The sequence below is a fragment of the Devosia pacifica genome (genome assembly GCF_014652635.1).
GTDB lineage: Bacteria > Pseudomonadota > Alphaproteobacteria > Rhizobiales > Devosiaceae > Devosia > Devosia pacifica.
Genome location: NZ_BMZE01000001.1, coordinates 630051 through 744734, shown reverse-complemented (window position 1 = coordinate 744734; position 114684 = coordinate 630051). Strand labels below are relative to the sequence as shown.

Sequence of the window (114684 nt, the reverse complement as noted above, 5' to 3'; positions counted from 1 at the left end):
AAGCTACGCGCAGGCTGTTCCCGTCCATCTGGTTCAATGCCGACACCACTGAGGGTGGGCGCGATGCTCTCGGATGGTATCACGAGAAAAAAGACGAAGAGCGCGGCATAGGGCTGGGGCCGGAGCATGACTGGGCAAGTCATAGCGCCGACGCCTTTGGCCTGATGTGCGTGGCCTACGAAGAGCCTAAGGCAAAGACGAATGACTTGGGCTTCAAGGCTCGAAAGGTGGTTTGATGGCGCGAGACGAAAAGATGGACGAGACGCGCCTCTGCAATGTCGTTGGCGACCTGGTGAAGGACGCCGAGGAATACCGCAACGAGCGGTCTACAGACCGCGAAAAGATGATGGCGTTCTATGACGGGGACGCCAAGGAACTGCAGGCGTACATCCCCGCCGATAAAGGGCGCTCGCAGGTTGTGTCTCGCGATGTCCGTGCGGCGGTTCGCAAGGTGCTGCCATCTATCCTGCGCACGATCCTCGGCAATGACGAGATCGTTGAATACAACCCTGTTGGCGAGGGCGACGAAGAGAGCGCCCAGCAGGCCAGCGACTATGTGAATTACATCGCCTTGCCAGAGTGCAAAGGGCGCACCGAGATCGAGGACGCGATCAACGACGCTGTGAAGCTTCGTAATGGCGTCATTAAGTGGTTTGTCGAGGAGAAGGTCGACACCAAGACCTCACGGCATTCAGGGCTCGATGAGATATCTTTCGCGCAGCTCGTCGCTGATGATGATGTCGATGTGCTTGAGCACAGCGAGCGTCAGGAAACGGTCGAAGTGCCGGGCATGGGGCCGACACCGGTTGTTCTGCACGACCTCAAGCTGCGCCGCACGATCAAGCGCAAGATGCCGCGCATCGGCGTCATTGCTCCCGAGAACTTCCTGATCCACTCGGATGCTACCAGCTTCGATGATGCTCCGATCCTCGGCGAGCATTGCAGGCTGCGCCGTTCAGACCTCGTGGCCATGGGGTATGAGCGAGACAAAATCTGGGCTCTGCCCACTGCAGGCGCTTCGGATACCGAGCAGGACACGGAAGAAGCTGCTCGCCGGCGCGACGTACTGGAATCGGAAAGCTCCGATGAAGCGACCAAGGCCATGCAGGAGATCGATTACTACGATCTGCTGGTGAAGGTCGACTATGACGGCGACGGCATCGCTGAGCTGCGCCGCATGGTGTTCGCCGGCGGCTTCAGCACTGAAAACCTGCTGGCGAATGACGAGTGGGACGAAGTCAACTACGCAAACATCGTCTCGGAGCGCCGGCCGCACCAGTGGGAAGGCAACTCCGCCTCTGATGAGGTGATGGAGATCCAGAAGGTCAAGACGGTGCTGCTGCGCCAGACCATGGATAACCTCTACTGGCAGAACAATCTGCAGCCGATCGGCCAGCTTGGCGCGATCACCAATCCTGATGCGATGCTCGAGCCTGAGTTCGGCAAACCGATCTGGGTTGAGGAAGGCGTCGACGTTCGCGCCGCTGTTGGCTTCAACCAGGTGCCAATGGTCGCAGACAAATCGTTCGCGATGCTCGAGTACATGGACGGCGAGATCACCGAACGCACCGGCATATCGGATGCGTCGAGCGGCATGGCTCCCGATGCCCTCCAGAACATGACGGCCAAGGCATCGGCCATGATGGAACAGGCGGGCATCGGCCAGACCGAGATGATGGTCCGCTGCATTGCGGAAAGCCTCAAACCTGTGTTCCGTGGCCTTCTGAAGCTTATCATCGAGAACCAGGATGCGCCGCGCACGGTTCGCCTGCGCGATGAGTGGGTGACGTTCGATCCGCGCTCATGGAATGCCGACATGGATGCGGTTGTAAACATCGGCCTGGGCGCCGGTACACGCGAGCGCGACATGATGATGATGCAGCAGGTCATAGGCCTGCAGCGCGAGATTTTGTCCTCGATGGGGCCAGCTGTCGGCATGCAGTATGTGAAGCCCGACAACCTCTACAACGGCATCTCCAAATTCGTGGAAGCCGCTGGCCTCAAGTCGATCGGCCTGTACTTCACGCAGCCTGATCCGCAAGCCATAGAGCAGGCCATCAAGGCGCAGGCCGAGCAGCCGAGCCCTGAAGAGATCAAGGCTCAGGCAGCCATGGCGCTCGAAGACAAGCGCACTCAGGGCAAGATGGCCATCGAGCAGTTCAAGGGCCAGCAGAAGATGGCCGAGTTCACTGCGAAGATCCAGGCGGACGCCTCGAAGGAGCGCGAGCAGCGTGATGCCGACCTTATCACCGAACTGCAGCAGATCCAGGCGGAAGCCGAGGCGCGCATGGAAGAGGCGTACATCAAGGCGCAGTCCAATGCCGAGGACAACGCTGTCGATCTGCAGCGCGAGCAGATGAAACAGCAGACCGAGCGCGAATGGATGGGCACGCAGACGGATATCGCGGCGGCAAAGATCATCGCGGACGTTCAGCAGTCGCGCGAGACGAACGCAGCGCGCTCTCTGGACAGGCAAAGGCAGCCTGACGGCAACCGTGAAGGCAGGAGCGGACAATGACCGATGACGAGAAGCGCCGCGCCGCCGAGGCCATCCTCAACGTGCCGTTCTTCAATGCGCTGTTCGATGAGATCGAAACCGCTGCGGTCAATCACTGCATCAACGCGCCGATGAACGACGATGAGACACGCCGGAACGCTGCTGCTGAAGCGCGCGCGATCCGCAAAGTTCGAGCCCGCCTGACTTCCCTCGCGAAACAACCAGGCGAACCTCGCAAAGTGCCGGCATAGGGCCGGCCACTCTCTCAGGAGAAATCATGACTGGCGAATCCGACAACCTGCCTGATGGCGGGACCGATAACGCGCACCCTCTCAGCCTCGACGACGCGATGACGCTCGACTGGACCGACCCCTCAGAGGATACCGGAACAGAAGACGCGGAAGAGCAGTCGGACGAAGAGACTGTTGAGGCCGATGAAGGCCAAGAGACAGACGAAGCTGCCGACGATGACAACGCCGAAGACGACGGACAAGCGGACGACGAGTCCGACCCCGACGAGGACGGTGAAGACGATGACGCGGGCGTACCGGCCGCTGAAATCGCCGACGATGCGCTCATCACGCTACCCAATGGCGAGGCCCTGCCATTCGCAGAGCTCAAGTCCGGGTATATGCGGCAGTCGGATTACACTCGGAAGCGGCAGGAAGACTCCAATCGCCGCAAAGAGTTGGAAACCCTCGCAACCAACGTAAACGCTTCGGTCGAAGCGCTGGCTGGGCTTCTTGAGAAGTCGCTCCCGCCGATGCCCGATCAGGCCCTCGCATTCAAAGACCCTCAGCGGCACTACGCCATGAAAACGGCCCGCGAGCAGGCGGAAGCCCGGCTCCAGGAAGTGCTCAATGCCGCACACGCTCCGAAAGAGGTGACCGGCAAGCTCACTCAGGACCAGCATGACGAGCTCATTGCTGAAGAGAGTAGAAAGCTTGCCGAGAGCTTCCCGGAGACGTTCCGGACAAAGGAAGGCCACAAGCAGTTTTTCGATGCCGCCTCAGAGACGGCACGGCAACTCGGCTATTCCGATGAGGAGATTGGCCTCGCCACCGATCACCGGCTGTTCAAGATGGCGCACTATGCGCGGCTTGGTATGCAGGCAGAGGCGGCAAAGCGGAAGGCAAAGGACAAGGTGCGTGATGCGCCACCCGTTGCCCCAGCACGACGCCAGAAAACGAACGGGGCCGGCAAGGCACGCAAGAATGCCGATGCGATGCGCAGGTTGCAGAAAACCGGGTCGATCCATGACGCCATGATGATCGACTTCGACTGATCAACCCCTTCATTCTAGGAGGCCATGATGGCCGCTCTCGCTAACACGAAGCTGACGACGACGTCGGTCGGCAATCGTGAAGAACTGTCGGACGTGGTGAACCGCATCACGCCCGAAGATACCCCCGTCTATACCGCTATCGGCACCGACTCGTGCGTTTCGGTTCATCCCGAATGGGAGATCGATGAACTCGCGCCGCCAGAGGACAATCACCACCCTGAAGGCGACGAATACGGCTTCGATGGTGTGGATTCGCCGCAGCGCGTCGGCAACTACACGCAGATCATGCGGAAGTCGTTCATCATCTCCAACACCCAGGAGACCGTGGACGAGGCCGGGCGCATCCAGAAAACCAAGCGCCAGAAGCTCAAGAAGGGCATCGAGATCAAGAAGGATGTCGAGTACGGCATTCTCGCCAATAAGCCCTCTGTGGCCGGCGCTGACCGCCAGTCGGCAGGCATGGCGGCGTGGATCGAGAGCAATGCCAATCGCGGCTCTGGCGGCGCCAATGGTGGGTTCGATGTGAACTCCGGTTTGGTGGTTGCCGCGACCAACGGCACGCAGCGTGCGTTCACTCAGGCCATCATGGATGACGTGATGTCCCAGGGCTACACCGCCGGCGCGAACTACAGCATGGTTTCGGTGTCGCCCTACGTGAAGTCCGTCTTCGTGAGCTTCATGTCCAATGCCGATGTCGCCCCGTTCCGCTACTCGGTGAGCGACGGTAACCGCAACTCGATTATCTCGAACGCCGACATCTACGAAGGCCCATACGGCAAGGTCATGATCAAGCCGAACCGCGTTCAGGTCGACTACACCAGTGCGGGCGGGCAGAACCTGTCGCGCAATGCGCTGTTCGTTGATCCCGACATGGCCGAATGGCTCTGGCTGCGCAAGATCCAGGAGGATCGCGACGTGGCAAAGACCGGTGACGCCAAGAAGACGGTGATCATCGGTGAAGGCACGCTCAAGGTCGCGAACGAAGCTGGCCTTGGTGTTGCTGCCGATATCTTCGGCATGAGCGCCACCACCTAATATCGCTCAGGCCACAGACGCATCAATCAGCCTCTGCCTTCGGGCAGGGGCTTTTTTTCATGGAGAGCCATAAATGGCTGACGATCTGACGAAGATCAGCGGAATCGGGCCGGCAACGGCAGAGAAGCTGAAAAGCCGGGGCATCGAGTCATTCGACACGATCGCCAATCTCACCGACGACCAAATCCTCCAGCTCAATGAAGAGCTCGAGCTGCGCGACAGCATCGTCAATGCCGACTGGCGGGCGCAGGCAAAGGGCTTGGTAGACGGCGGCGACGAAGGCAAAGACGCTGGTCCCGCAGCCGAGCCAAAGTCGCAGCCGAAGGCGCAGACCATTCCTGTCCAGATCAAGCGCGACATCTGGGACGAGAACGGCCAGCGGCATCGCAAGGGCACCGTGGTCGAGATGTCGGTTGAAGCTGCACTGGACGGCGTAGAGTCTGGCGCTGTCACGCGGGTGAAATAGCAATGCGGGCGGGCGGAATTTCGCGGGCCATTCGAGATGGTGACTGGGAACTGTTCTCCTGGGATCCGCAGTCGGGGCGCACGGTCTGGATCATGGAAGAGGGCGGCATGACGCACGTCCGAACCGATTATCCCGTCGCTTCGTTGATCGAAGAGAACGCAGCCCGCCGCAATGCCACCCCTGACGGGTGGAAAGGCGATTACCACCACATTGCCAGCGTGCCGCTTAACCTGCTGCACGATGAAAATACCGGCCTCCACGAGGCGTTCCTGCACGGCGACCAGAAGCACGTCTCTCGCTGGCTCAATGACAGCGATAACGCCGCCTGGCGCACCAAGGAAGGCAATGTCTGATGCCTATCGATTTGCCCATTGTCACATGCGCCGAGGAGGGTGGCCTGTACTCTCCGGATCGAGACCCATGCGCTCCAATCCGAATCTACATGGATGGTCGCGTGGAAGATGAAGTGTTCAAGAGCAAAACTGGGCAGTTAGTTCGTGAGCACTATGACGCCGCTCGGCTAATCGAGATCGTCAATGCGGCTGAGGATAATCGGTCGGCGGGCAGCGTATGACGCGCGAAGCCATCCTTGCCGAGATCAAGCGCCTCGAAACCGAGCGCGACCAGTCTCCCGGCATGGAGAAAGCCTACAATGATCGGATCACGGCGCTGTGCGACCGGCTCAAGGGCCGGAAGGCATGGAAGCCGAGAAAGGTGGTCTAGTGTCCGCATTTCAGAACATCATCGATCTGCGGTTCGCGGTCTCCGATCATGTTGGCAATCGCGCCATCTCGGACGTATTTCCGCGACTGGTCGAATTGGCCGAGGACGACTTCAACAGCCGATTGCGCACGCGGCAGCAATTGGTCGAGGCAACGCTGTTCTTTGAGGACGGCATGTCGCCGTTGCCCCCTGATTTCCTCGAGATCTATCGCGGCACTCACCGTCAGCGCTACGAAGTCGATGGCTTCAACATCACAATGCGCTGTACGGCCGGCGACCATACGATCCAGTATTACGGCAAACTGCCGAGCCTGACATGCAGCCCGACGGCTACGAACTGGCTGCTGCGCGACTATCCATCCGTCTATCTCTACGGCGTAGCGCTGCAAGCGGCGAAGTTCCTCAAGGACGCTGAGTTGGCGATTGCGACGAGTTCGCTCTACGGCGAGGCGATCAAGCTTCTGCGGATCGATGACAAGCGCGCCCGCTATTCTGATGCGGTTGTGCGGGTCGGAGGTCTGAACCCATGACCTATTTGACCATCATGCAGTCGGTCGCTCGCAACGCCGGCATTGAGCCGCCTACGGCAATCTCCGGCAATGATCCCGACCAGGTATTGCTCGGCCAGTTCATCAATGAGGCAGGGCAGGAGATTACCCGCCGTGTTGATTGGGGCGTGCTGCGCAAAACCCACACCCTAACCGGCACCGGTGCTGCGCTCGATCATCCGCTCCCGGCCGACTTTGACCGCTTTCCAATGGGGCTGAGCATTACTGCTGGCACTGACCGAGTGCGCGGCAGCCTGACCTCTGACGAGTGGGCATCGCTGACCCCGATCGCGGGTACGCCCAGGTATTTCTATCTCTACGGCACGAAGGTCGCATTTTATCCGTTCCTGAAGAGCGGCGACACGGCGAAGCTGATCTATCAGTCCAAGAACTGGGCTCTGGCAGGCAGCACGCCGGGCAGCCGTCTGGTTGCGCAGACTGATACCACCGTCCTGTCGGAAACCCTGATCGAGTCCGGCGCTGTGTGGCGTTGGCGTCGGCATGTCGGCAAGTCCTTCTCCGACCATCTGGCGGAGTTCGAGGGGCAACTGGCCGATTATGCCAAGTTCGACGGCGGGGTGCGTCTGCCATGATGGTTCGGCCCGCACGCGGCAAGGCTCGCCAGTCCGCGCAGAAAGAGCCGACATACGACGCCTATTCGTTCCCCGGCCCGTCGCTCGGCTGGGTGTCTGATGTCAATCTTGCGATGTCGCAGCCCGGCGCGGCCTATCAGCTCGATGATATTTTTCCGACGCCAACAGGTGGCCGGCTTCGTCGCGGCAAGCGATCTCATGTTGAGGTCGGGTCACCGGTAAAGTCGCTGTTCACATATCGGCGCGGACCTGTGTCCAAGATGTTCGGCATTGCCGACGATGGCATCTATGACGTTTCCGGCCTTGAAGATCCCGAGGTCGAGCATGCGCTCACCGAAGGATACTGCAGCGTTGCGCAGTACACTGCGACCGACGGCACGCTCTACATTCGCGGGGTCAACGGGCAGGACACGCCGTGGGTCTATGACGGGGCGACATTCGACACCGACCCGGCACTGACGTTCCCGGATGGCGACGATACCGGCGCCGATGAGCTGATTTACACGTGGGTGTTCAAGAACCGCTATTTCTTCATCAAGAAGGATAGCCTGGACGTTTACTATTTGCCTGTTGGGCAGATCGGCGGTGAGCTGACGCTGTTCTCGCTGGGCGGCGTGTTCGATCTCGGCGGCAATCTGGTGTTTGGGGCAACATGGTCCCAGGAAACCGGCGACGGTCTGTCCGCGATGTGCATCTTCGCGACCGACAACGGCGAGGTTGCCGTCTATCAGGGCGACAATCCCAACGAGGCCGCAAGCTGGCAGCGGGTTGGCGTCTACACCATCGGCAAGCCGCGCGGGCCGAACGCGTTCCTTCGCCGTGGTGGCGATCTGGTGATCTGCACCGATATCGGGCAACTGGAACTGTCTCAGGCTCTGCAGCGCGACGTTCAGTCGCTTGCGCCAAGTGCCCTGTCTCGGCCGATCGAGCCGGCGTGGTCACGCTATGTCTCGGAGCGGTTCGAGAAGCGTTGGACATCGGTCGCATGGACCGAAGAGCAGATGCTCGTGGTCGCGCTGCCGACCATTTCGGGGCAATCGCCGGTCTGGCTGGTGTCAAACGCCACTACGGGCAAGTGGTGCCGGTTCAACGGCTGGGATGCCATGAGCCTCGCAGTCTGGGATGGCGGGCTGTATTTCGGCTCACCTGACGGCTTCGTCTATCAGGCCAATGTCGGCGGGTCCGACGACGGCGCGCCTTATACCGGCATCTATATCCCGGTCTTCGACCAGTTGGGCGTGCCCGGCAAGAAGTCCATCCATATGGCTCGAGCTGTCATGCGATCGCGCTTTGTCGCCAAAGAGCGGCTGAGCGTCCATACGGACTTCCGGGTCAACCTGCCGCCGGCATACGACGCCACCCCGATCGGCCAGGTCGATGTCTGGGGAACGGCGAAATGGGGGCCGGGCGTATCCAAGTGGGGCGGGGCCAGCGGCTCGACATCTGTTCAGGATCGATGGCGCAATACGCTCGGGGCAGGCGAGGCGATCACCATCGCGCACCAGGTCACGAGCGCATCGGTCGCGCCGCTCGATACCGAATTCATACGAACGGACGTGCTGTTCACGGCGGGTGAGGTTCAGAGTTGAACATCCTGCCGCCAGAGGCCGCGCAGGAGGTCGAGAAAGACCTTGCCGCATGGTGCGCCCGCCAGATTGGCTATTCGCGTGTCTGGGGGCACTGCAGGGCGCTTGGCGTGTTCGATGATGAGAAGCTTGTCGCCGCCGCGATCTACCACAACTGGCAGCCCGAGGCGGGTGTCATCGAGATCAGCACGGCTGCGATCACGCCCAGATGGCTGACGCGCAAGGTGCTGCACGAGCTGTTCGCATATCCGTTCGACCGGCTCGGCTATCAGCTCGTCGTGCTGCGCATCTCCGCCAATCGCGGCGAGGATCGCGGCATCTGCCGCATGTGCCGGGCTTTCGGCTTTGAGGAATACCGCATCCCGCGCCTTCGCGGCCGCGACGAGGATGAACTGATTTTCACGCTGACCGACGACGCATGGCGGGCCAGCAGATTTGAGAAGGTGCGCTGATGGGCAAGATGCCGTCCCCTCCGGATCCGAAGGAAACGAGCCAGGCGCAGACCGGGACCAATGTCGGAACAGCCATCGCCAACGCGATGATGAACAACGTCAGCCAGAACACCCCTGACGGCTCGCTGCAGTACGATCAGACCGGCACGTACAACTTCACAGACCCGTATACCGGCCAGACCTACGATATTCCGACCTTCACGGCAACGCAGACGCTTTCGCCGGAACAAGAGCGCATCCGCCAGCAGAACACGGCGGCTCAAGGCAACCTCGCCAGCATCGCCAATGAGCGGTCTGGTTTTCTGCGCGACTATCTCGGCAAATCCATTGACACCAGCGGCCTGCCGGCGCTGGCGACCTCTGCAGGGCAGACTGACCGTATTGGAGGCTCGTACGAGACCGAGATCGGGCGCGGCTATGACACCAGCTATGACCGCGATATAGGCGGCAACTACACCGACACCTATGCCGGCGCCGATGACTTCTCAGCCGATCGGCAACGCGTCGAGGAAGCCCTGTGGTCGCGTGGCGCGGATCGCCGCGCTTCTGAAGACGAGTCGCTGCGGACGCGGTTGCTCAATTCGGGCCTCCGCGAAGGCACGGCGGCATGGAACTCGGAGATGGAGCGTCTCGGTCGGCAGGTGGCCGACGAACGCATCGGCACCATGCTCGCATCTGGGCAGGAGCAATCACGCCTCGTGGGCCTCGCGCGCGATGCGGCCGTATTCGGCAATCAGGCGTCTCTTGGCCGCGCCCAGTTCAGCAGTGACCAGCAGAGCCGCCAGAACGCATCGCTTATGGAGCGGTTTGGCGCAGAAAATGCGGCTTCACTTGCCAAGGCTGAGTTCGGCAATCGTGCGCGGTTGAACAACGCCAGTTTCCGCAACAGTGCGCGCCAGCAGGGTCTGCAGGAAGCCTATGCAGCGCGCTCCCAGCCGTTGAATGAAGTTATCGGACTGATGTCCGGGTCACAGATCCAGCAGCCCAACTTCGTCAACACGCAGCAGCCGACAATTCCGACCACGGATAACGCTGGCATCATCAATGAGAACTACCAGCAGCGCTTGCAGCAATGGCAGGCAAATCAGGGACTGATGGGTGGCTTCATGGGCGGCATCGGTTCTCTCATCGGCCTATCGGATGACGACGCGAAGACCGACAAGAAGAAGATCGGCCACCTCAAGGAGGTTGATCTTGGCGTTCACGAGTATCGCTACAAGGGCGAGCCAAAGTCTGCGCCCAAGCATATCGGCGTGATGGCATCCGAGGTCGAAAAGAAGAACCCCGATGCGGTGACCAGGCGCAAGGGCCTCCGCTACGTCGATTACTCCAAGGCAGTCGGAGGCTAAGGGCATGGCGACAGGAAACCTCTTCAGCTTCGACGCCAACCGAGAGACCCCGGAAGATGTGAAGCGCCGTCGTGCCCTGGCCGAGGCGATTATGGGGCGCAATATGGCGCCACAGAACGTTGGTGAGGGCTTTGCGGCCATTGCTCAGGGGATCGTGGCCAATGTGAACAACAGCCGCGCCAATGCTGCTGAGCGGGCAGGGCAGGCGCGGTCTAGCGCTCTTCGTGACCGGCTCATTGCAAGCATCACTGGCAGCGGTAACGACGGCAGCCAGTACGTTGGCCCAACAACACCTCCCGCTACCGCTGGCAAGGCCTCCACGCAAATCTCTGGCGCATCTCTGCCGCAGGGCGAGCGGGCCACCTATATCCGTGAAGGACTCGTCTCTCGAGGATTGCCAGAGCATGTCGCTGATGCGTTTGTTCTGAACTTCCGTGACGAGAGCGGGCTGGATCCGGGAATCAACGAGCGTAACCCAATTGTTCCCGGCTCGCGCGGTGGCTACGGGCTTTACCAGCTCACCGGCCCGCGTCGGCGCGCTTATGAAGCATTCGCGCAGCAGCGCGGCGTCGATCCGTCTGACGTAGATGCGCAGCTTGATTTCCTCATGACCGAGCTTGAGGGGCCAGAGGCAAGGGCGGCTCAATCGATTCTCGGAGCAAGTGACACCGGCACGGCAGCAGCGGCGATCGTCAGAGATTTCCTGCGCCCCGCGCCTGAGCACCGGGATCGCCGTGCTAGTGCGTACCTGTCGGGAGATTACCCCGGACAGCGCACCCGAGTTGCGAGCGCAAATCCGTCTGCACTTCCGCCTCTTGCGCCTCCGAGCACGGCAACGCCAGAGGAGACTCCGCAGCAGCCGAGCATTCAAATTGATCCAGTTCAGCCGCGCGGAGCGCAGCCTCAGGCTACAGCGCCGCAACAGCCGATGCCTCAGGCGCAGGCTCCTCGGCCACAGGCAGCCCCCCAGCAGCAGCAGCGTCCGATGCAGACGGCTCAGGCAGGTGGCTTGGCCAGTATCCCGATAGAGGATGCGTTTGCCCTGATGGGCGACGTGTGGAGCGAGGAAAACCAGGCGCTCGGGGAAGCTATTCTCAACGCGCACCTGCAGCAGCAGGATCCGGCCTATCGCCAGGAACTCCAGATGAACGACCTGCGCATGCAGCAACTGCAGCAGCAGGTGGGAGAGGGCAACTATCAAGCGCGCCCACTGTCACAAGCTGAAATGGAGGATTGGGGCCTTCCGCCCGGCTCAGGCTCTTGGGTAATGGGTCCAGACAATACTCCTGTGCAGCTGTACGCGTCGCCTGCACCTGCCGGCCCCGATTACGATTTCGAGCAGCTGGACGATGGCACGTACGTCCGCATCGATCGGACAAGCGGGGAGGTGACCCCAATGGGCAATTATGCTGCGCCAGAGGAGCCAGGCTTCAGCACCGTGACGCTCCAATTGCCAGATGGCTCTCAGCGCACGCTCAATACAGCGGACCCGGCGCAGGCACAGCAGGCCAACGATCTAATGGCCCAGGGCGCGATTGAAGCGAAAGGGTCGCTTGTCGACATCAACATGCCGGGTGAAACGGCGAACAACTTTTTCACCGGCCTTGGTGAGACCGAGCGGAAGAACTACGAGGCCATGCTCACCAACGGGCAAAATGCAGGCCGCACACTTGCGCAACTCGATCAGTTGGAAGGGCTTCTCGCGGACACCCCGCAGGGTTTCGAGGCGGCTGCCACCTCTTTCGCTGGCAACTTCGGCATTGATCTGGGTGGTGCCAGCGGCGTTCAGGCCGCCCAGGCCCTCATCAACCAGATGGTGCCCAGCCAGCGCCCGCCAGGCTCTGGCCCGATGTCCGATGCCGATCTCGAGTTGTTCAAGCAGTCTGTGCCACGTCTGATCAACCAGCCGGGCGGCAACGAGCTCATCATCCGGACGATGCGCGACATCAACCGCTATGATCAGGCTCTCGCCAATCTGGTGCAGGAATACACCTGGCGCGGGGAGAGTGCGCGAACAGCCGAGGAAGCGATTGCCATTCGCCGTGAGATGCGCGGCGCAATTGCCGAGCTTCAGAACCCGATGGAAAACTTCAATGATCGGATTGAAGGCTATCGGCGCGAAGCCCCGCAAGCGCCGCCGGCTCAACAGCCGATGCAGTCACCTGCAAACCCGGAAATCACTGACGGCACCATCATCGAAAATGACCAGGGCCAGCGGATGGTCTTGCGGGGTGGGCGTTGGGTGGAGTTGATGTAATGGTTGATCTTCCCCCGGGCTTTCGCATCACGCAGCAAGGCGCTCCTCGCCAGCCTAACCCAGCTATTCCTGAGGGCTTTCGTGTCGTTCAGCCGGGTCAGCAGTCGCGCCCCTCGACCGGACCTTCGATTCAAGTTGGCGGACGCACGATCAGCATGGACGAATATATGTCCATGTCCGATGAAGAGCGGCAAGCCATCCGCGCTGGGATTGCTCAGGCCAATCCGAGCGTAGATCCGGTTACTGAGCCTTCAGCGCAGCCCCAGGAGCAGCGAGACGAGTGGCGCCGTGGCACCCTTGCTCCTGTCGAGGTGAATAGAAGCACGGGGGCGTTTCGCCCCGCTGTTCCTCAGATTGCAATGGACGCTTGGAGCGCCATCACGCTCCCGGGAGATGTCGCAAGGGGCGATGTGTCCGACTTCGACCCCGGCGTCGGCTTTCAGAACATGTCGGAGCAGTCCCTTGACCGGGCAGCAAGCCTTGCAGGAGGAATGGCACCTGGCGCACCGGTAGGCCGTCCAGGCGTATTCTCGACGAGCACCGGTCAACGAGTGCCAACGCATGTGCAGAGAGCGCTTGAGCGAGGCGGTATCAGGGCAGAAGAGGTCGGCCCTCGAGTATCTCAGATGGGGCCCGGAGCGATTGCGGCTGATATTTCACCTTCTATGCAAAGCCTCGCCATGGGTGCCGCAGAGCGTCCGGGAATGGGGCAGGCGGAAATAGCTCAGTTGCTCATGGGGCGTGCTGCCGGCGCGCGCGGTCGTATTCAGTCCCAGGTGGATGACGTTCTGGGGCCATCCGTATCGCGCGGTGAATGGTCGGCAGATTTGGACGCTCTACGAGCGGCAACTAGCCCGCTGTACCGAGAGTCGTTCTCGCGCGCGGGCCCGGTCAACGTGATGGGCATCGCTGCGCGGATCGACGAGATGATCCCGAACTACACTGGGCGCGCTCAGCGTCGGTTGCAGCAGATCCAGCGAGACCTTTACGAAGGGGATTCGCTGACGACTAATCCGGCAAGGCTATTCTCGCTACGCAATGAGCTCGATGACATGTTGGACGACCCCAACATCGGCCGCGTTCGAGAAGTCATCGGCGACGTTCGCGGTATGGTCGATAGCGAGCTTGCTCAGCGGGTGCCTGATATCAAGCGAGCGGATGCCCAATGGCAAGAGATTGCCCGTCAGTCCGAGGCGTTCGATCAAGGTCGTAAGATGTTTGGCGGCGGCGCCGAGGCGATTGATCCGCGCGACTATGAGCGCATGCAAGTTACAGCGAGCCAACCATCCGGCGTGGCACCTGGTCCATCTGCAGCGCCAATGGCAATGCGTCAGGGGGCGAGAAACGAGATCGACCGGCTCATCGGCACTGGTTCTCGAAACCGCACTTCCTTGGCGGCAGCGATCCGCGGCGAGGGCGGCTGGAACCGCGATAAACTCGCGCAGACCTTCGGCGATGATCGCGCGGATGAGGTTATTCGGCTGTTCGACAATGAGGCCACGATGGCGCTGACAGAGGAGCGAGTGACGGGAGGGGCAGTGACTGGGCTTCGTCGCGCTGCGGGAGAGGACTTGCGGCCACGGCAGCAAGAGGCACCGATTTTCCAAGGCCCCACGGGTATCGACATCGGCAACCTACTACGTCGAGGCGCTAGCCGCGCCACTGGAGGTATAACTGAGCGAATTGCAGAGCGTCAGAACGACGAAATTCTACGGTCTTTGATGGAGACTGGAGGTTGGTATGAAAACCGCAGCACGCCAGAGACATTGGCAATTATTAGGGCTCTATTGACGACAGGCGCGGCGGAGGACGCTTCTATAGAAGAATCCCTGCAAGGGCTGATACGATGGCAATGAAAATTGCCACGCCAGCCAACAAAAAGGCGCCCGCGACAGCGAGACCCAAGGCGTCTCGAACGAACCTGCCAGGTTTGGAGCTAAACACAAACGGCGCTACGACAGCGAAGCAAGCCAGATACAAGAGAAGGCCGAAAGCAAAATCGGTCAAACTACCATCTCCCTGGTATGGCGGACAAAACGGCTTGGGCAATGAAATATAGCATAGATGAAACGATCGCGATGGGGACGCCGATCCAAGTCCCCCATATCCAGTCGAAAATCTGCTGAGCGCCGGCATACTCACCTGCTGAAGGTGCCGGCGCGTACATATCAAGGCTGTAGATCAAAAACTCTCCATCCTTCAGCCAATGCTCAGCCTCTAGAAACGAGAAACACACAAAAGCCAGCGGTCCAGCGATCAGGATCAGGCCGCAGATCAAGGCGGGCACGAAGAACACCGCGCCTCTGATTAATTCCCAAAATCCATCAACAACACCCGGCAGAAACACCGGTTCATTGTGGTCGCTGGGGTCTTGGTCAATCTGGTTCATAAGGAGGCTCGATAGCATGAAACGCACCGGCAGCGCTATTGCGCTTATGGTGTGACTAGGGCCGCGCGCTTCTTCTTCTCAGCTGCCTGACGCGCTGTCTTTATTCGGTGGCACGTCCTGCAGTAGCGGCCTTTCTTATAGGTTCCAGTGTTCTCTGGCGTCCAAGGGTGTCCATGATTGCAGTGAGTGCGGGCTAGTTGTTTTGCCACTCGCGCCTCGATCGCTGGGCGCCAGCTGTCGGTTCGCGTTTCACGCTTCGGATCCAATATCTGATGAAGCGGCAAACCTCTCTTGGCACGTTCGATTATCGTATCTGTTTTGTGCCCAGACTGCTCGGCTAATTCACACGCAACATAATCTTGCCCCTCAATGGTGAGGACTCTCGTGTCGCGCTTGTTTCTGGATTGTTCGCGACGCGTCGCCCACCTGCAGTTGTCGGGCGTGTAGTCGCCATCGTTGTCTATTCGCTCAAGAGTATAGCCATCAGGACGCTGGCCCATATCGCCCGCGAACCGATCAAAGCTGTCCCACTCAGCGCAAATCTTGATGCCTCGCCCTCCGTAATTCGCCCATGAGGGTGTGGAGGGGGTCAGGCATCTGCGCCGCATCGCCTGCCAAACTTGGTAGAGCGGGTGCGGGTTCTTAAACGGCATCGCCATTCTCCAAAAATGTTTGGTGAATCATGTGCCTATTTGCCATAAGATGCAAACGGAGATACGATCTTGCCCGATGATCCAAACGGGACCCATTTTCTCCCTCCCTCATACAAGGTGGTCGACGGCGATGATGTGCTGCCGATCCAGCACAATCCGCCTCTCGAAGACCTGTCTCAAGGTCTGACGAACCGTCTGCACAAAGACGGGCGGACGGCGTGGACGGGCGACCAGAACGCCAACGGTAACAAGCTGACAGGGCTTGCTGACGGCACGGCCGACACCGATGCCGCGACAGTTGGGCAGGCGGCAGTCAGCATTGGTGACGGCAAGTGGAGCGCGCGCGAACTCGATGCGACATGGCTGCGCCGGGATGGGGCACTCTATGAAAGCGACGACTATCCTGACCTTGCCGCCATCCTCCCATCTTTGCCTGACGGTATTGTTTGGAGCAACCGGACGATTTCTGGGCGCTTCAAAGGGATTGCCAATAGCGACGATGGCTTCGTCGCTCTCACAAACACTGATGCGCAGGCATCCTCTGACGGCATCAACTGGACCATTCGCAACAGCTTCACCGGCGGGCTGATCTCCAACGACATTGCGTTCGGTGGCGGGATCTATCTTGCGCTGATGTTCGATGGAAGTGAGGATACCAACGGATACGTCACAACCTCCCTTGATGGCGATAACTGGTCAACGCCGACAGTACGGTCGCCAAGCGGGCGGTTGAATGCCGCAGCCTACGGCGACGGCATGTTCGTCATGGTGGGCGAATACGGGCAGATCGTCACCACCGACGACGGGTCATCCTTCACAGTCCAGGACAGCGGCGTGTCGGATTGGCTGTATGGTGTGCACTACAACGGGAGTGATTGGATCGCTGTAGGCGCGGGGGGCACGATCCTGACTTCGCCAGACGCAGAAAACTGGACCGCGCGCACCAGTGGCACGACCGAGACACTCCACGGCGTTTACTCATATGGCGGCACCGCCGTCGTAGTTGGGCGCAATGGAACTATCATCACCTCATCCAATCTAGCGGGATGGACAGCGCGATCGAGCGGTACCTCGCAAGACTTCAATGCAGTAATCGCCAACGCGAATGGGTATCTTGCAATTGGGGATTCAGGCACTGCAAGGCTTTCCTCAAATTTAACGACATGGACGGCTGCGCCGACTGGGTCGTCGGCCAGCCTCGACGCTCTCGTTATCGACCCTTCTAATGACCGGCGATATCTGGTTGCGGGGGCTTCAAACCTAGTTCTGGACGGACTTCGCACCGACCCCACTCAGTTCAGGGTGCCCGAGGATGATCCGGACTATGGATGGATCAAAGCTCTCAACGAGGTGCCGGCATGACCTGCGAGCCCATCGTTATAGGCGCAACCTGCGACGACCAGATCAACTATGGCGAGACCGTCGATTTGCTGTTCACCTATACCGACGAGAACGGCGATCCTGTTGACCTTTCGTCGGCCACGCCCGCGATCTTCTCGTCATCGCCCGATGTGATCAAAGCCGACACCGAAATCACTGTTGCCGATGCGGCTGCAGGCAAGGTCCGCTTCCTGCTTGACCGCACAAGCGCGCTTTCCCTGCGCAAGGGCCGCAACAACCGCTTTCGGCTCCAGGTGATCTTCGGTGCCGACAGCGATGACGTGACGCCCGATATTTATCTGCAGGTGACCTGATGAGCATCAGCATTCAGACGGAGCGGGCGTACAACATCACCGTGACGCCGAACCCGGCTCATCAAATCGCCATTCGTCTGCCAGGGGTGCAGGGAACGCAAGGCGTTCAGGGAATCCAGGGAGAGAAAGGCGATAAGGGCGACAAAGGGGACGCAGGAGATACCGGGCCCCAGGGCCCGCAGGGGATTCAAGGAGAGCAGGGCCCGCAGGGCGTTAAGGGTGACACCGGTGACGCCGCCACAATCGCTGTCGGCAGCACGACCACCGGCGCGGCCGGGACAGAAGCCTCTGCCGCCAACGTAGGCACCTCGGCTGAGGCGATCTTCAATTTCCAGATACCCCGTGGCGACAAGGGTGAGACTGGCGATCAAGGTCCGCAGGGCATACAGGGTGTTCAAGGCGAGCAAGGGGAGACCGGCGCTCAAGGGCCTCAAGGCATCCAAGGGGAGCAGGGCGAAACTGGACCGCAGGGAGCTCAAGGTGACCCCGGTGTTGTACAGTCGATTGCCGGCGGCACAAACATTTCCATCGATAGCAGCGACCCCGCAAATCCAGTGGTCAACACAAGCGGGCTTGCTGCTGTAGCTACCTCAGGCGCGAAAGCAGACGTGGGCCTCGGCAATGTCGACAATACGTCCGATGCGACTAAGCAGGCCGCGTTTCTTACCGCCATCCGTGACGGCGTTGCTACCGCATACGACACTTTAGGGAAGCTTGTAGCGGCTCTGGGTGCGCTTGCGTTTAAATCCAGCGTAAACAATTCCGACTGGTCCGGCACTGATCTTTCCGTTGCGAACGGTGGCACCGGACAAAGCACTGCATCGGCTGCATTCGATGCGTTGAAGCAGCTATCGACCACTGCCTACGCAGGCGTTGTAAGGTTGGCGACCGTAGCCAACGGCTTGGCCCGAACGGCAGGCGCGGTGCTCACCGCAGACGTGCTGACGGGCATGAAGGCAGGCGTCCCGCTCGCCTATTCATCGACCCGATCGCTGGTCTGGACTGACGGCTGGTTTCGCACCTGTACGTTGACAGGAAACATGACGCTTTCCAATCCGTCGAGCGTTGAGCCGGGCGACGCCATTGTTCTCCGGCTTGTCGGCAACAACTCGATAGAGCGCACCATCTCGTGGGGCTCGAACTACAAAGATCCACTGCCCGAGGACACGGTGACGAGCACAACGGGCCTGCTGGTCACGCTGTTTGCTGCAACCTCGACCGAGATCCACGTTACATGGAAGGCGTTCGAGCTATGATCCTTCCAGGTTTTGCTATGCCGGTGATGGCGATGGCGGCGGGCGGCACCGCCACCATGATCGCTGAGAACAGCGGAGATAACACGGGATATTTCAGGGACGGAGGCTTGGGTGAGTTGTTGTCACAGCCCATAGACGGATACGTGCTTTCTATTCTCATGTCTCAAGAAGCAAACAACAGAGTTTTTATGGCCATTGATGGGGATCAAAGGGCAGACTCTTTTATCTTGTCCCTGTCTTTGTTTGTAGATGGCATTGAGATTGCGGCGTTGCCCGATGCCACAATTGCTTATCAAGCTCCTCAGGATCGGACGACTTTCATTTGGGGACCACCTCCTGTCGTATTTATCAACGGAGTTTCATACCAGGTGGGATTTGAGGCACTATGAGCATGACCCTCTACACCCACACCGACATGCCCGGCACCTTCGGCAACAAGGGCGTGAGGATGCCAAGCGGCGTCTATCATCCGCGCTCGTGGTTTCGCACCGCCTCACAGCAGCAGATCAGCGGGGCAGGCTTTGTCATTTATGAGCCGCCAGAGCCTGAACCTGTACCAGAGCCAACGCACAACCTTACGCCGCTCCAACCGTGGCAGTTCTGGGCTATGATGCGCCTGACCGGCCAAGAGCAGACGGTCCGCGACTACATTGCCAGCCTCAATGACGAGGAGAGCGAGAACTACGACCCTCAATCATGGGCCGTTGCATCCGCGATCATCGACCATTCGCTTGAGTATCGCCGCGACCATCCGCTTGTCGAAGACCTTCGCCAGCTTGTCGGGATGACGGAAAGCCAACTGGACGATCTGTGGAATGCTGGACACAATCTCTGACGGCTGTTCCGGCTTCCAATGGATAGAGCGCCTGTTCGATGGTGTTCGTGACTGCTGTGTCATTCATGACTACGGCGGCTCTGACGGGCAACTGCTCGACTGCTTGCAATCTGCGCTCCCGCCATGGGCGTGGGCAATCGCTGCGTTCTGCGTGGCGCTTATGGTGCTGTTCCGCCCGATCTATCGGCTTCTAAACCCCAAGGGCAACGCCCGCCACTGACATCTCAACATCACTGGAGACCATAATGAACCGCAATTTCGAGCGGTCGCTTTCGGCTGTCCTCAGCCATGAGGGCGGCTATGTCGACCATCCCCAAGATCCCGGTGGCGCGACCAATCTCGGCGTCACGATCGGCACCGCCCGCCGCCTTGGCATCGATATCGATGGCGACGGAGATACGGACAAAGTCGATATCCGCATGCTGACCCGCGCTGACGCGGCGAAGGTCTATCGTGCAGAGTACTGGGATAAGGTGCGCGCCGGCGACCTGCCTGACGGTGTCGATCACGCTGTATTCGACTTCGCCGTGAACAGCGGCCCATCTCGCGCAGCCCGGTATCTGCAGGCTGTTCTCGGCGTCACTCAGGATGGAGTCATCGGCCCTGTGACCGTAGCAGCTTCTCGCCGCAAGGATGCCGAAACGATCGTCACTCGTCTGTGCGACAAGCGCATGGACTTCCTGCGCGGGCTCTCGACGTTCTCGACCTTCGGCCGTGGCTGGACCCGTCGCGTCAGCGAAGTCGAGGCCCTAGCGCTCGATATGATCGCGGAAAGCCCGGTTGTGCCCGAGCCCGTCCAGAAGATCCCGGCACCATCCCTGCCATCCATCGACCTTCCATCCCTCATTCGCGAAACCGTGGAGACCGTCATGCCCACAACCGGAACCGATCTGCCTATCCGTATCCCGCGTCCGTCGCCGGTCGCTCAGGTCAGTAAGGCCGTTGGGGCTGGCAAATGGGCTGCGCTTGGCGGCGCGATCTGGAGCGGGCTGGTGATCAGCAATGTCGTGCCTGCGCCGTACAACAGCCCAGAGTTCAGTGTGGTGGTCGGCACGATCGTTCAATCGATCGCGGCTATTATCGGTGCCTACCGGGCGCCTCGCAACGCGGAGTAGGGCGGGTCATGAGGATTATCCTCAAGCCGCTCTATGACGGCATCGCCGGCCACTTCCCGTTCCGCCGCTCCGAGTGGATCATGCTCCTGCCGGCGTTCGGGATGTGGCTGGTGTTCCAAACCCAGCCCGACACGTTCGACACCTCGGCGTCTTTTTCACGCCTTGCCGGGTGGTCCGACGAGCAGGGCTGGGGGTTAATCCTGCTGGCTATCGGCGTCGTGCGCCTGGCGGCTCTCACGATCAACGGCACGTTCCACCAATTTCGATTCTCGCCGCACCTAAGGATGCTGGCTTCGCTCACCGGCCTCTTGTTCTGGTCGCAATGGACGCTCGGGTTTATCGACGCGTTCCTGCACGATGGCGGGGCGGCAACGGCCATCATCGCATACGGCACCTTTTGCGTGCTCGAGCTCGCAAACGTCTACACCTCGGCGTCAGATATTGGCGGGGAAGTGAAACGCCTGACGCGGAGACCGAAGCGTGAATCTGGACTATGAAGCTCTCGCCAATGGCCTGCTTGTCGTCATTACCGGACTGCTCGGCTATTTCGGTATCCGTCGCGGCATCAAGAAGCCTGAGGCGGAGCGTTCGCCCAACGACCTCGAGCTTAAGCTGGCTATGGTCGATAACCGGGCAATCAATGCCCTGGCGGCGAGCGTCGAGACGCTGAACGCCACTCTTCAGCGCACCAATACGCTCATGGCCGATGAGGCCCGCGAGCGCGAGATCGAGGACGAGGTAGAGCGGCGCCTCAAGGATCGCTCTCGCTAACCCGCCTCCGATACAGCTCCGCCGACACCGCCTCCATGATTCGCTGCGCACCCGGCGGCAGCCGATCAAACTTGATCGCCGCCTCCCACCTCTTCTGTATGCGCGACAGCACCAGGCGCAGATAGTCGCTATCTTCGCTCAGCAGGTCGGCCGGCACTCCTCCCGATGCACGGTCCAGCATCGCATCGATCTCTCCCATCACATCCCTCGGCACCTCTGTCGTCTCGACAAGCCGGTGCCATGCTTCGGTTGCCGCATCCGCTGCGGCCTGCCGATCAGGGGCCATGCCGAACTCTCCGAACCGTCCTTCCCAGAACACGCTCCATTGCCATTTGTCCTGCCCGACAGCCTGAGGCATGTGCCGAACCGTTGCGGCATGATCCGGGTGATCATCGGGATAAGCGACGAACCAGTCGCCAGAGGTGGAGCGTTGCCAGGGGAGACGGGGTAATGAGGGGGGCATTTTCGTTTTACAGTTGAGCCAATTCCCGAAGCGATATCAATGCCCGGGATAAACCCTCATTGTAAAATGGCTCCCGGCAATGTAATGATGACGTTGAGATATCCGCTTCGGCAAGGAGCCTCTTAATCAGCGGGTCCAAGGTTCGAATCCTTGTACACCCACCACCGAACTCTAATCTCTCGTTTTGTCATGTGGCAGCCGTCTGCAACGCTGGTTCCAAGCGATGAGACTTTTGTACGGTAGCAGACGGATGCTATCTGTCGCCGCTGCGATGTGAAATGCCTAGTTGATCGTTCGCACATCAACAGGGCGCGAACGGCTGAGAGACAAAGCGCGCTTGCTCTTGCGCCCAATATGGAGGCGCAAGAATGGCTCTTCAAAAGTCGCACATCCAGAACCGGCTACTGCGCTATCTCGAAGCGGAAGACTTCGAAGCCATCTCAGGATATCTCGAGCCCGTACGCCTCATCCACAAGCAAGACATCCTCGCTGCCGGCGAGGATGCTGATTTCTGCTATTTTCCGGATACCGGTATCGGATCGCTAATGGCCGTTTCGACGGAGGGTAATCGCGTTGAGGTCGGGCTGATCGGTCGTGATGGCGTCCTACCGGTCGCGCCTGTGCTTGGCGTTCGTCGTTCATCTACCAAAATCATCATGCAGGTGCCCGGGCAGGGGCATCGCATCCCCGTCCACACCATGATGATGATGCTGGACGAAAGGGCGGGATTGCGCAAAGCGTTCCTCAACTTTGCGCACACGCTCTGGCTTCAGACGGCTCATACCGCTCAGTCCAATGCGATTCATAAGGTGACGGAGCGGTTGGCGCGCTGGATCCTGATGTGTCATGACCGCGTTGACGACGGTGATATCGAACTCACGCACGAGTTTATCGCTCTGATGCTGGCTGTGCGACGACCGAGCGTGACGGAATCTCTGCACATTCTTGAGGGCGCGCACATGATCCGTTCCCGGCGCGGAGTGATCACAGTTCTAGATCGCGAAGCGCTGGAGCTGTTCGCTCAGGATGCATATGGCACCCCTGAAAGGGAATATCAGGAATTGTTGGGTCCCTTGCGCTGAAAAGTTGATTTTACCACGCGGGGGTCGGTTGGATTTACTGAGCGACATGGGCCTTTGGAGATCAACAGCTGTGCCGCGATACTTTTTGAATATCATAGATCACGACGAGACGATTGCCGATCCGGATGGAAGTGAGTTCGCTACATTTGCTCTGGCGCAGGCTGAAGCTTTACGTTCGGTGCGTGAGCTCGTCGCGAGCCGCATATTACAAGGCCGGTCGCTTGACCACATGCGCATCAATGTGTGCGATGGAGAGGGGCTGGTCCTCGGCACGATCACCGCACAGGAGGTCGTGAAGTTCGACTAGCACACGTCACGCGCTGGCGTACGGTTGCGCACCCTGTGTATCGCTCGCGACGTCGATGACACAAACTGCTCCTCATACTTAATGCCTTGGGGAGCCAGTCATGGGACGGGATGACATAGGACCCTGTGCTGCGCAGATTATATGCAATAGTTGCGGCATCAGGAATTCGATCACCGCGGTTCATCTGCACAGCTTCGAGCGTGTTGCCTGTTCCCATTGCGGGGCAACTCTCGGCACATGGGGCACACTCGTCGCAATCGATGCTGATAAAGGTAGCAGATCGAAGCGCTGCTGATCGAGGGGTATCAAGCGATGAACGGTTTTATAGAAACCGGGATTGCGATCCTGATTTCAATCACTTTGATGAGCCTTTCCCTGATCTTGCACTATCAGGCGATGATCCTCACTAGAGGCTGGCTGCAGGGCAGCGGCCTGCAGCGGCAGGCGGGAACACTAATCGGTATGGCTGTGCTCACTGTGGCGCAGTTGCTGTCAGTAGGACTGTATGCGCTAGCTTATCACATTGCAGAATCCGCAGGCTGGGGCTCGCTCGCCGGCGAGATCGAAGGCACGCCCCTTGATCAGTTCTATTTCTCCTTGATGAGCTACACGACGCTGGGTGTCGGCGATATCTACCCACTCGGGGCGCTCAGGATCATCTCAGGCATCGAAGCGCTGAACGGCTTCGCGCTCATCGGCTGGACGGCGTCTTTCGCCTATACGCTGATGCGGGACGGCTGGGAGCGATAGCGACACAGCAGAATCTTCCTGAAGAAAATTGTGATCACTGTTCCCCCCGCGCAGTGCCATACTGCGCTTGTGACGGAGCGATCATGCTCCGTCCTGTTCAGGACGAACACCCATGGCCAAAGGTCAGATGCGGGGAAACCGCGAAGCGAAAAAGCCCAAGCAGGAGAAGCTCAAGACGATCGCCGCCGCAGCGTCGACGAAGGGTGCCGTCACCCTTGGAGAGCACAAGAAATCCAAGTGAGTTGATCATAGCAGGGGCGCCAAGCGGCGCCCCATTACGGTTTTCCAAGCTTGCGTGCGAAAGGCCACTTTTTATCATTTTCGGAGACCAGCGGGTAACCATTGCGCCAGGTATTCGGTCGATTTGGCAGTGCTGGTAGGAATTTGCCCATGGTGGGGACCTAGGTTGATGGCAACAAAGTTTTCAATCTGGAGCGTCTCATGTCCGTGTCTACCGAGGCCGCGCCATCGCTGGCACCGTCCGCTGCTTATTCGCGAGCCGCAGGTGCGGTGCGACTGACCCATGAGCTGGTCACCGGCGAGGCCTGGGACGAGATCATCGCGGGGTTCGATGAGGCGTGCCAGGAGCAGATGCATGTCTTCGCGCAGTCGCGCTGGCCAGGGGTGGTGCAGGAACCCGTTGTGTTCCGGCGCAACGGCGAGGTCGTCGGTGGCACGATGGTGATGGTGCAGCGGCTGCCGCTCGGCGTAGGCGCCATTGCGATCACCAAATGGGGGCCGATGCTGCGGGACACTGCGGCGCCTGATGCGGATGAACTTCATGACGCAATGATCGAATGCCTGATAGGGGAATATGCCGAGCGCCGCCGGATGATGCTCTCGGTGCTGCCGCGGGCCGCGCTCTTTAGCCCCAATCGGCGCTATGATGCTCTGATCCGCCGAGGGTTCCGCCCCGGGTCCGAGTTGCTGTTTCCAGACCGCTATATCGTCAACCTGCGCCTTGACGACGATGGTCTTCGCAAGAGCTTCCATCAGAAGTGGCGGTATCATCTCAACAAGTCTCTCAAGCAGGGTCTGGACTTCGAGCACGCAACCGCGGAGCGGATGGAGGACTTCCACATGCTCTATAATGCCATGACCGATCGCAAGCAGTTCCCAGACCATTCCGCTTACGGCACCGTCGATGAGCTAATGACGATGGACCCCGAGGCGCTGCGGCCGGAGCTCTTTTTCGTACGCAAGGACGAGGCGCTTGTGGCGGGCGCCATAATCTTCAAGGCAGGTGACCGTGCGGTTTATCTGTATGGTGCGACCAGCGATCAAGCGCTGCCCCTGCGAGCCGGGTACTTCCTGCACTGGCACATTATCCGCTGGCTGCGCGATAACACCTGCGCCGATTGGTACGACCTTGGAGGCACAGACGGGTTCCAGGGCCTGCATCAGTTCAAGAAAGGCATGGTCGGCACGGCAGGTGTTATCCAGCCGGTGCCACCTGTCGCCAACTACGCGGCCAGCCGTTTCGCTTACTTGACCGGCCTTGGCGCGTTCGCTGCCCGCGATGCCTTCCATCAGGTGAGGCGACATGTGGATGGGTGGCGTAACCCCAAGGCACGGCCCGACCAGGAGCGTCGCGCCGGAGACACTGAATGAGCCTTTATCGGCGGCTGGCTTCGCAATCGACGTTGATCTTTGGCGCACGTCTCGGCGGTGCCGGTCTGATCTTTGTTGTCCAGGCGATGATCGCGCGTTTCTGGGGCGCCGAGATACTCGGCGAGTATCTGGTCATCATCGCGACGGTCAATCTCGTCGCCGTGGTGATGCCGCTCGGGTTTCAGACCATTGGCACTTACTTTGCCGCCGAATACCGGGCACGTCAGGATCGACGTCAACTCAGAGCTTTTCTGATGCGCGCCTACGGTCATGCAGTTGGCATGTTCGCGGCGCTGGTGATCCTCGGGCACCCTTTGCTGGACCTGCTGGGGCAAGGCGCGAGTACGCTGGCGCTCCACTTCGTGCCGGCTTGCCTCCTGGCTTTTGGCACCACCATGGTTTTTATCAATGGCGCGGTACTGGTCGGCCTGAAGCGCCCATTGGCGGGGTTTCTTGCGGATACTATCTTCCGGCCGATGGTGGTGATCGCGGCCTTTGCCGGCGCCTCTATCTTCTTGTCATCGCCCGATACGGCCTTCACCGTCATGCTCTGGGTGGTGGGGATTGGCTATGCCGTCATATCCATCGTGCATTTCGGCTTCGTGGTTTCGGCGGCGCGAAGCATCGGGCAGGCCTCGTCCCTCGATGATCCACAGCACGTGCGCCGCTGGTGGCGCTTCGCGTTGCCGTGGGTGCTGATTTCGCTCGCCACCGATTTTTTCTTCGATATCGACCTTCTGATCCTCAGTGCCCACATGCCGCGCGAGGAATTGGCGGTCTTCGGCATCTGTACGCGCATCTTCTCGCTGATCTCGTTCGGCGTTGCGGCAGTATATGCCGTCATCATGCCCGACATGTTCGAGAGTGAGGCGAGCGACGACCGAGCAGGCTTTCATCGCAAGGTCGGCGAGGCCAATCTCGTGGCAGGCGCGCTGTCGGCACTGCTCTTCATCGGCATGTCGCTTCTCGGCCCGTTTGCGCTGCGATTGTTTGGCCCCGAGTTCGCTGCCGGAGCCATGCCGCTGTCGGTCCTATGCCTGGCGCTGCTCGTACGCTCGCTGATGGGGCCCGCCTCGGTGGTCCTGTCGATCCATGATCGGCCCTGGTCGAGCATACCGGCGGTGTTTCTTGGGCTCGCGACGCTGTTTGTCGCAAACCTTCTTCTGGTGCCACCCTATGGCCTGATGGGCGCGGCAGTCGCAGCTTTGATTGCGATCAGCCTGTGGTCGATATCGCTATGGTATGTCGCGCTGCGGACAGCTCGGGTGGATGTGTCGATTTTTGCGTGGCTGCGTCGCCCGCACACGGTTCCCGCAGAATAGGCTACAGCCGGAGCAGGCGTCGCACCCTGCGGCCAAGTCGGGCGCGCATGCCCAACCGAAGCCCAAGGTCGTATCCTGGCTCGCGCTTTGTCAGCGCACGCTCGTACAGCAGGTAGTCCTCGCCAAAGATGTGCTGTTCGAGCCGCGCCACCAGCCTGTACTGAAACCGCTTCATGATCGCTTCGGCCACGTCGTTGCCTGGCTTGGTATAGGTGGCGATCTTGTGGAACCGGCCATTATCCCAATGCGCGATGAAGTCGCGCATGCCGGACAGGCCGAGCCGGCTGCGCCGGTGTTCGGGCAGGACATAGGACCAGTACAGCCATAGCGTACCCAGTTCCGGCCCGCTGATCATGAAGGCCGCAGGCTCGCCATTGCGCTCGAAAACCATGACGTGAAACGGGTCGGCTTCGATCAGCGCCCCGAGATAATCTTGCGAGATGCGTGCTTTCTCGTAGGCTTTGAAGTCGGCTGCATAGTGCGGTGAGGTGTCGATCGCCTCCATCAGCCGCCCGTGAACCCATTTCAGATCATCAGATGTCGCGGCGCGATACCCCGAGGGCTGTCGTGTGGCGTGTGAGACCTGATGATCTTCGTTTTCGACAATGGCGGCTGTGGACATTGCAGCTCTCCTTGAGACTGCACGCTAGCAGCCTGTGCGGGTCTGCCGAAGCAGCAACGCATTATGGGGTTAACACGTAGAGCGCGGCGACCTTGCCCCACCGCCTGGTGATGACTAGAAAGAGTCAGGGAGACACATGGAGGATGCACATGAGCGATCAGCTCATCTTCGAGCCCAGCGAAACCGCAATTGCCAACACGCTGACCACCAAGGAGCAGTATGAGGCGCTCTATGAGCGGTCGGTCTCCGATCCCGACGGTTTCTGGCGGGAGCAGGCGGCGCGGCTGGACTGGATCAAGCCATTCACCAAGGTCAAGAACACGAGCTTCGCTTACCCTGACGTGTCCATCAAATGGTTCGAGGACGGCGAGCTGAACGTTGCCGCGAACTGTATTGACCGCCACCTCGAGACGCGCGGCGACCAGATCGCCATTATCTGGGAACCGGATGATCCGAAAGCCGACTCCCGATCTATTACCTATCGCGAACTGCACGAAGAGGTTTCGCGCTTCGCCAACGTGCTGAAATCGCTCGGTGCCAAAAAAGGCGATCGCGTCACCATTTACTTGCCGATGATCCCCGAGGCGGCCTATGCCATGCTGGCCTGTGCGCGCATCGGTGCTGTGCACTCCGTGGTCTTCGCTGGTTTTTCTCCCGACGCCTTATCCGGCCGCATCAACGATTGTGACAGCAACATTGTCGTCACTGCCGACGAGGGTAGGCGCGGTGGCAAGGTGGTGCCGCTGAAAAAGAACGTCGATGCGGCGCTCAAGGACTGTGCCGGCGTCGAGAAGGTGCTGCTGGTTCGCAATACCGGCGGCGACGTCGATGTGAGCGAAGGCCGCGACGTCTGGTGGCACGAGGCCTCGCAGCAGGCGTCCACAGATTGCCCCCCAGAGGCGATGAATGCGGAAGACCCGCTGTTCATTCTTTATACCTCCGGATCGACCGGCAAGCCAAAAGGCGTGCTGCACACCACTGGCGGCTATCTGCTGTGGGCGAGCCTGACGCATGAGCGCGTGTTCGACTACAAGGACGGGGAAGTCTACTGGTGCACGGCGGATGTCGGCTGGGTCACGGGGCACAGCTATATCGTTTACGGGCCGCTGGCCAACGGCGCGACCACCGTGATGTTCGAGGGTGTGCCAAATTGGCCCGACGCCAGCCGGCACTGGCAGGTGATAGAGCGCCACAAGATCGCGGTCTATTATACTGCGCCCACTGCCATTCGCGCGCTGATGGGCGCGGGTGTCGATTGGACACAGAAGAACGATTTGTCGAGCTTGCGCCTTCTGGGAACGGTTGGGGAGCCGATCAACCCCGAGGCATGGATGTGGTTCTACCGGAACATCGGCAAGGAGAACTGCGAGATTGTCGATACGTGGTGGCAAACCGAAACCGGCGGGCACATGATCACGCCGCTGCCTGGTGCCATTGCGGCCAAGCCCGGTTCGGCTACCAAGCCCTTTTTCGGTGTGCAACCTGTGGTGCTTTCGCCCGAGGGCCAGGAACAGACAGATACCGAGGCACAGGGCGTCTTGTGCATCAAGGACAGCTGGCCGGGCCAGATGCGCACCGTCTATGGCGATCATGCGCGGTTCGTCTCGACCTATTTCGAGACTTACAAAGGCTACTATTTCAGCGGTGATGGCTGTCGCAGGGACGAGGACGGCTACTACTGGATCACCGGTCGCGTCGACGATGTCCTCAACATCTCCGGCCACCGCCTGGGCACCGCCGAGATCGAAAGCGCGCTCGTTGCGCATCCGAAGGTTTCGGAGGCGGCCGTCGTCGGCTATCCGCACGATGTCAAAGGGCAGGGTATCTACTGCTATGTGACGCTAATGTCCGGTGAAACAGAATCGGAAGAGTTGCGCGCCGAGTTGAGAAACTGGGTCCGCAAGGAGATCGGCCCGATTGCCAGCCCGGACATGATCCAGTGGGCACCCGGCCTGCCGAAGACGCGATCCGGCAAGATCATGCGCCGCATTCTGCGCAAGGTGGCTGAGAACGATTTCGGCAGCCTCGGTGATACTTCGACCCTTGCCGACCCTGGCGTTGTCGACGATCTCATCGAGCATCGACAGAACCGCTAGGCTGTCTTGGATTTGCTTTGCGCCAGCCCGGCGCGGGGCACACGCAACGTCGTGATCTGTTCTGCCATTGTTTCAGCAGAGTGTGCCGGTCATGCTCTCTGAAACAGGGACGTTGATTCTGCATCATGATTGCATTTGCCAAACTCGGTCTCATAGCAGCCGCCACGCTCGCAGTGGCGCTGCCCGCCTCCGCTCAAACGCTCGAACAAATGGCGGGCCAGATGGTGCTGGTGGGATTCGAGGGTGACGCGGCCTCCGATTCGTCCGTGCAGGCACTGAGCAGCGAGATCGCCGCCGGTCGATTGGGCGGGGTCATGTATTTGAAGCGAAACGTCGCGTCGCTGGATGCTGTGGCCGAGATGAACGCCGCTTTTCGTTCGTCCGCTTCCCCCGTTCCCTTCATCACGCTCGACCAGGAGGGGGGCGCGGTTGAAAGGCTCACCGAGGATGTCGGTTTTCGTGAAATCCCTAACGCCCGCAGCGTGGCGCAAAGCAGGACGCCGGCAGAAGCGCAGTCGCTCTATGCGGACATGGCCGAACAGATCGCAGCCGTAGGGTTCAACGTGAATTTCGGTCCCGTGGCGGATCTCGACCTCAATCCTGACAACCAGATCATCGCTCGATACGGACGTGCGTTCGCAGCCGATGCGGAAACCGTTACCGCCTATAACGCAGCATTCATCAATGCCCACCACGCCGCCGGGATCCTGACAGCGCTCAAGCATTTTCCGGGGCACGGCTCGTCGACTGCAGACAGTCACGAAGGATTTGTCGATATTACAGACAGTTGGCAGGAGGCCGAGCTCGAGCCGTACAGGCAGCTGATTTCGGCCGGATACAATGACTTTGTAATGATTGGGCACCTCTACCACGAAGAGTATTCGGGCGGCGTCAGCGGTCTGCCCTCAAGCCTTTCCCCGGTGTGGATCACCGACGTGCTGCGCGATCAGCTGGGGTTCGATGGTGTTGTCATCAGCGATGACCTCGAAATGGGCGCCATTCGCGAGCATTTTTCCCTGGAGAACACGGTTATCCAGGCGGTTCGGGCCGGGATGGATGTGCTCCTGTTCTCGAACACCGCAGCTTACGATCCCAACCTTGCGGCGAGGGTGCGCGGCATCCTCCTTGATGAGGCTGAGCGGGATCCGGCTTTCGCGAACCGAATTCGCGAGAGTTACCAGCGCATAACCGCGCTGAAATCCATGCTCGGCTGAATAAGCGCGCGCTTGCGAATGGCAGGGAAAGAGGCTAATTATAGGTCAGTTATGCTGACATAAAATGAGCCTTTGATGGACTCCCTTCCTGTGCTCGCGTTTCTTACCGCGGCCATTCCCACGTTCTTCTCGCCTGGTCCCAACAATCTGATGCTGATGGCGTCGGGTGCGAAGTTCGGGCTGAAGCGCACCATCCCGCATCTGCTCGGCATCGTTGTCGGCTTTCCGCTCATGGTCTTCGTCGTCGGACTCGGACTGGGAGAAGTCTTTGCGCAGTTTCCGCAAATCAAGCAGGTGATGCGCTGGCTGGCTGCTGCCTACTTCGCATGGATGGCTTTCACCTTGCTCGGCCTCAAAATCGGCAATGTGCGGGCACGGGAGCGTCCGATGCGGTTTATCGAGGCGGCGTTGTTCCAGTGGATCAATCCAAAGGCGTGGGCGATGGCCATTTCGTTCGTCACCCTCGTCGTCACATCTGCGCAGGCAAGCCGACTGCTGCTGTTATCGGCTCTGACCTTGGGCTGCCTTGCTCTCGGCCCTTTCTCGGGCAGCCTTTGGATGGTGTTCGGGCAACAGCTTGAGCGCTTTCTCCGCAGAACAGGGCTGGAGCAGTATCTGGGCTTGATCCTCGCTGGCCTGATGATGCTGGCTGTGGTCTTGTTCCTGTTGTAATCCGCGGGTAGGTCGGTCTTGATCGTACCTGCAGACCGGCGAATCGAGGAGCGATATGACCCAGGAGCGCGAAGTACGGCACGTCAGGTCGCTGTTTATCTCTGATGTGCACCTGGGCATGCGTATGGCTCGAGTCGGCCAACTCACAGAGTTCCTGAGAAATCACGACGCCGAAACCATCTATCTTGTCGGAGACATTGTTGATGGCTGGCGGCTCGGGCGCAATTGGTACTGGCCCAGCGACTATAACATCCTCGTGCAGGTGCTGCTCGAGAAAGCCAATGCCGGCACACGCATCGTCTACATCCCCGGCAATCACGATGAATTCCTGCGCGAGTATCTCGGTACTTATTTTGGCGAGGTCGAGTTCGTCGACCGCACCATTCATACCAGTGCCACAGGAAAGACGTATCTGGTCATCCACGGCGATCAGTTCGACGTGGTTGTGATGCACGCCAAATGGCTCGCCCATGTGGGGGACTGGGCCTACAACACCGTGCTGCGAATGAATGTGCTCGTGAACTGGGCACGGCGTCGGCTCAACCTGCAATACTGGTCGTTGTCTGCCTGGGCCAAGCAGAAGGTCAAGAACGCTGTCAGCGTCATCGGCCATTTCGAGGAGGCCCTGGTACACGAGGCACGCGAATCGGGCGTCGATGGTGTCATCTGCGGGCATATTCACTTTGCCGACATGCATGACAGGTTCGGTGTGCACTACATCAACACCGGAGACTGGGTGGAAAGCTGCACCGCTGCCATTGAGAACCCGGACGGCACATTTGAGCTGGTGAAATGGACCGAGATGGCAGTTACCGAACGGCGGCGGTTCCGATTGCGCCGCGCAGCGCAATAACGCGGCTTCTGATCGTAACAGATGCCTGGCACCCGCAGACCAACGGTGTGGTGCGCAGCCTTTCGGCCATGGGAAGAGAACTCCGCAGTCGGCATTTTGAGGTCAATTATCTCACGCCCTCCCGGTTCTGGACCGTCCCGTTGCCGACTTACCCCGAGGTTCGGCTGTCATTAACGCCGCCGGGAGCGGTGGCAGAGCAGATCGCAGCATCGGGCGCCGAGCACATCCACATCGCCACGGAAGGTCCGCTCGGCTTGCAGGCGCGCGGCGCCTGCCTCGAGAGGGGCTGGAGCTTCACGACCAGTTTCCACACTCGGTTTGCCGAATATGTATCGGCCCGCGTTCCCGTGCCGACGGAATGGAGCTGGGCCTATCTGCGCTGGTTCCATGCAGCCGCAAGCCGGACACTCGTGCCGACCCCCTCAATGATGGCGGACCTTGCAGGGCGGGGCTTCACCAATCTGACGCTATGGTCGCGCGGCGTCGATACCGAGGCGTTTTCCCCGGGCGAGAAGAGCTGGTTCACCGGTCTCGCTGGCCCGCACATGCTCTATGTCGGTCGGGTCTCGACTGAGAAAAATATCGCTGCCTTCCTGGACCTCGATATCGCAGGCACCAAGATCGTGGTCGGCGACGGGCCGCAGCGCGCCGAACTAGAGCAGCGTTTTCCCGACGTGTTGTTTCTGGGATATCGTCATGGCGACGAGCTGGCGGCGATCTATCGGAGTGCTGATGTCTTCGTCTTCCCCAGCCGCACCGACACGTTCGGCAACGTCATGATCGAGGCGCTGGCTTCGGGGGTACCTGTCGCCGCGCATCCGGTGATCGGCCCGATTGACGTCATCACCGATCCCGCAGCCGGTGTACTAGACGAAGATCTGAAGGCAGCAGTGGTCAGGGCGCTCGCTCTTTCCCGCACCGGTGCAAGGCGCCATGCCGAGGGCTTCACTTGGGCGGAAAGCGCCTCTCAATTCTCGAACGCTTTGGTGGACAAGGTCCCGATGCCCAAGGCGCAGGCAGTCTAGATCTGCGACTGCCTCAGGGTTGCACGCGGGCTGAGTCGGGCGCATTGTTGACAATCACCTGCCCGACGCCTTTCCGGAGCCTGTCTGTCGATGCGATTGCCCCTGGCGGCACGCCTGTCTTCGCCTGCCGCCCGAACCGGCCTGTATTACACCTCGCTATTCAGCACAGGCGCTGTAGCCAATCCGTTTCTTCCCATCTGGTTGAGCGACAAGGGCATAGACGAGACTTACATCGGCCTGGTCAACGCAGCGCCGATCTTTGCGATGATCGCGCTCAACCTGATTGTCGGTCGCATCGCCGATAAGGCGAACGATTGGCGCTCAGTCATCGTCTTCGGCTCCGTTTTTGCCACGGTTCCCCCGGTTCTGCTGTTGTTCAGCGATGGATTGTGGCCAATCCTGATTATCTGGACCTTGGTTATCGTGCCGTTTCAGGCGATCGCACCAATCGTCGACGCGGCGACGTACAGGATGTCACGACGCCAGTCGCTGAATTTTGGCGCCATTCGTGTCTGGGGCACCCTTGGGTTTATCGTCACGACGCTGATTGCGGGTTTCGTGCTCGACCTCGAAGGTGCGGTGGCATTCGTGCCATTGCTGATCGTGGTCTGCGCCATCCGAGCGGTGCTCTCGCTGCAACTGCCTTTGTTCCGGGGTGGCGAAGAAGCGGCGCATCGGCCGCATTACCCCATCGATGCTCCCATCAGTCCGCTGGTTGCGGTCAGGATCGGCGAGTTGTGGCGCCCGTGGTTCCTGCTCACTATGCTGGGTGCCGCGCTGCTCCATGCTAGCCACATGATGCAGATGGCTTTCGGTGCGCTCATTTGGGCGGAAGCTGGCCTTTCCGGACTTACCATTGGCCTTCTCTGGGCCTCAGCACCAGCAGGCGAAATCCTTGCGATGTTGTTCTTCGAGAGGTTGTCGAAGCGTTTTGCGGCACGGCACATCATTTTTGTTGCTTGCGTCTGTGGCGCGCTCCGTTGGTTCGGCATGGGTCTGGAGCCCAATGTATGGGTTTTGCTTGTGCTGCAGCTGCTGCACATGGCGACCATGGGACTCGGATTTTTGGGGATCACCAATTTCATCGCCAACTGGACCACCGAGGACATCGCCGCTGAAGCGCAAAGTTTTTTCGTGATGATACGGCAGGTGGTCACGGTTGTTGCTTTGCTCAGCTTTGGCGTTCTGGCGGAAACGTTCGGCGCTGGTGGTTTTTACGTGGCGGCTGCCGGCTCGGCCGTAGGAGCGGTGTTAGTGGTCGCCTCGCTACGCCTGATGAATCCGAAATATGAACAGGCCGAACTCAAGGGAATGATCCGCTAGGCGCTGCCGGCCTGTCACAAAAAAAGCCCCGGCAAATGACCGGGGCTTTTTGTTTGCTATCAGGTATCGCCGTTACTGGTCGAGACGGCCACTTGCATGCGCGAGGGCGGTATAGACCTTCCCGCGCTCGGAGAGCAGGTGCTGACGGGTCTCTCGGGCTGCCCCCGGACCACCAGCCACACGGCGCAGTAATGTCTCGAACTCGCTCATATAGGCCTGGGCATTGCGCGCGAATTCCGGTTCACGCTGCAGGCGACGACGCAGTTCATCGTAGGTGCTCTGGCCGGCGAGGCTGTAGATGCGGCGCGAGAATGCGCCGGGTTCACGCGCCTGATAGCGCGTCCACGCATCACCCATGGCCCGTTCATCGATGGCCCGGACGATGTCCTCGGTCAGGCCAGACAGGCCTTGCGTCGGCTGCGGGTTGGCCTGCTTGGCGGTTGCATTGCGCAACACATCACGCAGCCAGCCGCCTTCCTCGGTTGCCTCGCCGGCGTCTTCTGCTGTCGCGACCGGAGCAGGCTGCGGCGTTGGACGCTGCTGCGTGACTGTCGCTTGTTGAGCAGGCCGCTGCGGCTGTGCTGCAGGGCGCGCTGGCTGTTCCGGAGCCTGCTGACGCGCGGGCTCAGGGCGGGCTTCCTGACGCGGCTCTGGGCGCGATGGCGGCGCGATCGCGGCACTGCGGCGTTCGCCGCCGATATCCCGCGTTGCCGGCTGAGCGCGAACGATGGCATTGAGTTCGCTCAGTGCCTCGATCTGCTCGGCGACCACGCGGCGCATCGCTGCTGCGCTGGCGCGTGTTTCTTCCGGCAGTTCGTTGACCCCACGTGCCAGCTCCGAACGGGTCGCCTCGAGTTCGGAGCCGACTTCCTTCGCCGTCTGGCGCATTGCCCCTGCAGTATCATTGAACCGCTTGCTGGCGTCGTCGAGCGCCTTCTGCATCTCGTCAAGCATGGTCTGCTGCGCGGAACGCATTGCATCATGCGACCGCTTGCTCTCCACACTGGCAGATTCGTGGAACTTGCCGATGCTTGCACCCAGTTCACTGCTGGTGTTCTTGAACGCTTCGCGCAGAGTCTGCGTGTGGCTGTTGACGGTATCGCGCAGCGAGCCGGAGTTTTCCTCGATCGCCTGCCGGACCGACAGCGTCGTGGCGTTGATCGTCTCGGTGACGCTGTCTCCAGTGACCTGCAGCACGTTGCTGACCTTGTCCGACGTCTCGGTGAGCGCCGAATTGACGCGATCGGCTGTGCGGCCGAGGGCGTCGTTCACCAGATTGGTGTTCTGGCGAAGTGCTGCTGTCACCGATTCGGTCGATGTCGTAAGTGAAGCATCGATCTCTTCGCTCGTGCCCTGCAGCATAGCGGCGAGGCGCTCTCGCGAGGTTTCGAGCGAACGGTCGAACTGGTTGGTGGTGTTTTCGAGCGCATCGGCAACGGCATTGGTTGCACTGCCGATGGTATCGGTCACGTTCGCCGACGTTGCAGTAAGGGCCTCGTCCATTGCATGCCGTGCACTCACGAGACGGCGCTCGGTATCGTTCACCGTATCCGCGATCGATTGGGCAAACGCGCGCATGCGGGTGTCGATATCGTCGGCACGGGTGGTGAAGGTGGATGCCAGGGCATCCATTGCGCCACGGCGCTCCTCGAGCGATTCCAGGGCAAACTCGCTTGAGTTCGAGAGGTTGCCTGCCGCTTCGTTAATCTGCGCTGTCTCGCGGTCGAGCTTACCCAGCATGCTGCTGAATTCCTCGACCATGCCACGGATCGATGTCTGCATCGCCCCGACATGCTCGCGGACCATGCGACCGGCGCTTTCCGTGTGGTCGATGGCGTCGCGCACCGCACCGGAATAGGTCGCAGTCTGCTCCGAAACGCTCGATTCAAGCTTGGCAAGGTTATCGGTCGACGCATCCAGAACCTGCTGCAGCAGCAGGTTGGAGTCGTTGAGCTTGCCGAGGGCAGCGGTCACATCGCTGAGAATGCGCGAGGTGGACGCCGACATCAGCGCCTCGGCCTCCTGGCTCGATTCTGCCAGCGCACGCTGCAACACGTTGCCGTGGCCAGAGAGTGCGGTCTCCAACTGCTCGGAACGCTCGCTGATCAGCTCTGCAAACGAACGCGTGGTCTCGTCGACCGTGCGGTTGGTCTCCTCGAGCCGCGTGACGATGCGGTCGGTCGCGTAGACCGCCTTCTCGGAAACCAGCGCATCGATGCGTTGCGCCGCCGTCTGGAACTGGGCGAGGGCGGATCGCACCGCGCCATCCATCCGGTCGGCAGTTGCGGTAACGTCGCCGAGGATCGTCTCTGTGGCGGTGCCGAAGCGGTTGCCGATGGTTTCCTCGATGCGGTCGGCGCCCGTCTCCAGATCAGTCATCGATTGCGTGATCGAGGTGTTGATGGCTTCGTTTAGCGTCGCCAGGCGCTCGGCGGTAATGTCGGCCCGGGCCGTGATGGTCTCTGGCAGGGTTCCAAGCCGCTGATCGACCATGGCCGTGATGCTGTCGCGGGCATTCGTCACATTGGTGTCGATCCGCTCTGAGGCCAGGCGGGCATTCTCGCTGATCTGAGAACTTGCGGTCTCGAGGCTCGCCAACACACCGCGCTCTGCGTCTGTAATGCGGCTAACGGCATCGTCGACACCGGTGCCGAGGCTAGTGCGAACTTCCTCGACGCGCGTCGAGATCAGGCTCGACATGCTATCGACCCGTTCGGACATAGTGTCGACGAGAATGGTCGAAGATGCATCGAGCCGATCGCGGGCGGCGATGCTCTGGCTCTCGATCGTTGTTGCCAGTGCTTCCGTCCGCTCGCTGATCGCGGCAGACAATTCATCCGTGCGATTGGCGAGAATGCCCGAGAGCTGCTCGGTGCGATGGCCGAGTGCGTCGGACAGCGCCTGGGTGCGCGTTCCAACGGCGCTGGCCAACTGGTGGGTGCGGCTGTCGAGCGTCTCCGAGAAGGTGGTGCGCTCGGTTTCGAGGTTTTCCGCCAGAAGGCGCGTGCGTTCGCTGATCCGCTCCTCGAGCTCGCGGGTACGCTGAGACAGCGTGTCGTCAAAATGCGTTGTCCGCTGCGCGATCGTCTGGTCGAGCGCGTCCGTCCTCGAGCTGAGCGTCTCGCCAAGTTCGCTGGTGCGCGCGGTGATCGTCGCGTCGAACGCGTCGGTGCCACTGCTCAATGTGGAGCCGAGCTCGGCAATTCGCGTTTCCACGGCGCTGTCGAAAGCAGACGCGCTGGAAGTCAGGGCGGAGTTCAGCTCTGCTGTCCGGCTCAGCACCGAGTTCTCAAAGCGGTCCGTTCCGGCGCTCATGGTCGAGGCGAGGGCAGAGATTCGCTCCTGCACGGCGCGGTCGAACCCTTCGGCGCTCGAATTAAGCGTACTGCTCAGTTCGCTCACGCGCGACCCGATCGTGGAGTCGAAGCTGTCTGTGCCGGCCACAAGCGCGCTATTTAGCTCGACGGTCCGGTTTTGCATCAACTCGCCAAGTTCGCCGGTGCGTCTTTCGAGCACGCGCTCGAACGTGCCTGTGCGGTCGGTGATGCGATCGGCGAGAGCTTCGGTGCGGCTTTCCAGCGCGTGGCTGAGCTCTGCAGCCCGCGAGTCAAGAGTCTGTTCAAAGGCTTGCGTGCGTTCGGTGATGCGATTTGCGAGCTCTTCCGTGCGTGCTGAAATCGTTGTTTCGAAAACGCGCGAGCGCTCGTCCAGTCGATCGCCGATGCCGTCGACATGCGAATCGATCACGCTGCCGACCTTTTCGGCTTGCTCGATCAGCGTGCGATCGAGTGCGCTGGCGCGCTCGTCGAAGCTTGCCGCCATTTGAGCGGTACGTTCCTCGAGCGTGCTGCCGAGAATCTGCACGCGCGCGTCCATGGTTTCGGAGACAGCCCGTGTATGCGTATCAAAAGTGCCTTCGATCTCTTCGGCACGCGTTGCGAGCGCGCTGTCGAGGGCGAGGGCGCGTCCATCGATAGATTCCGTAAGAATGTTGGTGTGCTCACCCAGCGAATTGTCGATCTCAACGGCACGCTCTGTCAGCTGCCGGTCGAGTTCGCGGGTACGTGTATCGATGGTATCGGCGAGGACCTGGGTGTGGGAGCCAAGCGCGCTGTCGAGGGCGCGCGCCTGGCCTGCCAGGGATTCGTTCAGCACGCGGCTGCGATCATCAATCGATTGAGTGATGCCGCGTCCGTGGCCCTCAAGGTTGGCGTCTATTTCGCGCACCCGCTCCGCCAGTGAAGAATCGAGGGTCCGTGTCCGGCTATCGATGGACTCGGTCAGAATCTGGGTGTGTCCCTCAAGCGCACCATCGATCTCCATGATCCGGTTGGAGAGGTTGGAATCGAGCGTACGGGTACGGCTGTCGATTGACTCCGACAGTACGTTGATCCGGCCATCAAGAGAATCCGACAGGATCTGCGTACGGCTTTCGAGGCTGGTGTCAATTTCGTGCGCACGACTCTCAAGGCTCGAGTCCAGTGCAGCGGCGCGACTGTCCAGAGAGTCCGTCAAAGCTTGCGTGCGCGTGTCCAGTGCACCCGTGATCGTCTGGGTGTGGATCTCGAGATTGCCGTCAATCTCGCTGGCACGTGCGCCAAGGGCCTCGTCGAGTGATTGAGCGCGTGTATCGAGGGCTTCGGTCAGCGTGCGGCTGCGGCTTTCAAGGCTGCCGTCGATCTGCTGAGCGCGGTTGGCAAGGGCGCTGTCGAGCGCGTTGGCACGGCCATCAAAAGAATCATTGATGGTGCGGGTATGAATCTGGAGCGATTCATCGATCTCGCGCCCGCGCGCTGCCAGCATCGAATCCAGCTGACGGGTGCGCCCGTCGAGGGCTTCCGCGATAATCTGCGAATGACCTTCGAGAGAACCGGAGATTTCTTCGGTGCGGCTGGAGAGGGTATCGGTAATCTGCTTGGCGCGGCGGCCAACAACCTGATCCAGTTCGTCGGTGCCGGCGGTAATTTCGCTGGTGAACCGTTCGGTCATCTGGCCGAGCGAGGCGCTGAAGCTGTCTGCGTGGGCGGAGAACGTCTCGTTGTGGGCGTCGAGCCGGGCAATCAGGCTCTCGCCCTTGTCGCCCACCACGTTGTCCAGCGCGTGCAGACGGTCATCAATGTTGATGGTGATTTCGGTCAGTCGCGCGTCGAAGACAGCGAGAGAGTCCTGGCCAGCACCGGAGATCGTCTCGCGCGCCTTTTCTGCTGTCTCGTCGAGGGCGCCATTGATTTCGATCAGGCTCGAATTGAGGCGGCTGTCGATGTTGTTGAGGTGGGTCGAAACGCTCTCGTCCAGCTGGCGCGTCAGCGAGTCCAGCATGGTCTCGGCTTCCTGTGAACGCGTCGAGATATCGCTCGCAATGCGCGTGCCGATGCGATCGAGCGTGCCGCTCACCTCATGGCCACGGACGCGCAATTGCTCGAGAAGCGCCGTGCCGCCTTCAGTCAACAGGGTGGAGAGGGCTGTCGTGCGCTCGTCGATGGCGCTCGAAAGTGCCCCGGTATGATCTTCGATGGCGGAAGACAGCGTCGACGTTCTGCCATCGAGGGCTGCAGTCAGCTCATTCATCCGCGCCTCGATTGTCGAGGACAGTTCCGCGGCACGACCGTCAAAGGTCTGCGACATGCCGGCGGAGTGCTCCTTGAAGGTCTTCGCCAGGCGCGACGAGCTGTCATCTATGCTCGACAGGAAATCGTTGGTGCGGTTGTCGATCAGCGCGACGAAGTTCTCGGTACGCTCGTCAAAACTGGTGGTCAGCGTTGTGCCGGCAGTTTCCAGCGCCTTCGTCAGATTGCCGCCGCTGTCGATGATGGTGCCGGCGATACGCTGGGAGATCATGTCGAGATCGAACACGAGCCCGGTGTGGCTCTCGGTAATCGCTTCGCGAACACGGTCAGTGTTGGTCAATACGCTTTCGCGCTGGCTCGCGAGTTCCGAGATCAGACCCCGCATGCGCGATTCGTTGTCGGCATAGGTCTTTTCGAGCGCTGTGACCTCGTTGTGGATCATCACTTCGAGCTCGCCGGCGCGCGACATCGCCCGCTCCAGGCCATCGCCGAGCGCATTGACTTCGCGGCGCACGGCCTGTCCGACCGTCGCCACCTTCTCGGCGGCCGTTACCTCAGGTTCAGCAAGGCGAATTGCGGCTTGAGTGATGGACGAGGCCGCGTTGCGAAGTTCTTGGGCACGGCGGGACAGCGTTGCGACAGCAAAAAAGCCAGCCACAGGCAAAGCCATGGTGACTGCCCAGGTGACGAATTCCAGCGAGCCGAAAAAGCTCAGCGGGTCCTGCAACTCATCCTGGAAACGGACGATCCCAGCAAGACCAGTACCCGCCAGCCAGATCGCGGAGAGGCCTGCCGCGATCAGCATCGGCGTACGCGGCGAACGGGTCTGCAGGTTCTGAAGAATGTGTGACGCCGGGACACGATCGTCATTCGCAATGGTCTTGGCGTGGCTTGCGATTTTGTCCGCCGTGCGGGCGCGCTCACTTCGGTTGGGCTCGGCGGCGGGGCGGGAGCGGCGCGCCGGCTCCTCTGCCGGTGGCGCTTCGAAAGTCGACTCCTTCAACGCGTCCTCGACTGCCGAGAATGCCAGAACAGCAGGATCTGTAGCGGAGGAATTCGGGGATTTAGCCATACTCTTACAACTTTCGCGTCGACTCGTTGCGACTGATCGGCGTCCGTAAGATACTCATGGCACACCACCTCTTTGAGGTTAGGGAACCATTCCAGCGAGATTTGAATAAAATGCCTCTCAAATCCCGCAGTCGCCACCGACGCCGCCGCTCGGGGTTCTTAGCGCATTAATACATTCAATTTTAGCCAAACCGAGCGCTTTCTTAATGAAGGGTTAATTTTGTCCCCGGTGAGGCGATAGCGCAGATATGACAGTTATGTTTAAGTGCGCGTTCACCCCATCCCGATACGCTGCGCCCATGCCTGCGTACCGGCTGCGATGGAGTATGAGAGAATGGCGGCGACTGCCAAGAGTTATGGCGTTAGCGGACAGTATTTGCAGGAGCAGTCGGATCGTCTTATCGACCGAGGGCATCTCACCGGCCAATGTCTCGGTGATCCGGGGCTGGAAGTCGAGGTCCTGCGAAATTTCGATGCAATGATCGCCACCTATGCGAAACGCCTAAAGCAAGCGACACGGCGCGAAGATCTCATGGTGCTGCTGCATACCGTCCGTGGTGCCGCCGCAGGGGTCGGCGCCAATCCTCTTGCCAAACGCGTCCGCGAGGCGGAGCACGAACTTGCACAATCGGGAACGCTCGGTTCAGAGAGCATTCTCGAAATCACGCACGCTATTGAAGAGGTGCGCGTGCATATCTCAGAACTCGCTCCCGAGGAGTTCTGAGCACTGCGCATTTGACGGCTGGCGGGATGGGGCCATATACAGCACGGGTCGCGGCGAGGGTCCGTGTACTGTCGCGTCGCGCCCTCACGTCTCGATCTCTCCAGCAGGATCATCGCCATGAGTGCACTCGAAGCGGTTGCTAGCGCGCCGGAAAGTCGTATCAGCCAGTCGCTTGCGAGCGAGAACCCGTATCGTTCGCGCCGGACTTTCGCGATCATATCGCACCCTGACGCCGGCAAGACCACGCTGACCGAGCGCTTGCTGTCAGCGGCAGGCGCCATTCAGAAAGCCGGGCAGGTGCGCGGCAAGGCCAGCGCTCGCTCCACCCGATCCGACTGGATGGAAATGGAGCAGCAGCGCGGCATTTCCGTTGCATCTTCGGTGATGACCTTCGACTACCAGGGCCTGACCTTCAACCTTCTCGATACGCCGGGCCACTCGGACTTTTCCGAGGATACCTATCGCGTGCTAACCGCGGTCGATGCTGCGATCATGGTGATCGACGCCGCCAAGGGCATTGAGAGCCAGACACTCAAGTTGTTCGAAGTGTGCCGGCTGCGCGACATACCGATCATAACGTTCATCAACAAGATCGACCGCGAAGGCCGTGAGCCGCTCGACCTGTTCGACGAGATCGCCGACAAGCTGGCGCTCGATCTGACGCCCGCCTTGTGGCCGATTGGGCAGGGGGTCGACTACAAAGGTTATCTCGACCTCGTCGAGAAGCGCGTTGTCGGCCCCACGGGTGCCCCCGGCGCGGAGTGGGACGATATCGAGGATCTGCTCGAGCATGAAGAACTGATCGCCGATCCGGTGTTCGTCAATGCGCTCGACACGCTGGAACTGGCGCGCTCGGCGCTGCCGAAGTTCGACCTCGAGGATTTCCAGGCCGGCCACCTTACGCCGGTCCTGTTCGGGTCGGCGCTCAAGGGCTTCGGGGTGGCAGAGCTTTTGCAGGCGCTCGGTGAATGGGCGCCGGAGCCGCGTCCGCAGCCGGCAGAACCAGCACCTATTTCGCCGGATGAGCCGAAGGTCTCCGGGTTTGTCTTCAAGGTTCAGGCGAACATGGATGCCAACCATCGCGACCGCATCGCGTTCGTTCGTCTATCTTCGGGCAAGTTCACGCGCGGTATGAAGCTGCGCAACGTGCGCACCGGCAAGGATCTCGCTGTCACCAGCCCGATGTTCTTTTTCGGACATGATCGCGAGCTGGCCGAAGAGGCGGTGGCCGGTGATATCGTCGGTATTCCCAATCACGGCACGCTCAGCGTCGGTGATACACTGACCGAGGGCAGCGCAATTAAGGTCACCGGCATTCCGAACTTCGCGCCGGAAATCATCCGCCGTGTCCGCCTGACTGACGCGATCAAGGCAAAGCAGCTCGCCAAAGCGCTCAACGATCTCTCGGAAGAGGGCGTCGCCCAGGTGTTCCGTCGTATGATTGGTGCGGATTATCTCGTTGGCGTCGTTGGTGCCCTGCAGCTCGACGTGCTCGGCGCGCGTGTCGAGAAGGAGTATAATGTGCCGATCGGTTTCGAAAGCGTCGGCCTTGAGGTAGTGCGCTGGGTCGAGAGCGATGAACCCGATGAGATGAAGCGCTTCATCGCTGCGCAGAAATCGCACATGGCCGAGGATCGCAACGGTGATCCGGTGTTCATGGCGCAGAACGCCTGGTGGGCACAGCGGGCTCAGGACGATTATCCGAAGATCCGTTTCCTCGCCACAAAGGAACGTCGTTGATCGTGGTGACGACTGTCCCCGATCGCATCGAAGAGCTGCTCGACGCACTCACCAGCGCCTTCGCCGATGGCACGCTGGTTCGTTTCAAGTTGGGCGGCTATCACGGCACCGAGCAGGAGCTCAAATCGGTCGAGGTCAAGAAGATCACCGTCAAACGCGGCGATCGGTACTCCTTCACCTATCGCTACAAGACGCGCGACATCATCAAGAACTTCATCGAGTCCGAAGCTCTGGCGTTACTGCGCGCGGATTTGCGTACGGCGTTCCGCAGCGCCCAGCTGGCGACCACCGAGTTCGACCTATCCTTTGAGCGCAATGGCGACAAGGTGCGGCTCAAGCGGACCGAGGCAAAGGGCCGCGCGGCGCCATCTACCGCGCATGACCGCACAAAGAATCGTCCACTCGCCGGCAGCGACAAGCCGTGGCTCAAGGCGTTGGGTCTGGCCGGCAAGGACGGCGCTATCCGCAATGATGCGCAGGACAAGTTCCGCCAGATCAACAAGATGGTGGAGATTTTTGCGCCATTGATTCAGGCGATCAAGACCGAGCGGCCGCTGATTCTCGATATGGGCGCGGGCAAGGGCTATCTCGATTTTGCGCTGTACGATTATCTGACCGGCACTGCCGGGCTGGAGGTCGGCATTGTTGGCGTTGAAATGCGTCCTGCTCTGGTGAGTGAGGGTAATGCGACCGCGCGGGCATCGGGTTTTGAGGGACTGAGCTTTCAAAGCGGGACGATCATGGATTTCGACGCCAATGGCGCCGACGCGGTGATTGCGCTGCACGCCTGTGACACGGCAACCGACGACGCGATCTACAAGGGCATTGCCGCGTCCGCGGCGCTGATCGCGGTGGCGCCGTGCTGTCACAAGCAGGTGCGTCGCGAAATGGCAGCGGGGGAGGCCGCAACGTCCCTCGAGCCCATGTTGCGACACGGTATCTTCCTTGAGCGTCAGGCCGAGATGCTGACCGACACGCTGCGGGCGCTGCTTCTGGAACGGCACGGATATCGCACCAAGGTGTTTGAGTTCGTCTCCGACGCGCATACGCCCAAGAACAATCTGATCGTTGCCGAAAAGGACAGCCGCGCCGGCCGGGACCGCGACGCTGTTGAGCAGCAGATAGCAGCCATCAAGACTCTGTTCGGAATCGAGCAGCATTATCTTGAGGGGCTGCTGCGCTGAAGTGCCCGGATCGCTGCAGGGTTTCTAAACCCCGATCGATCTCTTATATCGGCATGATCTGCAAGACCACGCGAGACCCCATGACCAAGATCACCTTCATCGAATCCGACGGAACGCGGCACGAAACCGAAGGCCAGAACGGCGCAACGGTGATGGAAACCGCAATCATGAACGGTGTGCCCGGCGTCGTCGCCGAATGTGGTGGTGCCTGCACCTGCGCCACCTGCCATGTCTATGTCGAGCCGGATTGGTTCGAGGCCACCGGCGGCCCCTCGATGATGGAAGAGGACATGCTGGATTTCGCCTTCGATGTGCGCGATACCAGCCGCCTTAGCTGCCAGATCAAGGTCAGCGACGCGCTCGATGGCTTGGTGGTGCGGGTTCCTGACCGGCAGGGCTAAGCGCTTCGCATTTTGCCGCCGCGCTGTTTTGCGAACGGATTTGGCGTGATGCGGCGCAGGACGGTTTTTCCGTTTCTAAGCGCAGTGCTTCGCAGGAAATATAAAAACTATTGAGTATCAACGGCTTGTTGCGCTTGCCTGTCGTGCCCTAATTTAGGGCGGAATGGCGAGGGTCGCAGATGACCAAACTCAATACATTTCCGGTCAGCCTCAAGGTCGAAGGCAAGAAGGTCGTCGTCGTTGGAGGAGACGACGAGGCCTTGAACAAGGTTCGCCTGTTGGCGAAGACCTCGGCGCGCCTCGTGGTGATCGCTAGCGTTATCGAGGCGGACTTTTCCCCGTTCGACCTGACCGTGTGCGAGCGTCGGTTCGTTCCAGAGGACCTTGACGGCGCTGCGATGGTTTTCGTCGCCGACCATGGCCCTGACGGCCAAACCGCCAAATGCGCCGCGCGTACGCGTCGTGTGCCGCTCAACGTCGTCGACGTGCCGCACGAGTGCGATTTCTACACACCCTCAATCATCGACCGCGCGCCGATCTCGATTGCGATTTCCAGCGAGGGCGCGGCGCCTGTCCTGGCGCGGCTGGTGCGGGCGCAGATCGAAGCACTGCTGTCGCCGAACCTGGGGGCGGTGGCGCAGCTCGCCGGGCGCCTGCGCAAGAGAGTCGAGACATTGATTCCGCCGGGCCCGAGAAGGCGTTGGTTTTACGAGGATCTTGTCACTTCACGCGGCGTCGATGAGGCCGTTGGGCAGGGTGGCGGCGATGATCTCGCCGAGACCCTTTTGACTCGTCATGCCGAAAGCGCCGAGGGCAAGGGCGAGGTCTGGCTGATTGGCGCCGGTCCCGGCGCCGAGGATTTGCTGACCCTGCGCGCTCAGCGATTGCTGCAACAGGCCGATGTGATCGTTCATGACCAGCTTGTGCCGGAAGCCGTGGTGCAGATGGGCCGGCGCGATGCCGAGCAGATCCCGGTTGGCAAGGCCAAGGGCCACCACTCGTTTACCCAGGCGCAGATCAACACGCTAATCGTCCGGCTCGCGCATGAGGGCAAGAAGGTGGCGCGGCTCAAGTCGGGCGATCCGATGGTGTTCGGGCGCGCCGGCGAGGAAATCGCGGCGCTGCGCAAGGAAGGCATCGCCTACACCATCGTGCCGGGCGTCACTTCGGCTCTTGCTGCTGCGGCAGATACATCGACACCGGTGACGCTGCGCAAGGTCTCGAGCGGCTTCGTCATGGCCACGGCGCACGGTGCTGACGATACGGATTTGAAGCACTGGGCGTCTCTGGCGTCCTCCGGACTCAGCCTCGCACTTTACATGGGCAAGTCGACGGCAAGCGATGTCGCGGCCAAGCTGATCGGGCATGGGGCCGGCGGGCATTTGCCAATCGGCATCGTCGTCAATGCCGGTCGGACCGACAAGAGCCTTCACAGCGGTTCGCTCGAGGCCTTGGCGCGCGGCACGCTCGATCTGCCGGCTGGCCCGGCGATCATCTTTGTGGGCGAAGCGGTTGCCGCGGGCAATTGGACCGATGCCACATCCATCATTCCACAGTCGGTTGAGGCGGCCTGAAATGAGCATCACACGCGGTGAGGTTCTCACCGGCAACGAACTGACATCGGGGGCGACCGTCTATCTCGATGCGCGGGGCAACTGGGTCGATACCATTGCCGCGGCGCGCGTGTTCTCCGAGGAGGACGGCGAGGCCAAGACGGCGGCAATGGAGGCTACCAAGGCCACCGGGCGTATCGTCAGCCTCGAAGCAGAAACCGTTTCTGTAAACGACGGCGAGATCGTGCCGGACCGGCTGCGCGAGCGCATCCGAGCCGCCGGGCCAACCGCCCCCGTGTTTGACCGCCAGCACCTGGATGAGGATGGTCATGTATCGATATGACGAATTTGACGCTGCGTTTGTCCGCGAGCGTACCGCGCAGTTCTCTGATCAGGTGGTTCGCCGCCTCTCGGGTGAGCTGAGCGAAGACCAGTTCCGGCCGCTACGGCTTATGAACGGCCTCTACCTTCAATTGCATGCCTATATGCTGCGCGTTGCGGTACCCTACGGCACGCTGAGTGCCAACCAGATGCGCAAGCTGGCCCATATCGCGCGCACCTATGATCGCGGCTATGGCCACTTTACCACCCGCCAGAACATCCAGTTCAACTGGCCGCGCCTGAAAGACGTGCCGGTGATCCTGTCCGAACTGGCCTCGGTCGAGATGCACGCCATCCAGACCTCGGGCAATTGCATTCGCAACATCACCACCGACCAGTTCGCTGGTGCTGCCGCCGACGAAATCATCGATCCGCGTCCTGTTGCGGAAATCCTGCGGCAATGGTCGAGCCTCCATCCCGAGTTCACCTACCTGCCGCGCAAGTTCAAGATTGCGATGACCGGCTCTCCGAATGACCGGGCGGCAATCCGCTTCCATGATATCGGGCTGCAGGCAGTCGCCAATCCCGATGGGCAGGTCGGTTGGGAAGTCTGGGTCGGGGGTGGTCTCGGGCGAACGCCGATGATCGGCAAGATGATCAACGGCTACGTGCCGCACGAGCACCTGCTGAGCTACCTCGAGAGCATCATGCGGGTCTACAACCGCTATGGCCGGCGCGATAACAAGTACAAGGCACGCATCAAGATCCTCGTGCATGAAGAGGGGCTGGAATCGATCAAGGGTCAGGTCGAGGCCGAGTTCGCCGAATTGCGTGGCGGTCAGCTGACGCTGCCACAGGAAGAGCTGGATCGGATCTCGGCCTATTTTGCGCCGCCGCCGTTCGAGGATCTCCCGGTCACACCGATTGATGTGGCGCGTGAGCGCATTCTCGACGCTGCCTATGGCGATTGGCTCGAGAACAACGTCTCGTCGCACCGCCAGCCGGGCTATGCCAGCGTCACCATTTCTCTGAAGCCGGTCGGCAAGCCTCCAGGTGATGCGAGCGATGCGCAGATGGATGTCGTTGCCGACCTGGCCGAACGGTATTCGTTCGATGAGTTGCGCGTCACCCACGAACAAAACCTGGTGCTGCCGCATGTCCGCATCAGCGATCTGCGCGCCGTGTTCGACACGCTGGTCGAGGCGGAACTGGCCACCGGCAATGCCGGGCTGATCACCGACATGATCTGCTGCCCGGGGCTCGACTTTTGTGCGCTGGCCAATGCCCGTTCGATCCCGATCGCGCAGTCGATCTCGGAACGCTTTGCCAAGATCGAGCGCCAGCAGGAGATCGGCGAGCTCAAGATCAAGATTTCTGGCTGCATCAACGCCTGCGGCCATCACCATGTCGGGCATATCGGCATTCTCGGCGTCGAGAAGAAGGGCGGCGAACTCTACCAAATCACGCTCGGCGGCGATGCGACCGAACAGGCTGCGGTCGGCAAGATCCTTGGCCGTGGCTTCGAGGCAGAAGCCGTGCCAGATGCGATCGAGCGGATCGTCGAAACCTATCTCGCTAACCGCACGAGTGCGGACGAGCCATTCATCGTGGCGCTGCGCCGGCTTGGTGACGCACCGTTCAAGGAGGCGCTTTATGGCCCAAGTGAGCGCGCTGCCTAGGCAGCATCAGCACGATCCACTCAGAGAGCTCGGCATTGTCGCGCTCAACGGCATGTTCGACGAGATGGATGCGCTTGGCGTGCTGCAGCATGCCGCAACCCAGATCCTGCCCGGCGACATGGCGATCGTCTCTTCGTTCGGTGCGGACTCGGCGGTGCTGCTGCACTTGGTCTCCGAGGTCGACAAGAATATGCCGATCTATTTTCTAGAGACAGGCAAGCACTTCACGGAAACGCTCGCATACGTTGAAACGCTCAAGCAGCGTCTGGGGCTGACAAACGTCATTCCGATCTACCCGTCGAGCGAGGATCTGGCGCGGTTCGATCCTGATGGCACCCTGTGGGAAACGGATCCGGATTCGTGCTGCCATATCAGGAAGACCGAGCCGTTGGAGCCGATTACCGAGCAGTTTGGTGGTTGGGTCACCGGCCGCAAGCGTTATCAGACTGCGGAGCGCGGGGTGCTTCCGCACTTCGAGTTGACCAGCGATGACCGCATCAAGATCAATCCACTGGCCTATTTCTCGGATGCAGACGTGGCGGCATACAAGGCAGAGCATGATCTGCCCGAGCACCCACTTTACGCCCACGGCTACAAGTCTATCGGCTGTGCGCCTTGCACCTCCGCCGTTGGCGAGGGGGAAGATCCACGTGCCGGCCGTTGGCGCGGCTTCAACAAGCGCGAATGCGGCATCCATTTCGATTTCAACGGAGCCATCGCATCTCCCATGCAAGCCAATAAGCGGACGATCTTCAAGGATGGCACCTTCAAACCGGACCCCTTCAAGGAGTGGACCGATGAAACCGATCCGGCCGCAGCGCGCTATGTGCACATTCCTCTGACGGTCTTTGTTGAACACCGCGAGGCGTTCCTGAAGACACAGCATCCGCTAGGGCTGTTGGTGTCACCCGGCGAACGGATCGAAGATGTTGAGGCGGATCTCGACCGGTTCTCCTCGATTGCGGTCAATTTTCCTGCCTTCACTGATGGTCGCGGCTATTCGACAGCGCGCCTCTCTCGGGAGCGTTATAAATTTGCCGGCGAAATCAGGGCGGTGGGCGACGTTCTTGCCGATCAGATTCCGCTGATGCGGCGCTGTGGCATTGACAGCTTTGTTGTGACGCATGAGCCGACGCGCAAGGCGCTCAGTGAAGGTCGTCTGGCCGAGGTCGATATATTCTATCAACCCACAGGCGCAGCCGAAATTCCGGTCGGCACACGGCCGTATCTTCGTCGCGCTGGCTGAGCCAGGCGGTTGCACCGTGCCGGCTTGAAACCGGCCCCTCTTGACTTGCGATCCCCTTGCCGCGAAAGCGGGGCACCTTGCGCCGTTACCGGGGGCGACGCGATGGCGAACCAGTTGGGCATTGCAAAGGACTAGGAATGAGCGGAACTGAAATTGTAACCGATGCCGTGGTGATCGGGGCTGGTCCCTGCGGGCTGTTTTCGGCGTTCGAACTGGGACTGCTCGACATCAAATGCCACTTTATCGATATCCTCGACCGTCCCGGCGGACAGTGTGCGGAGCTTTACCCCGAAAAGCCGATCTACGACATTCCGGGCTTTCCGGTCATCACCGGTCAGGAACTGACCGAAAACCTTATGGCGCAGATCGCCCCGTTTCATCCGGAATTCCACTTCAACAGGATGGTCTCTTCGCTTGAGAAACAGGAGGACGGCACGTTCCGCCTGACAACCGACGCGGATGAGACATTTATCGCTAAGGTTGTCGTCGTCGCTGCAGGTGGTGGTTCCTTCCAGCCGAAGCGGCCTCCGGTGGACAATATCGAGGCTTATGAGAACAAGTCGGTCTTCTACTCCGTCCGCAAGATGCAGGACTTCCGCGATCAGCACGTGGTCATCGTCGGCGGCGGCGACTCTGCTCTCGACTGGACGTTGAACCTTCAGCCGATCGTCAAGTCGCTGACACTGGTGCATCGCCGCAATGCTTTCCGCGCGGCTCCCGACTCGGTCAACAAAATGCAGCGCATGGTTGCCGAGGGTCTGATTTCCCTCCAGATCGGGCAGATTGCGGGGCTTGAAGGCGACGATGGCATGCTCAGCCGCGTGCACTTCAAGACCGATGCTGGCGATGTCTCCATTCCTGCGACACGCCTGCTGCCGTTCTTCGGCTTGACGATGAAGCTCGGACCGGTGGCGGACTGGGGGCTGGAGCTCAACGACAACCTGATCTCGGTCGATACTGAGCGCTTCGAAACCTCGGTGCCGGGGATCTTTGCGGTTGGCGATATCAACCATTACCCCGGCAAGCTGAAGCTCATCCTTTCGGGTTTCCATGAAGCCGCGCTGATGGCCCAGGCGGCAAAGAAGATAATCTCGCCGGATGAGCGCGTGGTTTTCCAGTACACAACGTCATCCACGAAGCTCCAGAAGAAGCTGGGCGTCGCCTGATACGGCGGCGTCCCTCCGGAATTAGCAGAGGTGGCCCCGATGAAAATCCATGTCACAGACCAGGCCGGCGTCGAGCACGAGCTTGAGGGGCTCGACGGGTGGCGGACAATGGAAGTCATCCGCGATTGGGGGCTCAACATAAAGGCCGAGTGTGGTGGCGCCTGTTCTTGCGCCACCTGTCACGTCTTTGTTGCCGAAGAGTGGATGGACAAAGTCGGAGCGCCGAGCGAGGAAGAAGAAGATATGCTCGACACGGTCGCTGACGTTCGCTCGAACTCGCGCCTGTCCTGCCAGATTCTTCTCGACGAGAGCCTTGACGGGCTCAAAGTTACGCTTGCGCCCAGTGCGTCGAAAGACGACGTGGCAGCCTGATTGTACGATTTAGTACTCTATAGACTTGCGAAATCTTAAAGCTCGTTCGGCAGGATAAGCGTGTTTGCTCGAACCTATAAGGTCGCTTCATGTCTACCACAGGTTGCAACGGCTGCCGCAACGCGGAGCCGTTCCCCATTGATTTCACCATGGCCTTTCATCCGATCGTTGACCTAACGGCTGGCGAGGTGTGGGGCTACGAAGCACTGGTCCGGGGCACTGGCGGGCAAGGCGCATTCGAAGTCTTGCGGCAGGTCAACGAAGATAACCGGTACACCTTTGATCAGGCATGCCGGGTGAAGGCAATTGAACTGGCAGGGTCCAAACTCACGGCCAACTCGAAGGCCATGCTCTCGATCAATTTCCTGCCGAACGCTGTCTACGAGCCTTCGGCGTGTATCCGCTCGTCGCTCGCTGCTGCGGCACGTGCGAAGTTCGATCCGCGTCGGCTGATGTTCGAGTTCACCGAGAACGAAGAAATGACCGATACGGCTCATGTCGAGCACATCGTGGCAGAGTACAAGCGGATGGGCTTTACCACCGCGCTCGATGATTTTGGCGCGGGCTATGCCGGACTCAATCTTCTCGCCAAGTTCCAGCCGGATCTGATCAAGATCGATATGGAAATTATTCGCGGCGTCGACACCTCAGCCGTCCGTCGCGCCATCGTGCGGGGACTTTTGAGCATTGGGCGCGATCTTGATATCAACGTCATCGCCGAGGGCGTAGAGACACACGGCGAATTGCAGGCGTTGCGAGAAGCCGGCGTAAAACTCTTTCAAGGCTATTATTTCGCAAAGCCCGAGATTGAGCGTTTTCAGCTCGAAGAGGAGATCCCGCAGCTCCGAACTGCTGCCTAGCGCTTTTCTTCCTGCATGGTGCGCGAGACATTGGCGAGATCGCCGATAAAATCGCGCACCAGGGGCTGATCCTGCGTTACGAAGGGCAGGGGGCGCACGACCCGCATCGCTGCAATCCCGACCCTCACTGTCATCAGCCCGTTCACCACACCTTCACCGAGCCGCGCGGAGAGTTTCTGCGCGAGACCCTGGCCGACCAGCTGCTCCACCAGGCCATCCGTCAGCACCAGCCCGCCTGTTACTGCCAGATGGGCGAGTATGGCGCCGGCAAGGCGCCAGGAGCCGATAAAGCCGGGGCGTGCGCCATAGAGCCGGGCGATGGCACCGCCGAGTTTTACACTTTCATAGATTACAAACCCGACGTCGATCAGCGCCCGCGGCGATACAGCCGTTACCAGGGCGACGCGGCGCGCCGATTGTGCGGTCAACGCGCGGGCGCGGGCATCGAGCGGCGCCATCAATTGACGCTCCGCCAGATGGATCTGCTCGGCGCCGTCGAGCATGTTGCCGCTATCGTCCGCAAGGACTTTGCGCGCACGGGCCATATCGGGGCGCGCCGCATAGATCGTCTCCAAACGCCCAAGGATCTTCTTGGCGTCTGCAGGCCGGTCGGTTTCGACTGCGGCTTGTGCTTGATCCCGCAGGTCACCGAGTGCCTGCAAGCGGCGAACACCCAGATATTCGCGGATCGCCAACACAAGAATGGCAAGCACCAGGAGCGCTGCGATCGCCAGCGCCAGCCAACCCAGCCATTCCTGTCGGTCGAACAGGTCCCGGATCAGTCGGTCGATTGCGAGGCCAACGCCGAGCGAAACGAGTGCGCCTGCAGTGCTCCATGCCAGTCGCCCGAGCCAACCCATCTTGCGAGGTTGCGGGGACTCGAAGGCTTCAGTGTCCTCCGCCTGCGCTTCGAATGCAGCTTCGGTAGGGATTGCGGCCTCTGCCGCGAACGCGCGTGGCATCCGCCGCGGCGCTTCAGTGACTTCACTCGGGTCTATTGGACGAGCAACGGGCCGCTTCATTTGAGCCAGTCTCCGATGAGATAATCGACCGCGCGGTCGAAGCGGATATGCGGAAGGATCAGCTCGCCGTTCTCGGCCCGCTGCAATCGCCGGGGCGGTGTGAAGCGCAAGAAGTTCAGGTGAACCTCGTTGCCATCATCTTCAAAAACTGAGTCTGTTCTCTCCGGTAAGTCACCGGGGAAAAACGCGATATCAGTCTTTCCGTCATAGGTGGTGCCATCGAAATGTTGTCCGGCTACCGGCGTGCCTATAATCGTCGGCAGCTCCTCGCCGTTTTCGGTGATGGAGCCTTCACGGGTGGCGCGGATGGCTGCGAGCGCGATCGACTTGGTTTCCGCCCCGGCAAACCGGGCGCGACGCGACGCGCTCGACAGCAACCGGTTGAGGATCGTTTCCAGCCGGTCGTGACTCGTATGATGCAAATGATCGGCCTTGGTCGCCGCAAACAAGATGCGGTCTATGCGGCGGGACACCAAGCGCGACAGCGGGTTTTGCTCGCCTTGCCGGAAGCAAGACAGAACGGAGGTCAGGGCACTCTCGAGATCGGCGATGGCGTCAGGGCCGGCATTAAGTGCGCGCAGCGCATCAACGAGCACCACCTGCCGGTCGAGCCGCAGAAAATGATCCTTGAAGAAGGGCCGTACAACCTGGTCCTTGTAGGCCTCGAAGCGCTGCTCCAGCATATGGTAGAGGCTATGACGGTCAGTGCCCTTCTGTGGCGGCAAGGGTGCGAATGTCAGCGCTGGAGAGCCTTCGAGATCTCCTGGCATGAGAAAACGCCCGGGAGGCAAAGTCGACAATGCACGCCCATCCTCGCGGCTCAATCGCAGATACTGCGTAAACGCCGCTGCGAGGGCTTCGGCATCGGCATCGCTGGCGGGCTTTGCCGGATCAATGCCTTCAAGCACCGAGAGGAAAGGCCCTGCCTCATGTTGTGAGGCCGGCCGGCGCGCCCGCTCCAGCGCCTCAGTACTCCATTCCTGAAAGCTCTGGCTCAGCAGCGGCAGGTCCAGCAGCCACTCGCCCGGATAATCGACGATATCGAGGTTAAGTGTCGCCGGATTGCGCATGCCATTGCGCCACCGCTTCGAGTGGTACTTCAGCACCAGCCGCAGTTGCGAGATCCGCCTGGTGCCCTCCGGCCAGTGCGGCGGGTCGGCTGTAAGGCTCGCCAAGTGCTGTTCATAGGCGAAACGTGGGATTGTGGCATCGGGATACTCTGCAAGCCGGGCGCCGATGAAGCGCCCCTCCGCCATCGGTGCGAATCCCGCCAGCCGGCCTGACGTCAGCAAATTGTGAACAAGCGCCGTGATGAAGATGGTCTTGCCGGCACGCGACAGCCCGGTCACGCCGAGGCGCAATGTCGGCACAAAGGCACCGGTGGCGGTATCGGCAAGGTTGGCGAGAGCCAACCCGACTTCATCGACGATGGAGGTAGGCGATTGGGGCACGAACAGGCTCTTGGTTGCCGCGACAACGTAGGGTCTGGCCGAAACTTTGCAAGGGTGTGGACTGTCACGCAGATGACATCCAGCTGTCGCGGAGTTGCAAAACCTCCGGCCTAGACAAGGGCGATTGTCAATGTCTGCTGTTGAGGAGCAACCTGTGACAGACCGGAATCGCAATTTCCCCACCGAAGGTCTCGAGAACGCCGAGTTCGATCCGACGAACCCGACTGAAAACCCTACAATGGGTGAACTGATCTCTCGCCGTTTCTCGCGTCGAGGCTTTCTCAAAGGCTCTCTCGCGACCACGGCTATCGCGGCAACCGTCAGCCCGCTGGCGCTGCTGAAGGCCGATGAAGCGCTCGCACAGGAAGGCTCGGCTTTCTCGTTCGAGGAAGCGATTGCAGGCGTCGATGCCGATCATCACGTGGCGCCCGGCTACTATGCTGATATCCTCATGCGCTGGGGTGACCCGGTCACCAACGATGCGCCCGAATTCGATCCGACAGCGCAAACTGCTGCGGCGCAGGCTGGCCAGTTCGGCTACAACAATGACTATGTCGGCTACGTGCCGCTCGATGGCTCGTCGGAGCATGGGCTTCTGCTCGTCAACCACGAGTACACCAACGCCCACCTGATGTTCCCCGGCATCGTCGAAATCGCGGACGAGGAAGTCAATCAGAAGCCGCTGACCGAAGAGCAGGTCAACATCGAGATCATGGCGCATGGCGGCTCGGTCATCGAGATCGAGAAGGTAGATGGAAAGTGGCAGCGCGTCGCCGGCAGTCCCTACAACCGCCGCATCACCGGTGAAACCGAAATGGACATTACCGGCCCGGTTGCTGGCCATGATCGGCTCAAGACCAGCCAGGATGATACCGGCAGGCGTGTTCTCGGTACGCTGAACAACTGCGCTGGCGGCACCACGCCGTGGGGCACCTACCTGATGGCCGAAGAGAACTTCCACGGCTACTTCGCCGGCGATCTGCCCGAAGGCCACAAGGAAGCCGCCAACTACGAGCGCCTCGGTGCACCCGGCGGCTGGTACGAGTGGCACAATTTCCACGATCGGTTCGACGTCTCAAAAGAGCCGAACGAAATGAACAGGTTCGGCTGGGTTGTTGAAGTCGACCCGATGGATGCATCCTCGACGCCGAAGAAGCGCACCGCACTGGGCCGCTTCAAGCATGAGGGCGCGGAATCGATCGTTGCGCCGGATGGCCGGGTGGTCTTCTACTCAGGCGACGATGAGCGGTTCGATTACGTCTACAAGTTCGTGACCAGCGGCACCTATAATGCCGATGATCGGGCGGCCAATATGGATCTGCTGGATGACGGCACGCTCTACGTTGCTCGTTTCGATGAAGACGGCTCGATGGAGTGGCTGCCGGTGGTTTTCGGCGAGGGTCCACTGACCGAGGAGAACGGTTTCGAAAGCCAGGCCGATGTGCTTATCGAGACGCGCCGCGCGGCGGATCTTCTCGGTGCAACACCGATGGATCGTCCCGAGGACATCCAGCCGAACGAAACCAATGGCCGCGTCTACGTGATGTTGACCAACAACACCAATCGCGAAGAGCCGAACGCCGCCAACCCGCGCGTCGACAATGCCTTCGGGCATATCGTCGAAATCCACGAGGCCGATGGCGACTTCGCTGCCACGTCCGGCACCTGGGAAATTCTTCTGCAGTGCGGCGATCCCTCGATCGCCGAGGTTGGCGCTACCTTCTCAAGCGCTACTACGGAAAATGGCTGGTTCGGCATGCCGGACAACGCAGCGGTCGATAGCGACGGGCGTCTGTGGGTTTCGACCGACGGCAACTCGCCTGCGGGAACTGGCCGTACTGATGGCTTGTGGGCCGTGGATACTGAAGGCGCTGCACGCGGCACCTCGAAGCTCTTCTACCGTGTGCCGGTAGGCGCCGAGATGTGTGGCCCGCTGCCGACACCGGATCTGACGACGTTCTTCGTCGCGGTTCAGCACCCGGGCGATGGGGGCGACGACTGGGAAGGCCACGGCCGCCCGTCCTACTACGAAGACCTTTCTACCCGTTGGCCGGACTTCCGCGACGACATGCCGGTTCGCCCGGCAGTTGTCGCGATCACCAAGCAGGGCGGTGGCAAGATCGGCTCAGCCTGATATGGCCCGATAAACAGTAAAAACGGGGGCGCTGGCATGGCCGGCGCCCCTTTCTCAATTGTGGCGGGATGATCTACTAGCTGCCGATCTGGTCGAGATCGTAATGCGTCGTCTGGTAGATCTCGTTGATCCAGTTCTGGAACAGCAGGAAAGCGTGGCTGCGCCAGCGGTTTTCCGGCACCTGCGTTGGGTCGTTGTTGGGAAACAGGTCAACCGGCGGATCGATCGTCATCCCCGCGCCAATGTCGCGCTCATACTCTTCCGCCAGTGAGGTATGATCATACTCGAAGTGGTTGAGCATATGCACGGCGCGGTGCCGTGGGTCGTCTAGCATGCAGATCCCCACCTCGGCGCTGTCGATCAAGATCTCAAGGTCTTCGGGAAGGCTTGAGCGGTCAATGTCGTTGTAGCGCGACACCGGTACGGCCAGATCGTCCGAGAACCCGCGCAGGTAGGGCGCGCGGGTGTTGACAACCTTGTGCCTATAGACGCCGAAAGCCTTGTGAGGCATGCGATAGCGACGCACGCCGTGGAAATGATGCAGCGCTGCCTGCGCGCCCCAGCAGATGAACATGGTGTGGTGAACGTTGGTCTGCGTCCAGTCCATGATCTCGACCATCTCCTGCCAATACCGCACCTCCTCGAAGGGGATATTGGCAATGGGCGCTCCGGTGACGATGAAGCCATCGAACTTGCGCGAACGCACGTCTTCCCAGGTCTGATAGAAGGTATCGAGATATTCCTGCGGCGTGTTCTTTGACAGGTGGTCTGTAATGCGCACGAGCGTGACATCCACCTGAAGCGGCGTCGAGCCGATGAGGCGGGCGAACTGGGTTTCGGTGCGCTGCTTGTTCGGCATGAGGTTGAGCAGGCCGATCTGGAGGGGGCGAATGTCCTGGCGTGCTGCGCGCGTGGAGTCCATGACCGCGATGCCCTCGTTTTCAAGAACGCGGCGCGCGGGGAGATCGTCTGGAATGCGGATGGGCATTGTCTTGCCTTGATGGTGAAATTAAGCGAAGGACGTGATGCGTGGCCTTTCGGCTAGCGCATTCGGGCTTCGATCGCTTCGGCCATCAGTTGTGTGAAATCGGCGGCGTTGCGTACGCGCTCCAGATCGCGGCCTTCGATGACATAGCCGAAATTGTCGGCAAGGGCCTGATAGCGGGGAAGCCTGTCGAACAGGATCGCCTCATAGCCCCAGGCGCCAAACCCAGCAGGGTCGACTGCGTTATCGTCGCTGACGCCGTTCATCGTCTTGTACTCCTGCCATTTTTCCACGAGCAGTTCGGGGCGGTAGTACATCGGTTTCGGGTTCGTCTTGAACCGGCGTACCAGACGCTCCGCATCGGCTTCGGTGCCTCTGAGATAAACCAGGCAGGAATGTTCGGCCAGCGTCGCGATGATCGGGTCATTCTGATCGAAGGGGTCAACGACCTCGATCAGCGAGCCGCCCGTATCGGCGATGAAGTCATCGTAGTCGTAGAGCGCCTTGGCGCGTTCGATGAAATAGGGCATTTCACTGAGAGCATAGAGCTCCGCCACCCTGTGCTGCTCTTGCCGGCGCTGGTATTCGGCAAGCGGCAGGCCGCCTTTTTCAGGGTTCCCGGGCTTACCCAGATAGGTCGAAAGCGGATCGAGATTGTCGAACGTCATGTTCGAGGCGATGGAAATCGAGTCCGAGCGCAAAAGCTCCGCGAGGAACGGCACCTTCATTGCCTCGAGCTTGAAGTTGTCGACAATGTATTCGCCCATGTGCCGAGTGCCGATGCGGTAGTCGACGGAATAATGGAACCAGCCCTCATCGCGCAGCAGATCGCTGAGCCATGTCTTGCCAACGCCAGACATGCCGAAAACGGTCACGGCGTGGCGTGGACTTTGAACGTATTCATCGACCGAGGAAAACAGCATGGCAGGCAATCGAACCAGTTTCGGGCATCGTCTGTGCTCTAGTTCACCTGTCACCGGCGAACAAGCGTGAGACTGGGCAAGAAGTGCCTGGTGGCGGTGAATATTGCCGTGTCGGGGCAGCACCTGCTGCAGTTCTGGCGCCTAAATCGGCGGGTTTCTGCTGGAACGATGTTGGCACAGCGCTTGCCTATAGAGAGGTAACTGCGCGTCCGACCCGGCGCGCCTTGGGTAATGGAGTTATTATGGGTATCTACGGGGCTCTGACCAGCGCCGTGTCCGGGATGCGGGCACAGGCTTTCGCGCTCGAGGCGATTTCGGGCAATATCGCCAACTCTCAAACTACGGCGTACAAGCGTTCGGAGACGCAGTTTCTCGATCTGGTGGCAGATGCGCCGCTCAACAGGCAGCTGGCCGGAGCGGTGACGGCGCAGTCGCGCAGTACCAACAACATCAAGGGTGATATCCAGAATGTTTCCAACGCGACATACGTCGCGCTGAATACGTCGGGGTTTCTGATCGTCGAGCAAAAAGCCGGCGAGTCCGATGGCAACGCGATCTTTGCGGGAACCAATTTCTACACGCGCCGCGGTGATTTCGAACTCGACAAGGATGGCCGGCTCGTAAATGGCGCAGGCTATTACCTCAAAGGCCTGCCGGTCGATCGGACCTCCGGCAACATTTCCGGTTCAGTGCCCGGCGTCATCCAGATCTCGAACGCATTCCTCGCCGCACAGCAGTCGAGCCAGATCGACTATCGGGCAAATCTGCCGGAAATTCCCCTGACGGCGAATTACGATCCGAACACCGACAACAGCGAGCTTTTCGATATCGCAGCTGCACCCAACAGCACAGTCGATGCAATTGTTGCCGAAGACGAGACAGCATTCCTCGACAGGACGATCTCCGGCGGCGCTATCACACTTTACGGTGAGAACGGCGGACCTACCGATGTTCAGCTGCGCTGGGCCAAAACAGATAGTACCGAGAATAGCGCAGGCGCAAACCCCGACACCTGGAATCTCTATTACATGAGCGATTCCAATGCGGCGACCGGCGAGACCAAGTGGACGAGAGTTCAGCAGGATTTCCAGTTCGCTGATAATGGCGACATGACCTTGCCAACCGACCCTGTGACCACCATCACTGGCATGACCGTCAATGGCACGAACCTTGGCGATGTCAGCTTCAGTCATGGGGCCGAAGGTATAACGCAATATTCTGACGCGAACGGCACGGCAAACGTCACCACCTTGCGGCAGGACGGCTATGGTGCGGGTGAATTCGTTTCCGTCCAGATCAGCGACTCCGGGCGCGTTGTCGCGACTTACTCCAACGGCAAGCGCATTGACGTGGCTCAGGTTGCCACTGCCAACTTCTCAGCCGTCAATGAACTGAAGCGTCTTGATGGCGGCGCCTATGCGGCCACGTCAGAGTCGGGCGACGCGATCATCGATCTCACCGGCGAGGGTATTGTCGGCGGCGCGCTCGAGGCATCGAATACAGACATTTCAGATGAATTTACGAAGTTAATCGTAACGCAGCAGGCATATGCTGCTGGTACGCGTATCGTCACTACTGCAGACGAAATGCTGCAGGAAGCCCTGAATATGGTTCGTTAGGAATAGGCCCGTTGCCTGGCGCCACCCGGCGCCGGGCCACCTTGCATCCGGAGCCCCGTCATGGGACTGCTGACTTCGATCAATAACGCCGTATCCGGCATTCGCGTGAACCAGGATTCTCTCAACCTGGTCAGCAAGAATATCGCGAACTCGGGCACGCCCGGCTACCACCGGCAGTCGCTCAGCGTTATCGACTATGGCAACGAAGCTTCTTCGTACGCACGCACCTCAGGCGTCCAGCGTGCGTTCAACCAGTCGCTTCAGACATATTATACAAGCCAGGTCTCGACAGCCTCGCAAGCCAGTACGAAAGCAGCCTACCTTGATCGGCTGCAGACCTTCATGGGCAAGCCCGGCTCGGAAGGTTCGCTTGATACTGTCTATCAAAATCTCAAGAACGCCTTCGAGACCCTGAGCGTCAGCCCGGATGATCATGCAGCGCGCGCCGAGGTCGTTTCGAAGTCCCAGACCTTTACGGGCACGTTGAACCGTCTCTGGGGCAATGTGCGCGACATGCGTCTGGAAACCGAAACGAAGATGTCTTCGGCGGTAGACGACCTGAACGACATGCTGACGAGCCTCGGCGACGTCAACCAGCGCCTGCAGGATGTCGCAGCGTCGCCTGACTCGCGCACCATGCTTCTCGATCGCCGCGACTCGCTCGTTTCGGAAATTGCCGAGAAGATCGATGTGCGCGCCGACTATAAGCTTGATGGCACTGTGGCCTTGCGGACAAAGTCGGGCGTTGGGCTGATAGACGGGCGTGTCTCGAGGTTTTCCTATGAATCCTCGGGTGCGGTTGGCGAAGGTCGGCTGATGCTGACTTCGCCCGGCGGCAACAAGATCGATCTTGCGAAGCAGGGAGGTCTGCAAGGCGGTGAACTTGCCGCCCTGGTGGACCTGCGTGACAATACGTTGGCCGAAGCAGAGGCTCATCTCGACCAGATCGCGGCAAGCCTTGCGCAGGTATTCGGCACGAATACCACGGAAGGCGACGCCGCGACGGTTGGCGCCGCTGAGGGCTTTGACATCAATCTCAACGATCTCGAGCCCGGCAACGACCTGCTGATCAGCTATTCCGAGAACGGCATCGATAAGCAGGTGCGGGTGGTCAACACCACCAAGACTGTTGACTATCAGGAACCCGACGGTACGCGGGTTCTCGGGGTCGACATCGAGAACCTGTCGACCGCCGATGTCGCCCTGGCGCTTGGAGGTCAGGTGAGTGGGCTCGCCTTCTCGGACGAAGGGTCCGGCACTCTGCGCGTCCTCGATGATGGAGCGGCGGGAACAACCAACGTCAATAAGGTCATAGCGCGCGCGACAAGCGATGGCGCGCAGGGGGATGGTCTCGGCCTCAACCTGTTTACAGATGGCGCGCGACCGTTCACCCGCTCGCTTGAAGGCGATCCCCCGCAGGTAGCCGGTTTCGCAGGGCGTATTGCGGTCAACCCGGCGGTGGTCGCCGATAATCGTCTGTTGGTGCAATATGAGGCGGGTGGGTCGCTCGGGGAGAGCACGCGTCCGGATTACCTGCTGGCACAGCTCGGCAATCGCGATTTCGCATCCAGCCCCGATGCTGTAGGCGCCGACAAAGGCTTCAAGCTCAGCGGGACACTCGGCGAGATCGTAACGCAAACGATCAACTACCAGGGACGCAATGTCGCGACGGCACTGGGGCGCCAGCAGGATACGAGCCTGGCGCTCGATACGGTGACGACCCAGATGCAGTCCGAATATGGCGTCAATCTCGATGAAGAGATGGCGCGGCTTATCGAATTGCAGAATGCCTATGCAGCGAATGCGCGCGTGATCAGCGTCGTGCAGGAGCTGATGGATCGGCTCTTGGCCATCTGAGGGAGACGAAGACAATGATCGTCAACAAGTCGATGTTTCCGCTGCAGACCGGCTTTTCGGCTCTCACCAATATGCAAAGCCGCATGTCGGACCTGCAGGTGCAACTCGGCACCGGCCAGAAGGCGCAAAGCCTCGCTGGCATGGGTGCGGATTTGCCGGTGTCGTTAAGTGCGCGATCGCGACTGTCTCAAATTGCCGGGTTCACCTCAAACATCACCACGGTCGATCTGCGACTCGGATTTCTCGACAATGCCTTCACGCGGCTCGACGAGATGGAGGGACAGGCGCGCAACTCGGCCGTACCGGGGCAGTACGGCACTGGCGACATCAACATGGTGACGGTCCCCCAGCAGTCGCGCGGGCGGCTGGACGAACTGGTCACTTTGATGAACTCCGATGTTGACGGGCGATATCTGTTCGGCGGTTCGAAGACCGACAATGCGCCGGTTCCGGAGATGAACGTGTTGCTGGAAGGCCAGGGCGGCCGTGCCGGTTTCCGTACGGTGGTGAACGAGCGCAAGCTCGCTGACGCCGGCGCCGCCGGGCAGGGGCGGCTCGATACTTCGCTTGCCGGCGCAAGCGTCACGCTTGCCGAGGACGGTGCGCACCCGTTCGGCTTCAAGCTTTCGACGCTCGCGACATCCAGCAGCGCGATCACCCCAACGCCGACATCAGGAGACCCTGCAAGTCTTGGTGTCGAGTTCACAGCGCAGCCGACAGCCGGGCAAACGGTGACCATCGGACTGAGCCTGCCGGACGGCACGGAAACCCAGGTGACGCTGACAGCAGCGACCGAGTTGCCCACCGGTGAGAACGCGGACAAGGGCATCTACCTGATCGGTGCGGATGAGGCGACGACGGCTGCCAATTTCGAGGCGGCGCTCAAGAGCAAGTTGCAGCACGAGACGGACCGCACTCTTTCGGCGGCATCCACCTACGCAGCGTCACAGAACTTCTTCAATGGCAGCGGCGAGCCTGTGGTGCGCGTAGCGGGCGACCCGGCGACGGCGACATCGCTCAAGCTTGCGACGGTCAATGACACGGTGATGTGGTATTCCGGCGAGACCAGCGCCATCAGCGCCGACAATCTCGGGCGGATGACCGTCTCGCAGACCGGCGACACCGTCTCCCTGAGCGAGGACGTGCCGCAATCGCCAGATTACGGCTTTCGGATCGCTGCCGCGACAGGATCTGCAAACATCACGGCTTCCGCGCCCGGACCGGCGCCAGCGAGCGTCGATGTGCAGTTCACGGGTGTTCCAGCGGCTGGCGAAACCGTCAGCCTCACCCTTTCACAGCCGAATGGCACGACGCGCGACGTCGCGCTGAAAGCAGTCAGCGGCCGGGCAGGGCCAGGCGAGTTCAGCATCTCTACCAATGCCGATCCCGCAATCGCGCGAGAGGAAACAGCCGCAGCCTTTTCGAATGCGCTGTCAAAGAGCCTTGAGGGTGCTGCACAGGCCGCGCAGACGAACTCCCGCCAGACCGTGAGTGCGCGCGTCGGGGAATCCACAAAGGTCAATTACGGTGTCACCGCCAACGAGAGCGGGATGCTCGCAATGATGCGGACATTCGCTGCGATGACGGTCGAGACCTATCCATCGGACGATGCGACCTCTAGGGGGCGGTTCGACGCCATGGCTGCGCGCCAGCAGTACCAGATGTCCGAGCAGCACAACGCCAACCCGGGGTCGATCGAGGCGATCACCATGGACCTCGCATTGGCGCGTAACACCGCCAACGAGGCAAAGGCGCGGCACGACGAGTACAAGGCGCAGCTGGAAAACGTTCTCAGCGATGCGGAAACCGTCAGCAAGGAAGAAGTCGCCGTCGAGATCCTGGCGCTGCAAACGCGGCTGCAGGCGAGTTATCAGGTGACGGCTATGGTTTCCCAGCTCAACCTGACAAAGTTCCTCTAACGCCTCGCTAGGCCCTCTCTGAGCAAACTAGAAAGCGCCCGCGGGTAGACCGGGGCGCTTTATGGTTTTGGCGTCGATGCGTGGCGGGCTTTAGCCGGCGCTGCCTCGTAGACCTGCGGCAAGCTGGCGATTGATGTTGATCATCGGATCGAGCTTGTCGGCAGTCGGCTCGAGCATGATTTCGCGGGTCTGATTGAGCATGTAGATGCCGAGATTGGCAACGTTCTGCTTGATCGTCTGCGGCAGAGGATTGTCCTCCTTGACCACAGAGCTCATCAGAATGGTCCACAGCTTGCGGTTGAAGGTCAGCGCGCTGCGCATGTCCGCATGCGATAAGTCCTGCCAGTTATCCTTCAGGCGCTGCAGGCCAAGGGCCGCCTTCACCAGCAATGCGGCCTCACGGTCGCGAGGGGATTCAACGGTTTTCGCCGTCTCTTGGTATGCCTGAGCGCCCTGTTGATACATGTGCGAGCAGTTCCTGTTCGTATTCCCTCAGCCTTTGAGAGGCCTTGAGAGCTTTGTAGAGCTGCCCGGTTAATATCTCGTTATTGATTTGGTCCACAATCTGCATTGATGATGGCACTGCGGTGACAAACTCGTTCACCAACGCGAAGTATTCGTCCCGCATCTCATCTACATCATCATTGATATACATCAGTTGTACAGCGAGGTAGATGCGCTTTGCCGGCGTGTCGGCAGTGTCGGCGGTCAGGATATCCTTCTCGCGCAAAATCGGCGCCTGGCCGTCAATGAACAGACGTGTCCGCTGATCGGCATTGGTGATGATGCAATTGCCGACGAGGAGTTTCTCGCCGGGCCTGAGTTCGACCTTTAGAGCCAACGCGGTTCTCCCCTCGGACAGCTAGCCAGGAAGAATTATCTTGAAGCGCGTCGCAAGACAACAAAGGCGGACCATTTGCCCGCCTTTGTTGTTAATGAGGATAAGGGAAACCTTTTACCGCAGAAGCTGCAGTACCGACTGATCCGCCTGGCTGGCGAGGGACAGTGAGTTCGAGGAAAGCTGCTGCCGTGTCTGCAGCGCCAGCAGGTTGGCCGCTTCCTCGTTCATATCGGCCAGAGTGAGGTTGGCAGCCCCTGTTTCCAGCGTTTCGATCATCATGCTGGTGAACTTCTGGCGGTTCTCGACGATTGACAGGTTTGAACCGAATGTCGACGCCTGGCCCCGGATCTCATCCAGCGCCATTTTCATGTCGCCCATCAGCTTGTCGATATTGCTGTCGGCGTCGAGCTCGCTGGCCTCGAGATTGGTTGGGATCTTGAGGTTGGCGGCGTTGATGGTCTTGCCTTCATCCGTTTGAATGTCGATCGACGACGTGCCGGTCTCGTTGAAGGTGATGGTCAGCTTGTCGCCGCGCAAGAGGTTGATGCCGTTGAACGAGGCGTCATCCGAAATCTTGTCGAGCTGGTCGCGCAGCTCGCGGAACTGATCTGCAAGCTTGGCGCGGACCGAGTTGCCTTCGATCTCGTTCGTGTCCGTGTTGGTGCCGGTCGTGCCGTTGCCCAGCGAGGCTCCGGCTACAGTCAGAGGCTGCGTCGACTGGTTTTCGATGCGCAGCTTGCCATTGTCGTTCGACGCGCGGATTTTCTCGGCGAAGGCGCTGTCGGACTTGTTGATGTCCGCAACCAGCTCGTCCAGCGTCTTGGCGACATAGGCTTTCGTCGTTGTTTGTGTAGGGGTCGGATTATCGAAGCCGAAGTCCGCAAGAGCAACTGCTGCACCGCCGCCGGTATTGGCGGCAGAGCCACCGGCTAACGCGATGCTCGCGTCGCCATAAGGGTCCGCTGATGGGCCAGTAAAGGTCAGATTGCCACCAACATCGGCCGCAGTGACACCGAGTTCCGCCTCAGTGAAGCCGCCGTTCAGCGCTGCAATAATCTCTGCTTTTGTCACTGCGGCGCCATCCGCCACATTCATGGTGTAGGCGTCACCGCCGACATCTACCGTAATTGTATCCGCACCAGCGGAGCCACGAATGGTAACAGCCGTCGGGCCTTGGCCATTCACATCGATCGTGAAATCAAGCCCATCGCCGGCTTCATCCATATCAAACGTCGCCGCAAGTGTGCCCAGAGTGGTGGTCGCGCTAGCGCTCTTCAGCAAGCTGATTTGGGACGTAGCTTCAAAAGCGCCGCCAGAGAATGAGATAGCTTTCGCGTCTGCGTCCGTATCGTTGGTAATGCCGGCCGCGTAGTCAGTTTGCCCGTACTGGTAAGACGAAGTGTGGAAAGACTTGTCCTGACGCGCCTGACGCAGCGTCGACTGCATCGATTCAAGCGTCTTGGTAATGGCGCTCAAGCCGGCATCGGCAGCTTCCAGAGTCTGGACGCCGCTCGCCATAGAATCCATTAACGAATTCAAGTCTGTAGCGCGGTTGTTGAGACCTTGCGCCGTGAACCAGTTGATCGGGTTGTCGAGCGCCGAATTTACCTTGTTCCCCGTGGCCAGGCGCTTCTGTGTCGTGGCCATAAGGTCTGCGGTATTCTGCAACGACAACAGGTTCGTGCGTACGGCTTTGGAAAGGCTGATATCGGACATCTGTTCAATCCTTAGCTGGGTCGAGAGTCGGCCCTCGTGCAAAAAGGGTTAACAGCGCTTCCTTAATGGGGCGTTAACCATGCATGTTCACATGGCATAAACTTATTCGCCCCGCTTTCCAGCAGCCAAAACGAAAAGGGCGGGTCCGAAGACCCGCCCTTTCACAGATATTATTGTGTTTCCGATTACCGGATGAGCTGCAGGACCGCCTGGTCGGCCTGGCTGGCCAGCGACAGGGAGTTCTGACCGAGCGACTGACGGGTCTGCAGAGCAAGCAGGTTCGCAGCTTCGGTGTTCATGTCGGCAAGAGTCAGGTTGCCGGCGCCGGTTTCCAGCGTGTTGATCATCGACTTGGTGAAGCTCTGGCGGTTTTCGACCATCGACAGGTTCGAACCGAAGGTCGAGGACTGCGAGCGAACGTCACCCAATGCGCTCTTCAGCTTAGCCAACTCGGAGTCGATGTTGCTGTCGCTATCGAGATCCGATTCCTCAAGAGTCGTCGAGATCTTGAGGTTGGCGGAGTTGAGGGTAGCGCCTTCATCGGTCTGGATGTCGATCGAGGACGTGCCAGTTTCGTTGAAGGTGATGCTCAGATTGTCACCACGCAGCAGGTTGATACCGTTGAAGGAGGCGTCATCTGCCAGCTTGTCGAGCTGATCGCGAAGCTCGTTGTACTGCTTCGAGAGATCAGCACGAACTTCGTTGCCGCCGATGGTCGATGCGTCGCTGCTCGAACCGTCAATGGCACCAGCGCTTGTTGCACCGTCAACCGAAAGGTCCTGCGTAGACTGGTTTTCGATGCGCAGCTTACCATTGTCGTTAGAAGCACGGACCTTGCCATCGAGATCGGAGTTCTGGTTGATCTCGCTGACGAGCTCATCGACAGTCTTCGCGACGTAAACCGCGTCCGGCACAGCCTGGGCCGCCAAGCCGCCTACAGTGCCGGTTCCAGCAACAGTTATCTGCTGCTCATTGTCATCGGCCGTGAAGACGAGCTGTCCGTCGTCGTTCAGGCTCGCAGTGACGTCGACATCGGCGTCAGCATTGATGGCCGTGATGAGGTCACCAACCGTATCGGCGTCGAAATCAGCCGCAGTGAAGGTGACTGTGTCAGTGCCATCACCGATAATCAATGTTTCGCCATCTGCTGTGAAGCCGATAGTGTCGAGCGTGTCGGTGAGAGCAATGCCAGTCTGGGTCGACGCTGTGGTTGCCGCCTCGGCAGTGTTCGTCTGCGATGTAAGATTGATCGCAACCGGGGTATCGCCTACCGCGCCGCCATCGAACGACAGCTGCGAGGTATTGTCGAGACCGGAATCCGGAAGCGTGTACGAAGCCGTTTCGAACGACTTGTCCTGGCGTGCCTGACGGAGAGTCGACTGCATGGACTCGAGAGTCTTGGTCATGGCGGTGAGGCCATTGTCAGCAGCCTTCAGCGTCTGGATGCCGTTAGCCATGCCGTCGAGCAGCTGGTTGAGATCGCTGGCACGGTTGTTGAGGCCCTGCGCAGTGAACCAGTTGCTGGGATTGTCGAGAGCCGAGTTCACCTTGTTGCCGGTGGCCAGACGATTCTGTGTCTGGCTGAGCATTTCAGCAGTACCCTTCAGGGACTGAAGGTTGGAACGTACGGAATTGGAGAGAGAAATATCGGCCATTAGAGTCCCTTTCTAGGATCTGGCTTACAAACGCGACCTCTTCCTGAAGTCGCCCGAAGGTTTGCCTGTCAGACCATAAAGAAAAGTTAAGCCGCGTAATTCAAATCGAAGCGAAGGCGAAGAAGCCCCGGCACGGTTAAATCTTGTTTGAGAACTAAATCTTCCGGTCGCGCAGGCGCAGTTCGGAATCGGGTGCAAGCCAGCTGCGCTCCTGGGCGGCGCTGGATGGCCATCCGATTTCATGGGGCACAAGTTCATTGGCAAGCAGCGCAGCGGTGAAGGCTGCGCTTGCGTGCTCTATGGTGTCGAGAGCGAGGGGTACGGGCAGAGGTGGAGGGTTATCTAGAGGTCGGGCTTCATCTTCGGGCCTTGCGGGCTCTGATGGCTTTCTGGCGGGCGTGTTGTCGCGGCGCCTGTCGTTGTGCGAGGCTGCAGTGCCTGCAGAGATTGGGCTCATGGCGATGGTCTGCATCGATCTTGTCCTCAATCTGGCGCCACGAAAAGGCACCCGGAGAACAAGTCGGCACGCACACCGGTTGCAATGGCGTTCAAGCCGCCATCGCAATTTGTCTAAAATTCTTGCCCTAGGACGGCCTAGAGAGCCCGGTTAACCGCTATGCCGCGTGCGCTATCGGCCTTTGCTGCAGACATTTGTCCTTGCTGGCCATAGGTCTTGGCGCGGCTCTGGTCGCCCACAGTTTTCGCGACATCGGACAAAATATCGTCAGTCACCTTTCGCGCGGTGGCGAGCACGCGCAGATTCTCGGACATCTGCGTCGCGAGCCGGTCGCTACTGGCCTTGAGCCGCTCGAAATCCGCCGGCACCTCGGCCTTGAGGCGCTCGGCCTGGCGTTGGACGGCACGGGCGAGTCCGACATAGTCCTGCGCCAGCTGCCCCTTCTCTGCAGCCAAGGGCGCCGCATCGCGGAAACTGCCGGCGCGCAGCAACATGGTTTCGCGGTTCATGGTATCAGCCAGCGCTTCAAGCGATGCGATGGCGCGGCTGCAGAGTTCCGTGCCGCTCAGGGCATCGAGCGCCATCAGGCGTTGTTGGGCAGGGGACATCAGCGATACGCTCCAACGGCTTTGGTGAAATCGGATTTGGTATGGGTGGAAGACGGTGCCTGCTGGAGGTTCAGCAGATCGGCCATGATCTGGTCGGCAAGGCCGATACCGCCAGTCTCCGCAATCTGGTTGGCAAGCTGCTCTGACTGCATTGAGCGCCATGTCTCTTCGCCAAAGCCACCGCCAAAGGCGCCGTCCGTATCGATGCTGGAAAACATCTGCTTGACCAGCGTGTTCAGAAACACGCCTTCGAGTTCCTTGGCCTGGGAGCGGGCCCGCTCAATGCGAGCGGGGTCGATTGCGCTGGTATTGATGGCGTCGATCATCACAGCACCTCGATTTCGGCCTGAAGGGCACCCGTGGCCTTGATGGCCTGCAGGATGGAAATGAGGTCGCGTGGGCCGATGCCGAGCGCGTTGAGACCGTCCACCAGCTCTTGCAGCGTGACCGATTCCTCGACCACGGCGAGCGGGCTATCGGACTGCAGCACGTCGAGATCGGTATTCGGCTCGACGGCTGTCTGCCCCGCCGCGAATGGCGCGGGCTGCACCACATTCGGATCCTCGGCAATTGTCACCGTCAAGTGTGACTGAGCGACAGCAACTTTCGAGACGCGCACATCCTTGCCCATGACGATGATGCCGGAGTCTTCATCGATGACGATCTTGGCGGGCTGATCTGTATCGACCACCAGCTGTTCGATATCGGTGATGAGATCGACAATGTTGCCATTGAAATTCTGGGGCAGGGTGATGCGGACAGTCGCCGGATCCTCGGGGATCGCGGTCGGCACGCCTATGAAGTCGTTGATCGCCAATGCGACGCGGCGCGACGTGGTGAAGTCCGGATTGCGCAGGGCCAGTCGCAGCGAGTGCTGGGCGGCCAACTGGAAGGCAATCTCGCGCTCGATAAGTGCGCCTGATGAGATGCGGCCGGTGGTCGGCACGCCCGACTTCACGGTAGCGGCATCGCCCTCGGCGACGAACCCGTTGATGGAGACGGCGCCCTGAGCGATCGCATAGACGTCTCCGTCTGCACCCATAAGCGGTGTGACCAGAAGGGTGCCGCCTTGCAGGCTGTTGGCATCGCCGAGGGCTGAGACGGTCACATCCATGCGTGAGCCCTGCGTGGCGAACGGGGGCAGGTTGGCGGTAACCATCACGGCTGCAACATTGTCGGTCCGTACCGTCTCGCCAGCCGTGTTGACGCCCATACGCTCAAGCATCGATTGCAGTGATTGCCGGGTGAAGGGAGCATTGTTGAGGCTGTCGCCCGTGCCGTCGAGGCCGACCACGAGACCATACCCGACGAGCTGATTTTCGCGGACGCCCTCAAAGTCGACGATATCCTTGATGCGCGCAGACGCCGCTTCGGCGACAGCGATGGTCCCGAAGACGAGGCTGGTGCCTAGCAGCAAGCCTGCAATTGTCCGCCTCAGCATTTGTTTCATGTCCGGTCCCCTGGTCGAGCACGGTGTCCCCACACCGGCATAGATCGTTCAACCGCACAGTTAGCGAGAACCATGCCAACAGTGTTCTGGTGCCATGAGGTGCCCTTCAAGTAATTGAAATACAGCGATAAAAACTATTTCAAACTGAGGCGGTCGGGGTCTGCCGGTGGTCGGGTGAGCAGAAATTGCCGGGTGGATTAAACTGGCATTAACCATGATACGGCAGGTTTTGCCTGGTCAGCAGCCGTGAGGGGCAAACGTGAGGATTGACGCATATCGCGCCGCAACGCGTATCTCGAGCCGGCAGGAGCCGGGGCGGGGCAAGGACAGCGCGCGTTTCGAAGTCGGGACGTCCTCGTCGGCCAGGCACGCTGCGCAGACTGCGCCTGTTTCTGGCACTACCGGCATAGATGCTCTGCTTGCTTTGCAGGGAGCCGGAGATGCGCTGGAGCAACGCCGGCGCGCGGTACGGCGAGGGCACGAACTCCTCGATGACCTCGAGAAGATGCGAATGGCAGTGCTTGCCGGCGGACTGAGTGTTGACCAGCTTCAGCGGATCGCGGCGCGTCTGAGCGCAGCCGGCGAAGAAGCGCCGCAAGATCTTGCAGAGCTCATCGGCGAAATCGAACTGCGTGTGCGGGTCGAACTCGCAAAGCACGGGCACTACCCGGAATGAGCACGGCGTCACAAAAGTGCAGCCGATTCCACTATATGTGCTGCAGCGTCAAACAAGGGCAGGGTGTTGGCAGGGCGAGAACGCTGCTTGCCCGGGCGTCTGCGCTTGACTATATAGGCCGCCTTGAGGGGCGTATGGGAGTTGAGTCTACTAATGCCAGTTGACGATCTCGTTGAAGATTATCGGCCCACTGACGATGAGCCGTTCATGAATGCTCGCCAGCGCGAGTATTTCCGCCGCAAGCTGCACACCTGGAAGGACGACATTCTGCGCGAAAGCCGCGGAACGCTCGACAGCCTTCAGGAAGAGAGCCAGAATCATCCGGACATGGCGGACAGGGCGTCCTCCGAGAGTGACCGGGCGCTGGAGCTCCGGACCCGCGACAGGCAGCGCAAGCTGATCTCCAAGATCGATGCGGCTTTGAAGCGCATAGATGATGGTACTTACGGATATTGCGAAGAAACCGGCGATCCAATCGGTCTCGCGCGGCTTGATGCCCGCCCGATCGCAACCTTGTCGCTCGAGGCGCAGGAAATGCACGAACGCCGCGAACGCGTGTACCGCGACGAATAGAAAAAGGCCCGCGATCATCGCGGGCCTTTTTCATAGCTCGATCTGGCGTGTAATGCCGATATTGTCGAGAAACGCCTGATCATGGCTGACGACCAGCAACGCGCCATCGAAGGCGTTGAGGCCGGCTTCCACAGCCTGGATGGCGTCGAGATCGAGGTGATTTGTCGGTTCGTCAAGAATCAGCAGCTTCGGCGGATGGGCTGATCCTATGGTCACCGCGAGACCGGCACGCAGCATCTCTCCACCACTGAGTGTGCCAACCCGTTGCAGTGCCGCCTCGGCCCGGAACTTCAAACGCGCCAGAGCAGCGCGGCAGGCATTCTCATCCTCATCAGGCTGCAGCAGCCGGTAGTTCTCACGCACCGACAGGCTTGGGTCGAGGATGCTGACGCTCTGGTCGAGGAGGGCAAATTCAGCCCTGACCCGGACCGATCCGCTCATAGGCTTCAGCGCGCCAGTCAGCAGTTTGAGGAGCGTGGTCTTGCCGCTGCCATTGGCGCCGATGATGGCGATGCGCTCGGGTCCGCTCACGCGCAGGTTGAAGTTGCGTATGGCTGGATATGTGACGTCATGGCCGCCAGTCAGATCCGTAGCCTCAAGGACCTGCTTGCCGGCCGGTAGCCCAGTGGTGGGGAGGCTAAGGCTGACCGGCTGCAAGACTTCGATATCGTCCCGCGCGGCTTTCGCTTGCTCGTCGGCTTTGGCGCGCATCCGGCCAGCGATCCCCGCTTGCCGCGATGCCGTGGCGTCCGCCCGGTTCGCCTGCGCATCGAGAAACATTTTCGGCTGGTCCCCACGTGCGCGCTTTTTCTTGCCGGCAGAATCACTTCGCGCTTTTCGTTCAGCCTGTGCCTGAATGCGCTGGTCGATGGCCTTAAGGTGCTGTTCGGCGGTGGAAAGCCGGTGTTCTGCTGCGGCGAGTTCCTGCGTCTTGCGTTGGCGATAATGGTCCCAGTTTCCTCCATAGGTGGTGGCGCCTAGGCTTGTCAGTTCTACGATCTCATCCATCTGCTGCAGCAGCCGGCGATCATGGCTGACGACGATGGCGCCACCTTTCCACTCGGCCAGAAGGTCACCGACAGCGGCGCGGCCATCCACATCGAGGTTATTGGTGGGCTCGTCGAGCAGGATGAAATCGGGTTCCGTTAGCCATAGGCCTGCCAGCGCAACGCGGGTGCGCTGTCCGCCGCTCAGGGTTGCACAAAGACGATTCGGGTCGAGCGGGGGCAGGCCCACACGATGCATCGCCTCTTCATACCGTTCGATCAGTGTCCAGTCGGCAACGCCGGCATCCTCGACGCTCCCTTCCCCTTTTTCGAGGCGCGCCAGAACGTCGAACTGGCTGGCGAAACCGAGATAGTTCGCGATGCGAGCAGTCTCTGCCACCTGAACGTGCTGGCGCAGCACGCCGACCGAGCCGTCGACGCCGACAGTGCCAGACAAAGGCTGAAGCTCACCGAGAATCAGACGCAGCAGGCTGGATTTCCCCGTGCCGTTGCGGCCGACAAGACCCGCGCGAAGCGGTCCGAACGAAAGATCGAGGTCGCTAAAGAGCGGTTGATTATCCGGCGTAACGTAGGAGAGGCGCGCAAGTGTGATGGCAGGCATGAGCAGAATCCGTTTGAGCGATCGAAATGCGGAGATCGTTCAGACGAATTTCCATGTCTCACCGTCCTGTGGGTGTTGCGGCTGTCACAAAGCCTACCGAAGGAGATGCGCAAGTCAAGTTAGCGATCTCCCAACTGTGATCACGGCTCGCAAAGCTTTGAAAACAATCGAAATGTTTGCAGCGTGCGGTGTGGTTGACGAGCGGTGTGCGTGTTGGGTTAGGAAAGTGTTTGCCGTTTAGCGCTAAGTTGCCGTCCGCATCATCCGATGGGTTTTTTCAAGTGACTTCATCCCTTTCCCGCCGTGGTTTTCTGGCGCTCATGCCGTTCGCGCTCGCCGCCTGTGCCTCCAGCCGCACCATGCCGGTGCAGACGATGGCCTATGTCGATCCGATGTACAGCGAGATTTACGGCCCCATTCCTTCCGAGCCGTATCCGGTTCCGGCCTTCAATCCTGGCTCGGTGGACCCGCAGCTCCTGCGTCAGGTGGTGCCGTACCAGACTGCGGAACTACCGGGCACAATCATCGTCGATCCAGGCGCGCGCTTCCTTTACCTCACCCGCGGTGACGGTCAGGCGGTGCGCTACGGTGTTGGCGTCGGCAGAGCGGGCTACGACTATGAGGGCGAGGCCTATATCGGCCGTAAGGGCACCTGGCCAAGCTGGACCCCCACCAAGGACATGATCGCGGAGAATCCGGAAGTGAACGCGCCATGGGCGAATGGCATGCCTGGAGGTTTGGAGAACCCGCTGGGAGCCCGTGCGCTCTATTTGTACAATAACGGGCGCGACACTCTCTATCGCATCCACGGCACGAACGATCCTTCTTCCATCGGCCGGTCGGTGTCCAGCGGCTGCGTGCGGTTGTTCAACCATGACATCATAGATTTGCATCGCCGTGTCACTGTTGGCTCGAAGGTCATAGTGCTCAACACCGGGCTGCAGGCGAGCGATACTATCAACGTCTGATCACGACCCATATGGCGAGGCACTTGCCGATCGCGCGCTAACCTGTTTTCTCTGGGCAGAAAGCCCAGAGGTCGGTGCGTGTTTGCACTGGTAGGTAATGAGCGACGAACTTCAAAGTAGTGTAGAGGCGGTACGGCGATTGGATGTCGTTCCGCGAATCTTGAACGTGGTGTGCAAGACTACCGGTATGGGGTTCGCCGCCGTAGCGCGCGTTACCGCCGAGCGGTGGGTCGCCTGCGACGTGATGGACAGTATCGCCTTCGGTTTGAAAGCCGGAGACGAATTGCCGATCGAGACAACCATATGCCAAACCGTGCGGGAACTTCGCAAAGAGGTGGTGATCGACGACGTTGCGGGCGACGACGTCTACCGCTCGCATCCTGTTCCGGCGATGTACAACTTCAAGAGCTACGCCTCTTTCCCGATCCTGCTAGAGGACGGAACGTTCTTTGGAACGCTGTGCGCGATCGATCCTGAGCCAGCGAAGATAAGTTCGCCCGAGGTCAGGGAGATGTTCCGACTCTTCGCGGAACTGATCGCGCAGCATCTCGATGCCGGTAGTCAGCTCTCCGAGAGCGAGGCGCGGCTCAGCGACGCCGAGGCGTTCGGGGACCTGAGGGAGCAGTTCATCGCCGTGCTGGGGCATGATCTGCGCAGCCCGCTTGCTTCCATCAGCAGCGGCGCCCGCTTGCTGTCACGCTCACCGCTGGATGAGCGATCTCAGCGTATTGTCATGCTCATTCAGTCCACTGTGGTACGCATGACCGGGTTGGTGGACAATCTGCTGGACTTTGCTCGCGGCCGGCTGGGTGACGGTCTGTCGCTCAATGTGAACAACAGCTCCGATATTGAGCGGACCTTGCAGCAGGTGATCGAGGAGCTGCGGAGCGGTCATCCAGAGCACGAAATAAACACCGCGTTCAACATTTCGCACACTGTATCCTGCGACGAGCAGCGTGTTGCGCAGTTGGTGTCAAATCTAATCTCGAACGCCCTGACGCATGGCGCAAGCGACGAACCGATCCGCATCTCGGCTGAAACCACTGAAGAGGATCTGCAGGTACGCGTGACAAATGGCGGCCGACAGATTCCAACCGAGGTCCGCGAGCATTTATTCGATCCATTTAGTCGTGGTAGCGCCAGCTCGAGCGGCAAGGGGCTCGGGTTAGGACTATATATAGCCTCAGAGATCGCACACGCTCATGGAGGCTCGCTGGACGTTGCATCCAGCGAGCAGGAGACGACCTTTACACTCCGACTTCCGCTGGAAGCCGCGCAAGGTTAGCCGTTGCGGCCGTAGCGCTTGCGCAAATGCGCCTTGAAGAACTCTGGATTCAGTGGTTCGCCGGTCGCGCGAGTGATCAGATCAGGCGTCGAGTAGCGTGAGCCTTGCAGCCAGATGTTTTGGCGGCGCCAGTCATTGATCGCGTCGAACTCTCCTTTGCCGATCTGCTCACGGGCATCCGGCAGGCTCTTTTCGAGCGCCGACCATTGCTGCGCGGCGATCATTGCGCCGAGCGTATAGCTGGGGAAGTAGCCGAAGGCGCCGCCTGGCCAATGCACGTCCTGCATGGGGCCGTCCTTCGGATCATCGATCGTCGAAATGCCGAGATACTCGGTCATCTTGGCATCCCAGGCTTCCGGGATCTGCGCCGCCTCGAGCTTGCCATAAACGAGATCCTGCTCAAGTTCGTAGCGCAGGATGACGTGAAGCGGGTAGGTGACCTCGTCGGCATCGACGCGGATATAGCCACGCTCGACGAAGTTGACCTGGTTAAGCACATCCGTCGCGTCCCAGCCCGGGATCGCATCCTCACCCATATACTGGTGGATCATCGGTAAGGCGAAGCTCCAGAACTCGGGGCTTCTCGCCAGCTGCATCTCGACGAATAGGCTCTGGCTTTCGTGAATGCCCATGCCGCGCGCCTTGCCGAGCGGCCAGTGTGACCATGATTTGTCGAGGCCCTGCTCATAGAGCGCGTGGCCTGTTTCGTGCAGCACCGCCATCAGGGAGAACAGGAACTGGTCTGTGCGATAGCGCGTCGTCATGCGAACGTCGGTAGGCACACCGCCACAGAACGGGTGATGTGAAACAGCGAGGCTGCCATGCGTGAAATCGAACCCAACAGCGCGCATGGCGGCTAGGCCAAGCTCACGCTGGTTCTCAATGCTGTAGGGACCCTTGAGCGCCTTCAGTGGCCTTTGGCTGAGCTTTTCCTCCTGCACATCCAGAGCTTCCGGCACGAAGTCCTTGAGGAAGCCCTTGAGGTCGGCGAAGATGGGATTGAGCGTTTCGGTGCGGTTGCCCGGATCGTATTGCTCCATCAGGGCGTCATACGGGGCCAGACCGAGGGCGTCAGAGCGCAGGGCCGCCTCTTCGCGCACCAGATCGACAACCCCCTCAAGTGCCGGCAGGAAGCTGTCCCAGTCGTTGCGGGCTCTCAATTCACGCCAAAGCTGCTCGGAGCGCATCGTGGCCACGGTGCGGCGTTCGACAAATTCCGTCGGCAGGCAGGTGGCATTGACATAGGACCGCTCGAACTCGCCGAGAGCAAGGGTCTGGTCCTCATTGAGATCCTCGGCCTTGGCTGCCTCTATCCAGTCCCGAATCTCAGGGGCGGTCGACTGGGTGTGGTACATGCCGGCGAGATTGGCCATCGCCTCGGCCCGTTTCTCGCCGCCACCAACGGCCATATGGGTGGCTTCGTCGGCGCCAAGGATCGACAGGGCGTGTTCGAGGGATTCGAGCCGGCGGCCCAGGGCATCCAGTTTTTCGAATGACATCAGCAACTCCAAGTTTGCGGTCGTGTGTTCCACAGTGGGCCGCAATTTGGAAGAGGGGCAGGCCCATCGGCTGGGCGCTTGGCACGCCCGATCACCGTCCGGAACGATCCTTGTTCCATGTCCAGAAAGCAGCGCCGAGGCCGGCGCCAACTGCGACGCCGATCCCAATGCCCATCGGGATGTTGTCCAACGCTACTCCAAAACCGGCGCCGATGGCTATGCCGAGGGTGATGCCGAGTGCCATGTCGTCGCCTCCTTGAGATGCGCACAGCCAAACACGGCTTCTGGGCAGGAATGGGGAAGGGCGCAGCCGGGGAGACTGCGCCCTCAACAAGCGGCCCGCCATTGGGGGAATGCAAAAGCCGCCTTTATCTGGAAAGCCTAGAAGGGCAGGATGGCGTCCAGCACCTGCTGGCCATAACGCGGCTGCTGAACATCGGTGATCTGTCCGCGGCCGCCATAGGCAATGCGTGCCTCGGCGATCTTCGAAGACGGAATGGTGTTGTTCGACTGAATATCAGAGGGTCGAACTATGCCGGCGACGATGAGGTCGCGAACTTCGAAGTTTACACGCACCTCCTGGCGACCCTCGATCACCAGGTTGCCGTTCGGCAGAACCTGGGTGACGACAGCGGCGACAGAAGTTTCGAGAGATTCCGAACGATTAACCGAGCCGGCGCCGGTGTCCTGAACGCCCGAGTTGATATCGATGGCGCCGGAAGGCTCGATCGAGCCGCCGCTGAGATTGGTGACCGCGGCCCCGAAAATTCCGCCCATTCCTGCGGAGTTGGTGGAGTTGCGGCTGCGCTGCGTCTGGTTGTCGATCGCGGCTCGATCATCGATTGTCACGACGACCGTGAGGATATCGCCGACCCGGTGTGCGCGCTCATCCTTAAAGAAGCCGCGTGCAGAGGTGCGATACAGCGAATTGGGCTGATAGGTGTCCTGGATCGGCTCGGGCATCGGCATGCGCACCGGCTGGTAGCCGGCCACGGTCGTCGGGTCGTTGATCTGCGTCAGCGGCGGTGCATTGCCGACATTGGCGAGCCGGTCCGTCGTGTTGCAGCCGGCCAGCATTGCGGTGGCTGCCAGGAGGGTCGTGAGCTTGATGAGGTTCATGGTCGGGATCCTGGTCAGAGGCCGGCAATGGCGACGGGGTCGGTGTCGACCTCGACAGCGCCCGGTGCGATGGCGGTAGCGTGAATGACGGTGTTGGAAACGAGATTGAGGACCTGCATCGACTCTCCGAGAGCAGCGCCAGAGAGGGCCTGTCCCTTGACGGTTAGAGTCATCGGACCGCGACGCAGGTAGACTGTTACCGGCTCGTTGCGCGAAATCAGCAGTGGGGTGCCCACATCGGCGATGTCGAGACGCATACCAGCACTGCTGCGTGACTTGAGCGCTTTGCCGACAAGGTCGGCCGGTAGTGCGACAGCATCCGTGCCGAGGCGTGAGAGCGCGACGGAACGCATTTCGATATCGCCCTCGGTGAGAACCGAGCCGGCAGGCAGTGTGGCTGCGAGATGCGGTACCTCGACCATCATGTCGAGCGTGCCCGAAACGTCGAGTGGCTCGGCATGGCCGGACAGTGTGAAGCGGGCGGCAAAACTGCCATCCGCAGGACGATAGCGCAGGCTCAAAAGCTGGGCCGGCTCGTTTACAGCATCCGCCAATTGTGGCTGGTAGCCGCCCTCGAACTGGAAAGACGGCGTCACTCCGGACGTGACGATGCCGCGTGCTGTAAGGTCAGCTGTCATGAGTTCGATCAGAGCCTCGCTGCCGACTTCGGTGGCAGGACGGGTGACGGTGACAGCGGCGAGATCAGCTGTATCAAAAGCGTCGAGTCCCGCACGGTTGGCGGCGGCGGCGATGTCTTGGACAGGCACAGTGCCCGTCGTGCCGACTGCAGGTGCGCGAAAGACCGGACGGGCTGCGAGAGCGCCGGCGTCCTCGAACATGTCGCCAAGGGTCACGAGGTCCGAGTTGATGGAGACCGTCGGGCGCAGGGTTGGCTGGGCGAAGGCGGTGGTTGCCAGCGAGGCTGCAAGAAAAGCGGGAAGCAGGGTACGCAGGATCATTGTTCCGGTTCCTCTCATCAACGCAGCTGACTGGTGGCCTGAAGCATCTGATCAGCACCCGAGACCACGCGAGCATTCATTTCGTATGCGCGCTGGGCCGCGATCAGATCGGCGATTTCAGTGACGGAGTTGACATTCGCCTGTTCGAGAAAGCCCTGGAGCAAATCGCCGGCACCATCGGTGTTGGCGACGCCAATCTGCGGGGCGCCGCTGGCGGCGGTTTCAGCGAACAAATTATCGCCGAGCGAGGACAAACCCGACTTGTTGACGAAACGGGCAAGCTGCAACTGGCCGAGCTGGACCGGGGCAGGGTCGCCATCGAGCAGAATCTCGACGACGCCGGTCGGCGAGATCGAGATCGACTGTGCATCTTGCGGCACGTTAATGCCTGGCTGGATGGGGTAGCCGGTGGAGTTCACAAGTTGGCCATCCGCGTCGAGGCTAAACGAGCCATCGCGGGTATAGCCTGTGGTGCCGTCTGGCAGTTCCACCATGAAGAAGCCTTCGCCGCGAACGGCGACGTCGAGCTCACGCTCGGTGGCCTGAACGGCGCCCTGGCTCATAACGCGCGGAGTCGAAACGGTCCGGACACCGGAGCCGATCTCGAGGCCGGCGGGCAGCATGGTGCCATTGTCGGAGGTCTCGACACCGGCGCGGCGGACCTGTTGGTAAAGCAGATCCTGAAACTCGGCGCGCTGGCGTTTGAAGCCAGTGGTGCGCATGTTGGCGATGTTGTTGGAGATGACTTCGACGTTGCGCTCTTGGGCGCTCATGCCGGTGGACGCGATATAGAGAGCTTTCATGGTGTGTCCCTTCCGGATCAGGCCGTGGCGTCGCCGAGGCGCTGGATGGCGCTACGACGCAGGTCATCTTGCTGGCGCATCAGGCCGGCGATGGATTCGTAGGCGCGCTGCACTCGGATCATCTCGGCCATCTCTGTGACGCCGGAGACGTTCGAGCGCTCGAGCGAGCCCTGCATGACAGCGGTATCCTGTGCAGGTAGAGGTGCACCGCCGGCGTAAAGGTTATTGCCTTCGCGCGTCAGTTCCTGAGGGTCCGCGAACTCCACGAGGCGAAGGCGACCTTTCGGCCCCTGGTCGGTGGCGATTGTGCCTTCGGCGCTGATGGTGATGCCGGTTTCGGTGGGGTCGAACACGATCGGCCCGCCGTCGCCCAGCACCGGATTGCCTGAGGTGTCAACGAGGGTGCCGGTGGCGTCGATCTGGAGCGAGCCGGAGCGGGTCCAACGTTCGCCAGCCGGGGTGTCGACGGCCAAAAAGCCATCACCCATCAACGCCACATCGAGTTCATTGCCGGTGTCGACAATGGCGCCAGAGGTCAGGTCGTGCCGCGTCGCCCAATCCTGAACGTAAGACAGCGGTTGATCCTGCCGCTTGAAATCGCGGTCCTTGGCAACCGGCATGTCGTAAGAGGCGAACAGAATCTCTTCTGCCTTGAAACCGGTAGTGTTCAGGTTGGCCATATTATTGGCCACGACATCCATCTGCCGCCGCAGAGCCATCTGACGCGACAAGCCGATAAGCTGCGCATTCTCGATCATGTGGTCCCCGTTCGTTGTGGAGCTTGCGCTCCAATCCCCGAGCCTTAACTTCCCCAAGCGCTGGCTCATCCACAGTTCTGCAGGAACCGTGCCAAATATGGTTTTCCATTAAATTCAAAGGCTTGTGTGCTGACGCGGTAGCTATGGTTACCGGCGCATTGCTGCCCTGGCGGCAAAAGCTGCCGGGCAATTTCTGCCTCGTGTAACCAAACGTTAACCACGAAGGCCTTAGCTGGTGCAGAACTGGAATCGTCCCGTGGAGCGGGGGCTCAGCATGGCGACAGACGCAGAAGTCCAGCAGGCCGAACCGGCCGGTGGCAAGAAAAAGAAGATGATCATCATGGGTGCCGCTGCCGGGGCCGTGGTGCTTGTCGCAGGCGCTGCGATGTTCTTCTTCATGTCACCGGGGGCAGAGGAGGCCGCAGCCGAAAGCGCTGAGGTTAGTGTCCCGGACACATTCATTTTCAACCTGCCCAGCATGACCGTTAACCTCAACAATGAGGGAGAGGGCGAGTCATACCTGCAGATGACAATCGCGCTGGAAGTGGCCAGTGAGGAGGTCATGACCGAAATTCAGCCAAAGCTGGCGAAGGTTATCGACGCTTTCCAGGTCTATCTGCGCGAGCTGCGCCGCAGCGATCTTGAGGGGTCCGCCGGCATCTACCGGCTGAAAGAGGAACTGCTGCGGCGGGTCAACACCGCCATCTATCCCTCTCATGTTGAGAGCATTCTGTTCAAAGAGTTGCTTGTTCAATAATGGCGAACGAAAGCGACAAGCTCAGTGATGAGTGGAGCCTCGACGAGATCGAGAGCTCCGACGCATCGTCCTCAACGGCCGGCGAAGATGACGCCGATGCCGATTGGGCGGCGATGCTGGCGCAGCAGGAAGCTGAAGCGGCAGGTGAAGGCACCGATAAGGTGCTCAATCAGGATGAAATCGATAGCCTTCTGGGGTTCGATTCGAGTGCGGCCTCGTCGGTCGAACTGACTGGCGTGCAGGCGCTCATCAACTCGGCTCTCGTCAGCTACGAACGATTGCCGATGCTGGAGATCGTCTTCGACCGGCTGGTGCGCCTTTCGACGACGAGCCTGCGGAACTTCACCTCCGACAACGTTGAGGTCTCTCTCGAGTCAATCTCTTCTGTGCGGTTCGGAGATTATCTGAACTCCATCCCGCTTCCGGCCATCCTGTCGGTAATCCGTGCGGAAGAGTGGGAGAATTATGGGCTTCTGACCATCGACTCCGGCTTGATCTATTCGATGATCGACGTGCTGCTGGGTGGTCGCCGCAGTGGTGGCACGATCCGGGTTGAAGGGCGTCCCTACACGACGATCGAAATGGCTCTCGCACGGCGGATGATCGAGGTCATCCTCGAGGATACGCACCGCGCGTTCGAGCCGGTGACGCAAGTGAACTTTAAGCTTGAGCGGATGGAGACCAATCCGCGCTTCGCGACAATTTCACGCCCCGCCAATGCAGCGATTCTCATCGAACTGCGCATCGAGATGGATGATCGCGGCGGCAAGGTCGAAATCCTGCTGCCCTATGCCACCATCGAGCCAATCCGTGAACAGCTGCTGCAGATGTTCATGGGTGAAAAGTTTGGCCGTGATCCGATCTGGGAAGGCCATCTGGCCACCGAGATCTACAAGGCCGATACCGAGCTGGAGGCCGTCTTGCATCAGCAGGATCTGCCGCTGTCGCGCGTGATGAATCTGGCGGTCGGCGAAACTGTGATGTTCGACAGGGCGCCAACCGACCCAATCCGCCTTCGCTGTGGAGGGGTCGATCTCACGCAAGCGATCATGGGCCATATCGGCGACAACGTGTCCGTTCGCGTGGTCCGTCCGCTCAACGCGCCAAAAGTCACAATGGCGGCGTTCGAGGACATTGATAGAAAGGATGACCAGTAATGTCAGCGTTTCCCCTCGGGCTCGTCATTGAAGGCAGCGTTGCCATTCTTCTCGCGCTGACAATAGGCTATTGCGTCGTCTTGAACGCGCGCCTGAAGCGCCTGCATCAGGATCGGGATCAGTTGCGTGATATCGTCAATGATCTCGTTAATGCCACCAATCTCGCAAATCGGGCCATCCAGGAACTCAAGGTTACGGCGCAGGAAGCGGACTCGACGCTGAGCGTTCGCCTCGAAGAAGCCGACCGCTTTGGCGTCGAACTCGCCAATCACGTCAGTGCCGGCACGGCTCTGATGGAGCGCATCGTCCAGATCACCAGCGCCGCCCGTCAGCGCCAGCCGCTCGCGCCGCCAGAACCGCAAGCAACCAAGGTACAGGCCGCGCTGCAGCAGCTTTCTGACTATGGCCGTAACCGTGGAGAGGCCGCGTGAGAACCATCAGGCTGCTTCCCGTCGTTGTTGGCGCCACCTGTGCATTGCTTGCACTCAAGACAGTCTCGCTCGTTACCAATGGTGGTTATGTGCTTTCGCCGCAATTGGTGCTGGCGCAGGAGGATCTCAGCCTGCCTGAAACGCCGACCATCGAAGACGGCGGCGTGACGATCGAGGACGAGGCCCCGACAATGCGCCAGCCTGCACCGGAGGCGTCCGGTGCTGAGGGCGGGGAGGAGGCAGCAGGAGAAGCGCCGGAGGAAGGAACTGCGGCTGCCGGCGAGGCAGTCGATGCAGGATCCGGCGATGAGACACCTGAAGCCGCTGGGCCGGAGGCTGAGTCAGCTTGTGGAGATGGCCTGCCGAACCAGGGCGTGGTTTCAGCCGAGTGTCTCGCCGAGCAACAGGATGCAGAAGTCGGTTCGCTTGACGTTGATGGCGAGTTTACCCCTCTGTCGAGCGATGCCGACGGCGTCATGACCGAGCGCACGCTGCTGGATCGTCTCGCCGAACGGCGCAATGAACTCGAGGCTTATGCGCAGGAACTGGAGATGCGCGAGGCGCTGATCGAGGCTGCGGAGCAGCGTATCGAGGAACGGGCCCAGACTATGGAAACGCTTGAAGCGCGAATCGACGAACTGGTCGCCGAGCGCGACGCGGCGGAGTCCGATCTGCTGACCGGCGTGGTTTCCATGTACGAGTCGATGCGCCCTAAAGATGCGGCGACTATATTCAACGAGCTCGACAGAGGCGTGCTGGTGCCGCTCGCCAAGGCAATCGCGCCGCGCAAAATGGCAATGATTCTGGCGGAGATGAATCCCGCCCGGGCTCAGGAATTGACCGTGGCCATCGCCGATATCAGTACCGCTCCGCGTGACGAGTTTTCGGCGCAGGACCTCGAAGAGTTGCCGCAAATTGTCGGGCAATGACGTCTGAAGCTTACAAGTTGAAGTAAGCCTACGTTAAGTCGGCCAGTTTAGCCTTTGTCTCAAGTAGTAACCGCGTTTTCGGGCACCATGCGTGCATCCGTCGAAAACGCCTTGAGTAGCGTTAGGCGGGCGGCGGTCGGTGAAGGCTGCTATCACGGCAGACAGGAACTTCGTGCGGCGTGCCATGGGCGCGACGACGGTGTTGCTTTGCACAATTGTCTCCGCAGGCGCTCAAGAGGATGTCAGCTTCTCCGCATTTTCGGAAGATGGCTTTGCCCGGCTTGTGCTGACCTTCGAGGAGCGCCAGTCACTTCCCGACTATGATCTGCGGATGGAAAACAACATCCTTTCGATCGAGTTCGACAATCCGGTCGATGTGGTCGTGCCGGACGTTGGCGAGGAGATCGGCGATTATGCTTCGCTCGCCCGGGCCGACCCGGATAGCACAGGCATCCGCGTGGCATTGCTACGGCCTTACCGACTAAACAGCATTGAAGCGGGCGAGAGACTGTTCATCGACCTGCTGCCGCAAGAGTGGAGCGGTATGCCGCCGTCCCTGCCGCAGGCCGTGATCGATGAATTGGCGGAACGTGCCGAAATGGCAGCAATTGCTGCCGAGCGGGAACGCAAAGCACGTGAAGCCGAAGCGCTTCGACCGCAGGTCGCCGTTCGTCTGGGGCGTAACCCGACCTTCCTTCGCCTGCAGTTCGACTGGTCAGTCCCCACCGAGGCCGTGTTCAACGAGGATGAGAGCTTCGCGGAAATCGGCTTTGAGTGGCCGGTGCCGATCGAGCTTGGCGACATCCAGCGTGACCTTCCGCCGGAAATTGCTGCGCTGACAAGCGTGCCGTCCGAGGATGGTACGCGCATATCGATGGAGCTGGCGGAGGGGGTATCGCCGCGCTTCTTCAGGGCTTCTCCCACGCAATATCTGCTCGATATCGACCTTGATGGTCCGGAACTGCCCGAGCTTACGCAGCAGGATCTCGTGCAGCGGGTGGCGCAGCTAAACGGGGCGGCGCCGGCGTTGGCTGAAGGGCCCGTCGCCAATCTCGAAAGCGACTTGAACGAAGAGCCGATCACGCCGCTGATCAAGGTGGTGGGCAATACCGTTCGAGTGGTGTTTCCGTTTGAGCAGGATGTGCCTGCGGCCGTGTTCCGTCGCGGCAACACCGTGTGGATGCTATTCGATACTGGTGCGAGCATCCTAGAACCCGAGTCGCCGGAGGTGCTTGAGAGCGTCGCTTCAGGTTTTGAATCAACCGCCTCGACCGATGTTCAAATTGTGCGCATGGACCTCGCTGAGGACAGGCTGGCGACGCTTGGCTCGGAAGGGCGTGCCTGGGTATTGTCTCTCGGCGACATTCTGCTGGCGCCGACCGCACCCGTCGAATTGCATCGATCACTGAATGCCGACGGGTTCTTTGTCGTCAATGCAGACCTCGAGCGTCCGGGCAGGGTGCATCGCTTCGAGGACCCTGACGTCGGCGACGAGCTGCAAGTGGTGACCGCCTACGCGCCTTCACGCGGCGTCGTGCGTCCCCTCGAGTATGTCGATTTCTCTGCCTTGAAGAGCGTCCACGGCCTGGTGGTGAAGCCCAAGAACCCGCAGGTCGACGTTGACATCAACGAGCGCGACGCTGTGCTGAGCGCTCCGGGTGGGTTGACGGTCTCTGAAAGCGATACGGCGCGAGCGCAGTTCTTCGAAGGCGACGGGATCGATCGTTCGCATTTTCTTGACCTTGAAGGATTGCATGCTGCGGATCCTGTGCGTTTTGATGAGCGGCTTTCCGAGTTGATGACCGCGGCTGCCGGTGCCGAAGGCGTGCAACACGACGCGGCGCGCCTGAAGCTTGCGCAGTTCTATGTGGCGAACCGCTATGCGCAGGAAGCGCTTGGTGTTCTGCGGGTGCTCGAAAACAATGTCACGGGCGAATCCGTGACCCCTGAGTTGCTGATGACGCGGGCCATCGCCGATACCCTCGCATACCGCGCCGACGATGCGCTCAACATTCTGTCCTCTCCCCAGTTTCTTGGCGATATAGACGCGCTGGTGTGGCGCACGATCGCGCGTACGGAAGCCGAAGAGTATCGTGGCGCACGGCAGGACGCGCTGATAGCGGTCGAGGTGATCGACACCTATCCGGTGTGGGTTCAGACGATGTTTGCGCTGGCAGGGATGCGGTCAGCGGTAGAAGTCGAGGATGTCGACCTCGCCGAGCAATTCGCGTCAGCACTCGAGGATGGCCGGCTGACGGATGACCAGGCGAGCCTTTATCATTTGCTCGTTGGCCGGATCGCCGAACTTCGCGATCGTCCCGAGGAAGCGCTTGACACATATGGGCGTGTCATCGCAGCGGATGTTCGTCCCACCCGCCCCGAAGCGATCTATCGGACCCTGCGTATCCTCGATGAACGCGGCGAACTCGATGTGCCAAAGGCGCTCGAGACCCTGTCGTCGGAATCGATGATGTGGCGTGGCGGACCTTTGGAAGCCGATATGGTGCGCATGCTGGCCGATCTCTATTTCCGCGCGGGCGAATACAGGCCCGGGTTCGAGACGGTGCAACAGGCGGTCGCGCACCATCCCGATAATCCTGCGGTCGAAGAGCTCCGTCAGCGCGCGCAGACAGTGTTCGGCGAACTGTTCCTCGATGGTCGGGCCGACACTCTGGAGCCCGTCGAGGCGTTGGCGCTCTACTACGATTTCCGCCAGTTGACCCCGCCGGGACCGCGCGGCGACGAAATGATCCGGAATCTCGCCTGGCGGCTGGTCGATATCGATCTGTTGACGCAGGCAGCAGAGCTGCTGGACTATCAGTTGAACAATCGCCTGCAAGGCGCGGCCAAGAGCCAGCTTGCGGCTGATCTCGCGGTGCTTTACCTGGCGGATCGCAAGCCGCAGGAGGCTTTGGAAGTTCTCAACGCCACGCGGCTGCCGAACCTGTCGGCAACGCTCGTACGCAAGCGGCGTATACTTGAGGCGCGGGCCCTGATCGACGGTGAGCGGCACGATCTCGCGCTCGACGTGCTGAGCGACCTGAGCGGTCGGGATGTCGAGCAGTTGCGCATAGATGCGCACTGGCGCGCGGGCCGTCGCTCGAAAGCTGCTGAAGAGATCGAAGCCCTTTATGCCGGTGCGGACCTTGATGAGGCAGCGCGCATGCAGGTGGTGAGGGCGGCCGTCGGCTACGTGCTCGGCAATGACGAATTCGGCTTGTCCCGCTTGCGAGAAAAGTATGGAGAGCGCATGGCGACATCGCCGCAATGGCCGATGTTCGACTTCGTTACCAGCCCGCTCGAAACAACGAGCCTCAAATTCCGCCAATTGGCGCGGGAAGTGGCGGCGCTCGACAGCGTCAATGCCTTCATCAACAGCTATCGCAGCACCTATGGCGAAGCGCGCGTTCCGGCTGCGGTGCCGCAGCAGGCCGTGGCGGACGGCGTTGACGCCGAAGAGCCGGCTGCGACCTGAGTCAGGTCGCCGCGAAACTGCGCACCAGAGACCCTGCGACAAGATACCAGCCGTCGACAAGCACGAAGAAGATCAGCTTGAACGGCAGGGAAATGACGACTGGTGGCAGCATCATCATGCCCATCGCCATGAGTACCGAGGCGACGACCATGTCGATAATGACGAATGGCAGGAACAGAAGAAAGCCGATCTCGAATGCCCGTCGCAGTTCCGAGATCATGAATGCAGGGATCAGTAGCCGCATCTCAATATCCTCCGGCTCGGCCGGCGGTGTTGCATTCGCCATATCGTAGAACAGCTCGAGATCACGCTCGCGGACATTGGCCCGCATGAAGGTGTGAATGGGTTGGCTTGCCTGCTCGAAAGCCTCGGTTGTCTCGATTTCGCCCGCTATCAGGGGCGCAATGCCTTGCTGGTAGGATTGCTCGAGCGTCGGGCCCATGACGAATAGCGTGAGAAAGAGTGCGAGCGACACCATCACCGAGTTCGGCGGCGCGGTTTGCAGGCCGATGGCCGTGCGCAGCAGGCTGAGCACCACGACAATACGGGTGAAGCTCGTCACCATCACCAGCAGGGACGGGGCAAGCGACAGGACGGTAAGCAGCCCGATGAGCTGGATTGCGCGCTCAGTCAGGGTCCCGTCATCGCCGAAGTCGACGGAGATATCCTGCCCAAAGGCCAGTTGCGGCACCAGGGCAAGGACGACGACGAATACAGGCAGCAGAAGCTGCCTATGGCGGAAAATCGGCCTATCGCAGGTCTGCGAAGCGATTCTTCGTTTCTGGTCGGGCGTCGTCCTCAATACCGAAATCCGCTGTGCCGGGCTCTGTGGGCTGACTCTGTTTAGCTGAGTCGTCGGACCTGCGTTGCGAATTCTCGGAAACGGAAGAGTGTGCCGAATGCTCTCTGCGCGTTACCGGCCTCAGAAGCCCGGTGTGCCGAAGCGATGATGGCGCCCGCTCGCGTGGTGTAGGAGAAACGTCGCGCATGCGTTCGAACGCCGACACAGTCGGACCCGGTTTGCTCTCGTTCTTGGTATCGGGAGCGCCCGAGTCGCGGTCAGCCCCGGTTGCGGCATTCGAGAACCGTGAAGCGGCAGCATCGCCGCTCTGGCGCGGCTTTTGGCCACGTGGCGGCGTGATACGAGACTCTACCAGCACATCCGTCGTGCCACCGGTGATAACGAGATGCTCGACATCGTCGCGCCGCACCAGAAGCATTCGGCGCTTGGTATCGAGTGGCAGGCTCTCGATGATCTCGAGCCGCCTCTGACGCAATTGCGGTCCACGTCCGAACCGTCCCGTGATCCACTTGAAAAGCCACAGCACAAAAAGGATCAGCACCAGCACTATGCCCAGTGCCAGTCCGGCTGTGATCAAGGTATTGCCAATTCCCCCGAAAAGGCTGGTCAGGAATTGCACGGACCGCGTTCCTTTCTGTTGTTTGCAGTGGTGAACGGCAGCTTTTGCCTCATCTAAACCGACAAACGTGCAAATTGCGAGGCCGGCCGGCGGAATGACCGGGAAATTAACCCGCGCTTAACCATAGGTGGGCAAGATTTGCCCATTGATCCGCGAACGGGAGCGAATGCCTTGGCATTGATGGATTTGCCGATATTCGCAGCATTGAACGACAAGATGCGCTGGCACCAGACCCGCCAGGGGCTGTTGGCGGAGAACGTCGCCAATGCGGATACGCCGGGATATCAAGGGCGCGATCTGGCGCCCTACAGCTTTTCCGAGCGCCTGGGGCAGGTCTCGAGTGCCGATCTGGGCACGAGAACTACGCGCCCGATGCACATCTCGGTCAGTTCGAGCAGCGTCAGCGGGCATGATGCTCGCAGGCTGAACAGTTTCGAGGTTACGCCCGAAGGCAACGGCGTCAGCCTCGAAGACGAGATGATGAAGGTGACAAGCAACCTGATGGACTATCAGGCCGCGACCTCGCTCTACCAGAAGTCAGTCAGGATCCTCAAAAACGCCCTCGGCCGGCAGGCCTGAGACTAGGGAGACCGCATGTCCGATTTTCACTCGTCACTCAAGGTTGCGGCGACCGGCCTTCACGCACAGACGGCGCGGATGCGCATCATCGCGGAAAACCTCGCCAACGCGGATTCCGCCGGCAAGACCCCGGAAGAAGACCCGTACCGCAGGCGCGTGCCGACATTTCAGGCGGAACTCGATCGAGATCTTGGTGCCACCAAGGTCGCCATCGGGCGCGTTGCCTATGACATGTCCGACTTTTCAACGCGCTATGAGCCAGGTCATCCAGCTGCCGACGAGCAGGGGTATGTGCGCTATCCCAACGTCAATTCGCTGGTCGAGTCGATGGATATGCGCCAGGCGCAGCGCAGTTACGAAGCGAATCTCAACGTCGTTTCCGTCACCCGCCAAATGCTCGGGCGTACGCTCGATATCCTGCGCAACTGATCGCGCAACGCTAGGAGCTCCTAATGGCCACGCCTTTTAACGCCGCCGCTGCCGCCTATTCCAACGCTGCCAGGCTGATCTCCGGCAATGCGCGTCCGCAGCATGAAACTAGCGCCGCCGCCGGTGCGCCCGACTTCGCAAAGATGCTCACGGACAGTATCCAGCAGGTTGAGGCGCAGGGCGACAAGTCCGACAAGATGGCCTTTGACATGGTCAATGGCGTTGCCAGTCCCGTAGACATGGTGACCGCCATCTCCGAAACCGAAATGGCCGTTCAAACGATGGTCACGGTGCGTGATCGGGTGATTTCCGCCTATGAGGAAATCATGCGCATGCCGATCTAGCGACTCGGTTAGTGTGCCTGCATTGCAGCAGGGCCGGAGCAGAACCCATGACAGGAGCTGAAGTCCTCGACATTGCTCGCGAAGGCGTGTGGGTACTGGTGATCATGTCGCTGCCGATGATGGTGGTGGGCCTGCTTGTGGGTGTCGTTATCGCGTTGTTCCAGGCTCTTACGCAGATTCAGGAAATGACCCTGGTGTTTGTGCCCAAGATCCTCGCGATCTTCATCACGATGATCCTGTCGCTACCATTTCTCGGTGCGACCATCGCGGCGTACATGGATCGCATCGTCGACCTGATCATCATCGGTGGCTGACAGTGACGATTGCTCTCGATTGGCTACCTGAATTAGCGTTTTCCTATCTGCTGTTATTTGCTCGCCTGGGTGCGTTCCTGATGCTGGCGCCAGCCCTGGGTGAAAGCAGCATCCCAGCGCGCATTCGCTTGAGCTTCGCGCTGCTTCTGGCGCTGGTCTTGCAGCCAATGCTGGCCGACAGGCTGCCGGCGCTTCCAAACGATCTCGCGGGTCTCTTGATGCCGATGCTGCGCGAGATCGCCATCGGGCTGATCCTTGGTGTTTTGACGCGATTGTTAACGATGGCCACGCAAGTCGCCGGTTCCATCATCGCGTTTCAGGCGGGTTTGGGTATTGCGCAGACTGCCGATCCGACGCAGGGCGGGCAGCAGGGCGCGATCTTTGGTGGTTTTCTGTCCATGCTGGCGGTCGCACTGGTGTTCGCGACGAACCTGCATCACCTGCTGATCGCCGCCCTGATCGACAGCTACATGATCTTCGAGCCTGGCGCCGACCTGATGCTCGACGACGCGGCGCAGATGGCGATTGACGTGATCGCGCAGGGATTCAACCTGGGCGTGCAAATGGCTGCGCCATTTATTGTTTTCGGTCTGGTGTTCAACCTTGGGGCCGGCATACTCGCACGATTGATGCCGCAGCTTCAGGTCTACTTCGTGTTGATGCCGGCCAATATTTTCGTTGGCATTCTGCTGTTTGCCTTGCTGCTGGTGATGATGATGACGTGGTATCTCACGGCGTTTGAGCAGCACGTCTCGATGCTGCGGGGCGCCGGATGAGCGACGACGCCCCCGATCAGTCCAGCAAGACAGAGGACCCCTCTCAGAAAAAGCTTGAGGACGCTCACAAGAAGGGCGACGTGGCCAAGAGCCAGGAGGTGACCACCTGGTTCATGCTTCTCGGCTCCGGTGTTCTTTTCGCAATGATGGCCCCGGGTACCAGCGCCGGGCTGATGCTGGAGCTGAAGGCGCTGATTGCCGAGGCAGACCGCATCGAGATCGGCGGTTCGGCATTCGGCACGTATGTGTCTCAGCTGACCCAATCGATCCTGCTGATCGCACTGGTACCGCTTGCCATCCTCTCTGCATGCGCCGTGGCTGCTAATCTTTTGCAGCACAAGCCTTTGCTTTCATTCGAGCCGCTGAAGCCAAAGTTCAGCAAGGTCTCGCCAATTTCCGGCTTCAAGCGCCTGTTCTCATCGGAAGCTCTGGTCAACTTCCTCAAGGGTTTGTTCAAGATCACCGTTATCGGTGTGGTCGTGTTCCTGGTCGTCTGGCCGGAGCGGGACCGGCTCGACACGATGATGACCGCTGATCCGCGCATCATCCTCGCAGAATTTCAGGAACTCGGTATCAAGATCTTCATAGCGACGTTGCTTGTCATCACGGTCATCGCGGCCGCGGATTTCTTCTACCAACGCCACAAATGGTGGCAGAAGCAGATGATGACCGTCCAGGAGCAGCGCGACGAGTACAAGCAGATGGAGGGCGACCCGCAGGTTAAAGGGCGTATCCGCCAGTTGCGCCAGGAGCGGTCCCGCCAGCGGATGATGGCGGCGGTACCCGATGCGACCGTGGTGGTAACGAACCCGACCCACTTTGCGGTGGCCCTGAAGTACGACAATTCCATGCAAGCACCGCTTTGCGTCGCTAAGGGCGCCGATGCCATCGCTCTGAAGATCCGTGAGCTGGCGAAGGAGCATGATGTCCCGATCGTGGAAAATCCGCCGCTTGCTCGAGCGCTCTTCAAGAGTGTGGATGTTGACCAGTCGATTCCGGAAGAGCACTTCCGCGCCGTGGCGCAGGTCATCGGCTACGTAATGCGCCTGCAGCAGCGATCGGGATGGCGTTCTTCGCGCTAGACGAGGCCGCAGAGGTGGAAAACCCCTCTGGTTCGAACGGGCAAACCGTGAAACTCTCCCAACTGTCAGGACCTTTTGCTAGGAACTTGGCTGACAGCTGATTCGGCTGCGTCCCGGCCCCAGACAAGGACACCCGATGGCACAGTCATCACTCAGAGAGGATAACTATCCCGAACCGCTGATGTCGCGGGTTCGCACAAGCGGATTGTGGCGGGTGCTCGCGTTGGCACTACTGCTTATCCTTGCTGCCGTTGCATTCGCATTCTTTGGCGATCAGGTTCCGATCGACCTGGTGATGACATTTGTCGGGCTGCTGGCGGTTGCTGGCGTGTTTTGCCTTTTCGGCCTCGCGGCCGGTCTGTTCCGCGTCGCCAGCGGGCAGGAGGGACGGACGTTGTCCCGCGCCGTGATCGATGGCTTGCCCTATGGCGCCGTAGTGGCCGATCGTGAGGGCAAGATCTATTATGTGAACGCGCAGTATGGCGCTTTTGCCGGTGGCTTCGTAAACGGTGTGCCTGTGGGCGTTCCTCGGCTTTTCGCGGGCCAGGCAGAGGCGGGCGAGGCAATTCACCGGCTGTCGCGCGCGGCGCGCGAAGGGCGCGGGGCAGTAGAGGATATCCGGCTGATCGGCGGGCTCGGCGGGGCGCAGGCTGAGCCATCGCGAGCCTATTGGTACCGTGTCTCCGCGCGGCCATTGCCGCGCACCGATGATTTCAACCGCCCGATGGTGGTGTGGTCAGTTGAGGACATCACGCGGGACAAGGACAATATCGAGGTCGCGTTTCGCGATCTGCAGCGTGCCATCGACTATCTCGATCATGCGCCTGCCGGGTTTCTTTCGGCGGATGCCGAGGGGCGGGTACAGTACCTCAACTCAACTCTGGCCGATTGGCTCGGATACGACCTGGCGGAGTTTAACTCAGGCAGCTTGCGGCTCTCGGACATCGCGCGGGGAGATGGCGCGCGGCTACTCATGCGCGGTCGCTCTGACGGCGAAATCCGCACCGAGATCATCGATCTCGATTTTGTCGGGCGCAATGGCCGCGCCTTTCCGGTTCGCCTGCTGCATCGGGCGGCGCGGCTAGCCGATGGCGAACTCGGCGAAACCCGGACGCTGGTGCTCGACCAGACCACTGCACCGGACAGCGAGGAAGAGTTGCGGGCTGCCGAGGTGCGGTTCTCGCGCTTCTTCAATGATACACCGTTCGCGATCGCGACGCTCGATCACGAGGGGCGGATCATGCGTACGAACGCGCCTTTCGGCCGCATTTTCCGCTGGTCCGAGGAAGAAAAGAGCCTCGAGCATTATCCGATGGAAGACCTTATCGGCGAAGCAAGCCGCGACAAGTTCCGCAAGGCTATCGGTTCTGGTGTTGAACAGCAGACGGATATCGACCCCGTTGACGCGGTTCTGAGCGCCGAGGGCGATCACGCGGTGCGCCTATATGTGTCTGGTTCCGAGACACGCGCCGGATCGCCGGAAAGCGTGAATGTCTACGCACTCGATATGACCGAACAGCGCAAGCTCGAGGCACAGTTCGCGCAGAGCCAGAAAATGCAGGCTGTCGGCCAGCTTGCCGGCGGAGTCGCGCACGATTTCAACAATCTGCTGACCGCCATAATCGGCTTTTCGGATCTATTGCTGCTCAAGCACAAGCCCGGCGATCCGTCTTTCGGCGAACTCATGCAGATCAAGCAGAATGCCAATCGCGCCGCAGGACTGACCCGGCAGCTGCTTGCATTCTCGCGGCGCCAGACATTGCGCCCGCAGGTGCTGGAACTGCCGTTGATCGTCGATGACCTGACCGTCCTGTTGAAGCGCATGATTGGCGAGAAGAACCAGCTCAGCGTAGAGCATGGCCGCAATATCTGGCCGGTTCGCGCTGACGTCGTACAACTCGAGCAGGTCATCATCAATCTTGTCGTTAACGCACGCGACGCGATGCCGGATGGCGGCTCGATCACACTGCGCACCCGCAATGTCAGCGAATCCGAGTCGCGGGGCTACAGCTACGAGGGCATGGTCGCCGGCGATTACGTGCTCGTTGAGGTGGCGGACACCGGCACAGGCATGTCCCCGGAGGTCATCGCGAAGATCTTCGAGCCCTTCTTTACCACGAAGGAGCTCGGCAAGGGGACCGGTCTCGGATTGTCGACCGTCTACGGAATCGTCAAGCAGACCGAAGGCTTCATTTATCCGGAGTCGGTTGTCGGTGTCGGCACCACCTTCAAGATCTTCCTGCCCCGCCATATCGTGACCGAAGCCGAAGTGTCAGCACGTGCGGAAAAGCCGGTTAAGGACCTGACCGGGCACGAGCGCATTTTGCTGGTGGAAGACGAAGAGAGCGTGCGCGCATTTTCGGCAAGAGCGCTACGCGCCACCGGCTACGAGGTGTTTGAGGCCGATGGCGGCGAAGAGGCGATCGATGTGCTCGAAGAGCTGGGGTACGAGATCGATCTCATTATCTCCGACGTGGTGATGCCCGAAATGGACGGGCCTACTCTTCACAAGCATATCCGCGACAAGGTGAAGGATCTGAAGATGATCTTTGTTTCCGGATACGCCGAGGAAAGCGTACGCCGCGATATCGAAGATGATCAGACCGTCGATTTTCTACCGAAGCCGTATTCGCTGGATCAAATCAACACCAAGGTAAAAGAGGTCTTGGGACGCGCTGGCGCACGCTCGGCAGATTAGTCACAGTCTTTCGCCGCGTAACCAAGCCGGCAAAATTGCTTGACAGACTTATTGACCGCTTCACTCCGTACGCGCCTAATAGCGCAAGCAAGTGAGGGGGATCATGAAAAGCTTTACCGCGCGCAGCTTCGAAACTGTGGGTCCGGAACTGTCCGCAGACATGCGGGCGGCCGTCGCTGACGACCCGCTGGCACTGTTCACTGATTTTCAGTGGTATCTGCATCAGGGACGCGACACCGTGTTTTTCACGGCGTTCGCCGGGCGAACCTTCTCTAAGGAGGACACGGCGACACTTGTTGCCGATATGGTGGCGCGAGCGCCGCAACTCAGCCACGGCTTCAAGGGGGCAACGCCGGGGCGTCCGCTGACAGCAGAGCAGATAAACGCCATCACTTCTGTCGAGACGATCGACGACCTCGAAGGATATCCCGACAAGTGGATCGGCAATAGCCGCGACCTGTTCGACGCCGAGAACTTGCCGCTGTTTCGCGTCATGGTGGCCAACAGGCGCGAGGGCGCCGACGCCGATGGTCGGGCGGCCGTCATCCAGGTGCGCTCGGCGCATTGCCTTCTTGAAGGGTCGGATTCGGCGTTGCTTACGCGATCGCAATCCGCAGGGCACGGCGTGCTCAGCGATCCGAATGCCAAGGTGGCAATTGGAGACAAGGCAGGCGGCATGGTGCGCGCAGGCATCGCTGCGTTCATCCACATGTTCTTCGCCTATGCGCTGTCCCCCAAGGACAAACCAATCCATGCCAAGACACTTGCGTTTTCACGCCGGCGACTGCGTGATCTCGCGGGCCGGCTCGGTGTGCGACAGCGTTCGTTATACTTTGCTCTGGTCAGCATGGCTCTCAATGGCGAGGGGCCGGAAAAGGCCATGAGTAACAAAGCCATTCGCGCCGCCTATACGATGGTCGGCGGCAAGCGCAACGAGGCAGATGACGACTTTTTCCGTGTTCGTGCCCTGCAAGCAATGTTCCCGGTCCATGACGACTTCATGTATTATGTCAAAGAAGTCGACCGTGTTGTCGGAAAGATCGAGGAGCGGGATGTCAGCGCTTTCCAGATGCGCATTCTGGCAATGTTCGGGATGCACCGGCGCCTCAACAAGCGTTTCCCCTGGCTACACGGCGAGCGCTTCTGGCGCTTCAGCGGAGCAACCCATCTGGTCCTGACGCTTGTGCCGCCGCACCGGCTGCATGGCCCGATGACGCGCGGGATGATGGAGCCGATCTATTGCGGCGCGTATCACCCCGCAACCAATATCTGCACGTTCTGCCCCGGCCGAGAGTATGTGACCTTCAACTTCACCATGGAGCAGCGTCACATCGACAATGTCGACAAGATCTCGGCTCTGCTGGAGCGCATTGAAGCAATGGTTGGCGAGGGTGGCGAAGCGTCCGCAGGATCTGCGGAGTTGGCAGCAGCGGGCTGAGTGTTCAGCCCGCTCTTCTTATGCGCGCCCGCCAGGGATTGGCGTGCCTTCTGCAAGAAGCCTCTTTTCAGCGAGGGCACTCCAGAGCTCTTCGGGGATTTCCGTGTTCCACCAGCCGACGATCTCGTCGAGTTCTTCCGGGGAGCGTGGTCCCGGGAGCACGTTGCAGACGGCCGGATGGGTGAGCGGAAACTGCAACGCTGCGGCGGGTAGCGGCACATCGAACTGCTTGCAGACCGCCTCAATGGCTCGAACCTTTTCGACGATCTCCTCAGGCGCCTTGCCGTAGTTCCAGGTGGATCCGCCAACAAGAATGCCGGAGTTGAACGGCCCGCCAACCACCACCGAGGCGCCGCGCTGCAGGCACGTCGTCATGAAAGGATCGAGTGACGTCTGCTCCAGCAGCGTGTAGCGGCCTGCCAGCAGGAAAACATCCCAGTCACCAAGTTCGAAGGCGTCCATGATCACCTCCCACTCGTTGACGCCAAGGCCTATGCCGCTGACCACGCCGGAATCGCGAAGCTCGCGCAACGCCTTGTAGCCGCCGCTTGCAAGCTGCTGCCAAAGCGGCTTGTTGGCCTCTTCGCCGTGGGTCATGGTGCCGATATCGTGGACATAGAGGATGTCCACCGCGTTGAGGCCAAGCCGGGCAAGGCTGTCCTCGACCGAACGCATGATGCCATCATACGAGTAGTCGTAGACCTCGTCGAAGGGCAGGGGATCGATCCAGTTGTGAGGCTTGGCCCAATCACCCTGCAGCGGCTTCAGCAGGCGCCCGACCTTGCTGGACAGCACCGTGCCTTCGCGGCGGCCCCGTAGTACGTCCCCTACCAAATGCTCTGAACGCCCGTAGCCATATTGGGGCGCGGTATCGAAGTAGTTGATGCCGAGATCATGCGCGTGCTGCACCGTTGCACGGGCCTGCTCATCCGGGACGCGCGAGAAGATGCCGGCAAGGCTGGCGCCGCCAAGCCCAAGCGTCGTGACTTCAAGCGCGGTTTGCCCCACGCGGCGTTTGCTGAAACCCTGTGCCATCGCATCCTCCTCAAGTGATGCGATAACTGACATGTTAGTTGCGAAGCGTAAAGAGTGGAGCGGCCTTTCCAGCCGCTCCCTGTCTCAAACCTAGAGCTGTGTGACGCGCACCGGGCGCTCCGCCTCGATGGCGATGGGGTTGCGCAGCGGCAGACCGAACTGGCTTTCACCGATCTCGAAGACGTCGCCGGCCTCGGTGCTTATGCCGTCGGCAAAGCTCAGTGTTGCGGTGCCAAACATGTGAACGTGCACATCGCCCGGGTTACAAAACAGCCCGTACTTGAAATGGTGGTATTCGAGATTGGCGATGGTGTGACTCATATTGTCCTCGCCACTCAGGAAGGGCTTCTCCCAGATGGCCTCGCCGTCCCTGAGGATCCGCGAACGACCCTCGATGTGTGCAGGCAGTTCACCGAGCCTGATCTCAGGGCCGAACGAGCATGCGCGCAATTTTGAGTGCGCGAGGTAGAGATAGTTCATGCGCTCGGTCACGTGGTCGGAAAACTCATTGGCAAGAGCAAAGCCCAGCCGGCGCGGCTGCCTGTCTGGACCGATGATATAGATGCCGGCGATTTCAGGCTCCTCGCCAGCATCCTTGGCAAAGGCTGGCGAGGGGATCGGTTGGCCTGGATGCGCCACGATCGAACCGTTCCCTTTGTAGAACCACTCTGGTTGAACGCCAGTTTCTCCCTCGGCAGGCTTGCCGCCCTCGAGGCCCATACGGAACATTTTCATCGAGTCGGTGAGATCTTCGCTCGCCTTGCCGCTCTCCGACTTATGCATCGCATCGCGGGTGGAAGCCGATCCAAGGTGCGTCAGGCCTGTGCCAGTGACGTAAAGGTGGGCAGGATCCGGGTGATCGATCGGCGCCAGAAGGCGATCTTCCTTCACCAACGTATCGAGAGCCACGGCAGCGCCACGTGGCGCGGCCGCAACAAGGGTCTCGAGCGACTTGCTCTGTTCGATGGCTTGCTGCGCCAAGGCATAAAGGCTCTCTATGCCTTCAATAACAATAGCCTGCCCGTTCTCCGCAATGCCAAGTGCCCGCGCGCCGTTTTCGCTCGTGAACTGAATAAGGTTCATGCCGGTTACTTTCTCCCAAGTTCCTCGCCGCTGGCATAGAACCCAAGCACGATCCTTCGGTAAAGCCCCCGACGCCATAAGAATCGCAAAATCCGATTCTTATCAGCTCAGGTGATATGCATTGACCAGATTACCCGCTTGACATCCGAGAAACAAAATGAGAACAAATCGGATACATACATTGTACCGCTGAGACCGCGACTGTGCGTTGCAAGGGCACGGTGGGCGTGAAATAAGGAGAGTGACTTATGGCTAATGCTGCTTCGCTTCGCGTGGTCGACGGGGGATCAATGGATAAGGACAAGGCGCTCTCCGCAGCGCTGAGCCAGATCGAACGCAATTTCGGCAAGGGCTCGATCATGCGTTTGGGCGAGAACGCACAGATTGAGGTGGAGTCGATTTCCACAGGTTCACTTGGGCTCGACATCGCCCTCGGGATCGGCGGCCTGCCGCGTGGACGCATCGTCGAGATTTTTGGGCCGGAAAGCTCAGGCAAGACAACATTGGCTCTGCATGTGATTGCCGAGGCCCAACGCAAGGGGGGCATCTGTGCATTCGTCGATGCCGAGCACGCGCTAGATCCGGTCTATGCCCGCAAGCTCGGTGTCAATGTCGATGATCTGCTGATTTCGCAGCCCGATGCGGGCGAACAGGCTCTCGAAATTACCGACACTCTGGTGCGTTCGGGCGCCATCGATGTGCTGGTAGTCGATTCGGTCGCCGCCCTGACGCCGCGTGCCGAACTGGAAGGCGAAATGGGCGATGCGCTTCCGGGCCTTCAGGCGCGTCTGATGAGTCAGGCCATGCGCAAGCTGACGGGCTCGATCTCGAAGTCGAAGTGCATGGTGATCTTCATCAACCAGATCCGCATGAAGATCGGCGTGATGTTCGGTTCGCCCGAAACAACGACGGGTGGTAACGCGCTGAAGTTCTATTCTTCGGTGCGCCTCGATATTCGCCGCATCGGTGCGATCAAGGATCGCGATGAGGTCGTGGGCAACCAGACCCGCGTCAAGGTGGTCAAGAACAAGCTGGCGCCGCCATTCCGCCAGGTGGAATTCGACATCATGTACGGCGAAGGCATTTCGAAGATGGGCGAGCTCATCGATCTTGGGGTCAAGAGCGGTATTGTCGAGAAAGCCGGCGCCTGGTTCTCCTACGACAGCCAGAGGCTCGGGCAGGGACGTGACAACGCCAAGCAGTTCCTTCGCGACAATCCGGAAATTTCTCACACGATCGAGCAGGGCGTTCGCGAAAGCGCCGGATTGCTGAGCGACGCGTTGCTGGCCGTCGAAGGCCCCGAAACTAGCGACGAATAGGCTCTGGTCGAAACGCGGAAAGTTCAAAGGGCGCCATTGGCGCCCTTTTTGTTTGAAATCTCTGACAAGATACCGGCGCCATAGCGCGCGGCTGCTGGACAGATGAGCCGGCTAGACGATAGAAAGCCGCGATTGTCCTTCAGGCGTCAGCCGGCGCCGCCTCTGCGACGAAAGCCAGCATATGAAGAGCGTAAACGAGATCCGGTCGAGTTTTGTCGATTATTTCCGCGGCAAGGGTCACGAGGGTGTCGCCTCCGGGCCGCTCGTGCCGCGCAATGATCCGACATTGATGTTCACCAATGCTGGCATGGTGCAGTTCAAAAACGTCTTTACCGGCGTCGAGAAGCGCCCGTATTCGACTGCAACAACCTCGCAAAAATGCGTTCGTGCCGGCGGCAAACATAACGATCTTGATAACGTCGGCTTCACCGCCCGGCATCTGACATTCTTTGAGATGCTCGGTAATTTTTCGTTCGGCGACTACTTCAAGGACGAGGCTATCGCCTATGCCTGGGAGCTGGTGACGAAGGATTTCGAGCTGCCGAAGGACAAGCTGCTTGTCACCATTTATTCGGAGGATGACGAGGCCCATGCCATCTGGAAGAAGGTGGCTGGCTTTTCGGATGATCGTATTATTCGTATTCCGACGTCGGACAATTTCTGGTCGATGGGTGATACCGGCCCTTGCGGCCCGTGCTCGGAGATCTTCATCGATCGCGGCGAGCATATCTGGGGCGGCCCTCCGGGCAGCCCGGAAGAGGACGGGGACCGCTTCCTCGAATTCTGGAACCTGGTGTTCATGCAGTATGAGCAGCAGGCTGATGGCTCGCGCCTTGAACTGCCTCGCCCCTCGATCGATACCGGAATGGGGCTCGAACGCATGGCGGCTGTGCTTCAGGGGGTCGAGAGCATCTTCGAAACGGACATGTTCCGTCACCTTATTGACGCTACCGCATCGGTGGTCGGCAAGGCTCCCACGGACGAGACTGTCGCCTCGTATCGCGTGATCGCGGACCATCTACGCTCGATGTCTTTCCTGATTGCGGAAGGCGTGCTGCCGTCCAATGAAGGTCGCGGGTATGTGTTGCGGCGGATCATGCGTCGTGCAATGCGGCACGCGACCCTGCTTGGAACTAATGAGGCAGCGATCTACAAGCTGGTGCCGGCGCTGGTTCGCGAGATGGCGCAAGCCTACCCGGAACTGAGCCAGGGCGAAAAGCTCATCACCGAGACGATCCATCTCGAAGAAGAGCGTTTCCTCAAGACCTTGAGCCGTGGTCTTCAGATCCTTGATGAGCAGGCGGGATCGCTTGGCGAGGGGGATACTCTTGATGGCGAGACTGCATTCAAACTCTATGACACGTTCGGTTTCCCACTCGATCTGACGCAGGACGCGCTACGCAATCGCGGCATCGGTGTCGATGTGAGCGGCTTCCAGAATGCCATGGCGCGCCAGAAGGCCGAAGCCCGTGCTAACTGGTCGGGCTCGGGCGAAGCGGCAACCGACGCCATCTGGTTCGGCATCGCCGACCGCGTGGGCGCGACCGAGTTTCTCGGTTACGAGACTGAAGACGCTGAGGGCGAAGTCACGGCGCTGGTGCGTGACGGCGCAGAGGTCGACAGCCTCGGCGAAGGCGAGGAGGGTTATCTGGTGCTCAACCAGACTCCGTTCTATGCCGAAAGCGGCGGTCAGATCGGCGACACCGGCGAGATGCTGGTGGATGGGCTGCGCGTGGAAGTGCTGGATACGCACAAGCACCACGGCGTTTTTGCGCACAAGGTGAAGGTGCTCAGCGGCACTGTCCGTAAAGGCAAGGCGCTCGGCCTGCATGTGGATCACGTGCGGCGTGCCGCCATTCGCGCCAACCATTCGGCTACCCATATTCTGCATGAGGCATTGCGCCTGGTGCTCGGTGATCACGTGGCGCAGCGCGGTTCGCTGGTAGCGCCAGACCGGCTGCGGTTCGATTTTGTCCACACCAAGGCGATGTCAGCCGAGGAAATGGCCGAGGTCGAAGAGATTGCCAACGCTGTCGTTCTGCAGAACGCGCCGGTCGAAACGCGTCTCATGGGCGTCGAAGAGGCCAAGAATGCCGGGGCTCGTGCTCTGTTTGGCGAGAAATACGGCGATGAGGTGCGCGTTGTTTCGATGGGCGAGACGAGTGGCAACGCGTTGGGATGGTCAGTGGAACTGTGCGGCGGAACGCATGTGCGGCGCACCGGTGATATCGGGCTGATCTCCCTGACGACGGAAGCGGGCGTCGCTGCCGGCGTCCGGCGTGTGGAAGCGGTGACCGGGCATGTGGCTCGGCAGCGCGGCAATGCCGCCGTTGCCACTATCAGCGCAGTGGCTGGACAGTTGCGCAGTTCGAGCGAGGATGTGCTCGATCGTGTGGCAAGCTTGCAGGACCAGTTGAAGCGAGCCGAGCGGGCGCTCAGCGAAGCGCGGCAGAAGCTCGCGATGGGCGGCGGTTCCTCCGATGCCGAAGGCGGGCAGCAGGGCGAGACAGTCAACGGGGTGAGCTTCGTGGGCCGCGTCGTTGAGGGGCTTGCGCCAAAGGACCTTCGTGGTCTTGTAGACCAGGCCAAGAAACAGCTCGGCTCCGGAGTCGTCGCCATCGTTGGCGTTAGCGAAGACGGAAAGGCGGCTGTTGCGGTAGGCGTGAGTTCTGACCTTACAGAGCGTGTCTCTGCTGTTGATCTGGTGCGTGCCGGCTCGTCGGCACTCGGCGGACAAGGCGGGGGCGGCAGACCCGATATGGCGCAGGCGGGTGGTCCGGAGGGCACCAAGGCGTCTGAGGCGATCAGCGCAATCCGTGACACATTGTCGGGCGCGTAAACAGATGCTGGTGCGAGCCAACAGACTCGCACCAGCGATTTCGTCCTAGTCTTCGAAGCTGACCGTGCCGCCCAAAGACGTGTCGACAGTTCGCTCGTCTGGATCGCCGTAAACGATAATCCGGCCGCCTAACGAGGCGTGACCTGTTATCGTTTCGCGCGCCAAAACACTGATGCGCGCGCCGGTCTCGGCGGTGATGTCCGCGGTGGCGCACGCCATACGTGATAGATCCGCGGTTCCGCCGCTGGCGACATCAACCGCCATCTGCGCGCAACTGCCCGTCGCCGATACGCGAGCGCCGCTTTCCGCTCTTGCCGATAGTTCGCCAACAGCAAGATTAGTGAAGGTTCCTTCGGCGCCACTCTCGAACCTGGCAGCGAGGCGATCGCCGGAAACCCCATCTGCTGCAAGGACCGCGCCTGATCGCACTGTAACGGCCTCGATGCGAGGCGCTGAGATGGCGACTGTGAGGTCAGGGCGGCCATTGATCAGCGCGCCAACGATCCCGCCTTTGAGGATGAAATCGAAAAGGTTGGAGTCGAAGCGAATCTTCAGCGTGCCATTCTCGACATCCATCGTCACATCGTCGAGCAGCTCTTGCCGGCTCGCTGTCGCGACGACGCTGCGGTTCTCGGAGATCTCGATACTCGCGCGGATCCCGGTGCCGATCTCGACTGCGTGAAACGCAGGGAGATCATAGCTCCGTTCCTGGGCCGCGCTTGTATTCGCGCTCCCTGCCATCCCGGCGAATGCCAGCGCCAAAGCCGTCAATCTGGTCATCCAAAGCCTCCATGCTGGGCTTCTACCTAGGACAGGCGAAAGCGGGAGCCAAGAGGTTGCGGCGATATCAAGCTGCGCGTGTGCCGGTTTGCGGTGTCGGCGATGCTGTGTCGTTCGCCGGTACCGGTGCCACAACACGTGCCGCCTGGCGGCCCCGGAGTAGCCCGATGCGGCTAATGGTGCGCTTGCGGGTCTCATCAGACACGACGTTTGCAAGGCCAGCGCACACAACCAGTACGAGACCCACTACTGCCACGCTGTCGGGGACCTCGTTGAAGAAGGTAGCGCCGAAAATCACCGCCCACAGGATCTGGCTGTAATGTGCCGGCGCCACCTGGCTCGCGGGGACGAGGCGGGTGGCGCTGATGAACAGCAGCTGGCCGATTCCCCCGGAAACACCGGCGGCAGCAAGCAGGGCAAATTGCGTCAGGTCAGGCATGGTGAAGCCACCAAGCATCATGATGCCATTAAAGCCGAGCGTATAAATGAGCAGGACGCTGAAAAGGCCCATGCGTGTCTCGTGCGGTGCGATCTTGCGCAGCAATATAGTATTCACCGAACTCAGCAGCGCGGCCCCCAGCATGCTGAGATGGCCGAGCTGCAGCTCGCGAAAGCCGGGTCGAACGACGATGAGAACGCCAGCGAATGTCGCCAGCAACAGGATCCATCGCTGCAGGCTCACAGTCTCGCGCAGAACAAGTACCGAGATGACCGTAACAAACACTGGCGCGAGGAATGCGATGGCGTAGGCTTCCGCCAGAGGGATCGTGGTGAAGGCGTAGATTCCGAGCATTGCGCAGCTTACGCCGCACACGGCCCGCAGCTGGCTCAGCCAGGGGTGAACCATCCTGAAGGCATCGCTCCAGCGTTCCTCCCGGCGTTTGCAGAAAATCATCGGTACTGCCGAGAAGGCTGCCGTGAAGAACGCGATCTCAAAGACACCGATCTGTCCGGAAAAGCCTTTGATCACCGCGTCGCCGCACGCATAAATCCCGTAGGCCATGAGGGCAAACAATACGCCGAGCGGCATGCGCTTTCCAATCGAGCAGAAAGACGCCGCTGCGCGAGGGCTGGGGAGGCGTTGAGGTTGGGGTACAGCCAGAGCAGCTGCATAAGAAGTGTAGCAGAGCCTGCGCTGCGATGTGAGCGTTATGTTGCCGGTGAGAGTATTTGAATCGTCCTGCGGCTCAAGGGAAACGCCTTGTTGAGGACTAAGCACTAGAATTTGCGCGCACCCCTAGGAGTAGAATGCCGCGCTGGCCACCGCCGACGCCGTCCACGAACATGAATTGCGTGTACTTGACAGCCTCTCGGCTATCGACGCTGTCAGCGATGAATGGTGCGATCTTGAGGCGCGCTGCCAGACGGATCTCACATTCTTTCAAACCTTTGCCTGGTGCCGTGCCTGGGTCGAGGAGTTCGCGAGCGGAAAGCGCATCCAGCCACATATTCGAACCGTTTGGCGAGGCGATCGGCTGGTGGCCGTTTGGCCTCTCATGTTCACGCGGGGCGCTCTGGGTGTGCAAACCCTTGAGACTCTGGGTGATCCGCACAGCCAGTATGCGAACATGCTCTGTGATCCCACCGAAGACCCGCAAGCTCTTGGGGCAACGCTTATCGACGGTCTGCAACAGAACGGGAATGTCGACATTGCGCTGATCAGAGCTTTGCCAGCGAGCTCAGGCCTTGGTGGCCTGCTCTCGCAGCGCTCGGCGATTGATGCGGAAGCCAATGAGGCGGCGATACTGGATCTGTCGCAGTATGTCTCCTCCGAGGCCTATACGGCCAGTCTCGGAAAAACGCAAAAGCGCAACCGCAATCGGCGGCGCAATCATCTCGCCCGCCATGGTGAATTGCTGTTTGAGGTCCTGTGGCCCGGTGACGTAGATTACCGCTCCTACCTTTCAGTCTGCCTTGAGATGAAACGCCGCTGGCTTAGCGAAACGGGCCGTTACAGCGCCGGCTTTGCGCTTGAGGGTTATGAAGACTTTCTCGCACGGCTTGAGGGGAATGCCGAGGATCTGGCTGGGGCATGCCTGTCGGTCTTGAAGTGCGGTGATCGCGTTGTTGCGCTGGAACTAGGGTTCATCCGCAATCGGCACTACTACGCTTATATCGGTGGTTTTGACTGGGATCTCGGCTCGCACTCGCCCGGCAAGGTGCAGATGGACATGACCGTCTGCTGGCTGATCGACAATGGCATCGTCGCCTATGATCTGCTTGGCAATGCCGCAGACTACAAGCAGTCCTGGACCAACAGGACTGTGCCACTAGTCGCCCACACCATTCCATTCTCCTTAAGAGGTCGAATCTATGCTGCGCTGTGGGTGCGCGGACTTCGGCCACTAGCCAAGCGTTTTTACAACCGTCTCCCGGAGGCCTGGCGTCGCCTGATGGTGGCAGGCCAGACTTTCGGGGGCCTGCTGATTTATGTCTGACGCCCCAGCGTCCAATAACCTTTTAGATGCGGGCCTCGCATTTGCGATGCGCGTGGCAAGCGCCGGACTTGTTTTCGGCCTGCAGGTGCTACTCGCAAGACTGATGCCGAACTCAGACTATGGCGGGTTCGTCACGCTTTGGACGTGGATGATTGCCTTCGGCAGCTTCAGCGCCTTCGGCCTGGCGGAAGCCGGGGTGCGGTTCCTGCCGCGCTACCTGGTACGCGGAAGATCTTCGGCTGTGGGCGGCTTCATCCGCACAGGGTTTGCGATATCGACAGGCGGCGCCGTGCTGCTCGGCGCCCTTGGAGTACTGGTGTCGCGTTTCATTGACGGTGAAGCAGCACTCATCGTCTTGTTTATCGCCCTTGGCCTGCCGTTCCTCGCAATCGAATTCTACCTTGAAGGCGTGGCACGTGGTTTCGGCTGGTACCGGTTGACCACCTTGCCGGTCTACATCGTTCGCCCAATTCTGATCGGCGCCACTGTCGCGGCACTCGCAGCCCTCGGATTCGAGATAACGCTAGCTCTCGTCGGAACCGTAGTTGTCGTTGCCATGGCCTGCGTGTCGGCTGCCATGGCGCTTATCATGCGGATCAAGCTGGCAGACTTCCACCGCGCTGCCGCTGTCTCGCGTCCCCAGGCGCGCCTTTGGATCATGGCCGCCTTACCGCTCTTGCTTGTGTCGGGGCTCGAGGATCTGGTGACCTATTGCGACGTCCTGTTGATTAGCCTGCTGCTGCCGGCGGAACAGGTGGGAATCTACTTTGCTGCGGCGCGGGTTCTGGCACTCGCCAATTTTGTTTACTTCGCCATGTATCTCGTGGCGGGCCGTCGCTTCGCGCTCGATCTGGCCGCGCGTGACAAGGCACGGCTTGAGAGCTCGCTTCTTCAGTCCAGTCGGCTGACGTTCTGGCTCACAGTTGTTGCCGTCGCCGGCACTGCAGCGATCGGTCCCGTCCTGCTTGGTGCCTTCGGGCAAGCTTTCGTGGCCGGATATCCTGCTATGCTGATCCTTGGAGCCGGCATGCTGGCTCGCGCTCTTGCGGGCCAGGCCAGTGAACTGCTGCTGGTCGGTGGGCATCAGCGGCAGGCAGCGCTCACTCTTGCCGCTACGCTCTGCTGCAATGTGGTTCTGACCGTCCTGCTTGTGCCGTTCTTCGGCATTGTTGGCGCGGCGCTCGGTACCGCGATCGCCATGGTGGTGCGCACGGTGCTGATTGCGCGCGTTGTCCACAAGGTGTCCGGCGTTCGCATTGTCTCGTTGAGATTGCCGACGTTTTCGACCGCGATATAAAAAGAGCCGGGCAGGGCCCGGCTCCTCACTACCTGACAGTTTTTGGCTTTTACGCCATGGCCTTTGCGAGGTTCTCGTCAATCGCGTCGAGGAAGCCCATCGTCGTCAGCCAAGGCTGATCCGGGCCGACCAGCAGCGCCAGGTCCTTGGTCATCTTGCCCTGTTCGATCGTGTCGACCACGACCTTTTCGAGCGACTCGGCGAAATGTGCCAGATCGGCATTGTCATCAAGCTTCGCACGGTGGGCGAGGCCGCGGCTCCAGGCGAAGATCGATGCGGTGGAGTTGGTCGAGGTTTCCTTGCCCTGCTGATGCTGGCGGTAGTGCCGGGTAACCGTGCCGTGGGCCGCTTCCGCTTCAACGATGCTGCCATCGGGCGTCATCAGCACAGAGGTCATCAGGCCGAGCGAGCCGAAGCCCTGCGCCACGGTGTCGGACTGAACGTCGCCGTCGTAGTTCTTGCAGGCCCAGACATAGCCGCCGGACCACTTCAGCGCCGCCGCGACCATGTCGTCAATCAGGCGGTGCTCATAGGTCAAGCCGTTTGCTTCGAAGGTCGACTTGAACTCGGCCTCATACACCTCCTGGAAGATGTCCTTGAAACGCCCGTCATAGACCTTGAGGATGGTGTTCTTGGTCGACAGGTAGCAGGGGACGCCGCGGTTGAGTGCGTAGTTCAGCGATGCGCGGGCAAAATCGCGGATCGAATCGTCAAGGTTGTACATGCCCATGGCAATGCCGGCGCCTGGGGCATCAAACACTTCGTGCTCGATCTCCGTGCCGTCCTCGCCGACGAACTTCATCGTCAGCTTGCCCTTGCCGGGAAACTTGAAGTCGGTTGCGCGGTACTGGTCGCCGAACGCGTGACGGCCAACGATGATCGGCTGCGTCCAACCCGGCACGAGGCGCGGCACGTTCTTGCAGATGATCGGCTCGCGGAAGATCACGCCACCGAGAATGTTGCGGATCGTGCCATTCGGCGAGCGCCACATCTTCTTGAGGCCGAACTCTTCAACGCGCTGTTCGTCTGGCGTGATGGTTGCGCACTTGATGCCGACGCCATGCTTCTTGATGGCATTGGCAGCGTCCACAGTCACCTGGTCATCGGTCGCGTCACGATTCTCGACCGACAGGTCATAGTATTCGATGTCGAGATCGAGATAGGGGTGGATGAGCTTGTCCTTGATCGCCTGCCAGATAATTCTGGTCATCTCGTCGCCGTCGAGGTCGACGACGGGGTTGGCGACTTTGATCTTGCTCATAGTGGGGCTCCTCGATTGTGACTGCCAGCGGGCCGTATGGCCGGTTCCGGCGCCCTATAGCATCGCGTGGCGGGCTGGCAAAGCACGCAGCGAACAAGGGGGCATGTCATTCTGCGACGGGTCAGTCGGGTGGTAGGGTGTCGACGAAGCGTCTGGCGCGTTCCAGCCAGTCAGCCAGGGTGTCGTCATCTTCCACCACATCCGCTTCGACCTCGACAAAACCGGTCATGGTGCGGGTCCCCATGGTCATCGCGTGTGCACCGGGGAGCGCGAGTGCCTCCATGTAGCCATTCCGACCCACGCGCACGAGCAGGTTTCCGTTTTTCATCACGGCAACCAGCATGTTTCCGCTCTGCATGAATGCGAGCCCGCCAAACATGCGTTGCTCGCGTGTTATGCTTGGCAACTGCGCCCGGATGCGCTCCGCCATATGCTCGAGAAGATCATTCATGTCCCGTCCCCATAACCGGCGACCTGAGGCAGATCCTCGCCGAGACTATCCCATGCCGGATGACTTTCGCAGAATATCAGCCGGCTTGCAGCGAACCAGTCGTTCTGGCCGGCGAAAAGCCCGACTGGCACAAGACGCAAATCGCCGGCGCGCGAGGACTGCCCGTAAATGATCGTTCCGCATTCCGGACAGAAATGACGTGTGAATGTGGCCCCGGAGTCGGCGGGACGGGTGAAACTTTTTGTGTTTCCGGAGATTTCCAGTGCACTTGCTGAAACGATGAACGTACTGGAATGGCCCGCGCCAGTGGCACGCTGACAATCATTACAACCACAGAGCAGCATGCTGCGGACGTCGCCATCAACGGTTACGGAAACGGAATTGCAGCTGCATTGTGCTGTCAACGATATGGAAGGTCTCTGGGACATGCTTCAGGCTCTCACGCCCTTTCTAGCCGTGCAATGCGAGTGTTGTCTTGGCCAGATTGGAGCAGCCGCGCGTGCTTGAGCCAACCTACCCACTCCTGACAGATCGCCTGGTCCTTCGCCCCTTCACGCGGGCGGATCTTGATCCGGTCTATGCTTACCGCGGGCGTCCGGATGTTGCTGAGTATCTGTTCGATGGCCCGTTGAACCGTGAGCAATGTGCGGACGCGATTCACAACAGGACGGCGCAGACTCACCTTGAGCGTGACGGCGACCGGATCGTTCTGGCCGCGGTCATAGCCAGCGAGAACACGCTGATCGGCGAGATGTCTCTGATCTGCAAGAGCCAGGCTTCGCAGCAGGCAGAGATTGGATGGATTCTGCATCCTGAGTATCAAGGAAAGGGATACGGCTTCGAAGCAGCGGCGGCGCTTCTCGACCTCGCGTTTGCCAACGAGCATTTTCACCGCGTGATGGCGCGTTGTGATACGCGAAACATCTCGTCCTTCAAGCTGATGGAGCGTCTCGGCATGCGGAGGGAGGCACATTTCCAGCAGCACGAGATCTTCAAGGGCGGATGGGCTGAGGAATATGTCTATGCAATTCTCGGCGCTGAATGGAGAGGACGGCCACGCTAACACGTGACTCCGCAAGGTGTTTTCTTCAAAGGAATAAATTCTCGGTTTCCAGGGAACCGAATATGGAACCTAGCGTTAGTCGAACACGCGCCGAACGGCGTATGTGGAGAGAGACTACCGACATGGCATCCTCAATTTTGCCGCTCGAAACCGAGCGGCTGACCCTGCGTGCATTTCAGCGCTCCGATCTTGAGGCCCTGCGGTCCTACCATCTGGACCCCTCGGTTCAGCGCTACACAGAAGTGAATTGCAAAGACGAGACAGACCTGGCTGCAGCCCTCACGGCTATGCGGAAGCAGGTCAGCCTCAACCGGCCCGGCGATACGCTCAGCCTCGCGATTGCGCTTAATAATACCGGTGAAGTTATCGGTCAGGTTTGTTTGCGTTGGGCGGATGCGACCGCCGGACAGGCAGAAGTTCGCTTTATCTTGAACCCTGAATTTGTGGGTCATGGGTATGCCAGCGAGGCACTTGGTTCCGTTTTCGACATGGCGTTCGACCACTACCGCATCCACCGCATTTTCGCGCGTTGCGACGGTCGTAATGACCGTTCGGCTCGCCTGTTGCAGCGGTTGGGTATGCGTCTTGAGGCGCATTATCGCGAGCACGCGCTGTTCCAGGGCGAATGGGATGAAGAGCTGCACTTTGCCGTTCTTGACCGCGAGTGGCGCCGCTCGACCAAGGTTCGGCTGTTCGGGCGCACTTCGCGCGTCGCATAGCCTGTTGCTGCTTCAAAAGACCTGCCAATTGGCGTAATAGCGCGCCATGGCAGGCACAGACTCATCTCAAGAACGCGTATTTCGTCCCACCCCGGCGGTTATTCTATGCGAACCGCAACTCGGCGAAAATATCGGATCGGCTGCGCGAGCAATGGCCAATTTCGGCCTGTGGGATTTGCGACTGGTAAACCCGCGTGACGGTTGGCCGAATGAAAAGGCTCGCGCAACCGCAAGCAAAGCCGACCACGTCATCGAACGCGTGCGTGTTTTCGAGACACTCGAAGCTGCAATCGCTGATCTGACGCTGGTGTATGCGACCACTGCCCGTTCGCGGGACATGCGTAAGCCCGTGCTGGGGCCGGAGGATGCCTGTCAGAACCTGACCGCGCATATCGATCAGGGTTTCCAGGCAGGGCTGCTGTTCGGCCGCGAGCGCTGGGGTCTCAACAACGAAGAGATCGCCATTTCGGACGCCATTGTCACCTTGCCGGTGGAGCAGGCATTCGCCTCGCTCAACATCGCTCAGGCGGTGCTGATACTGGCTTATGAGTGGCGCAGGCAAAGCGGGCTTTCGGCAACGCTGCCGTTCAAGGAAGCGATAGGCGAACCGGCCGGCAAGGACGAGTTGGTCGGCATGTTCGAGCACCTCGAAAAGACCCTCGACAAATCAGGGTTCTTCACGACACCGGACAAGCGCCCGGCAATGATAAACAATCTGCGGACCATGCTAGGCCGCGGCCAGTTTACCAGCCAGGAAGTGCGCACCTTCCGCGGCATAATCTCTTCACTCGACCGTGCACATGAGCGCCAGCGCGAAAACCGAGTGAAGCCTATAAAAACAGAATAGTTTCAGGCGTACCGGCATAGCCGATTCCGGCTTCCCAATCTCTGGCGTGCGTGGCAACGATTTGGCATGAACACGCTCATCCCCGATGACAAGCGCAAGCTTGCCTTTTCCTATATCGGCTTTCGCTTTTTCTGGCTCACCACGCTCAGCGTCAGCTTTGCCGTGCAGATCATGGCTGTCTCCATTGGCTGGCAGATCTATGACCTGACAGGGGAGCCGTTTCTCCTGGGCCTTGTTGGCTTGTGCCTGTTTTTTCCCTCGCTCTTGCTGATTCTCGTCACGGGCCTTGTGGCCGACCGATATAGCCGCCGGATGGTCATGGGCATCTGTCTTAGTGTCGAACTGTTATGTGCGCTCGGATTTCTGGCGTTCGTCAATGCGGAGCCACATGAGGTCTGGCCGATCTTCGGCATTCTCATTGTCCTCGGCACTGCACGTGCGTTCTGGGGGCCGGCGGCCCAATCGCTTGCGCCTAATATTGTGCCCTCGGAGGCGCTGGCCAATGCGATCACGGTCAACGCCTCGGCCTGGCAGTTTTCCTCGATCGTGGGACCTGCGGTCGGTGGGCTTCTCTATGGTGTTTCGCCAGTTGTCGCCTTCGGCACGGCTGCCGTTTTGCTGTGCGCTGCCGTGGTGTTCGTGTGCCTTATCCCGAAACCGGCGCAACGCGAGTCCAATCAGGCCACGAGCCTTGAAACGATGCTTGCCGGTTTCCGCTACATCTTTTCCAACCGTGTGGTTCTCGGGGCGATCTCGCTCGACATGTTCGCGGTATTGATGGGCGGCGCCGTAGCGTTGATGCCGATCTACGCCAAAGACATCCTGAATGCCGGGCCGGAAGAACTCGGCATGTTGCGGGCAGGGCCGGGGATCGGTGCCATCGTTATGGCGCTTTATCTCACGCGCTTTCCCATTCGCGACCATGCGGGCAAGGCGCTGTTTATTTTCGTCGGCCTGTTCGGCGCTTTTACGGTGCTGTTCGGTGTGTCGACAACGGTGTGGTTATCGGTGCCGGCGCTGGCGCTGGTTGGCGCCGCCGACATGGTGAGCGTGACGATCCGTGAAACCATCATGCAGCTCTGGACGCCGGAGGAAGTGCGCGGGCGAGTGAATGCGGTGAACTCCGTATTCATTGGCGCTTCCAACGAACTTGGCGAATTCCGCGCTGGCGCAGTGGCCTCGCTCATTGGCCCGGTGCCTGCCGTCGTTCTTGGCGGTTTTGGTGCCGTGGCAGTCGCAGCGATCTGGAGCCGGGTATTCCCTGAGCTGCGGGATCAGCGAACGCTCGACAAGCGAATGGTCTAGCCGGCACGGCCGGCTTGACTTTCCTGATGCCCACCCATAGAACGCGCGGACCTGTTCGGACCTTCGGGTCCTAAGGCGCACCCGAGATCTTCTGTTTTGCAAGGTCTGTCGGTCATTCGCAAGGATGGCAGAGGAGGGCGCGATCCGTTCAAACTCGAAAAGGATACGCGATGTCGAAGCGCATTTCCGCAAAGTACAAGATTGACCGCCGTCTTGGCGAAAACATCTGGGGCCGTCCGAAGAGCCCGGTCAATGTCCGCTCCTATGGTCCCGGCCAGCACGGTCAGCGCCGCAAGGGCAAGCTGTCCGACTACGGCCTGCAGCTGCGCGCCAAGCAGAAGCTGAAGGGCTATTATGGTTCGGTCACCGAGAAGGCGTTCCGTCGCCTTTACACCGAAGCCGCACGCGTCAAGGGCGACACCGGTGAGAACCTGATTGGCCTGCTCGAGCGTCGTCTCGACGCCGTGATCTACCGTGCGAAGTTCGTTTCGACGGTCTTCGCCGCGCGCCAGTTCGTCAGCCACGGCCACATCCTGGTCAACGGCCAGCGGGTCAACATCCCGTCCTATCAGGTCAAGGTTGGCGACAAGATCGAAGTCCGCGAGCGCTCCAAGCAGCTCGCCGTTGTTCTCGAGGCCACACAGCTTCCAGAGCGCGACGTTCCGGACTACATCGATGCCGACCACTCCAAGATGACCGCCACCTATGTGCGCATTCCGTCACTGTCGGACGTGCCGTACCCGGTGCAGATGGAACCAAACCTGGTGGTCGAGTTCTACTCGCGTTAAGCGACACATCAGTTCA

The 114684-nt window shown here is 60.2% G+C and carries 109 protein-coding genes (1 of these 109 cut by a window edge); 77 read left to right on the top strand and 32 right to left on the bottom strand.

Annotated features, from left to right (window positions below; translation table 11 throughout):
- The 15 genes from IE127_RS03745 to IE127_RS03675 form a co-directional block, all read left to right on the top strand.
- Positions 1 to 236: the 3' portion of a phage terminase large subunit gene (locus tag IE127_RS03745; protein ID WP_189423554.1), read on the top strand. Its footprint begins 1069 nt before the window's first position; the window shows 236 of its 1305 coding nt (coding positions 1070–1305); its start codon lies off the left edge, out of view; its stop codon occupies positions 234 to 236.
- Positions 236 to 2518, top strand: coding sequence for a portal protein (locus IE127_RS03740; protein WP_189423552.1), 2283 nt, complete (start codon positions 236 to 238; stop codon positions 2516 to 2518). Before IE127_RS03745 ends, IE127_RS03740 begins: the two co-directional genes overlap by 1 nt.
- A complete protein-coding gene (locus IE127_RS03735) occupies positions 2515 to 2748 on the top strand; it encodes a hypothetical protein (protein ID WP_189423550.1) in 234 nt (77 codons plus the stop codon). Before IE127_RS03740 ends, IE127_RS03735 begins: the two co-directional genes overlap by 4 nt.
- 26 nt (positions 2749 to 2774) lie before the next feature.
- Positions 2775 to 3782: a hypothetical protein gene (locus IE127_RS03730; protein WP_189423548.1), complete on the top strand. Its 1008-nt coding sequence runs from the start codon at positions 2775 to 2777 to the stop codon at positions 3780 to 3782.
- Between the two features lie 27 nt (positions 3783 to 3809).
- Positions 3810 to 4817, top strand: coding sequence for a DUF5309 domain-containing protein (locus IE127_RS03725; protein WP_189423546.1), 1008 nt, complete (start codon positions 3810 to 3812; stop codon positions 4815 to 4817).
- Between the two features lie 73 nt (positions 4818 to 4890).
- A complete protein-coding gene (locus tag IE127_RS03720) occupies positions 4891 to 5283 on the top strand; it encodes a helix-hairpin-helix domain-containing protein (RefSeq protein WP_189423544.1) in 393 nt (130 codons plus the stop codon).
- A gap of 2 nt (positions 5284 to 5285) precedes the next feature.
- On the top strand, positions 5286 to 5636 hold the full coding sequence (locus tag IE127_RS03715) for a hypothetical protein (protein WP_189423543.1): 351 nt from the start codon (positions 5286 to 5288) through the stop codon (positions 5634 to 5636).
- A 217-nt stretch (positions 5637 to 5853) separates the two neighbouring features.
- Positions 5854 to 6006 carry a hypothetical protein gene (locus IE127_RS03710; protein ID WP_189423541.1) on the top strand — a complete coding sequence of 51 codons (153 nt, stop codon included), beginning with the start codon at positions 5854 to 5856 and terminating at the stop codon, positions 6004 to 6006.
- Positions 6006 to 6536 (top strand): phage adaptor protein, encoded by a 531-nt coding sequence (locus IE127_RS03705; protein WP_189423539.1) that lies wholly within the window; start codon positions 6006 to 6008, stop codon positions 6534 to 6536. Before IE127_RS03710 ends, IE127_RS03705 begins: the two co-directional genes overlap by 1 nt.
- A complete protein-coding gene (locus IE127_RS03700) occupies positions 6533 to 7147 on the top strand; it encodes a phage adaptor protein (RefSeq protein WP_189423537.1) in 615 nt (204 codons plus the stop codon). The genes IE127_RS03705 and IE127_RS03700 overlap by 4 nt, the downstream gene beginning before the upstream one ends.
- On the top strand, positions 7144 to 8736 hold the full coding sequence (locus tag IE127_RS03695) for a hypothetical protein (protein WP_189423535.1): 1593 nt from the start codon (positions 7144 to 7146) through the stop codon (positions 8734 to 8736). The genes IE127_RS03700 and IE127_RS03695 overlap by 4 nt, the downstream gene beginning before the upstream one ends.
- A complete protein-coding gene (locus IE127_RS03690; protein WP_244639917.1) occupies positions 8733 to 9185 on the top strand; it encodes an N-acetyltransferase in 453 nt (150 codons plus the stop codon). The genes IE127_RS03695 and IE127_RS03690 overlap by 4 nt, the downstream gene beginning before the upstream one ends.
- Positions 9185 to 10534 (top strand): tail fiber domain-containing protein, encoded by a 1350-nt coding sequence (locus tag IE127_RS03685; protein ID WP_189423533.1) that lies wholly within the window; start codon positions 9185 to 9187, stop codon positions 10532 to 10534. The genes IE127_RS03690 and IE127_RS03685 overlap by 1 nt, the downstream gene beginning before the upstream one ends.
- 4 nt (positions 10535 to 10538) lie before the next feature.
- Positions 10539 to 12791, top strand: coding sequence for a phage tail tip lysozyme (locus tag IE127_RS03680; RefSeq protein ID WP_189423531.1), 2253 nt, complete (start codon positions 10539 to 10541; stop codon positions 12789 to 12791).
- The gene (locus tag IE127_RS03675) at positions 12791 to 14647 is read left to right on the top strand and encodes a hypothetical protein (RefSeq protein ID WP_189423528.1); all 1857 of its coding nucleotides are present in this window, start codon (positions 12791 to 12793) and stop codon (positions 14645 to 14647) included. Before IE127_RS03680 ends, IE127_RS03675 begins: the two co-directional genes overlap by 1 nt.
- A gap of 152 nt (positions 14648 to 14799) precedes the next feature.
- On the opposite strand, the gene IE127_RS03670 is transcribed toward IE127_RS03675, so the two are convergent.
- Positions 14800 to 15180 carry a hypothetical protein gene (locus IE127_RS03670; protein ID WP_189423526.1) on the bottom strand — a complete coding sequence of 127 codons (381 nt, stop codon included), beginning with the start codon at positions 15178 to 15180 and terminating at the stop codon, positions 14800 to 14802.
- Positions 15181 to 15902: 722 nt separating this feature from the next.
- On the opposite strand from IE127_RS03670, the gene IE127_RS03665 reads away from it, so the two are divergent.
- The 9 genes from IE127_RS03665 to IE127_RS03625 are packed head-to-tail and all read left to right on the top strand — an operon-like array spanning position 15903 to position 21504.
- Positions 15903 to 17195: a WD40/YVTN/BNR-like repeat-containing protein gene (locus IE127_RS03665; protein ID WP_189423524.1), complete on the top strand. Its 1293-nt coding sequence runs from the start codon at positions 15903 to 15905 to the stop codon at positions 17193 to 17195.
- On the top strand, positions 17192 to 17527 hold the full coding sequence (locus tag IE127_RS03660; protein WP_189423522.1) for a hypothetical protein: 336 nt from the start codon (positions 17192 to 17194) through the stop codon (positions 17525 to 17527). The genes IE127_RS03665 and IE127_RS03660 overlap by 4 nt, the downstream gene beginning before the upstream one ends.
- Positions 17527 to 18783, top strand: a complete 1257-nt coding sequence (locus IE127_RS03655) for a collagen-like domain-containing protein (RefSeq protein WP_189423520.1) — start codon at positions 17527 to 17529, stop codon at positions 18781 to 18783. Before IE127_RS03660 ends, IE127_RS03655 begins: the two co-directional genes overlap by 1 nt.
- Positions 18780 to 19172 (top strand): hypothetical protein, encoded by a 393-nt coding sequence (locus IE127_RS03650; RefSeq protein WP_189423519.1) that lies wholly within the window; start codon positions 18780 to 18782, stop codon positions 19170 to 19172. Before IE127_RS03655 ends, IE127_RS03650 begins: the two co-directional genes overlap by 4 nt.
- Entirely contained in the window at positions 19169 to 19618 is a 450-nt protein-coding gene (locus IE127_RS03645; RefSeq protein ID WP_189423517.1) for a hypothetical protein, read from the top strand. The genes IE127_RS03650 and IE127_RS03645 overlap by 4 nt, the downstream gene beginning before the upstream one ends.
- Positions 19599 to 19838 (top strand): hypothetical protein, encoded by a 240-nt coding sequence (locus tag IE127_RS03640; RefSeq protein WP_189423515.1) that lies wholly within the window; start codon positions 19599 to 19601, stop codon positions 19836 to 19838. Before IE127_RS03645 ends, IE127_RS03640 begins: the two co-directional genes overlap by 20 nt.
- A 25-nt stretch (positions 19839 to 19863) precedes the next feature.
- Positions 19864 to 20733, top strand: a complete 870-nt coding sequence (locus IE127_RS03635; RefSeq protein WP_189423513.1) for a glycoside hydrolase family 108 protein — start codon at positions 19864 to 19866, stop codon at positions 20731 to 20733.
- An 8-nt stretch (positions 20734 to 20741) separates the two neighbouring features.
- The gene (locus IE127_RS03630) at positions 20742 to 21230 is read left to right on the top strand and encodes a hypothetical protein (protein WP_189423511.1); all 489 of its coding nucleotides are present in this window, start codon (positions 20742 to 20744) and stop codon (positions 21228 to 21230) included.
- The gene (locus tag IE127_RS03625; protein WP_189423509.1) at positions 21214 to 21504 is read left to right on the top strand and encodes a hypothetical protein; all 291 of its coding nucleotides are present in this window, start codon (positions 21214 to 21216) and stop codon (positions 21502 to 21504) included. The genes IE127_RS03630 and IE127_RS03625 overlap by 17 nt, the downstream gene beginning before the upstream one ends.
- Here IE127_RS03625 and IE127_RS03620 read toward each other — a convergent pair.
- Complete coding sequence (locus IE127_RS03620) at positions 21485 to 21967, bottom strand: hypothetical protein (RefSeq protein WP_189423508.1); 483 nt, start codon at positions 21965 to 21967, stop codon at positions 21485 to 21487. The genes IE127_RS03625 and IE127_RS03620 overlap by 20 nt on opposite strands.
- Positions 21968 to 22335: 368 nt before the next feature.
- Between IE127_RS03620 and IE127_RS03615 the strand changes: the two genes are divergently transcribed.
- The 6 genes from IE127_RS03615 to IE127_RS03595 all read left to right on the top strand — a co-directional run bounded on the left by IE127_RS03615 (position 22336) and on the right by IE127_RS03595 (position 27039).
- Positions 22336 to 23049: a Crp/Fnr family transcriptional regulator gene (locus tag IE127_RS03615; RefSeq protein ID WP_189423506.1), complete on the top strand. Its 714-nt coding sequence runs from the start codon at positions 22336 to 22338 to the stop codon at positions 23047 to 23049.
- 85 nt (positions 23050 to 23134) lie between these two features.
- Positions 23135 to 23356, top strand: a complete 222-nt coding sequence (locus IE127_RS03610) for a DUF6894 family protein (RefSeq protein WP_189423504.1) — start codon at positions 23135 to 23137, stop codon at positions 23354 to 23356.
- A gap of 312 nt (positions 23357 to 23668) precedes the next feature.
- Positions 23669 to 24106, top strand: coding sequence for a potassium channel family protein (locus IE127_RS03605; RefSeq protein ID WP_210310410.1), 438 nt, complete (start codon positions 23669 to 23671; stop codon positions 24104 to 24106).
- A 112-nt stretch (positions 24107 to 24218) separates the two neighbouring features.
- Positions 24219 to 24347: a hypothetical protein gene (locus IE127_RS19805; protein WP_280516632.1), complete on the top strand. Its 129-nt coding sequence runs from the start codon at positions 24219 to 24221 to the stop codon at positions 24345 to 24347.
- A 200-nt stretch (positions 24348 to 24547) separates the two neighbouring features.
- Positions 24548 to 25717: a lipid II:glycine glycyltransferase FemX gene (locus IE127_RS03600; RefSeq protein WP_189423502.1), complete on the top strand. Its 1170-nt coding sequence runs from the start codon at positions 24548 to 24550 to the stop codon at positions 25715 to 25717.
- Positions 25714 to 27039, top strand: a complete 1326-nt coding sequence (locus tag IE127_RS03595; RefSeq protein WP_189423500.1) for a lipopolysaccharide biosynthesis protein — start codon at positions 25714 to 25716, stop codon at positions 27037 to 27039. The genes IE127_RS03600 and IE127_RS03595 overlap by 4 nt, the downstream gene beginning before the upstream one ends.
- Before the next feature lies 1 nt (position 27040).
- On the opposite strand, the gene IE127_RS03590 is transcribed toward IE127_RS03595, so the two are convergent.
- On the bottom strand, positions 27041 to 27661 hold the full coding sequence (locus IE127_RS03590; RefSeq protein ID WP_189423498.1) for a GNAT family N-acetyltransferase: 621 nt from the start codon (positions 27659 to 27661) through the stop codon (positions 27041 to 27043).
- Positions 27662 to 27810: 149 nt separating this feature from the next.
- On the opposite strand from IE127_RS03590, the gene acs reads away from it, so the two are divergent.
- The 6 genes from acs to IE127_RS03560 all read left to right on the top strand — a co-directional run bounded on the left by acs (position 27811) and on the right by IE127_RS03560 (position 34844).
- Positions 27811 to 29757 (top strand): acetate--CoA ligase, encoded by a 1947-nt coding sequence (acs, locus tag IE127_RS03585; RefSeq protein WP_189423496.1) that lies wholly within the window; start codon positions 27811 to 27813, stop codon positions 29755 to 29757.
- Positions 29758 to 29882: 125 nt separating this feature from the next.
- Positions 29883 to 30971, top strand: a complete 1089-nt coding sequence (locus tag IE127_RS03580; protein ID WP_189423493.1) for a glycoside hydrolase family 3 N-terminal domain-containing protein — start codon at positions 29883 to 29885, stop codon at positions 30969 to 30971.
- 75 nt (positions 30972 to 31046) lie between these two features.
- Positions 31047 to 31643 carry a LysE family translocator gene (locus IE127_RS03575; protein WP_189423491.1) on the top strand — a complete coding sequence of 199 codons (597 nt, stop codon included), beginning with the start codon at positions 31047 to 31049 and terminating at the stop codon, positions 31641 to 31643.
- Positions 31644 to 31698: 55 nt separating this feature from the next.
- Entirely contained in the window at positions 31699 to 32496 is a 798-nt protein-coding gene (locus tag IE127_RS03570) for a UDP-2,3-diacylglucosamine diphosphatase (protein WP_189423489.1), read from the top strand.
- A complete protein-coding gene (locus IE127_RS03565) occupies positions 32436 to 33521 on the top strand; it encodes a glycosyltransferase family 4 protein (protein ID WP_210310408.1) in 1086 nt (361 codons plus the stop codon). The genes IE127_RS03570 and IE127_RS03565 overlap by 61 nt, the downstream gene beginning before the upstream one ends.
- Before the next feature lie 90 nt (positions 33522 to 33611).
- Positions 33612 to 34844, top strand: coding sequence for an MFS transporter (locus IE127_RS03560; protein ID WP_189423487.1), 1233 nt, complete (start codon positions 33612 to 33614; stop codon positions 34842 to 34844).
- A 72-nt stretch (positions 34845 to 34916) separates the two neighbouring features.
- Here IE127_RS03560 and IE127_RS03555 read toward each other — a convergent pair whose 3' ends face one another.
- Positions 34917 to 41483, bottom strand: coding sequence for an apolipoprotein A-IV repeat region-like domain-containing protein (locus IE127_RS03555; protein ID WP_189423485.1), 6567 nt, complete (start codon positions 41481 to 41483; stop codon positions 34917 to 34919).
- A gap of 333 nt (positions 41484 to 41816) precedes the next feature.
- Here IE127_RS03555 and IE127_RS03550 point away from each other — a divergent pair, with 333 nt between their 5' ends.
- The 11 genes from IE127_RS03550 to IE127_RS03500 all read left to right on the top strand — a co-directional run bounded on the left by IE127_RS03550 (position 41817) and on the right by IE127_RS03500 (position 52728).
- Positions 41817 to 42206, top strand: a complete 390-nt coding sequence (locus IE127_RS03550; RefSeq protein WP_189423484.1) for an Hpt domain-containing protein — start codon at positions 41817 to 41819, stop codon at positions 42204 to 42206.
- A 117-nt stretch (positions 42207 to 42323) separates the two neighbouring features.
- Positions 42324 to 43946 (top strand): peptide chain release factor 3, encoded by a 1623-nt coding sequence (locus IE127_RS03545; RefSeq protein ID WP_189423482.1) that lies wholly within the window; start codon positions 42324 to 42326, stop codon positions 43944 to 43946.
- A 2-nt stretch (positions 43947 to 43948) separates the two neighbouring features.
- Positions 43949 to 45130: a class I SAM-dependent methyltransferase gene (locus IE127_RS03540; RefSeq protein ID WP_210310406.1), complete on the top strand. Its 1182-nt coding sequence runs from the start codon at positions 43949 to 43951 to the stop codon at positions 45128 to 45130.
- Between the two features lie 80 nt (positions 45131 to 45210).
- Positions 45211 to 45531 carry a 2Fe-2S iron-sulfur cluster-binding protein gene (locus tag IE127_RS03535; protein ID WP_189423480.1) on the top strand — a complete coding sequence of 107 codons (321 nt, stop codon included), beginning with the start codon at positions 45211 to 45213 and terminating at the stop codon, positions 45529 to 45531.
- A 179-nt stretch (positions 45532 to 45710) separates the two neighbouring features.
- Complete coding sequence (gene cysG / locus IE127_RS03530) at positions 45711 to 47105, top strand: siroheme synthase CysG (RefSeq protein ID WP_189423478.1); 1395 nt, start codon at positions 45711 to 45713, stop codon at positions 47103 to 47105.
- Position 47106: 1 nt separating this feature from the next.
- Positions 47107 to 47427: a DUF2849 domain-containing protein gene (locus IE127_RS03525; RefSeq protein ID WP_189423476.1), complete on the top strand. Its 321-nt coding sequence runs from the start codon at positions 47107 to 47109 to the stop codon at positions 47425 to 47427.
- Positions 47414 to 49084, top strand: coding sequence for a nitrite/sulfite reductase (locus IE127_RS03520; RefSeq protein WP_189423474.1), 1671 nt, complete (start codon positions 47414 to 47416; stop codon positions 49082 to 49084). The genes IE127_RS03525 and IE127_RS03520 overlap by 14 nt, the downstream gene beginning before the upstream one ends.
- Positions 49059 to 50330, top strand: coding sequence for a phosphoadenylyl-sulfate reductase (locus IE127_RS03515; RefSeq protein ID WP_189423472.1), 1272 nt, complete (start codon positions 49059 to 49061; stop codon positions 50328 to 50330). The genes IE127_RS03520 and IE127_RS03515 overlap by 26 nt, the downstream gene beginning before the upstream one ends.
- 137 nt (positions 50331 to 50467) lie before the next feature.
- The gene (locus IE127_RS03510; protein ID WP_189423470.1) at positions 50468 to 51496 is read left to right on the top strand and encodes an NAD(P)/FAD-dependent oxidoreductase; all 1029 of its coding nucleotides are present in this window, start codon (positions 50468 to 50470) and stop codon (positions 51494 to 51496) included.
- Between the two features lie 39 nt (positions 51497 to 51535).
- Positions 51536 to 51868 carry a 2Fe-2S iron-sulfur cluster-binding protein gene (locus IE127_RS03505; RefSeq protein ID WP_189423468.1) on the top strand — a complete coding sequence of 111 codons (333 nt, stop codon included), beginning with the start codon at positions 51536 to 51538 and terminating at the stop codon, positions 51866 to 51868.
- Between the two features lie 89 nt (positions 51869 to 51957).
- Complete coding sequence (locus IE127_RS03500; RefSeq protein WP_189423466.1) at positions 51958 to 52728, top strand: EAL domain-containing protein; 771 nt, start codon at positions 51958 to 51960, stop codon at positions 52726 to 52728.
- Here IE127_RS03500 and IE127_RS03495 read toward each other — a convergent pair.
- On the bottom strand, positions 52725 to 53750 hold the full coding sequence (locus IE127_RS03495) for a YcjF family protein (protein WP_189423464.1): 1026 nt from the start codon (positions 53748 to 53750) through the stop codon (positions 52725 to 52727). The two genes, IE127_RS03500 and IE127_RS03495, sit on opposite strands and share 4 nt — an antisense overlap.
- Positions 53747 to 55201, bottom strand: a complete 1455-nt coding sequence (locus IE127_RS03490) for a YcjX family GTP-binding protein (protein ID WP_189423462.1) — start codon at positions 55199 to 55201, stop codon at positions 53747 to 53749. The genes IE127_RS03495 and IE127_RS03490 overlap by 4 nt, the downstream gene beginning before the upstream one ends.
- 130 nt (positions 55202 to 55331) lie before the next feature.
- On the opposite strand from IE127_RS03490, the gene IE127_RS03485 reads away from it, so the two are divergent.
- Positions 55332 to 57335 (top strand): PhoX family protein, encoded by a 2004-nt coding sequence (locus IE127_RS03485; RefSeq protein WP_189423460.1) that lies wholly within the window; start codon positions 55332 to 55334, stop codon positions 57333 to 57335.
- A gap of 76 nt (positions 57336 to 57411) precedes the next feature.
- Here IE127_RS03485 and IE127_RS03480 read toward each other — a convergent pair whose 3' ends face one another.
- Positions 57412 to 58323, bottom strand: coding sequence for a homoserine O-succinyltransferase (locus tag IE127_RS03480; protein WP_189423458.1), 912 nt, complete (start codon positions 58321 to 58323; stop codon positions 57412 to 57414).
- Between the two features lie 53 nt (positions 58324 to 58376).
- Positions 58377 to 59243 carry an ATPase gene (locus IE127_RS03475; protein ID WP_189423456.1) on the bottom strand — a complete coding sequence of 289 codons (867 nt, stop codon included), beginning with the start codon at positions 59241 to 59243 and terminating at the stop codon, positions 58377 to 58379.
- Between the two features lie 242 nt (positions 59244 to 59485).
- On the opposite strand from IE127_RS03475, the gene IE127_RS03470 reads away from it, so the two are divergent.
- Genes IE127_RS03470 through IE127_RS03460 form a run of 3 tightly spaced genes read left to right on the top strand, consistent with a single transcriptional unit; the run spans position 59486 to position 64638 of the window.
- Complete coding sequence (locus IE127_RS03470) at positions 59486 to 60862, top strand: flagellar hook protein FlgE (RefSeq protein WP_189423453.1); 1377 nt, start codon at positions 59486 to 59488, stop codon at positions 60860 to 60862.
- 60 nt (positions 60863 to 60922) lie between these two features.
- The gene (gene flgK / locus IE127_RS03465) at positions 60923 to 62719 is read left to right on the top strand and encodes a flagellar hook-associated protein FlgK (protein WP_189423450.1); all 1797 of its coding nucleotides are present in this window, start codon (positions 60923 to 60925) and stop codon (positions 62717 to 62719) included.
- Between the two features lie 14 nt (positions 62720 to 62733).
- Positions 62734 to 64638 (top strand): hypothetical protein, encoded by a 1905-nt coding sequence (locus IE127_RS03460; RefSeq protein WP_189423449.1) that lies wholly within the window; start codon positions 62734 to 62736, stop codon positions 64636 to 64638.
- A gap of 90 nt (positions 64639 to 64728) precedes the next feature.
- Here IE127_RS03460 and flaF read toward each other — a convergent pair whose 3' ends face one another.
- From flaF to IE127_RS03420, 8 genes are all read right to left on the bottom strand, one after another.
- A complete protein-coding gene (gene flaF / locus IE127_RS03455; protein WP_189423446.1) occupies positions 64729 to 65103 on the bottom strand; it encodes a flagellar biosynthesis regulator FlaF in 375 nt (124 codons plus the stop codon).
- On the bottom strand, positions 65054 to 65479 hold the full coding sequence (gene flbT / locus IE127_RS03450) for a flagellar biosynthesis repressor FlbT (protein ID WP_189423443.1): 426 nt from the start codon (positions 65477 to 65479) through the stop codon (positions 65054 to 65056). The genes flaF and flbT overlap by 50 nt, the downstream gene beginning before the upstream one ends.
- 114 nt (positions 65480 to 65593) lie before the next feature.
- Positions 65594 to 67195, bottom strand: coding sequence for a flagellin N-terminal helical domain-containing protein (locus tag IE127_RS03445; RefSeq protein WP_189423441.1), 1602 nt, complete (start codon positions 67193 to 67195; stop codon positions 65594 to 65596).
- A gap of 185 nt (positions 67196 to 67380) precedes the next feature.
- Positions 67381 to 68850, bottom strand: a complete 1470-nt coding sequence (locus tag IE127_RS03440; RefSeq protein WP_189423439.1) for a flagellin N-terminal helical domain-containing protein — start codon at positions 68848 to 68850, stop codon at positions 67381 to 67383.
- Between the two features lie 154 nt (positions 68851 to 69004).
- Positions 69005 to 69322: a hypothetical protein gene (locus IE127_RS03435; RefSeq protein WP_189423436.1), complete on the bottom strand. Its 318-nt coding sequence runs from the start codon at positions 69320 to 69322 to the stop codon at positions 69005 to 69007.
- A gap of 122 nt (positions 69323 to 69444) precedes the next feature.
- Positions 69445 to 69915, bottom strand: a complete 471-nt coding sequence (locus tag IE127_RS03430; RefSeq protein ID WP_189423433.1) for a hypothetical protein — start codon at positions 69913 to 69915, stop codon at positions 69445 to 69447.
- Positions 69915 to 70241, bottom strand: a complete 327-nt coding sequence (locus tag IE127_RS03425; protein WP_189423431.1) for a rod-binding protein — start codon at positions 70239 to 70241, stop codon at positions 69915 to 69917. Before IE127_RS03425 ends, IE127_RS03430 begins: the two co-directional genes overlap by 1 nt.
- The gene (locus tag IE127_RS03420) at positions 70241 to 71356 is read right to left on the bottom strand and encodes a flagellar basal body P-ring protein FlgI (RefSeq protein ID WP_210310440.1); all 1116 of its coding nucleotides are present in this window, start codon (positions 71354 to 71356) and stop codon (positions 70241 to 70243) included. Before IE127_RS03420 ends, IE127_RS03425 begins: the two co-directional genes overlap by 1 nt.
- 268 nt (positions 71357 to 71624) lie before the next feature.
- On the opposite strand from IE127_RS03420, the gene IE127_RS03415 reads away from it, so the two are divergent.
- Positions 71625 to 72041: a flagellar assembly protein FliX gene (locus IE127_RS03415; RefSeq protein ID WP_189423425.1), complete on the top strand. Its 417-nt coding sequence runs from the start codon at positions 71625 to 71627 to the stop codon at positions 72039 to 72041.
- A 153-nt stretch (positions 72042 to 72194) separates the two neighbouring features.
- Positions 72195 to 72614 (top strand): RNA polymerase-binding protein DksA, encoded by a 420-nt coding sequence (gene dksA / locus IE127_RS03410; protein WP_189423423.1) that lies wholly within the window; start codon positions 72195 to 72197, stop codon positions 72612 to 72614.
- 30 nt (positions 72615 to 72644) lie between these two features.
- Here the strand turns inward: dksA and IE127_RS03405 are convergent, their stop codons facing one another.
- The gene (locus IE127_RS03405) at positions 72645 to 74222 is read right to left on the bottom strand and encodes an ABC-F family ATP-binding cassette domain-containing protein (protein WP_189423421.1); all 1578 of its coding nucleotides are present in this window, start codon (positions 74220 to 74222) and stop codon (positions 72645 to 72647) included.
- Between the two features lie 281 nt (positions 74223 to 74503).
- Between IE127_RS03405 and IE127_RS03400 the strand changes: the two genes are divergently transcribed.
- A complete protein-coding gene (locus IE127_RS03400; protein WP_244639914.1) occupies positions 74504 to 75190 on the top strand; it encodes a L,D-transpeptidase in 687 nt (228 codons plus the stop codon).
- Between the two features lie 97 nt (positions 75191 to 75287).
- On the top strand, positions 75288 to 76475 hold the full coding sequence (locus tag IE127_RS03395) for a GAF domain-containing sensor histidine kinase (protein WP_189423419.1): 1188 nt from the start codon (positions 75288 to 75290) through the stop codon (positions 76473 to 76475).
- Here IE127_RS03395 and IE127_RS03390 read toward each other — a convergent pair.
- The 6 genes from IE127_RS03390 to flgF all read right to left on the bottom strand — a co-directional run bounded on the left by IE127_RS03390 (position 76472) and on the right by flgF (position 81610).
- Entirely contained in the window at positions 76472 to 77974 is a 1503-nt protein-coding gene (locus IE127_RS03390) for a carboxypeptidase M32 (protein WP_189423417.1), read from the bottom strand. The genes IE127_RS03395 and IE127_RS03390 overlap by 4 nt on opposite strands.
- Positions 77975 to 78065: 91 nt before the next feature.
- Positions 78066 to 78218: a glycine zipper domain-containing protein gene (locus IE127_RS03385; protein WP_189423415.1), complete on the bottom strand. Its 153-nt coding sequence runs from the start codon at positions 78216 to 78218 to the stop codon at positions 78066 to 78068.
- A 137-nt stretch (positions 78219 to 78355) separates the two neighbouring features.
- Positions 78356 to 79093 carry a flagellar basal body L-ring protein FlgH gene (flgH, locus tag IE127_RS03380; protein ID WP_189423414.1) on the bottom strand — a complete coding sequence of 246 codons (738 nt, stop codon included), beginning with the start codon at positions 79091 to 79093 and terminating at the stop codon, positions 78356 to 78358.
- 14 nt (positions 79094 to 79107) lie between these two features.
- The gene (gene flgA, locus IE127_RS03375) at positions 79108 to 80052 is read right to left on the bottom strand and encodes a flagellar basal body P-ring formation chaperone FlgA (RefSeq protein WP_189423411.1); all 945 of its coding nucleotides are present in this window, start codon (positions 80050 to 80052) and stop codon (positions 79108 to 79110) included.
- A 17-nt stretch (positions 80053 to 80069) separates the two neighbouring features.
- Positions 80070 to 80855 (bottom strand): flagellar basal-body rod protein FlgG, encoded by a 786-nt coding sequence (gene flgG / locus IE127_RS03370; protein WP_189423408.1) that lies wholly within the window; start codon positions 80853 to 80855, stop codon positions 80070 to 80072.
- Positions 80856 to 80872: 17 nt separating this feature from the next.
- Positions 80873 to 81610 (bottom strand): flagellar basal-body rod protein FlgF, encoded by a 738-nt coding sequence (gene flgF / locus IE127_RS03365; RefSeq protein ID WP_189424662.1) that lies wholly within the window; start codon positions 81608 to 81610, stop codon positions 80873 to 80875.
- 277 nt (positions 81611 to 81887) lie between these two features.
- On the opposite strand from flgF, the gene IE127_RS03360 reads away from it, so the two are divergent.
- The 5 genes from IE127_RS03360 to IE127_RS03340 all read left to right on the top strand — a co-directional run bounded on the left by IE127_RS03360 (position 81888) and on the right by IE127_RS03340 (position 88362).
- On the top strand, positions 81888 to 82370 hold the full coding sequence (locus tag IE127_RS03360) for a flagellar basal body-associated FliL family protein (protein ID WP_189423405.1): 483 nt from the start codon (positions 81888 to 81890) through the stop codon (positions 82368 to 82370).
- Positions 82370 to 83527, top strand: coding sequence for a flagellar motor switch protein FliM (fliM, locus tag IE127_RS03355; protein ID WP_189423401.1), 1158 nt, complete (start codon positions 82370 to 82372; stop codon positions 83525 to 83527). The genes IE127_RS03360 and fliM overlap by 1 nt, the downstream gene beginning before the upstream one ends.
- Positions 83527 to 83958, top strand: coding sequence for a DUF6468 domain-containing protein (locus tag IE127_RS03350; protein ID WP_189423399.1), 432 nt, complete (start codon positions 83527 to 83529; stop codon positions 83956 to 83958). Before fliM ends, IE127_RS03350 begins: the two co-directional genes overlap by 1 nt.
- Positions 83955 to 84887 carry a MotE family protein gene (locus tag IE127_RS03345; RefSeq protein ID WP_189423396.1) on the top strand — a complete coding sequence of 311 codons (933 nt, stop codon included), beginning with the start codon at positions 83955 to 83957 and terminating at the stop codon, positions 84885 to 84887. The genes IE127_RS03350 and IE127_RS03345 overlap by 4 nt, the downstream gene beginning before the upstream one ends.
- Positions 84888 to 85026: 139 nt before the next feature.
- On the top strand, positions 85027 to 88362 hold the full coding sequence (locus tag IE127_RS03340) for a tetratricopeptide repeat protein (protein ID WP_189423393.1): 3336 nt from the start codon (positions 85027 to 85029) through the stop codon (positions 88360 to 88362).
- A gap of 1 nt (position 88363) precedes the next feature.
- On the opposite strand, the gene fliP is transcribed toward IE127_RS03340, so the two are convergent.
- Complete coding sequence (gene fliP / locus IE127_RS03335; protein ID WP_244639987.1) at positions 88364 to 89086, bottom strand: flagellar type III secretion system pore protein FliP; 723 nt, start codon at positions 89084 to 89086, stop codon at positions 88364 to 88366.
- 25 nt (positions 89087 to 89111) lie between these two features.
- A complete protein-coding gene (locus IE127_RS03330) occupies positions 89112 to 89783 on the bottom strand; it encodes a FliO/MopB family protein (RefSeq protein ID WP_189423391.1) in 672 nt (223 codons plus the stop codon).
- 180 nt (positions 89784 to 89963) lie between these two features.
- On the opposite strand from IE127_RS03330, the gene flgB reads away from it, so the two are divergent.
- The 8 genes from flgB (at position 89964) to IE127_RS03290 (ending at position 97443) form a co-directional block, all read left to right on the top strand.
- Positions 89964 to 90362, top strand: a complete 399-nt coding sequence (flgB, locus tag IE127_RS03325) for a flagellar basal body rod protein FlgB (protein ID WP_244639985.1) — start codon at positions 89964 to 89966, stop codon at positions 90360 to 90362.
- Positions 90363 to 90377: 15 nt separating this feature from the next.
- Entirely contained in the window at positions 90378 to 90791 is a 414-nt protein-coding gene (flgC, locus tag IE127_RS03320; protein ID WP_189423388.1) for a flagellar basal body rod protein FlgC, read from the top strand.
- Positions 90792 to 90814: 23 nt separating this feature from the next.
- On the top strand, positions 90815 to 91135 hold the full coding sequence (fliE, locus tag IE127_RS03315; protein ID WP_189423386.1) for a flagellar hook-basal body complex protein FliE: 321 nt from the start codon (positions 90815 to 90817) through the stop codon (positions 91133 to 91135).
- Between the two features lie 47 nt (positions 91136 to 91182).
- Positions 91183 to 91449 (top strand): flagellar biosynthesis protein FliQ, encoded by a 267-nt coding sequence (fliQ, locus tag IE127_RS03310; RefSeq protein WP_189423385.1) that lies wholly within the window; start codon positions 91183 to 91185, stop codon positions 91447 to 91449.
- Positions 91450 to 91451: 2 nt separating this feature from the next.
- Positions 91452 to 92225, top strand: coding sequence for a flagellar biosynthetic protein FliR (fliR, locus tag IE127_RS03305; RefSeq protein ID WP_189423383.1), 774 nt, complete (start codon positions 91452 to 91454; stop codon positions 92223 to 92225).
- The gene (gene flhB, locus IE127_RS03300; protein ID WP_189423380.1) at positions 92222 to 93307 is read left to right on the top strand and encodes a flagellar biosynthesis protein FlhB; all 1086 of its coding nucleotides are present in this window, start codon (positions 92222 to 92224) and stop codon (positions 93305 to 93307) included. Before fliR ends, flhB begins: the two co-directional genes overlap by 4 nt.
- A 136-nt stretch (positions 93308 to 93443) precedes the next feature.
- Positions 93444 to 96005, top strand: coding sequence for a cell cycle histidine kinase CckA (gene cckA / locus IE127_RS03295; RefSeq protein ID WP_189423377.1), 2562 nt, complete (start codon positions 93444 to 93446; stop codon positions 96003 to 96005).
- A gap of 103 nt (positions 96006 to 96108) precedes the next feature.
- The gene (locus IE127_RS03290; RefSeq protein ID WP_189423374.1) at positions 96109 to 97443 is read left to right on the top strand and encodes a hypothetical protein; all 1335 of its coding nucleotides are present in this window, start codon (positions 96109 to 96111) and stop codon (positions 97441 to 97443) included.
- Positions 97444 to 97461: 18 nt separating this feature from the next.
- Here the strand turns inward: IE127_RS03290 and IE127_RS03285 are convergent, their stop codons facing one another.
- Positions 97462 to 98478, bottom strand: a complete 1017-nt coding sequence (locus IE127_RS03285) for an aldo/keto reductase (protein ID WP_189423371.1) — start codon at positions 98476 to 98478, stop codon at positions 97462 to 97464.
- Positions 98479 to 98568: 90 nt separating this feature from the next.
- Complete coding sequence (gene araD1, locus IE127_RS03280) at positions 98569 to 99561, bottom strand: AraD1 family protein (RefSeq protein ID WP_189423368.1); 993 nt, start codon at positions 99559 to 99561, stop codon at positions 98569 to 98571.
- Between the two features lie 248 nt (positions 99562 to 99809).
- Here araD1 and recA point away from each other — a divergent pair, with 248 nt between their 5' ends.
- Both recA and alaS read left to right on the top strand, forming a co-directional pair.
- Positions 99810 to 100880 (top strand): recombinase RecA, encoded by a 1071-nt coding sequence (recA, locus tag IE127_RS03275; RefSeq protein WP_189423367.1) that lies wholly within the window; start codon positions 99810 to 99812, stop codon positions 100878 to 100880.
- Positions 100881 to 101061: 181 nt separating this feature from the next.
- The gene (gene alaS, locus IE127_RS03270; RefSeq protein WP_189423364.1) at positions 101062 to 103719 is read left to right on the top strand and encodes an alanine--tRNA ligase; all 2658 of its coding nucleotides are present in this window, start codon (positions 101062 to 101064) and stop codon (positions 103717 to 103719) included.
- A 45-nt stretch (positions 103720 to 103764) separates the two neighbouring features.
- On the opposite strand, the gene IE127_RS03265 is transcribed toward alaS, so the two are convergent.
- Positions 103765 to 104499, bottom strand: a complete 735-nt coding sequence (locus tag IE127_RS03265) for a GIN domain-containing protein (protein WP_189423362.1) — start codon at positions 104497 to 104499, stop codon at positions 103765 to 103767.
- A gap of 67 nt (positions 104500 to 104566) precedes the next feature.
- A complete protein-coding gene (locus IE127_RS03260) occupies positions 104567 to 105529 on the bottom strand; it encodes a DMT family transporter (RefSeq protein ID WP_189423359.1) in 963 nt (320 codons plus the stop codon).
- Between the two features lie 259 nt (positions 105530 to 105788).
- Here IE127_RS03260 and IE127_RS03255 point away from each other — a divergent pair, with 259 nt between their 5' ends.
- Complete coding sequence (locus IE127_RS03255; protein ID WP_189423357.1) at positions 105789 to 106937, top strand: GNAT family N-acetyltransferase; 1149 nt, start codon at positions 105789 to 105791, stop codon at positions 106935 to 106937.
- Positions 106930 to 108234: an oligosaccharide flippase family protein gene (locus IE127_RS03250; protein WP_189423355.1), complete on the top strand. Its 1305-nt coding sequence runs from the start codon at positions 106930 to 106932 to the stop codon at positions 108232 to 108234. The genes IE127_RS03255 and IE127_RS03250 overlap by 8 nt, the downstream gene beginning before the upstream one ends.
- Positions 108235 to 108283: 49 nt before the next feature.
- Here the strand turns inward: IE127_RS03250 and IE127_RS03245 are convergent, their stop codons facing one another.
- From IE127_RS03245 to IE127_RS19895, 3 genes are all read right to left on the bottom strand, one after another.
- Entirely contained in the window at positions 108284 to 109495 is a 1212-nt protein-coding gene (locus IE127_RS03245; RefSeq protein WP_189423353.1) for an NADP-dependent isocitrate dehydrogenase, read from the bottom strand.
- A gap of 121 nt (positions 109496 to 109616) precedes the next feature.
- Entirely contained in the window at positions 109617 to 109946 is a 330-nt protein-coding gene (locus IE127_RS03240) for a TfoX/Sxy family protein (protein WP_189423351.1), read from the bottom strand.
- Positions 109943 to 110374 (bottom strand): GFA family protein, encoded by a 432-nt coding sequence (locus tag IE127_RS19895; RefSeq protein ID WP_189423348.1) that lies wholly within the window; start codon positions 110372 to 110374, stop codon positions 109943 to 109945. Before IE127_RS19895 ends, IE127_RS03240 begins: the two co-directional genes overlap by 4 nt.
- Positions 110375 to 110445: 71 nt before the next feature.
- Between IE127_RS19895 and IE127_RS03230 the strand changes: the two genes are divergently transcribed.
- The 5 genes from IE127_RS03230 to rpsD all read left to right on the top strand — a co-directional run bounded on the left by IE127_RS03230 (position 110446) and on the right by rpsD (position 114668).
- Positions 110446 to 111009 carry a GNAT family N-acetyltransferase gene (locus tag IE127_RS03230; protein ID WP_189423345.1) on the top strand — a complete coding sequence of 188 codons (564 nt, stop codon included), beginning with the start codon at positions 110446 to 110448 and terminating at the stop codon, positions 111007 to 111009.
- A 122-nt stretch (positions 111010 to 111131) separates the two neighbouring features.
- On the top strand, positions 111132 to 111728 hold the full coding sequence (locus IE127_RS03225) for a GNAT family N-acetyltransferase (protein ID WP_189423342.1): 597 nt from the start codon (positions 111132 to 111134) through the stop codon (positions 111726 to 111728).
- Between the two features lie 46 nt (positions 111729 to 111774).
- Positions 111775 to 112575 carry an RNA methyltransferase gene (locus IE127_RS03220; protein ID WP_189423339.1) on the top strand — a complete coding sequence of 267 codons (801 nt, stop codon included), beginning with the start codon at positions 111775 to 111777 and terminating at the stop codon, positions 112573 to 112575.
- 66 nt (positions 112576 to 112641) lie between these two features.
- On the top strand, positions 112642 to 113880 hold the full coding sequence (locus IE127_RS03215; protein WP_189423336.1) for an MFS transporter: 1239 nt from the start codon (positions 112642 to 112644) through the stop codon (positions 113878 to 113880).
- A 170-nt stretch (positions 113881 to 114050) separates the two neighbouring features.
- Positions 114051 to 114668 (top strand): 30S ribosomal protein S4, encoded by a 618-nt coding sequence (rpsD, locus tag IE127_RS03210; protein ID WP_189423333.1) that lies wholly within the window; start codon positions 114051 to 114053, stop codon positions 114666 to 114668.
- The last annotated feature ends 16 nt before the right edge of the window (positions 114669 to 114684 follow it).

What these genes read in the sequence shown, in the direction of transcription:
- flgA (WP_189423411.1), bottom strand. Translation starts at nt 80,052, where the DNA reads ATGATCCTGCGTACCCTGCTTCCCGCTTTTCTTGCAGCCTCGCTGGCA.
- IE127_RS03640 (WP_189423515.1), top strand. Translation starts at nt 19,599, where the DNA reads ATGCTGGACACAATCTCTGACGGCTGTTCCGGCTTCCAATGGATAGAG.
- IE127_RS19895 (WP_189423348.1), bottom strand. Translation starts at nt 110,374, where the DNA reads ATGTCCCAGAGACCTTCCATATCGTTGACAGCACAATGCAGCTGCAAT.
- fliQ (WP_189423385.1), top strand. Translation starts at nt 91,183, where the DNA reads ATGACAGGAGCTGAAGTCCTCGACATTGCTCGCGAAGGCGTGTGGGTA.
- fliM (WP_189423401.1), top strand. Translation starts at nt 82,370, where the DNA reads ATGGCGAACGAAAGCGACAAGCTCAGTGATGAGTGGAGCCTCGACGAG.
- flgK (WP_189423450.1), top strand. Translation starts at nt 60,923, where the DNA reads ATGGGACTGCTGACTTCGATCAATAACGCCGTATCCGGCATTCGCGTG.
- IE127_RS03685 (WP_189423533.1), top strand. Translation starts at nt 9,185, where the DNA reads ATGGGCAAGATGCCGTCCCCTCCGGATCCGAAGGAAACGAGCCAGGCG.
- IE127_RS03565 (WP_210310408.1), top strand. Translation starts at nt 32,436, where the DNA reads ATGGACCGAGATGGCAGTTACCGAACGGCGGCGGTTCCGATTGCGCCG.
- IE127_RS03580 (WP_189423493.1), top strand. Translation starts at nt 29,883, where the DNA reads ATGATTGCATTTGCCAAACTCGGTCTCATAGCAGCCGCCACGCTCGCA.
- IE127_RS03265 (WP_189423362.1), bottom strand. Translation starts at nt 104,499, where the DNA reads ATGACCAGATTGACGGCTTTGGCGCTGGCATTCGCCGGGATGGCAGGG.
- IE127_RS03680 (WP_189423531.1), top strand. Translation starts at nt 10,539, where the DNA reads ATGGCGACAGGAAACCTCTTCAGCTTCGACGCCAACCGAGAGACCCCG.
- cysG (WP_189423478.1), top strand. Translation starts at nt 45,711, where the DNA reads ATGACCAAACTCAATACATTTCCGGTCAGCCTCAAGGTCGAAGGCAAG.
- IE127_RS03710 (WP_189423541.1), top strand. Translation starts at nt 5,854, where the DNA reads ATGACGCGCGAAGCCATCCTTGCCGAGATCAAGCGCCTCGAAACCGAG.
- IE127_RS03570 (WP_189423489.1), top strand. Translation starts at nt 31,699, where the DNA reads ATGACCCAGGAGCGCGAAGTACGGCACGTCAGGTCGCTGTTTATCTCT.
- araD1 (WP_189423368.1), bottom strand. Translation starts at nt 99,561, where the DNA reads ATGAACCTTATTCAGTTCACGAGCGAAAACGGCGCGCGGGCACTTGGC.
- IE127_RS03260 (WP_189423359.1), bottom strand. Translation starts at nt 105,529, where the DNA reads ATGCCGCTCGGCGTATTGTTTGCCCTCATGGCCTACGGGATTTATGCG.
- IE127_RS03385 (WP_189423415.1), bottom strand. Translation starts at nt 78,218, where the DNA reads ATGGCACTCGGCATCACCCTCGGCATAGCCATCGGCGCCGGTTTTGGA.
- IE127_RS03555 (WP_189423485.1), bottom strand. Translation starts at nt 41,483, where the DNA reads ATGGCTAAATCCCCGAATTCCTCCGCTACAGATCCTGCTGTTCTGGCA.
- IE127_RS03395 (WP_189423419.1), top strand. Translation starts at nt 75,288, where the DNA reads ATGAGCGACGAACTTCAAAGTAGTGTAGAGGCGGTACGGCGATTGGAT.
- IE127_RS03285 (WP_189423371.1), bottom strand. Translation starts at nt 98,478, where the DNA reads ATGGCACAGGGTTTCAGCAAACGCCGCGTGGGGCAAACCGCGCTTGAA.
- IE127_RS03635 (WP_189423513.1), top strand. Translation starts at nt 19,864, where the DNA reads ATGAACCGCAATTTCGAGCGGTCGCTTTCGGCTGTCCTCAGCCATGAG.
- fliE (WP_189423386.1), top strand. Translation starts at nt 90,815, where the DNA reads ATGGCCACGCCTTTTAACGCCGCCGCTGCCGCCTATTCCAACGCTGCC.
- flgB (WP_244639985.1), top strand. Translation starts at nt 89,964, where the DNA reads ATGGATTTGCCGATATTCGCAGCATTGAACGACAAGATGCGCTGGCAC.
- IE127_RS03730 (WP_189423548.1), top strand. Translation starts at nt 2,775, where the DNA reads ATGACTGGCGAATCCGACAACCTGCCTGATGGCGGGACCGATAACGCG.
- IE127_RS03575 (WP_189423491.1), top strand. Translation starts at nt 31,047, where the DNA reads ATGGACTCCCTTCCTGTGCTCGCGTTTCTTACCGCGGCCATTCCCACG.
- IE127_RS03740 (WP_189423552.1), top strand. Translation starts at nt 236, where the DNA reads ATGGCGCGAGACGAAAAGATGGACGAGACGCGCCTCTGCAATGTCGTT.
- IE127_RS03420 (WP_210310440.1), bottom strand. Translation starts at nt 71,356, where the DNA reads ATGCTGAGGCGGACAATTGCAGGCTTGCTGCTAGGCACCAGCCTCGTC.
- IE127_RS03480 (WP_189423458.1), bottom strand. Translation starts at nt 58,323, where the DNA reads ATGCCCATCCGCATTCCAGACGATCTCCCCGCGCGCCGCGTTCTTGAA.
- IE127_RS03630 (WP_189423511.1), top strand. Translation starts at nt 20,742, where the DNA reads ATGAGGATTATCCTCAAGCCGCTCTATGACGGCATCGCCGGCCACTTC.
- IE127_RS03495 (WP_189423464.1), bottom strand. Translation starts at nt 53,750, where the DNA reads ATGAAGCGGCCCGTTGCTCGTCCAATAGACCCGAGTGAAGTCACTGAA.
- IE127_RS03215 (WP_189423336.1), top strand. Translation starts at nt 112,642, where the DNA reads ATGAACACGCTCATCCCCGATGACAAGCGCAAGCTTGCCTTTTCCTAT.
- IE127_RS03290 (WP_189423374.1), top strand. Translation starts at nt 96,109, where the DNA reads ATGAAAAGCTTTACCGCGCGCAGCTTCGAAACTGTGGGTCCGGAACTG.
- IE127_RS03660 (WP_189423522.1), top strand. Translation starts at nt 17,192, where the DNA reads ATGACCTGCGAGCCCATCGTTATAGGCGCAACCTGCGACGACCAGATC.
- IE127_RS03595 (WP_189423500.1), top strand. Translation starts at nt 25,714, where the DNA reads ATGAGCCTTTATCGGCGGCTGGCTTCGCAATCGACGTTGATCTTTGGC.
- IE127_RS03390 (WP_189423417.1), bottom strand. Translation starts at nt 77,974, where the DNA reads ATGTCATTCGAAAAACTGGATGCCCTGGGCCGCCGGCTCGAATCCCTC.
- IE127_RS03240 (WP_189423351.1), bottom strand. Translation starts at nt 109,946, where the DNA reads ATGAATGATCTTCTCGAGCATATGGCGGAGCGCATCCGGGCGCAGTTG.
- IE127_RS03220 (WP_189423339.1), top strand. Translation starts at nt 111,775, where the DNA reads ATGGCAGGCACAGACTCATCTCAAGAACGCGTATTTCGTCCCACCCCG.
- IE127_RS03485 (WP_189423460.1), top strand. Translation starts at nt 55,332, where the DNA reads ATGTCTGCTGTTGAGGAGCAACCTGTGACAGACCGGAATCGCAATTTC.
- flgH (WP_189423414.1), bottom strand. Translation starts at nt 79,093, where the DNA reads ATGAACCTCATCAAGCTCACGACCCTCCTGGCAGCCACCGCAATGCTG.
- IE127_RS03695 (WP_189423535.1), top strand. Translation starts at nt 7,144, where the DNA reads ATGATGGTTCGGCCCGCACGCGGCAAGGCTCGCCAGTCCGCGCAGAAA.
- IE127_RS03525 (WP_189423476.1), top strand. Translation starts at nt 47,107, where the DNA reads ATGAGCATCACACGCGGTGAGGTTCTCACCGGCAACGAACTGACATCG.
- IE127_RS03510 (WP_189423470.1), top strand. Translation starts at nt 50,468, where the DNA reads ATGAGCGGAACTGAAATTGTAACCGATGCCGTGGTGATCGGGGCTGGT.
- recA (WP_189423367.1), top strand. Translation starts at nt 99,810, where the DNA reads ATGGCTAATGCTGCTTCGCTTCGCGTGGTCGACGGGGGATCAATGGAT.
- IE127_RS03475 (WP_189423456.1), bottom strand. Translation starts at nt 59,243, where the DNA reads ATGCTGTTTTCCTCGGTCGATGAATACGTTCAAAGTCCACGCCACGCC.
- IE127_RS03445 (WP_189423441.1), bottom strand. Translation starts at nt 67,195, where the DNA reads ATGTCCGATATCAGCCTTTCCAAAGCCGTACGCACGAACCTGTTGTCG.
- flgG (WP_189423408.1), bottom strand. Translation starts at nt 80,855, where the DNA reads ATGAAAGCTCTCTATATCGCGTCCACCGGCATGAGCGCCCAAGAGCGC.
- IE127_RS03720 (WP_189423544.1), top strand. Translation starts at nt 4,891, where the DNA reads ATGGCTGACGATCTGACGAAGATCAGCGGAATCGGGCCGGCAACGGCA.
- IE127_RS03470 (WP_189423453.1), top strand. Translation starts at nt 59,486, where the DNA reads ATGGGTATCTACGGGGCTCTGACCAGCGCCGTGTCCGGGATGCGGGCA.
- acs (WP_189423496.1), top strand. Translation starts at nt 27,811, where the DNA reads ATGAGCGATCAGCTCATCTTCGAGCCCAGCGAAACCGCAATTGCCAAC.
- rpsD (WP_189423333.1), top strand. Translation starts at nt 114,051, where the DNA reads ATGTCGAAGCGCATTTCCGCAAAGTACAAGATTGACCGCCGTCTTGGC.
- IE127_RS03505 (WP_189423468.1), top strand. Translation starts at nt 51,536, where the DNA reads ATGAAAATCCATGTCACAGACCAGGCCGGCGTCGAGCACGAGCTTGAG.
- IE127_RS03715 (WP_189423543.1), top strand. Translation starts at nt 5,286, where the DNA reads ATGCGGGCGGGCGGAATTTCGCGGGCCATTCGAGATGGTGACTGGGAA.
- IE127_RS03535 (WP_189423480.1), top strand. Translation starts at nt 45,211, where the DNA reads ATGACCAAGATCACCTTCATCGAATCCGACGGAACGCGGCACGAAACC.
- IE127_RS03655 (WP_189423520.1), top strand. Translation starts at nt 17,527, where the DNA reads ATGAGCATCAGCATTCAGACGGAGCGGGCGTACAACATCACCGTGACG.
- IE127_RS03615 (WP_189423506.1), top strand. Translation starts at nt 22,336, where the DNA reads ATGGCTCTTCAAAAGTCGCACATCCAGAACCGGCTACTGCGCTATCTC.
- IE127_RS03440 (WP_189423439.1), bottom strand. Translation starts at nt 68,850, where the DNA reads ATGGCCGATATTTCTCTCTCCAATTCCGTACGTTCCAACCTTCAGTCC.
- IE127_RS03620 (WP_189423508.1), bottom strand. Translation starts at nt 21,967, where the DNA reads ATGCCCCCCTCATTACCCCGTCTCCCCTGGCAACGCTCCACCTCTGGC.
- IE127_RS03435 (WP_189423436.1), bottom strand. Translation starts at nt 69,322, where the DNA reads ATGCAGACCATCGCCATGAGCCCAATCTCTGCAGGCACTGCAGCCTCG.
- IE127_RS03550 (WP_189423484.1), top strand. Translation starts at nt 41,817, where the DNA reads ATGGCGGCGACTGCCAAGAGTTATGGCGTTAGCGGACAGTATTTGCAG.
- IE127_RS03430 (WP_189423433.1), bottom strand. Translation starts at nt 69,915, where the DNA reads ATGTCCCCTGCCCAACAACGCCTGATGGCGCTCGATGCCCTGAGCGGC.
- cckA (WP_189423377.1), top strand. Translation starts at nt 93,444, where the DNA reads ATGGCACAGTCATCACTCAGAGAGGATAACTATCCCGAACCGCTGATG.
- IE127_RS03245 (WP_189423353.1), bottom strand. Translation starts at nt 109,495, where the DNA reads ATGAGCAAGATCAAAGTCGCCAACCCCGTCGTCGACCTCGACGGCGAC.
- IE127_RS03520 (WP_189423474.1), top strand. Translation starts at nt 47,414, where the DNA reads ATGTATCGATATGACGAATTTGACGCTGCGTTTGTCCGCGAGCGTACC.
- IE127_RS03515 (WP_189423472.1), top strand. Translation starts at nt 49,059, where the DNA reads ATGGCCCAAGTGAGCGCGCTGCCTAGGCAGCATCAGCACGATCCACTC.
- IE127_RS03605 (WP_210310410.1), top strand. Translation starts at nt 23,669, where the DNA reads ATGAACGGTTTTATAGAAACCGGGATTGCGATCCTGATTTCAATCACT.
- flhB (WP_189423380.1), top strand. Translation starts at nt 92,222, where the DNA reads ATGAGCGACGACGCCCCCGATCAGTCCAGCAAGACAGAGGACCCCTCT.
- IE127_RS03360 (WP_189423405.1), top strand. Translation starts at nt 81,888, where the DNA reads ATGGCGACAGACGCAGAAGTCCAGCAGGCCGAACCGGCCGGTGGCAAG.
- IE127_RS03590 (WP_189423498.1), bottom strand. Translation starts at nt 27,661, where the DNA reads ATGTCCACAGCCGCCATTGTCGAAAACGAAGATCATCAGGTCTCACAC.
- IE127_RS19805 (WP_280516632.1), top strand. Translation starts at nt 24,219, where the DNA reads ATGGCCAAAGGTCAGATGCGGGGAAACCGCGAAGCGAAAAAGCCCAAG.
- flgC (WP_189423388.1), top strand. Translation starts at nt 90,378, where the DNA reads ATGTCCGATTTTCACTCGTCACTCAAGGTTGCGGCGACCGGCCTTCAC.
- IE127_RS03650 (WP_189423519.1), top strand. Translation starts at nt 18,780, where the DNA reads ATGATCCTTCCAGGTTTTGCTATGCCGGTGATGGCGATGGCGGCGGGC.
- IE127_RS03405 (WP_189423421.1), bottom strand. Translation starts at nt 74,222, where the DNA reads ATGCCTGCCATCACACTTGCGCGCCTCTCCTACGTTACGCCGGATAAT.
- IE127_RS03500 (WP_189423466.1), top strand. Translation starts at nt 51,958, where the DNA reads ATGTCTACCACAGGTTGCAACGGCTGCCGCAACGCGGAGCCGTTCCCC.
- IE127_RS03425 (WP_189423431.1), bottom strand. Translation starts at nt 70,241, where the DNA reads ATGATCGACGCCATCAATACCAGCGCAATCGACCCCGCTCGCATTGAG.
- IE127_RS03670 (WP_189423526.1), bottom strand. Translation starts at nt 15,180, where the DNA reads ATGAACCAGATTGACCAAGACCCCAGCGACCACAATGAACCGGTGTTT.
- IE127_RS03700 (WP_189423537.1), top strand. Translation starts at nt 6,533, where the DNA reads ATGACCTATTTGACCATCATGCAGTCGGTCGCTCGCAACGCCGGCATT.
- IE127_RS03645 (WP_189423517.1), top strand. Translation starts at nt 19,169, where the DNA reads ATGAGCATGACCCTCTACACCCACACCGACATGCCCGGCACCTTCGGC.
- IE127_RS03725 (WP_189423546.1), top strand. Translation starts at nt 3,810, where the DNA reads ATGGCCGCTCTCGCTAACACGAAGCTGACGACGACGTCGGTCGGCAAT.
- IE127_RS03600 (WP_189423502.1), top strand. Translation starts at nt 24,548, where the DNA reads ATGTCCGTGTCTACCGAGGCCGCGCCATCGCTGGCACCGTCCGCTGCT.
- IE127_RS03460 (WP_189423449.1), top strand. Translation starts at nt 62,734, where the DNA reads ATGATCGTCAACAAGTCGATGTTTCCGCTGCAGACCGGCTTTTCGGCT.
- IE127_RS03250 (WP_189423355.1), top strand. Translation starts at nt 106,930, where the DNA reads ATGTCTGACGCCCCAGCGTCCAATAACCTTTTAGATGCGGGCCTCGCA.
- flaF (WP_189423446.1), bottom strand. Translation starts at nt 65,103, where the DNA reads ATGTATCAACAGGGCGCTCAGGCATACCAAGAGACGGCGAAAACCGTT.
- IE127_RS03560 (WP_189423487.1), top strand. Translation starts at nt 33,612, where the DNA reads ATGCGATTGCCCCTGGCGGCACGCCTGTCTTCGCCTGCCGCCCGAACC.
- IE127_RS03225 (WP_189423342.1), top strand. Translation starts at nt 111,132, where the DNA reads ATGGCATCCTCAATTTTGCCGCTCGAAACCGAGCGGCTGACCCTGCGT.
- dksA (WP_189423423.1), top strand. Translation starts at nt 72,195, where the DNA reads ATGCCAGTTGACGATCTCGTTGAAGATTATCGGCCCACTGACGATGAG.
- alaS (WP_189423364.1), top strand. Translation starts at nt 101,062, where the DNA reads ATGAAGAGCGTAAACGAGATCCGGTCGAGTTTTGTCGATTATTTCCGC.
- IE127_RS03735 (WP_189423550.1), top strand. Translation starts at nt 2,515, where the DNA reads ATGACCGATGACGAGAAGCGCCGCGCCGCCGAGGCCATCCTCAACGTG.
- IE127_RS03545 (WP_189423482.1), top strand. Translation starts at nt 42,324, where the DNA reads ATGAGTGCACTCGAAGCGGTTGCTAGCGCGCCGGAAAGTCGTATCAGC.
- IE127_RS03350 (WP_189423399.1), top strand. Translation starts at nt 83,527, where the DNA reads ATGTCAGCGTTTCCCCTCGGGCTCGTCATTGAAGGCAGCGTTGCCATT.
- IE127_RS03675 (WP_189423528.1), top strand. Translation starts at nt 12,791, where the DNA reads ATGGTTGATCTTCCCCCGGGCTTTCGCATCACGCAGCAAGGCGCTCCT.